Genomic DNA, 113,694 nt, shown 5'->3' with positions numbered 1-113,694 from the left:
CGGAAAATTCGACCGGGCTCGACCGTTGAGCATCCCGAGGGCACCCAGACTGAGAAAGGGCTCGGGTATCCTTGCAAGTCACCGATTTGGCATGAATCGGGCGGTTCCATTCCATCCGCAGCAATTGGGCTATCCCGCGTGCATCCTTCCGGTCGTTCTTCAACGGCCGAGAGCGCCGCCTTCACGCGCCGCGTCTTGAGCAAAACCGCGTCGGCCAGCGGCCACAAGCCCGGCATGCTGCCATTGCGACAATGGCCGGCCTCGAGCCCAATGCGGCCGACAGACAATTCCAGTTCGTCGAAATAACGGACCAGTGCCTCGGGTTCGTTGGCGATCTTGGCCTCGCACACGATCGTTCCCCAATGCATACGCTGCTGTTTTCCAGAGAGATATCGATTCCCGGATAGTGTTCCATGGCTGTTCCTCTCATGATGCTTGGAGCCGATCGCTCGTACTCTGTTTCAACCCGATCATTCTGAGGGACAGCCGCCCAACCTAGCTATGCTCGCAAAGGCCGGCCCATTACGGCACGGCATGTCGGCGATTCCACTCGGAGAAACGTCCTCCGCTAGACCGCGCCGACTATCAGGCTGAGGCCGGCCGCGGCGATCGCCACGCCCGCCAGTCGCACGACGCCTCGAAAACGCCGGCCCGGCAACAAACCCGAGCCGATACCTACGCCGTGCAGTAGTGCCGTGGCAAGGAGGAAGCCAGACAGATATTGAATTCCACCCGTGGTCTCTGGAATCTCGGTGCCATGCGCATGGCCGTGGAAAAAGGCAAAGCAACCGATCACCATTGCCCCAGCGGCCACAGGCAAGTCCACCGCGGCGGCGATTAGCAAGCCGAGCGTTAACATCGAAGCGAGTATGATGGGCTCGACAAAGGGAACCGGCACGCCAGCGATCCCCAGCCCGCCACCAGCAAGCATCAGCCCAACAAACGCTGCCGGCCATGTCCACAAAGCGGATCCGCCCTTCCGCGCCGCCCACAGTCCGACCCCGACCATTACCATGATATGGTCAAGGCCCGAGAGGGGGTGGGCGAAACCGGCGGCGAACGAGTCAGCCGAGCCGACCACGGTGTGGGACGAGGCCGGCCCGCATGCAGCTGCAAGCATAATTGGCACGAAAGCTAGCCTAGTGGATTTGCTTTTGGTCATCGGATTTTCCATGGAGCGTCATTCCCTTAATAATTTACGCGCGCTTTTCGTGTGCTTCTGCTAATCATGATCAGAATGGTGGGCGCCAACAGTATGTGTGTGGTCAAAACCCATTCTATGCATTCGGTTATGTAGGCGTGAATGCGCCGACTGAAGCAGAAGCCGCATTTCTTTATACCGTTTGGCGTCGGCGCGGATTCCTGTTGTATCAATATAAGCCATTGCGCCTTCGATCTGGTCTAGGATTGTCAGTGCGTCAGCTGCTGCGAAAAATTGAGAGCCTTCGACGTCAATCATCACTGGCGACGAGTGGGCGGCAATCATTTCAGGTTTGTCGTCGTATTTCGCTCGAAGAAGCAATGCGATCCACGCACTTTTCTGGATACGCACTGACCAACTTCCGGCATCTTGCCCTGGCCTGAGGGTGCGGCTTTCCTTGACCTCACCATTCACGACCAGGTCGATTCTGGTCATCGGCACGATTACACTTGCCGCGTTCCAGCTAACGGTGACGGTGCCCCCCGCTGAAGGCAGCCCAAAGCGGCTGCCCATGGGTTTTCCGTCGACATCAAGATCTATGAGAGGGCCTGTGGTCACAAATGTATGGCCTGAGCGGACGGCGTTCATCCATGTCTCATACGAGAACGCCTTGTGCTCGGGGATTTTAGCGTACGTCCGCATGGCTCCCACAGCGAATTCAGCGGACATCTTATCCGTCCCGGCCACCGCCGGAATCAGGTATCCATTGTTCAGGTAGCGGTACCAATCGGAGAGAGAATAAGCGTTGATGCCACTGTACAAGTCCCTGAAGGACGTCATTTCCACGGCGTCCGCTTCCCCAAGGACTATCGTCGCAGCGTTCTCCAACCGAGGATCCGGAAAGTGGGGCAATACGACAAGGCCGCCCTGCTTGCGACATTGCTCTGCCCATTCGGTGAGGAGGACGTCGACCGAGTCTCCGAGTGCAGACTCGTCGGGGCCACCAGAGCACAACGGCAAGATCATGTTGCCCGAATAGCCGAGTAAGGAAATGTGACCGAGCACATGCTGGCGGTTTTCGGTGCCGACGCGGACCAGAAATTCGCCCGTGCCGCCGGCCGCCTTTGTACCAAAGGTTGTGTGACCATCGAAATCCCCGACGTTGGTCATCAACTCTCCCCATTGGCTGGCTAAGAGATTGATGACGTTCACGCCCTCAGCTGCACCTTCCAGCATGGCTGTTGCCGGGGAAAGAAAATGGACGTGCGTATCCGCAGTGACCCAGCCCTGCTCGCGCCAATGAAGAGCCTTTTCTATTTCTACGGTAATTTGCTCTGTATCTCGGGTGATGGTGAACGTTTTTCGGACCGGCCTGATTTCAAAACCCTTGGTGATCTCCAGGTAAACCTCACCCAGTGGCAGGTCGATCGTTGCCTGCCCAGAAATGTAGGTTGATAGGTGATTGCCATGGCAAAAATCCGGGCTGTAATTTTCGAACCACAGTGGATTGGGGTTTCGACTTCGATCTACTGGAGCGAGGTATTCCCCCTTCCTACCGTGGACGTGAAGTTTAACGGGAACTATCTTATTCGTTACTGCCTCAACGACGCGAAGGCTCACACGCTGATCCGCACACTCTATTAGCTCCAGTACAAGCTCGTTGTCAGAAATGCGGGTTTCAAGGTCGCGAATAGCAATGCGGGTACCGCCCTTCAAATGGAATTCAGCGTCTTCATGAGCGGCGTATTCGACCAGCACCTCATGGGAAGCCACCGCGGGCTGAAGGTTTTGACGTGTCTGTTGCCATTCCTCCGTAGGATAGACGAGCCGCGGGCGGGCGGCGATAACCAGGCCCAAATCGAGTTGGATCTGGTCCAAGAGACTATGCTCGCCGCGAGCCGGATCGAAGCTCAGTTCGGACGGCGTCCTGAGCAACAGTTTCTTGCGCTTCTCCCAACGGACAGGCGTGGAGCGAGTGTCTCCTGCCGATACCGCAGATACTACCAAAGGACCGCAGAGCGGTTCGAACCTGAGTGCCTCTACTGCCTTCTCCGGGTGTGGATTTTCGAACGCCCAAACGAAGTTCATCCACGGTACCGCATCTTCGAAAATGAGCTGCTGCTGCCGCACTCCCCACCCTATGGGGTGGTGGTGATCAGCCGCGTCACTTCTAGGCCTCGGCTGATCGGTAACACTGAACGAAAGAGGGCGAGGCTTTATGGCTGGGACAGCCTGGGTGCAATGCTCCCCCCATCGAAAGAGAAAAGATCCTACCTGATGTCGCCGCCGGATTTCTGCTCTCTGCTCGGAACCATCATCGTAAATCAGGACATAGTCCGCCGCGTGTTCGCCGAGCTGGCCGATGCCTCGCATCGGAGAAATAAGCCCATTTTGATCCAGGGAGAGCGGACGAATATCAGATGCGTGTAAGAATGCGAACCATCGAGCTGTGGTCGGCGAGATTTTGAGTGTAAGCGGCTGATCGTGGAGCAGAACCGGGCGCCAAATTTCAAACGGGATGCCCATGGCCACACGGGAGCCTGAAAGCGCGAAGGGGGCCGCTTGCGCCAGCTCGGCTGACACGTTTGGATGTCGTGCAAGCTCCTCGAACGAGAGCGTGCCGTGAAAACTGACAGGCCGGAACAGCGGTGAAGCCGGGCCGTCTACGTGCATGCTCATACGTTGATCCTCCAAATGCCGGGGCTTCTACACCGGAGAAGCCATCAACAAGTCCTTTTGAATTCTCTAGAGGAGTGTCGGATCAACTACGCGATTCAGATATGTGCCTGCACATCGATTCAATCCCTCTAAGAAGGCGCTCTCGGGCCGGCCTCGGCGCGACCATCAAAACCTCGGTATGCTGCAGCACGAGCTGTTCCTTTGCAGAATTGATCGCTGAGTAGTCTGGTAATTAGGCTGCAAGAAAAGGGGAACGCACCCTTCAAAGGCTGCTCGATTGATACTCGATAGGTGTGCTAAATGGTGCTCCGGCGGCTCCGGCGAACGCGCCTTCCGTGTACTTGTTCGAGCCGATTCAACCAAGAGTCCACTACCATGCATCCAGTGTCGGATCCGTCTAAATGGCAAACACGCTGTTAAGGTAGGGTGGAGAGCTCTAGCCACCTATATATGATCCGCCATTCACGTGCCCATGATGTAGGTCGACTCGTTGCTGCATAGGAACGCCACCTTGGTGAAAGCCAAGACCCCACCTTTCGACGCTCCGTAGTGGACGTGCTCAGGTGAGCAGCCTTCGTGCGCCGCGGACGACGCGATGTTTACGATTGTTCCGCCGGACCGGATGCAAGGAATAGATCGCCTACAAATGTAGAACATGCCGTCAAGGTTTATTGATTTCGTTCGGCGCCACTGCGCATCTGTCATAGTCGCGAATGGTTGATCCTCGAAGATTGCTGCTGCCGGAATCACATGGTCGATATGCGAGAACCGAGCAATGCATGTCGATACAACGGCGTCTGCATCGGATGGTTTACTTGCATCATAGGCGACTGGTATCACCCGTTGGCAAGTTGGATCCAAGGAAAATGGCAATCTCGAGACGCTCTCCTCATCACAGTCAGCTAGCACCATGGGCGCGCCTAACCGGTGAAAAGTTCGAGCGATAGCGCTGCCGATCCCACCAGCAACGCCCGTCACAATGGCAACTTGGTTTACGAGGCTGCTATCAATCAATTGAATTCTCCTCCGGCATCGAACCCCGGCGTAGAGAAACTAGTTAATTCGCAGCTTTCGCCTCAGCGATCCATTCCGCCCACTTCAACTTGTTGGTTGAAATCCATTCCAAAGCTCGCTGTTTGACCTGATCATTTGAGTTTTCGCCCTTGTAGATACGCAGGTCCTCTGCACTCAGGTCTTCGGTCGGAATTTGGACAAGCTCGAACAACTTTTTAGCGGAGGAATTCTCTTTGACAAATGACGTTGTGGCGACAATCCGCTGCTGCATCACTGGAAAGCCGAGATTTCCCAAACCGTCGACCGTGGTGTTGCCCGTCATGCCGTTTGGCAGCTCGGCTTTCTTAACGTTGAGGAATACAACCTCCTTTCCGGGCCGGAGTATGCTCGACACCCAAAGTGGGGTCCAGGTGTAATAGAGTGTTGGCTTCCCCTCTTTGATCCGTTCGATTGCGTCCGGTATGATCGCAAAATACCCGCCCTGCTTTTCCTCCACAGCATCGCGCAGCCCATACGAGTCGAGGTGATGCTCAATAATTACCTCACAACCCCAACCCGGCTCGCACCCATAAAGATCAGCTTTCCCATTGCCATCAATATCGAATAGCTTCGCCTTCTCGGGATCTTTAAAATCCTCTATATACTTAACGCCCGTTGCATCTGCGGTCTTCTTATCAATTAAATAGCCTTGTATACTATCGGCGGCAATGTGCCCGAGACGAGTTAGGACGGCGTCCCCGCCGTTTTCTTTTAGGTACTGGTCGTGTATCGGCTCCGCATAGGCGGCAAAGAATGTAGCGTCTCCTTTCGCCATCGCAACGTAAGCCAGTTGAATCTGAAGTTGCACGGGGTCTGCTACATCATACCCGAGCTGCCGTAAGCCCTCATCGACAATGTAGGTCTGCATCAGGTTTTCTGTGATACCATCCCATGCTGGTATTACTTTTTCGCTAGCAAATACGGTCGGCGCGGAAAGAACAGAACCCACAAGGATGGAGTAGAAAATTGATCTCATGACCTATGCTTCCATTTTCTCATCTTGTTTTTTGTAGCCCCTAAAAGCTGGTAGCTTCTGCATCATCTATACGATAATCGTCTCAATCGATTCGTCTATTATTGTATTCTGCGCGGAAGTGTCCGTCTGGACTCCTGGTTTAATCCTGAATTGATTGACATGCGGGAAGCGAGTTTCGGCCGGAGTCGCCTGATTGGATCTGAAAAGCATCTCTCCCTGAATGTCGTTTTAGCACCCGCACCGAAAATCGGATCGGAAAAAAACAAATGGGGCGGTTGAGTTTTCGGCGGGGGCAAAGGAAGCAGTTCGTGCGGCATACCGACGTTTTGGAAGGTCGCGCCCACGGAGAGGAGATCGCGTCCTGTGACGTCATCATTGTCGGCGCTGGGTTTGCGGGCATGTACATGCTGTATCTTGCCCGCCGTCTGGGCCTATCCGCTGTCGTGCTTGAGACGGCGTCGGGGGGTTGGCGGAACGTAGTATTGCAACCGCTATCCGGGGACGCGCTGCGACGTTGAAAGCATGCAGTACTCGTACTCGTTCTCGGACGGAGCTTCAGCAAAAGTGGCACTGGTCAGAGCGGTATGCGTCCCAGCCGGAGATCATGGCGTATGCGAACTAGTGGCAAAGAAGTTCGATCTTCTTCGGGACATAGAAGTCAACACTCGAGAGTGACAAGCGCGGCGTTCCAGGAAGAAGATTTCCGGTGGATAGTGTCGACTGTTCGAGGAGCGCGGTATCGCGCCAGGTGGCGTGTAATGGCGACAGGGTGTTTGTCCACCTCCCAAACCCGCAATATCCAGGGGGTGGATACCTTCAAGGGTCAAATCTATCACACCAGAAACTGGCCTCATGAGTCGGCCAGTTTGGCTGGTCGGAATGTCGGCGTCATTGGCACCGGATCTTCGGTATATAAGTGATACCAGAGATCGCGGCGCAGGCCATATCTCCAGAGGGAATAGCGGCTGGCTCTGACTTTTACGAGCCAGACATTTTAGTGCTAGCGACAGGTTTTGATGCGATGACAGGTGCGCTCAGCAAAATCGATATTGTTGGACGGTGGAACCTCACCCTCAAAGAGAAATGGCAAGATGGGCCGAATACATTTCTTGGATTGATGAGTTCCGGCTTTCAAAACTTGTTTATTGTTACTGGACCGGGAAGCCCTACAGTCCTAACCGACATGATAGTTGCCATCGAATACGATGTTAAATGGGTAGCTGAGTGGATTGCGCATCTGATAGGGGTAAGCGCCGCGTATATAGAAGCAGCTGCGTCAGCTGAGGAAAAATGGAGGGACCAAGTTAGTAAAGCGGCCGAAGAAACGTTGTACACTCAAGCGAAATCTTGGTATCTGGCCGTAAATATTCCCGGAAACCGGGCTGTGTTCATTCCGTACGTCGGTGGCGTGCCCACGTATCAAAAAATTTGCGACGAAGTAGCTACCGCTGGTTACAGAGGGTTCAACATTCGCGAGCCATCGAATTGACCTGTTTGTAAGAGGCCGTTTGGAAAATCGGAAAATTGGGATTGAACGAAGCCGCTGACGCGGCATTTGGCGGGTCGGTCTGCGGGCGAAGCTTCTGTTTTAGAGGATTGCGGCTGTTGAAGCGCAATCTTGAGAACAGGAGCAATAAAATGGCCGAGTTGAGCCCGCTTCGCCGGCGCAACTCGTCACCGACGCCCTAATCATGGCGATCTGGCGCAGAGGCAGGCCGGACAGTCTGCTGCACCACAGCGATCAAGGGAGCCCAGGTGGATTCAAGCGGTCGTCGCAACACTGATTGTGTTCACTCACGACAGCAACTCGTCAAGCGCCTCTGCCGGCGTTTTCCAGCCAAGGGTTTTTCTCGGTCGGGCATTAAGGGCCGCGGCCACGGCGGCGATCTCGTCGGCGCTGTGGACACTCAGGTCGGTGCCATTCGGGAAGTACTGACGCAGCAGCCCATTGGTGTTCTCGTTGGTGCCGCGCTGCCAGGGGCTTTGCGGATCGCAGAAGTAGACTTGGACACCCGCGTCGATCTTGAGACGATCGTGCTGAGCCATTTCGGCTCCCTGATCCCAGGTCAGCGAAGGGCGCAGTTCTTCGGGCAAGGTGATGATGGTGCGCGTAATCGCGTCGCGCACGGCTTCGGCCCCGTGTCCCGCGAGAGCAGGGCCATTCTTCATGCGCGGAGCTTCGCCATGCCCCACAAGCCGGGGAAGATGCAGCAACATCGTGAAGCGTGTCGTACGCTCAACCAGCGTGCCGATCGCCGAGCTGCCAAGACCAAGGATGAGGTCTCCTTCCCAGTGACCCGGCACCGCGCCACCGGCCGCTTCGGCGGGGCGTTGACTGATCATGATCTCCGGCAAGACAAAGCTCTTACCTCGACTGCGTACGCGGGCCCTGGGGACACCCGCAGCACGCGCCCCGTTCGCAAGCAGGCCGACAGTTCGCGGCGTAGCGCTCCCCGACCCTGAACGAAGAGGGCTTGATAGATGGCTTCGTGGCTGATGCGCATCGTCTTGTCGTCCGGGAAGTCGATCGGCAAGCGTCGGCGATCTGCTCCGGGCTCCAAGCCCTGGCCCATCGCCGATCCTTTCGCGGACCGTGCCGGCGGCCCTTCCACCGAACGGCCGGACCAGGAACGGCGGCGCCACTTGGGGACATGACGACGCACCGGCCAGTCGCTGCTCCACATAAGTGCGCAAGGTTGTGTTGAGCGCAAGCTTGGTCGGTTTGGGCCGACGGGCCGATCGGTCGGCGTGCCATTGGGCTGTCGATGCACGATATTCCAGCCCGCCGCTGCGCGTTGCGGCATTGCGTCGTAGCTCACGGGAGATGGTCGAGGCGGATCGGCCAAGTCGGCGTCCGATCTCGCGTCTCGAAAGGCCCTGAACGCGAAGAAGTGCGATCTCCTCACGTTCCGCAAACGCAAGGTATCGCTCTGACGGCGGCTTGGTGGAAGATCTGAACATTGCTGGTGGCATACCGCCCGCCTGTCGGAACAATCTGGTTCCAACAGGCTGCGACATACCAGCCGCCAGCGCAGCATCTTCGCTGGTCAGCCCCTGCGCTAATCCCCAACCAGAATCGCTGGAGTTCAGATCGCCCCGCCACTGGCGGACGTCCCGGTGACGGCAACGGCGCCCGTCCAGAACGGTGTGATCGTCGCTTTCCAATGCCCATCGCAACCTCCTTCGTTCAGGTGTTGCGACGACCGCTTGAATCCGCCCAATATTACGAGCGAGCAGTTCCAGCGCCTGATGGCCGACCATGGCATCACCTGTTCGATGAGCCGGTCGGGCAACGTCTGGGACAATGCTGCGATGGAGAGCTTGTTCTCGTCGCTGAAAACCGAGCGGACAGCACGTAAGGTCTACAGGACGAGGGATGACGCTAGGGCGGACGTGTTCGATTACATCGAGCGCTTCTAGAATCCTGTTTCATAACACCCATCTGTCCATGTCGTTGAAGGGAAATAGGTTTTGCTGATCGGGGTGCGATCCCGCGGGGTATTTCGGGTTCTGTCGCGCGCGATGAACAATCTGCTGGGCCCGCGGCTTTCCAAGTTCTGATCGGCTGAAGATCCACGGGCCATCCGGCAAAGGATGAAGACTCTCGATCTCGCTGGCTTCGGCGGCAAGTCTGAGGGTCTTGGGTGCAACGCCAAGTAGGCGCGCCGCCTTGTTCAGGTTGAGCCATGGCTCGTTCCCAACCAACCGGTGCCGGCCGGAAGACCGGGATCTTGTGATGCGATCTGTGTGCGGTGACCCGCTCCCGTGTCCAGCGATTGCCATGCCCGGTCACCAAGCCGTTGCGGATGAGAATGCCGGCGATCAGATCATCGCTGGCGATCAGCACCAGTTGCCGGATGGCTGCGATGATATCGGTGGAGGTGCTGTTGCGCTGTCCGCGCCGGCGCTTCGGCAGGCGCAGCTCGGTATGGGCGCCGCCAATCCAATGGATAACTGGTTCCTCGAAGCCTATCACTACGAGAAACGCCGCTATCACGTCGCTTATGCGATGATGCCTTGACAAGGACGAGGCGTGAGAATCCTGGTGTCTCCTCGAAAGCCTGCCTCACGGCACGGAAGAACTCGCTCATCAGCAGCAAGCCGCGCTCCAGGATGAGGCGCTCGTGCGATGAGTATGTCGTGTGCGGCGGCAGGGCGCCGAGAAAATCCGCTATGTCCTGATCGGCTTCATCGATGGTCTTGCCGACGATGAATTCCGTAATGTCGAGCAAAGCGGTTAATGCCGAGCCGCGGCCGAAGGTTTGGAACGCTGCCGCGGTGATCATTTGCGTCTTACGGTCGAAACCCATCGTCAATTTAAGCCCACTGCCGCAGGCGACGGCGGCGACCTCGCCTGCCGCATTGGGGTGTCCAAAGCGCCGACATTGTTCGGGTTGATAAAATAGACCTTTTCGCTGAAGAGGTAATCGTTGTCGGTGTCATCCCGCATGGCGCCGATCCTTGTCGTTATGGCGGCTAGCCGAAGCACTTGCCGCAGGCGCATTTGTCCCGCGCATTGGGATTGTCGAAGACAAAGCCCGAGGACTCCAGGTCCGTGATGAAGTCAACGGTCATGCCGGCGAGATGCGGCTGGGAGTTTGCGTCGACGAACACCTTGACCCCGTCCGTCTCCATGATGGCATCGCCCTCGCGCGAGACGCTTTCCAGACCCATCAGGTATTTGAGGCCGGCGCAGCCGCCCGCCTCGACCATCATGCGAAAGCCTTCAGCCGGTTCGTCGGCGCGGGAAAGCGCGGCCTTGACAGCGGCGACGGCGTTTTCAGTGAGTGTGATCATGGGACTATTTTCTTGCTGATGAGTTCGCAAGACACGCTGCACAGAACGTGCCACAGAGGAAAATTCATTTGAAACCGTTGGTTAGCGGATTTGGCGCCCTGTCTCACATCCAACAATTGTCGGATGTCGAACAGAGCGAAACCTTGCGTAGAAGCGGCATCAGACTGACGCCCGTGAGTACGAATGCCTGCAATGGACGGCGAAGGGCAAGTCCGCCTGGGAAGTCGGGTCGATCTTGGGGATCAAGGAGCGCACGGCCGCTTTCCATCTGGACAATGCCAAGAAGAAGCTTGGCGTGCGCACCAAAAGTCAGGCGGTGACGCTGCTGGCCTTCTCACGATCATCAATTCTCTGAGGAACAGAATCCCTCTTTGATCCACCTGTGCAGATGCACAGGCAGTCGCGGCATGAAGGTTCGCCTCCAATGGCAGGGTCATACCTGCGAGGAGACCATCATGATTGAGCTTATTGCGCCCGGCTGGTACGGCGCCTTTGCCGACGAACTTCACGAAATCCACCGCCTGCGCTACCGCGTCTTCAAGGAACGGCTCGACTGGAAGGTACGCACGACCGGCGGCTTCGAGATCGATTCATTCGATCCCCTGAAACCGCACTATCTTGTGTTGCGCGATTCCGTCGGGGGCGGCGTACGCCTTCTGCCCCCGACGGGGCCGACGATGTTGCGAGATGCCTTTTCGAGGCTGTTGGAGGGGAGAACGGCACCCGAGGAACCGAGTGTCTGGGAAAGCAGCCGTTTCGCCCCTAATCTTCCACTGTATGCGCCGACGGGCAGTGGGAGTATTGCTGCTGCCGCCTATGAACTCCTCGCTGGCATGATCGAGTTCGGTTTGTCGCGGCAGGTCACCCATATCGTCATGGCTACGGATTTGCGCATGGAGCGAATCCTGCGTCGCGCCGGGTGGCCGCTGGCCCGGATCGGTCCGCCCCAGACAATCGGCACGTCGCGCGCCGATGCCGGCTGTTTGGATGTCTCAGAGGAGAGACTTGCTGCGGTCCGCCACAATGGCAGTCTTGGCGGTCCCATATTGTGGGGCCCGGTGCTCTGCACGGGCGCCTGACATGGTTATGATAGGTAATGACGCCGACTGGCCGGACTGGCAGGATGAGAAATCCTATCGCTATACGCGGCACCTGACGCGACGCGGCTGGGCCTGGGAGTTTCTGCGGCGCAATCCGGCCTTCCAGCGTGGTTTGAGGCAAGCGCTTGAGCAGGCAGAGTTTGAAGAGAGGCGCTTCGACGTAGAAGTGGTGAGATCGTCGCTCGATCTGACGCGGTGGGGGCTCCTGTTTCGCAAGCTCGTTGAGGCCTGATGCGGCTGTGTTCTGGTGCTCCCGCCAATGCCCGCATGTCCTGCCGGTCATTGCAGAAAAGGCATTGTCGCCCGAAACGCTTTCGTTTGATCTCGCAGCATTGCCATGTCGGGCGGCAATCGTGATCACTGCGGACGGTCGCCAGCACGTCGTGTTGCGAAATGCTCACCGGGATCTGCAGCTTGTCGTGGAGGGCGCTGAGGTCTTGCGCCCCGTTCGGCTTTCCGTCGACGCGATCTGGCCCGCCGATCGGACGAGGCAGCACCTGAATGCGCTCGAATGCCTCAATGCTCTTCACGCGACTGGACAACTTCCCGAAAGGCTGTTTCGGCCCGAAGCGCGGGCCAGCCGTCTGCGCTTTGTCCTCCAGGCACTCGACGGCTCGCTAGCCGGGGCATCGCACCGCCAAATCGCAACGGCCCTGTTGGGCCGACAACGCGTCCAGGCCGACTGGACGGATCCGCGCAACCACCTTCGCGATCGCATCCGCCGTGCCGTCCGGCGCGGTCACATGCTGATGGATCGTGGCTATCGGGATTTTCTCGCCTAAAGTGATTGGAATAGCTCACCTGGAGCTGGTCAGCGCGCGAACAGTTCTTTGTATCCAGTCGTAACCATCCAGTTTGCCCGATCGAGATGGCTGCGAACCGCCATTCGGGCGCGCTCCGGTTCTCGCATCGGATCGATGCCGAGGACGAGCTGCGCCATCTCGTCATCGCTGGCATCGTCGGCGGACGCATCCAGGAGCCTCATATAGACCGTGAAATGCTCATTGTCGTAGGCGGTCAGGCGGTCCGACCACGGGACTTCGTCTTGGACTTTGGGTTTCATCGCGACCTTCTGCAGTTCGGGTTTGTCGTCATCGGATGGGGCAAGAATCTCCTCGTTGGGCTAATCATATCGAATAGGAACGATCGTTCCTAGAACGATAGTTCCAGTTCTGGTCCCTTTCTTGCCATGGACCTCAAGGAGGTCATGGCGATCAACATGCGTCGTTTGCGCCATGATCAGGACCTGACGCAGGAAGAATTGGCTGCCCGCGCAGAGCTGAGCATGCGCTATGTGGGCTCGATCGAGCGTGCTCGGGTTTCCGCAAGCGTTAGTGTGCTTGGCCAACTCGCAAAAGCGCTTGACGTTGATCCTTGTGAGTTGATCAGGCCTCAGTGACAAAGGCGACCCGGCCCATCCTGGATTGCCGCAATCGATTTTGATGGCGCGCAATCGACCGCCAATGAACTGAGCCCGCTTTTTTCGACATAGGTCTAGACCAATCGGCTTCGCTCCCTGGCGCAGCTTGCGTGACCTACAGCGCTGAAAAGCGATAATCATCGTCAGATGGCATCCGGAAGTCGCGATTCCTCACAGCAGGTAGTTCGGGAAAAGTCGATGTCCTGCCAGTTAGTCCTTAAGTTTGTAGAGTATACCCCGTGGTGAAATCCTCAACAAGAGGGTGGCCTCTCGCGTATGGGAATCCGAGAGGTCTTTGCCCGCAATCTGCGTAGGCTTCGCGAGAAAAAGAAGCTGTCGCAGGAGGCGCTGGCGCATGAAGCTGGTGTTGATCGCACCTACATCAGCGCTCTTGAGCGCAGTGTATATGCTGCTACCATCGACATGGTCGAGAAGCTCGCTATAGTGCTGGAGGTTGAGCCGGCAACGCTGCTCGATCCGCGATCTGAATAGACTTAGGCAAACGTCTGATGCCGAAATCCTTCGATCGCCCCGTCAACGCCGGCTGCTGGAACAGTTGATAGCGGCGCGCAAGAACAAGGGCTTAACCCGGGCCAAGATTGCCGAAGCGCCGAGAGTTCGCACTGTGCGTCGCTTGGCTTGAGCGACTCACGCTATCCGAGTGTGCGCAGCATCATCTACATGACGGATGCGGCCGAAATGTCCACGGCGTCGGCCATTCCAAATAGCGTCTAATCCTGGTCAGTCAGGTCGCACCAGATCGATGTGGCACGGAGGGCTTGTGCCAATTTATAAAGGGTGACGATGGTGGGGCTCCTTTTGCCCTTCTCCGGCCCGCTGATGTACTGCTGGCTGAAGCTGGAGATCTCGGCAAGGCTGCTCCTGCGTCTAATCCTGCGTGCATTTTGTCCGACCAGCTTGCGCATTTCGATAAGCGGAGGTCAGCGGATCACGTCGAGGGCAGCAAATCCAAGGTATCAGGGCGGTAAACGTCGGCCACGGAAGACTGCGGGCGGCCGTCGAGGAACTCAAATGACGGCAAAGAGGCACGATGTGCTGCCAGTCGCACCGCCAGCTCTGAGTGATCGCCGGGTATCGCCGGCCCCGAAGTCCTCCAGAGCCTTCATGCCAGCTTGGCGTCCGCGCCCTGGCAGAGAGCGCTGAGCGTCGGCACGACGGCTTTGCGATCCCTCCGCGACGACGAAATCAAGTAAAAAGCCGATCAGGTCCACAATCCAGGTTAGCACTGCCGCCTGGGGAAAGGAGGCGCCGATCGCCTCCCTCTTGGCCAAGCAGTTCGCCAGCTTGCCGTCTTACCAGCACTACCTCGTTGCGTTCTTGTGTAGGCGTTGCAACAGATCCTTCAAGGAAATTCACGGAAACTTTGCGACCGCAAATCGCTGTCAATGGTACGCTCACCACAACTTTCGAGTTCATTGGCGGCAGAAATCTGCTGTCGTTTATATTCCGCCGCCCAACAGCATTTGCGAAGAGCGCGAAATGACAAAGCCAGCAAGACGAGGGTTCGGTTCTTCTATTTGGCGTCGTGCCGACCAATGATGACACTGGTCAGTCGCCTAAGGAAGGCAGCGCATCTTGATCGCCTTCGAATCCTGGGCCTTTGCGCGCATGCCGACCTGACTGTCTGCGAACTAGCGGCGATTCTCGATCTTCGTCGGGAACGCGTCGTCCGACACGTCCGGATGCTGGCCAGAGCCGACTTTCTTTGCTGCAACGGACAACGTCCGTGGCGCTCATACCACCTCAAAGCAGGAGGCAACGACGGAGGGTTGGTTCAATTCCTGGTCGATCTCCTGCCCCACGAGGATGGGTATCATAAGCGGGACCTGGAGCGGCTCGAGACGATACAAGACGCGTGGTCGAAGGGGACTGCTGCTGATCGTGAAATAGATCAAGCCAAATGGAGCGCGACTACCATGGACAACTCCACCGACGGCGCCTTCGCGCGGCCCGACAGCAACAGACAGGCTAGCCTGGCCGCAGTCGATTGCCGCGTTCACGAACTGCTTCTAAGACAGGAGCGGCAGGAGCGGACGACGCTCAAATTAATCGCTTCCGAAAACTTTGCCTCCTCGGCCGTGCTAGAAGCGACCGGCTCGATCTTCACGAACAAGTATGCCGAGGGGTACCCGGGCGCGCGCTACTATGCGGGAAACGAGATCGTCGATGAGCTTGAGACCCTCGCGATCGAGCGCCTGAAAGCGCTATTTGGCAGTGAGCACGCCAACGTCCAACCTTATTCGGGCTCACCAGCCAACCAGGCTGTCTATCGTGCGCTTTTGAGCCCCCGTGACAAAGTCATGGGCTTGCCTTTACCCGAAGGCGGCCATCTGACTCATGGCTGGTCCGTCAACTTTTCCGGCACTGATTATCAACGCGTCCCCTATGGCCTGCACGAAAAGACGCAGCAAATTGACTATGACCGCTTGCGCGAGACAGCCAGGCGGGAACGGCCAAAACTTATTTGGGTCGGCGGAACTGCCTATCCGCGTGTCTTTGACTACGCGGCAATGGCAGAAATCGCTCTGGAGGCAAACGCCTATCTCGTGGCTGACATTGCGCACATCAGCGGCCTGATTGTCGCTGGAGCGCATCCGAATCCAGTAACCCATTGCGACGTCGTCACCAGCACATCTCATAAGTCGATCCGCGGCCCCCGTGGAGGTTTTATTTTGTCGAAGAATGAAGATCGCTATCAGGCGCTCCATCATCCCGCGAGCAAATACAATCTCGCCAGACGGATTGATCGCGCGGTGTTCCCTCAACTGCAAGGTGGGCCGCACATGAATATCATCGCCGCACTAGCTGTTGCTTTGCAGGAAGCCGCGACTCCCTCTTTCCGCACCTACGGTCACCAGATCGTCAGGAATGCCAAGGCGCTGGCCGAGGCGCTTGTGGATCGTGGTTACGACCTGGTCACCGGCGGGACTGACAATCACATGCTGATCCTTGACCTTCGGAACCGGCCGCTATCAGGCAAAGCCTATGCCGAGCGCCTGGCAAGGGCAGGCATCATTACGAACTTCAACATGGTGCCGGGCGACCCGCGCGACCCGGCGGTCACAAGCGGGATCCGCTTGGGGGCGCCGGCAGTGACGTCCACGGGCATGCGTGAGGGGGAAATGGTGCAGATCGCCGCTTTCATCGACTCGGTCTGCCGACAGCCAGACGACCAGGAAGTTCACGCGAGGGTACGAAGAGACGTTGCCGACTTCTGCGCTGCGTTCGACGTCCCCGGCATCACGCCGCCCTAATCCAGAAACTCCCACCTAACTCCAACACTTGAAGCGAGGGCATTCCATGACCAGACAGTTCGTGTTCTCTTCCGAATCCGTTGGTGCGGGACACCCGGATAAGTTGGCAGACAACATATCGGATGCCATCCTCGATGCGGTCCTTCGCGAGGATCCTAAGGCGCGCGTCGCTTGTGAAGCATTGGTGAAGACGTGTGAAACGTTAGTAAAGACAGGGATGGTCGTTCTGGCTGGCGAGATCACCAGCAATGCGCAGATCGATTACAGCCAAGTTGCCCGCGATACGATCCTCGATATTGGCTACGACGACGATGCCATCGGCTTTGATGGTCGACGTTGCGCCGTCGTTCTGGCCCTTACCGAGCAGTCGCCCGACATAAGCCAGGGCGTTGACGAAGGACGAGGGCAGGATCTCGAGCAGGGGGCGGGGGATCAGGGCCTCATGTTTGGATTCGCATGCAACGAGACGGACACATTGATGCCCTTGCCGATCCAACTCGCTCACCAGTTGACGAAAAGACAGGCAGAGATCCGGAAAACGGGACAGCTTGGCTGGCTGCGTCCGGACGTGAAATCTCAAGTGTCCGTACGCTACGAGGGTTTGCGCCCGGTGGCGCTGGATACCATAGTCCTGTCGACGCAGCATGACGAGGCGGTCTCCCAAGAAACAGTCCGCGAAGGCGTCATTGAGGAGATCATAAAACCGGTCCTGCCCACCCACCTGGATACTTCGGGGATCAGATTTCTGGTCAACCCGACAGGGCGGTTCGTGGTCGGTGGGCCTGCTGGCGACTGCGGCCTCACTGGACGTAAGATCATCGTCGATACCTACGGTGGAACGGGGCGTCACGGCGGCGGCGCCTTTTCGGGCAAGGACCCATCTAAGGTTGACCGCTCGGCCGCCTATGCGGCGCGGTATGTCGCAAAGAATATCGTTGCCAGCGGACTTGCGGAGGTCTGCGAGGTTCAGCTTGCCTACGCGATCGGCGTGGCCAGTCCGGTTTCTGTGATGGTCAACACCTTCGGAACCGCAAGAATCGAGGAAAAAAGGATCGAGTGCCTTGTTCTTGAGCTTTTCGATCTCCGACCGAAAGGCATCATCAAGATGCTTGATCTCTTGCGCCCGATATACCGCAAGACCGCGACGTACGGACACTTCGGCCGTGAAGAGCCTGAGTTCACTTGGGAGAAGACGGACAGAGCCGACGACTTGCTGCGTGAAGCAGGACCGGCAGCTGCGTGAGGGCCGCTGGATCAAGCGCATGCGGCAACCCATTTCAACTCGCTAGACCCGCGCCTGGTCGGCATAGCAGAAAGCCGGTGGGTAGTTGGCGGAGACATTGATGCCGGATTATGACGTGCTTTGCATCGGCAATGCCATTGTCGACATCATCGCCCAGTGCGACGAGGAATTCCTCGAGACCAACGGCATCATCAAGGGCGCGATGAACCTCATCGACACCCATCGCGCCGAACTGCTCTACAGCCGTATGGGCCCGGCGATCGAAGCGTCCGGCGGCAGCGCCGGCAACACGGCGGCCGGCGTTGCCAGCTTCGGTGGACGTGCCGCCTTCTTCGGCAAGGTTTCGAACGATGCGCTCGGCGAAATCTATGCGCATGACATCCATGCCCAGGGCGTCGCCTTCGACACCCGGCCGCTCAAGGGCGAGCCGCCGACGGCACGCTCGATGATCTTCGTCACTCCCGACGGCGAGCGCTCGATGAACACCTATCTCGGCGCCTGTGTCGAGCTCGGACCGGAGGATGTCGAGGCCGACAAGGCTTCCGGCGCCAAGGTCACCTATTTCGAGGGCTATCTGTGGGATCCGCCGCGCGCCAAGGAAGCGATCCGGCAGACGGCCAGGCTGGCGCACGCTGCGGGCCGCGAAGTGTCGATGACGCTGTCGGATTCGTTCTGCGTCGACCGCTACCGTGACGAGTTCCTCGACCTGATGCGCTCGGGCACGGTCGACATCGTCTTCGCCAACAGCCACGAGATCAAGTCGCTCTACCAGACGTCGTCGTTCGACGAGGCGCTGGCGCAGATCCGCAAGGATTGCCGGATCGCAGCCGTGACGCGATCGGAAAAAGGCTCGGTCATCGTGCGCGGCGACGAGACCGTGGTCGTCCAGGCAACCGCGATCAAGGAACTGGTCGACACGACAGGCGCCGGCGACCTCTATGCCGCCGGTTTCCTGCATGGCTACACGCAAGGCCGCGACCTCAAGGCCTGCGGCGATCTCGGCTCGCTGGCGGCCGGCTTGGTGATCCAGCAGATCGGCCCAAGGCCGAGGCAGAATCTGCGCCGCGAAGCCGAGCAGGCGGGGTTGATCTAGCGGGACGACTCAACGACAAGCTGCTCGTCTCCCTCCTGCAGGCTGTGCGGGTAAATTGCGCGTAAATCGAAATGTCGGATGCGCATCCGCGTGAGGCGGCAGCCCGGGGCGTGTCACGATCGAAACGGTTGATCGCGGTGCCGCCCTTCAGCGCGACCCTTTTGCCGTGCGATATGGGGAACGCGTTCGGATCAGCAGGTCGACCTGTCGCATATTGCTCATCCGCCATCGTTGACTTCGTGTGGCAACAGGTCGGCCGGGATCGTGATGCGGTAGAGCGGGTAAGCGGTCAACTGGTGAATTGACATCAATGCATTGCCCGATTGAGATTATCCTGCCGGGAGGCGCAATGAGGTGTTCAGCCGAGTCGAGACGATCATGGGCAAATATAAAGACCATCGTGAGCCACGCCGGCATCGTCATGACGATGACCCGGTTTCTTTTGCGGAACGGCCTTCCGAGCTAAGCTACTTTCAGCGTTCGTCCACTGTAACCGCGGATCCTGTCGACGCCGAAGTGGTGTGGTTCAACACCAGCAAGGGTTTTGGCTTTGTCAAATTGCCGGAGGGCATCGAGGCCTATCTGCACATCCGGGTGCTAGAGGCGGCCGGGAGCCGCGGTGTTTCCGAGGGAACGCGTCTGAAGGTCACAACGGAAGAAAGTCCAAGAGGTCATCAGGTCGCGCAAGTGCTGGAGGTCAGCGATCAGACCGCGAGAACTCAGCTACATACGCGTCGCACTGGAGAGTCCACCGCCGGGACGAGTGCCCAGGTGGAGAGCGAGGGCACGGTCAAGTGGTACAATCCCCAAAAGGGCTTCGGCTTCATTGCTCCTGAAAACGGTGAGAAGGACATCTTCGTTCATGCCACCGCGCTGACCCGCTCAGGACTGAGCATGCTGATGGAGGGTCAGAAGGTGTTTGTCCAATGCGGGCAGGGCAAGAAAGGCCTGGAAGTCCGGAGCATTCGCCTCGCTTAGAGCCAAATGCGTTGGCCTACCAAGATTGCGCCTCAGACAAAGAAAAAGCCCGCTACCGGGAGGAGGTGGCAGCGGGCTCGATTTAGAATGAAACGCGGGAGGAGGTGCGCCCCATTCAGCGTCGGCACCACATCTGGGAGGAGTAGATGGCCGACACCATGATCATACCGATCGCCGCGGATATTGCAACGCACAAATTTTATCTCGCGACTGCGAAATGATGCCGGATCCGCTTAGGCGATCCTGAAAAAACTGCGGTCAGGCTGCGGCTTTCTTGCCGGCACGCTTGGCAGGTGCCGGCGTTTCCGGTTCCTTCGGCTTGCGGCCCAGACCCATGGTCTTGGCCAATGCCGAGCGCGCCGCAGCGTAGTTCGGCGCCACCATGGGATAGTCCGCCGGCAGCCCCCATTTCGCGCGATATTCGTCGGGCGTAAGGCCATAGTGGGTAGCCAGGTGACGCTTGAGCGACTTGAACTTCTTGCCGTCCTCTAGGCTGACAATGTAATGTAACCGATTTTCTGATCGGTACGGCAGGCTTGAGAGCTTCCGGCTTTTCTGGTGCGGCATTACCAGCAGTGCCTTTCAATGCGATGTGGATCTGGCTGATAAGCCCAGGCAGTTCACCGACGGGAACCGGATTGTTCGAAACATAGGCTGAGACGACATGGGCGGTGAGTTCGATGAGGTTGTCAGCTTTGCTCTCGGTTTCGTCGGTCATGAAAACGCTCCTGCGGGCTTAGACTAGGCGGTGAAGGGTCACTTCATAGCTTAATAGTGACGACCGCCTTTGATAGCAACCAAGCCATTGCATGATGTGTTGGCGGATCGCTCCACGCCCTGTCGCCGTCACGGATCTTCCTCTTGAACCGTCATCGCCCTGACAACACATTGTGTCAGGGTCGCCTCGCGTCGATGCGGCGCCTCTTCAAACAAATTGGCTATTTGGAAGGTTGGAGGAACTAATGAACGCTAAGGCTTTCAGCAGCCCGCTTTTCGTGAGGCGCGCAACGCACATCATCCAGGAGATTGCCGGCCTTGCGGATGCAATCGATTTTCTCAATGAATGGCCGGAAGATCGCAGGGACCTGATCCACGAAGCCGCCCTGAGGGCATGCTACGATGCATACGACGGGCGCAAGCCGGTAAGCACGGCGCGCAATGCCTTTTTCGGCTTTGCGAAGCGGGTCGCCATATTGGAAGATCCAACCTCCGCGATGCAGTGGATCGCCGCCTGCAGATCGGGCAGTGGAAAAGTGCAGGTTTAGACTTCGACGTCGTGTTTGAGACTGGCGAGGCGCATCAAACAGTGCACTATGTCCAGGTTTCACAGCTAGACCACGCGAATGAGAAGCAGTTGCTCACCACCGACTGCAAAACCGCCGATCGCACGCAAGCTGACCATGGCCAGACCCGCCTCACAGCGATCGCTTGCCCGCCAATGGCCAGGATCAGTGGCGCAGGTGCAACGGTCGCGTTCGGCTGAGTAAAGAAATGCGACCCGGGCTGTTGCCGCATAGTGGCTGTGGAGGAGGGGGGATGACCGGGTTGATCAGATTTGAGAGGCCAGTCGTTGTTCAGGTGAGCCGCCGCAGCTCGGAGCGTATCGTGTTCGACGTCAACGACGCGGCCGCTATCTTGCTGCGGGATCTGCATCATGAGACCGATAAACGCAGAATAGCGATGGACACCTGTCTGCAGGTGTTACGCGGCAAAACCCATCCACCTGCCGCTCGACGAGCTTTCGTTGCAGCCGCGCTCGAAGCACGCATTCTGCGCAGCGATTGAGATTTAGGACGCCGCTCGTGAATTTCGGCCATCTGCGCATCGGTATTGAGCGCGGTCCGAATACCTTTGCCGGCATCCGCCAGGAGCAAGCCAACCCCGCTCTTTCCGCGACGGCTTTCCTGGTCCGGCGCCTAATCTTCCACCATCAAAACACAAGGGGGCCGCCAGCCAGCTGGGGGCCGCTCGGCTTCGCCTTCGCGGCGATCGTGATTGGAGACAGAGGCAGACGGAGCCATCGAGCGGGAGTTGGCCCGCTGCAGATGGCGGAGCGTCGATGCCGCCTCAATCGTCTCCAGAAGTGCCGTTCGAATCCTTCCCCAGCTTGGCCGTGCATTCGGTCTCCCGGAACGCGCTCTGCGGACCGGCGGCGCGTGATCGCCGATGCTTCGTCCGACGGTCGGGAGCGGGGTTTCGGCGATCAAGATCGGGGAGATGATAATGATACTGGATTTATCGATTACGGAATAATCCGAAGCTGGCTGGCCGTGAGCCGTCTCGTTTCTGGCCGGCTCATTTGCGGCCGGCCTCCTTCGATCGCCTGCCAACGCGGGGCTTCTGGAACAGCTGACTTCAACCCGCCATAACAAGGGCTCAGCCAGGACAAGGTTGCCGAGGCGCTTCGTCACCGGCAGCTCGATTGCCTTGGGCGCGCCGGATAGACTCCCCCAAGATCGCCCGGTGTGTGGCGTTGCCGCTCACCGCCGGCGAGTGGCACCTAGCCCTACGCCGTCTGCGCTTTTTCCCGAATTGCGCGTGCTGCAGCCACCATGTTCACCAGGGCAGGGCGGACCTCCTCCCATCTGCGCGTCTTGAGACCGCAGTCGGGATTCACCCACAGTTGGCCATCCAGCAATCGCTCGCGCGCAAGCATGATGAGGTTGGAAATCTCGCCCACTTCCGGGACCCGCGGCGAGTGAATGTCATAGACACCAGGACCGATGTCGTTCGGATACTTAAAGGTTCGAAGCGTATCAAGCAGTTCCATCTGCGAGCGCGAGGTTTCAATGGAGATCACATCGGCATCCATTGCGGCAATCGCGTCCACGATATCGCCGAACTCGGAGTAGCACATATGGGTGTGGATCTGGGTCGCATCGCCGACCGCCGTTGAAGCCAGCCGGAAGCATTCGACGGCCCAGTCGAGATAGGCCTGCCAGTCGGCCTCGCGCAGCGGCAAGCCCTCGCGCAGTGCGGCTTCGTCGATCTGGATCATCCTGGCGCCGGCCTTTTCGAGGTCGCTCACTTCGTCGCGAATGGCGAGCGCGACCTGTCGGCAGACGGCTGAGCGGGGAAGGTCGTCTCGGACGAAGGACCAGTTGAGGATCGTCACCGGGCCGGTAAGCATGCCCTTCACCGGCTTCGGCGTCATCGACTGGGCATATCGCCACCAGTTTAGTGTCATCGGATTTTGTCGCGACACATCTCCAATGATGATCGGGGGTCGCACAAAGCGCGAGCCATAGCTCTGCACCCACCCGTGTTGCGTGAAGGCGAAGCCGCGGAGCTGCTCGGCGAAATACTGCACCATATCGTTGCGCTCGAATTCGCCGTGGACCAGCACGTCGAGTCCGATCTCTTCTTGCCAGCGAACGGCGGCTTCTATCTCTTTCTTCAGGAACGCCTCATAGTCGACGTAACTCAGCTTGCCCTTGGCATGAGCTGCCCGCGCCTTGCGAACCTCGGCTGTTTGCGGGAAGGAGCCGATCGTCGTGGTGGGGAAGGAGGGCAAGCCAAACGTGTCGGCCTGAAGCTTGGAGCGCACGGTGAATGCACTCTTGCGGCGCGTCATGCCGACGTTGATGCCGGCGACCCGGCCTTCGACGAGCGGATCATGCACCTTCGCGGATGTCGCGCGAACGGCGGCAGCCTCAGCCGACGCCTCCAGTTCGGCGGCGACCGCGTCCCGGCCTTCGGCCAGGGCACGGGCGAGCACGACCAGCTCGTCGGTCTTTTGCGCCGCGAAGGCGAGCCACGACTTCACATCCGCATCGAGTGCCGTCTCCATGTCCAGGTCGATCGGCACATGCAGCATCGAGCAGGACGGGGCGATCTCCACGCGGTCCAGCGGCCAGCCGGCGACGATCGGCTTGACGCGGTCAAGTATGGCAGGCAGATTCGCGCGCCAGACGTTGCGCCCGTCGATCAGCCCGAGCGAGAGCACAAGTTCCTTCTGCGCGAGCCGGCCGACGGTCTCCAACTGCTCTGGAGCGCGCACGAGGTCCACGTGCAGTCCCGCCACGGGCAGAGAAATTGCGGTCTCGAGATTGTCTCCCAGCGATCCGAAATAGGTAGCGACCATGATCTTCAACTCCGGTGCTGCTTTTGACAGCCGGCAGTAGGCGAATTGGAGCGCATCCCGTTCGTTGGGAACCAGATCGACCACGAGCGCCGGCTCATCGATCTGCACCCAATCGGCTCCCGCGAGCTTCAGCCTCCGCAGGAGCTCCTCGTAGACGGGCAGCAGCCGTGGCAGGAGGGCGATAGGGTTGAAACCTTCCTCAGGTGACTTCGCCAACTTGAGAAAGCTAACCGGTCCAAGCAGGACCGGGCGCGTGTGGATGCCGAGGGCCTTGGCCTCAAGGAAATGATCGACCGGTTTCGCCGACGAGAGGGCAAAGCTCTGGTCGTCCCTGAGTTCCGGCACAATGTAGTGATAGTTGGTGTCGAACCATTTGGTCATTTCCATCGCCGCAAGGCCATGCCCATTGGCCGCATGCTCGTCACCGGCATGTCCACAATCAGCGGCCTGACCTTGGTTGCCGCGCGCCATGGCGAAATAGGTATCGAGTGGGACCTCGCCGTCAGTCCAGGTGTATCGTGCCGGCACGGCGCCGACCATGGCGACGGTGTCGAGCACATGGTCATAAAGCGAGAAATCGTTGGACGGGATTTTCGACACGCCGCGATCGTGCTGCTCCCTCCAGCTGGCGGCGCGTAGCGCCTTCGACGTCGCGAGCAGGTCGGCAGCGGGAGATTTTCCGGACCAGTAGTTTTCAAGCGCGAATTTCAGTCCCCGCCGTCGACCGATACGCGGCACGCCGAGCGTTGCCACAGGAATTTGTTGAGAGACAGTCATGCCATACCCCGATGGTTGGGGCGGGGGACAAGGAACGCGCGAGCAGGCGGCACGAAGCCGAGCTGCCGCGACCACCAGACACCCCGCCCGTGGACGTTGTTGGTCGTGGCAGGTCTCCTGGCTCGCGGGTCAAAGCCTGCGCCCGTCTTCCCGAGGCCGTTCGCCTCAGTGACATCAATGGGCTTGGCTCGCCGCTAACAGTTGCGGGGGCAGCGCCGGTGTCGCACCGGCTTCCCTCTTAGCTCCGCTACGGCAGTGCCGCGCGGAGAACCATGACATGCGCACAATCACAGCCGCTTCGCTCCTTGTCAATACCATATAACGAGATGTCTATGTGATTATGCGAAACGCTCACCAGTTGCCCCGTAGCCTGGTGCTCAGCACGCCCGCTGAATTGCCGGATCTTGCGAGCGTGCAGGCAGAAGCTTCAAATCCCACCCATGCAGAGGTATTTCATTTCGAGGTAGTCCTCGAGGCCATGGCGAGAACCCTCCCGCCCGATGCCCGACTGCTTCATGCCGCCAAAGGGCGCTGCTTCCGAAGACATACGACCCGTGTTGATGCCAACCATGCCATATTCCAATGCCTCGGCCACGCGCCAGACACGCTTGAGGTTCGAGGCATAGAAATAGGCGGCGAGGCCGTAGATCGTGTCGTTGGCCTCACGCACAACCTGATCGGCATCGTGGAAGCGAATGATTGGCGCCAGCGGCCCGAAAGTCTCCTCTTGCGCAACCGCCATGATGCTGGAAATTTCGGTAAGCACTGTGGGCTTGAAGAAGGTGCCATCCTTGCCGATACGTTCGGCCCCGCATCGAATAGCCCCACCCTTGGCAACGGCATCTGCGATGTGCGACTCGATCTTGGCCAGAGCATGCCTGTCGATGAGCGGTCCGATGTCCACTCCGGCAGCGAAGCCGTCGCCGACCGACAAGTGCCGGACTTTCTCCACGAACTTCTCGACGAACTCATCGTGAACGCTCGATTGGACGTAAAGACGGTTTGCCGAAACGCAAGTTTGGCCGCCGTTGCGGAACTTCGCCTGGATTGCGCCGTCAACCGCGGCGTCAATGTCAGCGTCGTCGAACACAATGAAAGGGGCATTGCCGCCGAGCTCGAGGCTGACCTTCTTGATCTGTTCGGAGCACTGGCGCATGAGCAGCCGGCCAACCTCGGTCGAGCCCGTAACGCTGATCTTTCGAACCTTGGGATTGGAGCAGAGTTCGCGTCCAACGGCATCACCTTCGCACGCATAGACCAGGTTGATGACGCCGTCGGGAAAGCCGGCCTGCTGCGCGAGGGCAAACATTGCACCTGCCACGAGCGGCGTCTGTTCAGCAGGTTTGAGCACGATCGCGCAGCCGGCCGCCAGGGCCGGCGAGATCTTGCGCGCCACCATCGACGCCGGGAAATTCCATGGGGTAATCGTGCCGACCACACCGATCGGCTGCTTGATGACCAGCATGCGACGGTCTGTCGAGGGTGCGGGGATCGTCTCGCCATAGATGCGATTGGCTTCTTCGGCGTACCATTGCAGGTAGGCCGCCGCATGCGACAATTCCGACTTGGCCTCGGCAAGGGGTTTGCCCATTTCCGCGGTCACTATCGCGGCAAGGTCATCGGCGTGGTCGATGATGAGCTGATGCCAGCGCCACAGAACGTCACTGCGTTCTCGGGCGGTCAGCCCCGCCCATCCAGGCTGCGCTACGTAGGCCTTGTCGACCGCAGCGCGTGTCTCCTCCACACCCATGTCCGGAAGTATTGCCAGCATTTCGCTGCTCGATGGGTTGAGGACCTCGAATGTCCGCTGGCTAACCGGCATGCCGAGCGCCGGCAGGCGATCGATGGCGCGAAACAGGTCAGGGGATTTCAGGTGGCGGATCATCGGCAGGCACAGGGGCAATACTAAATTCCTCTCAAACACAGCGGACACGTAAGTCGGCAGGCCTCGGTTTGTACTCCGCACCTGCGGGTTCTTTAAAGGGCCTCGACCATACGGCTGGTAGAGAATTCGGGCTCGCCGCGTCCGATACCGGCAAAAGCCAGCTGAAGCGAGGTCTGGGGCAGGGCGTATGCGACCGACGCTCATTGCCCGAGCTTCGGGATGACATCAGGTACCGCGGCGAGCGCCTGCTTCTCAGGCAAATCAACTGGTCGAGTCTTCCGCTCGCAATCAGTGAATCCGGGGTGAATGCCGCACTCTCTAAGCGCTGGAAGGCCGGAAGGTGACCGGCAGGCGCTGCGGGCAGCGAATGATGTAAGACGGCATGTAGACGACGTCCTCCGGGGCGATGGTCAGCGCCAGATCCTCCAGCCGCCCGAACAGTGCGGGGAAGGCGCAGCGCAATTCCAGGCGCGCCAGCGCAGCGCCCAGGCAGGCATGCGGCCCCTCGCCGAACGACAGATGCGGGTTGTGCCGCCGGGTGACATCGAACCTGTCGGCGCCGGGACCGAAGGCCTTTTCGTCCCGGTTCGCCGCATGGAACGCCATCAGGACGGCATCGCCGCGGCGGACCATGCATCCGTCGATCTCCACGTCCTGGGTGGCATAGCGGAACGGCAGATTGGCCGCTGAGCTGCCCCAGCGCAGGATCTCCTCGATCGCCTGTGACCACGGAACTTGGCCGCTGCGCACCAGGTGCAGTTGCTGCGGATGCGTCAGCAATGCCAGCACGCCATTGCCGATGACGCCGGCGGTGGTCACGAAGCCCGCGGAGAGCACCATGAACAGCATGTCGATGAGCTCGGTGTCGGAAACGAGCTCGCCTTTGTCACGCGCGACGATCAGGGCCGAAGCCAGATCATCGCCGAGCCGGCCCCGCTTGAGCGCGATCAGGCGACGGAAGAACGTCGGGATGCGCTGCCGCGTCTGTCGCACCTCTTCGGCTGTGGCGGAGGTGTTGGCCAGGCTGTAGGTGAGCGCGACGATCTCTTCGCGCTGTTCGTCCGGCAAACCGAAGAGTTCGGCGATCACGTTGGTGGGCAGCGGAGCGGCGAACTCGCTCATCAGATCGGCACTGCCGCCGCGCTGCGCCATCTCGGCCAGGAGTCGATCGACGCATTGTTCGACCCGTGGCGCCAGCAAGGCGATACGACTGGGCGCGAAGCTGCTGGACAGCAGGCCGCGCAAGCGCCGGTGATCGGCGCCGTGCGCCGTGGTCATGTTGTCCACTTTGCATATCCCGATCAGCGGATGATTCTCGGGAATCTCGCCGGCCTGCAGCGCCCGCCACTGTCGCCAGTCCTTGTTGAAACGCTGGTCGGAAAGCATCTGCCTGAGCGTCTGGTGACGGGCTGCCGCCCAGGTCACCACATCGCCTGGCAGCGAGACTCGCGCCATCCCCCCCTGCCGCAGAATCGCAGAAGAAAGACGATCAAGTTGCGTGGGAGCGGCCGGCACACCGATCACGTCGCAATGATCGTTTTCTACGCGCATGCCAACAACTCCTTCAAGACCATCGCGGGTCCACTTCTCGGCACGGAAGATCCGCGCGCGGACTTCGAAGAGTGCCCCTTCAGGGTGCTTTCGAAATTAGAAGCGGTAAGTGACACCTGCGCCTATCAACCAGGGATCGAGATTGGCCTTGCCTGTGAGCTTGGCGCCGGCGACAGTGACGTCGAAGTCGGGCTTGAGGAAAAGCTTCTTCACGTCGAAGTTGACGCCCCAGTGCTCGTCCACCATGTAGTCGAATCCGACCTGCAGCGCGGCGCCGAATGTGTTCTTGACCTTGAGATCATCGGCGCTGCCGGCTTGCTGATGATAGAAGATCGTATAGTTCACGCCGGCGCCGACATAGGGTTTGAAGGCGCCGAGATCGGTAAAATGATACTGCAATGTCACCGTTGGCGGCAGCAGCCAAACCTTGCCGACCTTGCCAAGCCCGCCGATCGCACCTTGGCCATCGATGTTGGCATAGGTGGTGCCGAGTATGAGTTCGGCGGCGATGTTGTCCGTGACGAAATATGAGATATCGAGTTCCGGCGTCACGGTGTTCGAATAAGAAAGACCGGAGCCGGGTACCGCATTGACATAGCCCGAATCCTCGGTGATCACCCCCAACGCACGCAGGCGGATCTGCCAGGGGCTTGGCGCTTCCGCGACCCAGGCTTCTGCCTGCGGGACGCTCGCGGCTTGCCCAACATCTGCCGCGCCGGCCTGTCCCGCCACGATGAGGACGACAGCCGCTGTCATTGCCCGGGCCACGCCAATTCGCGCTCTCGCCATACTTTTCTCTCCTTGATCTTCAGAAGCGACGCACTGCGCCTTGATTGAATCCTGCTCGCATCAATCGAGATTGACGGAGCGCTCATGCGGGAGAGCCCTCGCATGTGTCGTGCCAAATGAGAAAATCGTTGCAGAACAATGCGGTCACTCCGATAGCGCGGTGTCTCATGTCCGACTTCGTCGAAGAGCCGACAATGAGTGCAGCCGTAGCCGCCCCTGGCAGCCGTTCGTCAACATCGGCCGGCAGTTCGTTGGCACGCTGGCACTCGGCTTCGAGTTTTGGCGTATTCTGCGTTCAGCGCCTTGATCGTCGCCTGCTGCTTCGCCGTCAGGCCGGGGAACGTTCCAGCCAGTTGGCGCAGTCCGTGGGCATGTCCGTAAGGCGTCTCGACCGCGACCGATATGGGCGGGAAATCCTTTGACAGAATGCGCCAGCCGCCATCCGATCGGGCCATGTAGCGGATCGCGTTCAAGACCTCGCGCAAGTCCGTCACCACGCGCCGTCCGGTCTTGGCCGCGCCCGGCAGGAACGGTTGTATCCGCGACCATTCCTCATCCGTCAGATCGGAGGGGGATAGCGCTTGGTCTTCTTCTTGATATCGGCCATCCGGCCACGCGTCGCTCGGGTCCACATCCCAAGCTTGAAACACGATTAATCCCGCCAATCCGCTGCCCGCCCTGCAGCAGGCTCTTCGGGCGGCAATTAATCCTGCTTCGGTTTGAAATTCGCTACGAGAGCACGATATCGTTGCGACGACCGACCTGGATTGATCATCAAGTGGCCGATACCGCCATCAAATGCGACGAAAAGGCGCGTGGCCGTTCTGAACCTCCGGGCCGGCCGCCGCGCAATCGTGCGGTGATGAAGCACTCCGATGTCCTTGGTGGGCTCGATTACCTGGCGGCGGACTATCACCGGCAGGATTTCTCCAAGCATATCCACAACGAGTATCTAATCGGGCTGATCGAGCGAGGCGTCCATGATGTCTGGTGCCGAGGTGAGGTTTGGCACGCCGGTAGCGGCACCGTCGCGACCTTCGCGCCCGGCGAACCGCATTTCGGGGGTGCTGGTGACGATCTTGGCTGGAGCCAGAAGATCTTCTACATGCCCGAAGGCCTTGTCCGGCAAGTCCTTGAGCACAGCGGCCAAAACGAACCCGGAACGATCGACTTCAAAAGCCCGTTCCAGGAGAATGCGCCAGTTGCACACGGCCTCAGCGCGTTTTGGCGCCTGCTTGAACATGGGCATAGCTCGGCACTGGAGATCGAGGAGCATCTGATCCGTTTCCTGCCCCACGTCTTCGCACAAGTCGGCAGGTCGCGCGTTGCTGAGCCAAAATTCGTGCCACCGAGGTTCCGTGACGTATGTGACTTCATCCATGCCCACTTTGACGAAGTTCTGCAGCTCGCCGCCTTGGCCGCCCTCGCCGGATGCTCCAAGGCGACGTTGATCGATGGCTTCAAGGCGCATTTCGGGTTGCCCCCCACCCGCTACCTGATCCAGGTCCGCATCGACGAGGCGCGACGGCTGCTGAGGCGAGGCCAGCAGGTCGCCGATGTCGCCGTCGCGGTAGGGTTCGCGGACCAGAGCCACCTGACCCGGCACTTCAAGGCGGTGCTGGGGGTGACGCCGGCACGTTACCTCTCGGTTTGAATATCGTTCAATAAAGCGCGCGGCGAACGGTCTAGCTTGGACGCTCAATGAATGAACGAGCGTCAAGACCCATGAGCGACAGCAAACAGACCCGCCCCCGCGACTTCACCAGCGACAACATCGCCGGCGTCCCCCCCGAGGTGATCGCAGCCATCACCGCGTGCGCGTCGGGTCAGGCGCTTCCCTACGGCAACGATGAGCTGACGCATACCGTCGAGCACCAGCTCGCCGGGTTGTTCGAGCATGAGGTCGACGTGTTCCTCGTTTCGACGGGGTCGGCGGCAAACGCGCTGGCGCTCGCGGCGATTACGCCGCCATGGGGCAGCATCCTCTCGCACGTCGACGCACACATCAACCGCGACGAGTGCGGCGCGCCGGAGTTCTACACCACCGGTGCGAAGTTGGTGCAGCTTCCAGGCGAGGCTGGCAAAATCGACATCGACGCCTTGGCGGCCAATGCAACGCGCATGGTGGGCGATATCCACTCGGTCCAGCCCTCCAGCGTCAGCATCACGCAGGCGACCGAGATGGGATCGGTCTACGCGCTCGATGAGATCAAGGCGATCGGCGATATCTGCCGATCGGCGAACCTGCCGCTCCATATGGACGGCGCCCGCTTCGCCAATGCCCTCGTCACTCTCGGCTGCTCGCCGGCCGAGATGACGTGGAAGGCCGGCGTCGACCTATTGTCATTTGGCGCCACGAAGAATGGAACGTTTGGGGTCGATGCGGTCGTCTCGTTCCGCAGAGATCTCGCGAGCACAATCGCCTTTCGCCGCAAGCGGGCCGGCCAGTTGAGTTCCAAGATGCGCTTCATGGCGGCGCAAATGGACGGTTATCTGAGCGACGGTGTCTGGCTGCGTAACGCGGTCCATGCCAATGCGATGGCGTCGGCGCTTGCGCAAGGGTTGGCCGTCGTGCCGGGCGTGAAAATCCAGCAGCGTCCCGAGGCCAACATCCTATTCTGCCGACTTCCCACGTCGCTAATCCGGGGGCTGCTCGACATGGGATTCCGCTTCTACCATGACCGCTGGGAGCCCGGGATCGTGAGGTTCGTCACCTCTTTCGCGACGACCGGGGCCGACGTGTCCGACTTGATCGGCGCGGCGACCAGCCTCTGCGCACCGGTCGGCTCGGCTCGTGTTCCGGCTGGCGCCAAATGAGTGTGGCGCCGTCGAGCGCTCTCGCCGCCCGTCACGGACCGTTCAAGGCATTGTCAAAGGCCTCTAAGCTATGTCCTCTTTGCTCGACTGCATTGATGATCCGAGCGTTCTGGCCGCACGAGCGCACGAGCATCTCAGGCGGTATCTTTTGTCCCAGCTCAGACCTACAAATTCATCTTACCTCGGCAGGGGGCTTCACCGTGCGGTAACAATGTGACCAGGTTGATTTTCTGTAAGAAGGTCTCCCCTAGGCGCAATTCACCTAAATTCATCCGTGATCCTCAATACTTGTGATATTTATTTTGCATTCTTTTATCATATTTTTTACGAAAAATGCTGTCCATTTAGTCAGACATTACTTAAGAGAGTGAGTCGGACCTGCGCGGGTGGCAGCATCAATCGGAATTTTGACCACTAGCAGGAGAAAATATGCCTTCCATATCTACTCGCCGCGCCAACGCAACGGACGCAGGGACGGTCGTCCGTTTTATTCACGCGCTACTCGATGAACTCACTGGCGGGAAAGCTCCCGCGCCCGACGACGTGAGACAAAGCGCGGAGATAATGCTTGCCGACGCTGGCGTGCTCGTTGTGATCGCAACTGCAGATGGCGAGCCGGTCGGCATCATGGTGCTGAATGAATGCACGGCGATCTATGCAGGAGGTAAGTTCGGCTATATTTCGGAGCTGTATGTTCGACCCGAAAAGCGCTCCAAAGGTATCGCCCCTCATCTGCTAGAGGTCGCCTCGCAGGAAAGCCATGCGCGTGGTTGGAAGCGACTTGAGCTTGCAGCGCCCAGGCAGCCAAAATGGAAGCGCACGCTCGATTTCTATCTGCGGAACGGGTTTGAGGAGCTCGGCCCTCGGCTCTGTCGGATGATCTAGACTCAGAGTTTGCTATGGGCTGCTCACAGCAACCTGTCGCACAATGTGAGGGAATGCGAGCGGACCATCCTAATGCTACAGCCGAATGGTCGATAGTTGATTATTTTCGCAGGTCAGGGCACCTCCGTGCCTTTGGCATCAGCGTTTTGGCTTGGACTTCCTCACGTTCTGCGACGAAGCGGCCTTGTGACGCCTCCTGGCGATCGACCTCCGTTTCGGCTTCGAGCCTACGCTTTAGCACAGCGGCGCTCTCGGTGACCAAGCGCCGCTCTTCGATCTGCAGAACCTGGATCAATCATCCAGCTGGGCGAGCTGCCGGGCCCGTTCGGCTGCGGCCTGTCCCAGACAGCGATCCGGCGATTCGAGCGTTTGCTGAACGGCTTCAGGGCGTGCCATAAGGGTCTCGGCAATAAGCGCCACCGCGTCCTTGGTCTCGCTCTTCACCATGTACAGACGGTTGCAGCCCTGCTCGGTGGAACGAGAGACCAGCGGAGCCGTCATCGCCAGCAGAGTCTTGAACCTGCCGAACTAAGTTCGCTCGGTCGGATGACATGCGCACAATCACCGGCACTTCGCTTCTTGTTAATTGCCATATAACGAGATGTTTATGTGGTGATGCGAATAATGCCCTTGCGCTGATCAGTCTCTTTCGACCAAACCCGCTTACGGAGCGGTCCCTCGCATCAGTGCAGGCTCGGAGAAGTCCTTGTCCCCATCGGCCACGCCGGATCAGATCGAGGTCGCCGGGCTCAAAGGGTAAAGTGGGGCCAGTCGTCACGGTCCGCCGGCATCACGGTATTTACCCCGCTCGCTTCGCTCTGCGTGAGACCGCCGAGCCCAGGGAAGGCACGATTGCCGACGAGAGCTGGCAGTACCCATGTCCGGAGTCGAAAGACTCCCTGAGAGGAAAGACAGACCCACATATTTCGCATCGGCCGCGCTCGTTTCGTAATGCCGGATTGTTCCTCTGCCATCGGATTTGTGTGGCCGCCCTGACAGCAGTTTTTTCGTCGGACCGCATGGCTGCGAGGCGAAGCGGGGAAAACCAGGTTTCCAACGAAGGCAGCGATCCTTACGGGCATCTGTCGGATCCGCCGTTTTCAAAGGCACGGCAGGTACGTCCTCGAGGGCTCGCTGATCGACTCGACCGTTTGGCCGCTGATGGGCCGCTATCTGCAGCGCGTTCAGGCCTCCCGACAAGGCAAAATACCGCTACCGCATCCCACAGCTCTCGACAGTTCGTCCGCTTCAAAGAGCGCAACGATCGACTGAGCGGCTGGAATGCGGGGCATTGCTTTCCGGCAGCCTCGGGCCGCAAGCGGCCGCCTTTGTGCTGTCATCGGGCACTTGAAATACCCGTCTGTTGGTAATCAGGCTGCCCTGAAGCCGACGGGAGAAATGCGTTGGTGTTTCTTCTTATAGATGCAGTAAGTGAGCAAATCATAAGTATTTGAGAAGCTGTGCAACCAGAATATATGCGGTTCGCCGTTCGCGTCATAAAAGATGCTTTCGCCTTCGCCCACCGGACCCCGCTTGCGGTTCGTTGCGTGATCGCAGATGGCGGAATAGGCAACTTCGGTGGTGATGCCGGGAAAGTGCTCAGCAAGCGCTTTCGATCTCGGGAAATAGGCCACATTGTCATTGCCCGCCTTCTCGCAGATATCCCTGTGATAGGGATGCCGGCTGACAACGCCGAAGGCAGGAAATTCCGGATCGCGTTCGCAAACCATTTGCCAAAGCGTTGTCGTAAGGGTGTTCCCGTAGCGCTTGCGAAGCTGCTCGATGCTCTTCCATTCAAATGAGCAGTCGAGCGCTTCGGGACGAAATCTTCCCCCGAGAAACAACAGACGGCGCCCGCCATAATTGGCTTCCGCCTCCATTGCCTGATGGAATGTCGGATTCAGCGTCGACTCATTGTCGCCCAGAAGCAGGGAGCGATGCCAAGGCAGAAGGTCATGCGTAATCTCATGTGCGATGAGGAAGCGTCGCTTCAGCTCGGCCACATCATCATCGATGAAGATCCGCTTGTCGCCTTCCTTCAGCATAAGGATACCACGAAGGCCATATTGCTGGACGACATCGACCATGCGCTTGGCCGTACTGGTGATCTCGTTGCCAGCGATTCGCGCCCGGTGGGCGATCTCATCCAGTAGGCTCAGGTTCGCTTTGCTGTAATAGGTAAGGTCAAGCTTTTGCAGCGCGCGTACCTGCTCGAGCCGTAACGGGGGCTCTGGATTGCCGAGATCACGGAGCAAACGTGATATGTGCTCATGGATATCTTGGCGCTCAAAGTCCCCAATTATCGGCTCAATCGCGGACATGGTCATCCATTCTTCTTATCGATTGACGCCAGTACCTTGACGAAATCGTTGAGGTCGCGCCTTTCAGCCTGGCTTAGCTTCGATAGGTCGTCCGAACTCGCGGCAAAACGATGCGCCGCTTCGGTGAGATTGTCGTTCTGCGCAGACGACGCCGCGGTCAGCTGTTCTACAGCACGTGCTGAAACCCCAATGAACTCGGCCAGCTGATGAACGGTACGCGGGCCTGGAACATAGCAGGGATCCTTTTCCACCTTCTCCAATTCCGCCGCATCAACACGAATTTTGGCAGCCAACTGCGCAATGCTCAATCCGTCCTTGCGTCGAAGCTGATGCACCAATTTAAACAGCACAACAGATTTCTGTTCGGGGGCAGCCGAAGGCTGCCCCGCGGTTGCTTGATGACGAGACTTCTCCTGCATAAGACGCTCAAGCGGAGCTGCATCGCGCAGCGGGAGTCCCGCGTCGCAATCGACATCTGGATCATGTTCGATATGGCTGCGTAGCCAATCGGCAGTGAAATGTAATTTCATGGTCGACTCCTCTTGTTAGTGTTGCACGGAAAGGAAAGTCGCAGCATCCCTGCTGGAAAGCTCGAAGTATCTCAGCCCTTTATGCACCCCTTCGCTATCCGCTCCAAGATCCGTCATTCCGATCGCATCCCGGTAGAAAACTTCTGCGCCAGGAAGGGAATGCAGACCGATCCGGCCACCAAACTCTTCTTCCAGGCTCAAGCTGACGGCTGTGCCAACGAGCGCACGCCCCGCACCCTTGTAAGTCGGCTCAGCAACCAGCTTTGGTCGATTCCATGGCGCCGTCGCCAGAAACTCCACGTAGATCAGCGGCACTCGCTGATGCTCGGGATGGCGACTGAAGCAGTCTTGGCCACCTTTGCGCGTCATCATGATGGCCTGTGTGCTGCCACCACATTCGAGCACGAAGAAATCGAACAGGAACGGGTCGTTCAGCGCAGCCAGCGCCTTCTTGCCCCATTCCCAATGGGCGTCTTCGCCATTGACCTCCGCTAAAGTCTGAAGAGAGGCCTTGGCTTCCCTGCGACGCAACTCAAAAAGCGGTCGCCAGCGTCCTTCGATATGCGCGAGATTGGTGCTGTCCAGGCCGTGATACAGATCTGCATCTTCGAACCGGCCTGTTGCGCGATTTAAGAGAAAGACGCGATCGATCAGCTCTTTCATAGAACCATCAGCTCTACTTTTTCTGATTTATCGGCGCTTTCGACAAACACCTTTTCGCCACGCGCCAGTCGATCGTCGACTGATTTGTAGAGCCGCAGCGCCTGGCGAACGAGCGCGGTTTTGGACAACCCTTTTTCTTCACACATGGCTTCAAGGACGCTCATTTCCGCGTCCGACAGGTTAAGCGTCATTGTACGCTTCATAGGCGCCTCCCTAACCGGCATCGTTTACGTAGCTATAAACTCCATAATTGTCAATCAAAAAATAATTACAAAATAGCCATTAATTAGCTAGACATTGGCTAAAAATTGCATATATGTTTTGGGCAGAATGAGAAACAAGGAGGCTTCGATGCCTGACGCAGCGAACTTTACATATAAGCTGAACGGCCGCGTGGTGGCTACCGATGACGCCATCGTTTCAGGTCGCGCGGTCCGCAACAGCGGTGGGCTTGATCCAGCCAGCGACTATATTCTCATCCAGATAGCCGACAGGACATCGCGTTCGATCGGCCTTGAGGAAGCGATCGACCTGCGACAGATGCCCCAGCCTGAGTTCCTTTCATTCAAAGGCGACAGCACCTTCTCTTTCACCGTCAACGAGCGTGGCTGGGAGTGGGGGGCGGCGACAATCTCCGCGTCCGACATCTACCGCTACGCCAGCATCGCCGAGGAACTCGAGCTGATCCTGGACAGCGCCGGCGATACGGTCATTCCCGCCGATGGCGCGGTGGTTCTTGGCGGACATGGCGTCGAGCGCATCCGCAGCCGCGAGGCGAAAACGGTGGTCATCAAGATCAACGGTCGATCGCGCACGATACCCCGGAGAAAGCACAGCTATCGCGAGATTGCACTGCTCGCATACCCCGACGCCGATTTTGAGAAGTTCAAGTACACGATCACCTACCTGAAAGGTGTCCACGGCGCGGAAGGTGATCTGGTCGAGGGCGAGAAGATCGAAGTCAAGAACGGGATGGTCTTCAATGTCCGCCGATCTGATAAGTCGTGATCCGCATCTGAAGCGGCTGCTGGACGAGGGGTTTGAGCTCGAGATGCGCGAGCTCGTCCTTCTCGTTCACAGCGTGCCCTACGTGAAGCGCGACATGTCGCTTGGCCGCGGCACGCTTGTCTGCATTCTGTCGCTGGATAGCGAAGGCCTGACCTCGACTCCACAAACCGGCCACACCATGTGGTTCACCGGAGAGACGCCTTGCCATCGCGATGGTACGCCGATGACCAATATCATCCACAACAGCAACGAGGCGACCGTCGGATCCGACATCAAGGTCCACCATTACTTCTCGTCGAAGCCAGAAGGGACTGGCCGGTATGCCAACATTTACGACAAGGTCGTCACCTACGAATCTCACCTCGGCGCCGCTGCGCGGTCGCACGACAAGACCGCGAACGCGCGCACAGGCGTCACGTTAGCCAGCGCGGAGGACGATAGCCCCTTCGCGATCCCCGATTCTGCGTCAGCCCGCTATGGAATCGTCATCGCCAACCGCAAGCTCAAGGGCCGCATTGCTATCATCGGCCTTGGCGGCACAGGTGCCTATCTGCTCGATCTCGCCGCCAAGACCCGCGTTGCCGAGATCCACATCTACGACGACGATCAACTTCTCAACCACAATCTTTTCCGTTCGCCCGGTGCTCCCGAACTGGCGCTGGCGAAGAATTTTCCCCGCAAGGTAGATTATTACGCAGCGCTTTACGCGCGTATGCACAAGGGCGTGAAGCCGCACGCCACCAGGGTCAAGGCTGACAACATTGATGAATTTGCAGGTTATGACTTCGTCTTTGTCTGTGTTGACAAGGGATCGTCGCGGCGCGTCATTGCCGAAGGGTTGGTTCGCCTGGGCATTCCGTTCGTCGACACTGGCATTGGTCTTGGGCTCGACGACAACACGCTCGACGGCTGCGCACGGGCGACTTTCATTGCCCCCGGCACGCCCTGGGCGGAAGTGGCGACCCATCTGTCGTTCGGTGACGACGATGAAGAGGCCGATGTGTACGGCACCGAAATCCAGATCGCCGAGCTCAATTCGTTGAACGCGATCATGGCGATTATGCGCTGGAAGCGCTGGCTGACCTTCTATCGTGATGAACGCAACGAAAAGAACGCGACGTACATGATCGAGGGCAACAATATCACGAACCGGGGGGCATGATGGCTCGGGTGGATTGTCTTGCAACGGTCTTTGTCGAAGACATTCCCGAACAGCTGGAAGACGGGGTCCTTTACGTGTCGCGCCAATGCCACGTTGCCCTCCATAATTGCGCCTGTGGGTGTGGCGAGGAGGTTTCAACACCGCTCGTTGCAACCGAATATGACTTTGTCATGGAGGACGAGGGCGCCTCGATCTGGCCGTCGATCGGCAACCACGACTTCCCTTGTGGCTCACACTACATCATCAAACGTGGCCGAATCCATTGGGCGGGCAAGATGTCTCGCGAGCAGATCGAAGCCGGCCGCGCCTATGACCGCCTTCTCAAGCGCGGTGCCCAGCCGAAGGGGCTCGGGGCCATCCTCGCATGGTTCAAGCGCCTGTGGATCAAGTTCATCAGCTAATCAGTGTGCAGCCGGCGGCATCGCGTTTGCAGGCACAGATCAGGTGACGACGCCTTCGGGAAAGCCTGCCTCTCCCGCGAGCGCAACCATTGCGCCTGCAAAAAGCGGCGTCTGTTCGGCGGGTTTCAATATCTCGGTGCAGCCCGCCGCCAGTGCCGGCGAGATCTTGCGCGCGACCATTGAAGCCGGGAAAATTCTGCAGCGTGATCGTGCCAATAAAGCCGATCGGCTGCTTCTCTGCCGTGTCGGCGGCGCCAACCGCGGAGTTTCGCTTGTGGGGAGAGAGAGATAGACAGGCTTACCTCTTGGAATCGTGGGGTCGTGGCCCCATTTTGGGGCAACCGATGCAGGGGTGCCCATACCTTCCATCTGCGAAATCCGGGTTTTCCTCGACATTTTGACCTGAAAGGCCATATTGTGATTGTCGCAAAGACGGACTTCTAGCGACAGCTCGCCGGGCAACCGGTTCACACCCAAGTGTGGAATATCCAAGAAGCGTCCGATTTAAAAGGCGCACCGCCATCCTGGCGGCCGCCGGTTACGACGTCTCGCTGCTGCTTAACTGGTTCAGGCAGCTTCTGGCTGCTCATCGCAGCGCTCAAGCGGCTGACAAAACCCGTCGCGGCCTGACCCGCTTTCATTGTTCACGGACGACCAGTTCATCGTTGAAATGATCGCGCAGCCGGGCGACGGCCGCGCTCATGGCCGGCTGACTTAGGTTGATGCTGCTGCCGCCGCCGTCAGGTTGCGCTCGCTCAGCAGTGCGTCGAGCACGACGAGGAGGTTCAGATCAAGCCATTGGAAACGCACGGTTTTAGCTTATCCATAGCGTGGATGCTCCGATCTAAACAATCAATTTTGCCAAACGTCCATGGCGCTGCATAGACGACCGCACGTGACGTGCACCCGGTACGCCGCGTATGGCCGAATGGCGGATGATTCCTGTGAGGGTAGTTTTATGAAATTGTATGTGAAAGTCTTTGGTGGAGCGGCAGCATTGTTCGCTGCCTGGCCGGCGATGGCCAGCGAGCCGGTGGTGAGCGAACCGGCGCCCTACAATCCCAATTTCTCTTTCGTCGGCGGCGTCGGCGTCATCGACATCGAGGCCAACGAGCTAGTCAATCAGAGTCGCTACAGCGGCTCGAAGCTAAGCCAATTTATCTGGGAAAGCACCTCTCCGGTCATTTCAGCCGAGATGACGGCGCGCAGCGAGGCCGGCTGGACCGCCAAGCTTTCCGGCCAGTTCGCCTTCAGCGGCGACAGCTACATGGAATACTATGCCTGGTTCCCGCCATTCTCGACCAATGATGGCTGGAATGACTGGAGCAGCCGTTCGCGTCATTCCGACACCGGTCTGGATCACTTCTATTCGGCAACCGTCGCGCTCGGCCACGACTTCCAGGTCAGCGATCAGCTGCTGATCAACGTCAACGGTGGCTTCAAGTACACCTCGGTCAAGTGGACTGCCTATGGCGGCTCCTACGTCATCAGCGGTGCCGGCTTCCGGGATTCGGTGGGCGACTACCCAGGAGACACAAAGGTCGCCAGCTACCAGCAGAACTTGCCGGTCGCCTTTGCCGGCATCGATGCGACCTATGTCAAGGATCGCTGGAACTTCGGCTTTGCGCTGAAGGGCGGCATGACCTTCTCGGCCGGCGGTACCGATCATCACTGGATCCCTGACCAGCGCTACGAGGAAGATTTCGAATCGGCGCCGGTTCTGATGATCGGCGGCAGCGTCGGCTACCAGTACAACGAGCGGACCAGCTTCTTCGTCTCCGGTTCCTACGAAAAGATGTTCACCGCTCGCGCCGACTCCAAACTCTATGACATGCCGACCGGCGCAGAGATTGGCGGCAACGACTCGATGAGCGGCGATTTTGCCGCGGCGACGGTGATGGTCGGCATCAAGACCGCGTTCTGATTGAACGAACCGGACCGGAACGCCAAACCGATGTCCGCACGGCGCAGAAATCGGTGGGCGCGATAGGGACGACGTTCTTTCGCCGAGCTATCGTTCCGCGGTAGACCGTCTCTGATCTCGCAGCAGTCGTCCTTCGTCGAGGCGCAACCAGCGCAGCGAGTTCCATGCTGAAATGCTTCAGTTGGGAGCCGGTCTATCACCGCGACAGATCGCGCCCCAGATTGGCACGTTGAGAACTGTCGAACGCTGGCTTGCGGGCGGTGAGCCCGAGCACCGGCGGCCAAGTGCCTGACAAAACCTGTCGCCGCCTGATCCGCTTTCATTGTTCACGGACGACCAGTTCATCGTTGAAATAATCGCGCAGCCGGGCGACGGCCGCGCTCATGGCCGGCTGACTTAGGTTGATGCTGCTGCCGCCGCCGTCAGGTTGCGCTCGCTCAGCAGTGCATCGAGCACGACGAGCAGGTTCAGATCAAGCCATTGGAAATGCACGGTTTTAGCTATCCATAGCGTGGATGCTCCGATCTAAACAATCAATTTTGCCAAACGTCCAGGGCGCTGCATAGACGACCGCACGTGACGTGCACCCGGTACGCCGCGTATGGCCGAATGGCGGATGATTCCTGTGAGGGTAGTTTTATGAAATTGTATGTGAAAGTCTTTGGTGGAGCGGCAGCATTGTTCGCTGCCTGGCCGGCGATGGCCAGCGAGCCGGTGGTGAGCGAACCGGCGCCCTACAATCCCAATTTCTCTTTCGTCGGCGGCGTCGGCGTCATCGACATCGAGGCCAACGAGCTCGTCTATCAGGCTTCCGGCAGCGGCTCGAAGCTGAGCCAACTGATCTGGGAAAGCACCTCTCCGGTCATCTCAGCCGAGATGACGGCGCGCAGCGAGGCCGGCTGGACCGCCAAGCTTTCCGGCCAGTTCGCCTTCAGCGGCGACAGCTACATGGAAAACTATGACTGGAGCCCGGCCTTCTCGACCAATGATGGCTGGAACGACTGGAGCGACCGTTCGCGCTTTTCCGAGACCGATCTGGATCACTTCTATTCGGCAACCGTCGCGCTCGGCCACGACTTCCAGCTCAGCGATCAGCTGCTGATCAACGTCAACGGTGGCTTCAAGTACACCTCGGTCAAGTGGACTGCCTATGGCGGCTCCTATGTCGAGAGCGTTGGCGGCTTCCGGGATTCGGTTGGCGACTACCGAGGAGGCGAAAAGTCCAACAGCTACCAGCAGAACTTGCCGGTCGCCTTCGCCGGCATCGATGCGACCTATGTCAAGGATCGCTGGAACTTCGGCTTTGCGCTGAAGGGCGGCATGACCTTCTCGGCCGGTGATACCGATCATCACTGGCTGCGTGACCTGCGCTTCGAAGATCATTTCGAATCGGCGCCGGTTCTGATGGTCGGCGGCAGCGTCGGCTACCAGTACAACGAGCGGACCAGCTTCTTCGTCTCCGGTTCCTACGAAAAGATGTTCACCGCTCGCGCCGACTACAACACCTATGACATTCCGACCGGCGCAGAGACTCGCGGCTACGACGATCGGAGCGGCGGCGATTTTGCCGCGGCGACGGTGATGGTCGGCATCAGGACCTCGTTCTGACCGGAACGCCAAACCGATGTCCGCAACGGTGCAGAAATTGCTGGGCGCGATAGGAACGACGTTCTTTCGCCGAGCTGTCGTTCCGCGGTAGACCGTCTCTGATCTCGCAGCATCGTCCTTGTCCCCGACAAATGGCGTTTGGAGAGATGCAAGCCGGTTGGGCCATCGAATAGGCCCATCGCGATAGCTGTGAGCTGATCGCCTTCAATCGTAGGCTTCCAGAACAACGTCGAGCCGCACTCAGAACCCGCGTTCAACCGACTGAGAGCGCGTCGCACCGAACATTCACGGCAGCGAGCAAATGGCCCGATTCTTTCGATGTTATCGAACGTGAAGCACGCGACGTCGGGTGAGCAGACCCAGCGGTTCCCCACCATCGGCATGAACATGCTCCGGAACTTTCAATCGCGGCTGACCTGGCCCGCCGCTTTGCCGCGGCCATACATGGCGACGACGATGCAGGCCTCGGTCAATGGGGCTTCCCTTGCAGCAGCCTCCAGCCGTGACATTGAGGCTGTCCGGGCGGCAATCACCAAGCCCTGGAGTGCGAGCCCGGTCGAAGGCCAGATCAACCGCCTCACGATCAAGCGCCAGATGTACGGGCGCGCTGCCTATCCCCGACTTCTGGCAGCCGCTTGACCCGACCGGACAAAGGGACAAGCCGCAGGGCCGAGGAAGGTCAGCGTGCGCCAGTGGCCGTGTGAGGCAAAGCCGCGCAGGGGTTTGCCGCACGGTCCCCAGCCCCGCAGCGGAGCCATGTTGGTCTTGATCCAGGTTTCGCCGATAAACACCAACCGTTCCGGATCGAGACCCGCCTGCCAGGAGCGCCAGCGTTGCCGTCGCCGCGCGATGTCGGCGCGAACCTGTTCAACGGCGAACAGCGTTTTTTTTGAACCGCAAACCCTCGCGCCGCAGGAAGTGCCATACCGTGTCGTGCGAGACCTTCACACCGCGTGCGGCAAGTTCGTCCTTCAGGCCGTGTAGCGACAGATGCGGCGTCTGGTTGATCCGCTCCTTCAAGTGGCAGCGGCAGTCCGATCGATGAGCGCGCCGTCTCAATATCCGTCAGAATCTGTGTCTTGCTGACCTTGCGACCGACGACATCCCACGCTCCTGTCACAAACTCCTCCTTCGTCAGTGCCGTGATGCTTGCCGGGGTAGGAAAGGCATGGAGGAAAGCGAAGAACCAGTCGCTGCGGCTGTTCCCCCGGAGGCGGTCGATCTCGGGAAAATACAGCGGCAGGTAGTGCGTCAGGCCAGTGCAGCGCATTAGGGGTAGATGGGGTATTCGGCTTGCGCCCCTTCTTCAATGGTGAAGCAGGAAGGTGCTGCGCTTCGAGCTGATGATAGAACGTGGTCTGTCCAAACAGCCACAAGCATCAGGAAGGAAGCGCAGCATGAAGTACTTTATCGGTCTCGATGTCGCGGTGAGACTGCCGTTTGCATCGTTGATGAAACCGGCAGGATCTGGCGTGAGGTGAAGGTGGTCAGCCATCCCGACGATCTCCTCGCCGTGCTGAAGCATGCTGCCTTGAATATTGAACGGGTCGGCCTCGAGGCTGGGCCGTTGTCGCAATGGCTTTTCGAGGGGCTGGCCAGGGCCGGGTTGCCGGTCATCTGCATCGAGACGCGCCATGTGAAAGCGTTCTTGAAGGCGCAGCCGAACAAGACGGATCGCAATGATGCGCGCGGCATCGCGCAGATGATGCGGGTCAACCTGTACCGCCCGGTGCATGTGAAAACGCTCACGAGCCAGATGCGGCGGGCACTCCTAACAGCCCGCAAGCTACTGCAAGGCAAGGCAATCGCCATCGAGAATGACATCCGCGGCCTTCTGCGCGACTTTGGCCTCAAGGTCGGTGTTGTGGGAACGGTGAAGTTCGAGGAGCGCACTCGCGAGCTCGTCGAAGGCATGCCCGATCTCGAAGAAATCATGGAACCGCTGCTGGCCGCCAGGCGGAAGCTGCGTGCCGAATTTGCTCGCCTGCACAAAAAAGTGCTCATGATCGCCAGGAATGATGCGACCTGCCAGCGCTTGATTACGGTTCCCGGTGTCGGCCCTGTTGTGGCGCTCGCCTATGCCGCGACAATCGACATTCCGCAGCGGTTCAGCAACTCCAAGGCGGTGGGGCCCATCCTGGGACTGACGCCGAAGCTCAACGAGTCCGGGGAAAGCAAGCGCGTTGGATGCATATCCCTGTGCGGGGACGGCATGATGCGGACGTTGCTCTATGAGGCTGCCCAAACGCTGATGACTCGCGTGACGAAATGGTCGTGGCTCAAGACCTGGGCGATGAACGTCGCCAAGCGGCGCGGGATGCGCAAAGCAATTGTCGCGCTGGCACGTCGCCTGGCGGTCATCATGCATCGCATGTGGCTGGACGGCGCCGAGTTCCGCTGGACGCGGGAAACCATGGCGTCAGCCATCTGATCCAGGAGGCCGGGAAGGAGAGAGACAGTGCGATCAGGACGCTTGGCAGATTGGGCCGCCTCGTTCTTCTGACCCCATACTGGGAGGGCGAAACGCCGATCCCGCAGAGAAGCAAGGCCCTGCGAAAGACGTCAAAATGCCGGAGACTGAAAAGCCCGATAGCGCTTGACCTCAACACGCCGAATAGAGAAGTGTCTCAGTTTGAAATCTTGTCAGCAGTGTAGCCACGGCGACCATTCCGGGCTGTGCTTGCCGCTAAGCATGTGGCAGCATACGCGCGAATCATGTCCAAAGACCTCAACCCAGAGAAAGCGCTCATTTTTCGGATTGTCCACAGGGACAATATCGGACCAGTGCTGGCTGATGGTTGCCACTGCCGCGCAACCATGGAAGGCAAGAAATATATCGAGATCGGGAATCCGGAGCTGATCCAGAAGCGCGCTGACAAGGCGGTTCCGATCGATCCGGGCGGCACTTTGAGCGACTACGTTCCGTTCTATTTCACACCCTATAGCCCGATGCTCTACAACATCAAGACGGGTTACAACGGCATCAAGCAGCGCTCGATGCGAGACATCGTGATCCTCGTATCTTCGCTGCATCACCTGGCCAAGTTAGAGGTTCCGTTTGTGTTTACCGACCGGCACGCCTATCTGAAGTTGGCGCAGTTCTCGGACGATTTGGCCGATCTGAACTGGATTATCTGGCTGACCCTGCAAGCGCGCGATTTCAAGAAAGATGACATCGACAAGTTCGAGAAATATCAGGCTGAAGCGCTTGTATATAAGCACGTTCCGCTCACTGCCCTGCTTGGCATCGTTTGCTATGACGAAAACGCAAAAGCCGAGATCGAGGCTGCCGCCGCGAAAGCAGGCGCTAAGGTGAAGGTCCTGGCAGAAAGGAGATGGTTCCTCTGATGGTCAAGTTTGTCCGTGGCAACCTACTTGAAGCTGACACTGAAGCTCTGGTGAACACCGTCAACACCGTCGGCGTGATGGGGAAGGGCGTCGCCTTGATGTTCAAAGAGGCATTCCCCGAAAACTTCAAGCTTTACGAAGCCGCTTGTGAGGATAAGCGCGTGCGGCTTGGCGAGATGTTCGTTACGGAGCGGAACGACCTCTATGGCCCGAAATGGATAATCAACTTTCCCACTAAGGCGCACTGGCGATATCCATCTAAGATCGAATGGATAGCAAAGGGCTTGGACGATCTTAAAGCTGTCGTGGAACATAACAACATCAAATCCATAGCTATTCCACCTTTGGGTGCTGGCAACGGCGGCTTAGATTGGCCTGAAGTTCGCGAGATAATCCTGTCTAAGCTTGATTCGCTAAATGATGTCGAAGTTCTTGTTTACGAGCCGACCCGACAATACCAGAACGTGGCCAAGCGTGCCGGCGTAGATAAGTTGACTCCAGCGCGAGCGCTGATAGCTGAACTTGTTAGGAGATATTGTATTCTTGGAATCCAGTGCTCGTTGCTGGAAGTTCAGAAACTTGGCTATTTCGTGGAGAGATTCGCGAACCGAGAGGGCTTGGATGAGATGAAATTCGAATTCGGAGCCAATAAATATGGACCGTATTCGGACAAGATGAAGCATATGCTGAATGCTCTGGATGGAAGCTATTTACATTGCGATAAGCGACTTGGTGATGCCGGCCCCTTTGAGCCAATTCATTTTGATGATGAGCGAAAGGAACGCGTCTCTGCCTACTTTTCTACCGCTGAAGCAAAGCCATATCGATCAGCTTTGGAGGCCACCAGCAAGCTTATCGACGGCTTCGAGTCTCCCCTGGGGATGGAGTTGCTTGCGACCGTCGATTGGTTGATGCGCCACGAAAAGGTTGCCCCCCAAGTGAATGAGATCAGGGCTGCCCTGCCCAAATGGCCCGGTGGCGAGGATGCGGCTGAGCGGAAGTTGCGGCTGTTTGATGATCGCATCATCAAGATAGCCCTGGATGCTTTGAAGGAAAACTCTTTGGTGCAGGCCAGCTAATGCCCACGGGACCTAAAGGACAGAAGCGCCCCACCGACGTGATCGGCAACGCCGTCCGCGTCATGCGCATTGCCACTGGCGATGAAGCCGAGGACGTTGACGACGGCAAAGACCCTGCCGCCAAGGCGCTTGGCTCAAAGGGCGGCAAGAAGCGCGCCGAGAACATGACGCCAGAGCGCCGGGCAGAGATTGCGAAGAAAGCTGCTGAAAAGCGGTGGGGTAAGCTGTAATTCAGTTGACCTGAGATCGTCGACCGTGAACAATGAGATTGGTCAGGCTTCGATCTCGTTTGGCTGACTTTGGCGGGCTGCGATGAGAAGCCACAAAAGCAGCCTGAACCAGTTGAGCAGGAGGGAGAAGTTGTAGCCGGCGGCGGCCAGGATGGCGTTGAGGGCGTCGCCCTGCTGGCCGGCGAGGTAGTTGCGGTCCATGCGGTGTTCGTTCTTGATGTGGCCGATGACGGGCTCGACCGCCGAGCGCCGCCGCATTTGGCGCTTGATGGCTGGGGTGACGCGGCGTTTCTGGCCGCTGGTGAAGAACCTGAGCTTGTGGCTCTGCGGTGCGTTGTGGCCGCGATAGCCGGCGTCGGCGAGGATGCGGCCGATCTCGTTGCCGATGGTCTTTTCCATGTCGGGGATGACGCTTGCAAGCGTGTGGCCGTCATAGGGATTGCCGGGCAGCGCCTTTGCATGCAGGGCGAACTGGCCGCCCCTGGAACGCTTCAGCGTGGTGGCCACCGACACCTTCACCCCGAACTCATAAGACGCATGCGCCTTGCCCTTGCCGATGCATTCCACCTCGTGCGCGTGCAGGCTGTAGATCTTGCGGCCGCGCTGGCGCTGACGTTGCTCGAGAACGGTGGCGGCCTGGTAGAGCGGCCATTTGAAGAGCGCGTCCAGCCCCGCATGTTCTTGAGGAAGTGGCTAAACGTGGCGTAGAGGTTCCGGTGGGATCGACGGTGCCCGACGCTGGGGCAAAGCTTCGCCTGAAGGACCATATTGCCCAAGCGCTCGAAGAGAGCGCCAAGAAGGAAGGCGCATAAAGCGCAGCAGCAATGGATGATCTATTTTCTTCAGACAGGCGGAATCTGCCTCGGGTTATCCCCGAGCGAATCCGCGAGGCGCGGGAAGCTCGCGGGCTACAGATTGAGCCATTCGCCGAACTCTTGAACGTGACAAAGCAGGCTGTATCCCGGATAGAAAGCGGTCTCTCCGCCCCGAGTGGGGAAACATTCGGCCGCATCATAGCCGTGACTGAGCAGCCGCCGGCGTTTTTCACTACCCCAAGACAACGATCCGGCGCGGGCATCGCGCCGTTTTGGCAGTTTAAAGCGAGTCGAATTGTACCATCGCAAGCGCATCGCTCGTCGGCTTGAGTGGGCTAGCGATGTCGTCGCATATTTGGAGCGCTTCATTGATATGCCATCGCTCGATCTCCCAGCCCTTGATTTTGATCCGTCTTCTCAATCAACGGATCAAATTGAAGCGGCGGCAGATGCACTGCGATCCGCCTGGTCGCTTGGGCGCGGTCCCCTCCGGGACCTCTCAGCGATCATGGAGCTGCATGGCTTCATCCTTGTTAGCGAGGCGGTCGATTGTCCTGATATGGATGCCGTTTCATGCTGGCAGGCAGGCCGTATGTCTTGTTTTCAGCAGATGTAACCAGCGGGCCGCGTACCGCCTATAGAGCAGGCTCACGCCTGCGGCCTCAATCGCGTCGCACGCCGGCGGCCGTATGGGCGGGCAGTTTGTCCCAGCGAATTGCACCGCCGAAAGTAGCCAACTTTTGTCCCACACACGACAATTCTGCCGCCCCGAGGGTGGAGCGGCGCGACAAACCTTTTATCCAAGCAATTGAGAACGCTCATGGAATTTCGGAGGTTCTTCGACGACGCTACACGCGCGGCACGAAAGTTGCTGTTCATCCTTGCAGGGTGCTGACCGCAGCAAGCCGGCGTACGGCAACATCACTGAGTAGCATCCGCCAACCACGAGAAAGGAATGCACCATGAAGAAGAAGATCGCAGAAACCACCACGGTCATCCGTACGACCACGCCGTACACGGGCACGGTCTGATGACTTGGGAGGGTGGCAATGCGCCACCCTCCCTCAACCAAGAAGGCGAGCAATATGGCCGATTTTGTACAGTCGCACGCTTTGGCGTTGATTTCGGAGGCGGTTGGCGCCTCAACAATAACCGTGCTCAAGGCTGACAAAGGCATGGCTCCTCGAGCCACGGTCGCGACAGCTCTTGCAGACTGTGGATCTAATGTCGAGTTTGCTGATGGTGATTGGCAACGTGGCGGCTATCTCGCGGGATTCCAAAACCTGGTTGATGCGGCTTTGGAATGGACGACCAAAGAATGCCCGCACCTGATCGAGAAGCACCAGCAATCGCTTAAGCGCCTGTTTCCGCTTCTCTCCAGCGCCGCCTTTACCGTTCCAAAAGACCTCACCAACACATCGAGCAAGGAAGAGCGAACACGGTTCTACCATCACGAATATCAGAACAAGCTGCTCGTGGGGCTCGCCGAATATCTGCTCGAATATGCTAGCCGAAGCGGTCTCCGCTGTGTGCTGGTCATCGATCGAGCTTCAGAGATGTCACCTACGGCCGTCAACCTGGTGAAAGTGTTGCGGCGGCTCGACAGCGAACGCCATTTCCGCTTTGTTCTCGTGGACCATTCCAATTCCGTGTTCATTGAAGGGGCCTGTGAAGTCAACTTCGGCTGTTATTCGATCGATGAACTCGCCGGTCTCTTTAAACCTGACATGGCACCACAGAAGCGGCGGTTGATTTTTGAGGCGGCTCGCGGGAATCCGCTACTCCTTCGCGCTCTGATCACCTGCAATCAGGCCGGCATGCCAGTTGTTGGATACTTGACCTCCAATGCTGCTATCGACTTGCACCTGGCGAGCCTGAGCCCTGAGGAACGCAGCGAGATGCTTCGATCCTATGTGGAAGCAGACTGCAACCCGACCGATCTAATCGCCCAACGCAACTATGAGACATTTGATCGGGAGTATGCTGACAGTCTGCATGCAGAAATGCATCGGGCCGCAATTGAAAAACATCTTGCCGGAAAGTCACCCTTGGTGACATTCCACGCCTTGTCTGTTCGGAACAAATTCAAGCGGCTCGAGCTTATTGCGGAGCCAAGCGAAATTCTTAAGAGCATTGGGCTTTATGACACTTGGTTCAGCTATTTCGGCGAAATGTTTGCGGATCCCGAGCTGCGCGTTTACGGAACAGGAAACGATGCGGTCAACGCGGTTTTCATCAATGCAGCGTTTGTTCTCTACAGCTTGGGCTGCGGCTGCGTCTCGGTTCCCTATCTCGATCTTTTCTACTCGAAATTCCCATCAAGCCGCTACACGCCTACGGTGCTTTACGCCCAATCAATGACCTATGCCAGATATCAACAGCCAGTGAACCTTCCATTGGCGGAACAATACGCGCTGCGAAATATCGATACAATTGAGCGGGATTTCAAATATCACGAGAAATACCACTACATAAAGGTTTTCGCGGAAAACGCCTATGCCTATATCAAGGCAAGGCAGGGTCAATTTGACGAAGCCCTCCAGCTTTGCACGGAAGGCAAGGCGACAATGTCAGAGATATATGGCGACAATCGCTTCAAACTCCATCAGTCAATTTTGATGTATAACATCAGTCAGGTATACGAGCTTGTAAACGAACTTTCTCTCGCGGAGAAGAAGCTTGGCGATGTCATCGCCGTTGATCCTTATTACGGCGAATACCAGAACGATCTTGGCAATCTCCTCGGCAAAGTCCCGGGCCGTGAAGTTCACGCGTCAAATGCATATGCGCGCGCGATCGAGCTCTGCCCGCCTTACTACGAGGCGCATTTGAACCGGGCAGGTCTCCGTAAACGTCTCGGTGATACACAAGGCGCGCTTTCCGATCTTGATCGCGCTCTGTCGATCAAGCCGGAAGAATGGCGAGCTCTGCTGGAGAAAGGCAATATCCTTCTCTCAGCCGGAAACCCTTCTGCTGCAATTGAAGCTTACCTTGCTGCCGCTGAGTTCGTTCCCTCACATGCGGACCTGCAGAGCAACTTGGGTCTTGCCTATTCCGAGTTGGAGAAGCCTGAGCAGAGCATCGCCCATTATCAGAAGGCCCTCGATATCGATCCCCGTCATGCGCCGGCCCACAACAATCTTGCAATTGAGCTGTTCAACGCCAAGCAGCCTGATTTGGCATTGGAGCATGCCAATCAAGCCGTCGATTTTGCCGGCGAGCCCGATTACGAGGCCACGCGCAACCATATCCGCATGGCATTGGCGAGTTAGACAAATAGGTAGGCGTAAAAATTTGCGGTAAGGGGCTCCGTCGCCATTTCCACAGCCCTGCGGATTGGCATGACAAGCCTCGCTTATGCCCAAGCTCGATTGCGCCTAACCGTTCACGCTGGGATCGGGAGGCAAGGGTTAAGCAGCAAGCAGCTGACCGCCAATGACGACGGAATCGGGATCCTGAACCGCCCCAATCGGGCTGCGGAACCCCGACCAGCTCCTCGTCGCAGCCGGTACGCAAAACACCAGCCATCAGTCTGGTATGAAGCCGGCCACCGTTCCAACCAAAGACCGGCCAGTTTTCGGCACTAAAGATTGTCTCCTGGGTCAGCAACTTTGGCGTCAAACACTCGCTGCGGACGACGAGATTTTGATGCAAAGAGAAGGCTGACCATGAGATAGTTGAGACAAATGCTTCGGCCTGCCGCAAGCGCGACCAGCTCCCGCGAAATCGCGGTGGTGCTGGTAATAGCACGCGGTGTCGATCAAGGGAGCTTGTCCAAGCTGTGGCGATGGTTGGCGACGTACAATTTTGCCGAGACCTCTGGGCGAGTAACCCCGGTGAACGTCGCGGCAATCTCCGCCACGGGTGTCGACCTAATTGCACGCCCGACGCCGGACTGCGGTCGAACCGTTTTGGCGGCCATTCGCATGATTCCGGTCCCAAGATGTAGAACGGAACGGCCGAACGGGTGAGGGGAGCCGCGACGCTTTCGGCACCCTACTCGCCGGCGGGCTCGGCGGTGGCCGTCGCGTCTTTTTCGCTACTGGCGTTTCAGATACGCTGCCAAGGTTAAGGTCTGGCGGTGAGATGGGGCAAGAGCGCTTTCCACCTACTGTCTTGGCTATGAACTCGACCGGGACGGCTCCGCGTGATTGGTGCCGGTCCTGCTCGCGCAGCAGCTGCTTCGTCTGCCCAACCGTGAGCACCCACTGCTTTGCCATGCGGGACGAACGCATTTTTCCATAAACATTGCATATGTCAGTGCTAGGAAAGGTCCGAATCGGAAACGAAAACAATCGGGGCGAAGCTTACCATGTTGAGCGCCAGCCGAGGCAAATCGCCTGCACAGCTTTTCCGCTATCTATCGGCCAAGTGGCCCGCGGCGTTCAATCCGAAAGCGCCCAGGCCGCTCAAGATCGGCATCCATCATGACATTCGCGTGCTTGACGGCGAACTGTCTGATGATGAATTAAGGAGAGCCCTGCTGGCGTATACCAGGATGGCCAAATACTTGGCGAGACTGGATGCCGGCGCCGCACGGGTCGATCTCGATGGCAAGCCGGCCGGCGTGGTCTCGGATGCCGACGCGGCGACCGCCAAGGCTTTGCTGAGGGCCCGCAAGCACAAACAAGAGGCCAAGCAAACGCCTGAGCCAAGGGTAGAGCCTCGAGCGCCACCCAAACCAAAACCGAAGCGAACCGCCGGGTACAGGGCGAAGAATACGGCCGACAGCCCGACCGGCATAGTCGTTGAGACGAAGCGTCGCCGCGCTTTTCGAAAGCCGATGGCTTGAGCGCCGCTGAGCGATAGGCCTTGCACCGACGGACACAGCCCCTGAGGGGCGGAGCGCCGCCCCGTGCCGATCCGAATTACCGCGATTGTAAGGAGCTGCCGCATTCGTGCTGGCGAAAAACGGAGTGGTCAGTCATCCCTTCTTCGAGACGAACCAAGACCGGACGTTGGTGTCTCCGAAGCCACGGCCAGCGGCTCTCCGCCGCATCCTTGCCCGCGCTCTCCTTGTCCTCTTTCACGACCATCTCTACTACGCCCTGAACATTTCCGGCCGGATCCGACTTCAAGGAAAAGGGCGGCATCGCCGCCCTTTCGCGTATGTGAAGCCAGATCGGCTGGATTAAAAGTCCATACCGCCCATGCCACCCATGCCCCCACCCATGCCGCCGCCCATGCCGCCAGGCATGCCGCCGCCGCCGGCCGACTCCTTCTTCGGAGCCTCGGCGATCATGGCTTCGGTGGTGACCAGCAGACCGGCGACCGAGGCCGCATCCTGCAGAGCCGTGCGAACGACCTTGACCGGATCGACGATACCCATGGCGATCATGTCGCCATATTCGCCGGTCTGGGCGTTGTAACCGTAGGTCGCGCCCTTGTTCTCAAGGATCTTGCCGGCAACGATCGAGGCTTCCGCACCGGCGTTGGCCGCGATCTGGCGGGCCGGAGCCTGCAGCGCACGACGAACGATGGCGATGCCGGCGGCCTGGTCGGAGTTTGCGCCGGTGGCCTTGATGTTCAGCGAAGCGCGCAGCAGGGCGACGCCGCCGCCGGGAACGATGCCTTCTTCCACGGCCGCGCGGGTCGCGTTCAGAGCGTCGTCAACGCGGTCCTTCTTTTCCTTGACTTCGACTTCCGTCGCACCGCCGACGCGGATCACCGCAACGCCGCCCGCGAGCTTTGCCAGACGTTCCTGCAGCTTCTCCTTGTCGTAGTCCGACGTGGTTTCCTCGATCTGCTGCTTGATCTGGGCAACGCGGCCCTGGATCTCTTCCTTCTTGCCGGCGCCGTCGACGATGGTGGTGTTCTCCTTGGAGATCGACACCTTCTTGGCGCGGCCGAGCATGTTGAGGCCGACATTCTCGAGCTTGATGCCGAGGTCTTCCGAGATGACCTGGCCACCGGTGAGGATGGCGATGTCCTCCAGCATGGCCTTGCGGCGATCACCGAAGCCCGGCGCCTTGACGGCGGCGATCTTCAGGCCACCACGCAGCTTGTTGACGACCAGCGTGGCGAGCGCCTCGCCTTCGACGTCTTCGGAGATGATCAGCAGCGGCTTCGAGGTCTGAACGACGGCTTCCAGGACCGGCAGCATGGCCTGCAGATTGGAGAGCTTCTTCTCGTGGAGCAGGATGTAGACGTCCTCGAGCTCGGCAACCATCTTGTCGGCGTTGGTGACGAAGTAGGGCGAGAGATAGCCGCGGTCGAACTGCATGCCTTCGACGACTTCGAGTTCGGTCTCGGCGGTCTTGGCTTCCTCAACCGTGATGACGCCTTCATTGCCGACCTTCTGCATCGCTTCCGCGATCATCTTGCCGACCGACTCGTCGCCATTGCCGGCGATTGTGCCGACCTGGGCAACCTCTTCCGAGGTCTTGATCTTCGTGGCGTTCTTGATCAGCGTCGCGACGACGTCGCTAACCGCGAGGTCGATGCCGCGCTTCAGATCCATCGGGTTCATGCCGGCGGCAACCGCCTTGTTGCCTTCCTGGACGATCGACTGCGCCAGGACGGTCGCGGTCGTGGTGCCGTCGCCGGCGATGTCGTTGGTCTTCGAAGCGACTTCGCGGATCATTTGCGCGCCCATGTTCTCGAACTTGTCGGAAAGTTCGATTTCCTTGGCGACGGTGACGCCGTCCTTGGTGATGCGCGGGGCGCCGAACGACTTGTCGATGACGACGTTGCGGCCCTTGGGGCCCAGCGTGACCTTCACCGCGTCGGCGAGGATGTTGATGCCGTGAAGCATGCGCTCACGGGCATCACGGGAGAATTTTACGTCTTTGGCAGCCATGTTTAACTCCTGGGCATTTCGCCCGAATTCAGATTGGATGGTGCGGATGAAAGGCGGCGGCGTGTCAGCCGATGATGCCCATGATGTCGGATTCCTTCATGATCAGAAGGTCTTCGCCATTGAGCTTGACTTCGGTGCCCGACCACTTGCCGAACAGGATGCGGTCGCCAGCCTTGACGTCCAGGGGCACGAGCTTGCCAGCTTCGTCGCGGGCGCCGGAGCCGACGGCGATGATCTCGCCTTCCTGCGGCTTTTCCTTTGCCGTATCGGGGATGATGATCCCGCCGGCGGTCTTGGATTCGGATTCGACCCGGCGAACGACCACACGGTCATGAAGCGGCCGGAAATTCGACTTTGCCATTTTGGATATCCCTGGTGCAGAGGTTGAACGGTTCTTCGTTGCCGGAGCCTGGGTTAGCACTCGCCAGTTGGGAGTGCTAACGTGGCGGTGAGATAGGCTGTAGGTTCGTCCTGGTCAAGACGGATGAGCGGACGGCCGAAGAGCCAGAAGATTTGGAATCGGCCCGGAAGCCTGGCCCGCATTGCGGCGCATCCCAATGCCTAGACGCGTTTCGGCCGTAAGCTATGGGCCGACTTTTGTGTCTTATTTGGAATGTGAAATTATGTGAAATTAACGGTCGAGCAGTCGGCCGGAATCGACGGCCAGCCGAACAGTCTCGAGCTTTTTGCAAGCCCGGCCTTTTTCTTGCGCGCCTGAGGCGATGAGGCGGCTGCTGTGAACATGGCTTGACCCGCCCAACTTGCGAGCTGCAAGGATCGCTCGCACGTGCTGCACTGGGAGGCCCTTCGTGATCCAGGTCGCACACATCATTTGCTGGGAAGATCGCTCAAGCGAGCACCTGAAAATACTCGCCGGCCTGCGAATCATGCTGCAATAGCGTCCGCGAAGGGTGCCTGCTTCATATGATAGGCCCACGTCTTGCCGACCAGGCAAAGTCGGCATCTCACGATCGGCCGTCCGCCAGATCCAGGAATCAAACTCCGGTCGCGATGCGATCAGTTCGCCCAGCGTTTCCTGGTACGCACCATGGAGGAGGGCGGTACGACATACAGGCCAACCGGCCGCGGCTGTATCTGCAATATCGCCGTCGCGGTTGGCTTGTCCATAGGCAGGTTGAAGCGCGGTCCTTTCACGCTTCGCTCTCTTGTCCTGGCAAGGGCGTCGACCAGCTTCTTTTCATAGGCGGACTCGTAAGGCACCCAATTCTGCGCCACCACCATGACGGGCCATTTCCTCGATCACCGCCAGCCCCGCCGAAGTCAACCCGAAGGTGGCAACCGCGATCAAATGCGATGCCTCATCCGCGCCCCAGAGTGCCATCTCGGTTTCAAAACGGGTTGAAGCCGACGATGAAGGCGATCGTCCAACAGGAACACGAAGCCCGGCATGTGCTTGACGATCAGCTTGTGGCCGCTGCGAGCCGGGTTCAACTCCTTCACCTCGCCGACCAGGATCATCAGCTTTCTGGGGCCGCTCTTCGGGGACAGCGCAGGTGCAAGCGCCTGCCCGCGCCATTTCTCGATCGCAATCTTGTCGGCGGACCGGAACGGCTCGGGCACGAACAGTATGTCGCGCTCCGCCCTTGACCCTCATCTGGCCCGCGGCCTCGACGAGGTGCCAACGCATGTCCCACCAATGCCTCTTGCCAGCCCATCGCGACGTCCGGACCGTCAGCTCCGCCTCGTGCCAGAGATAATGGAGCAGGCCTCGCAGGGAGAGTCTCTTGGTGTCCCCGACCACGCTGTTCGAATCTGGAATGCCAGCTGCCGACGCAGCGAGCGCGCCTACCTTCGACAGGCGAAAATCCAGCTTCAGCGCGGCCATGCCGCTCTCGGAATCGACCTGGTTTGCGCTGCCCATCAGCACGCCGAGGCCGGACAGTTCGTCGGGCGGGTCGTAAGAGGAACAGGACGTATCGTGGGCACCTGCCGTATTTTGCTCGCGAATCACGCAATATACATCGCCGGGCACGGCTCTTTGCACACGCAAAACGGTCGCAGCTTTCCGCGATATCATCCCCTAGCGCAGCTTGTAGACCAGGCGCCGCCTCCTCGATTACCTGGTCAGCAACTCTGAAACCTCGCATTGCCTCCGTTGCTCCGGACGCCGCCGCATCCCCACGCCCATTGAGTCATGGTTTTGCCGTCGAAGCAACGGGCTTGTTCGTCAGGACATGCTGACCCGCCTCTCTTACCGGAACGGGGCTGCGCTTGACTGAACATCCGGTGTGCGGCTTGGTCTTCACCTTGGGCCGTGCGTTTGGGCACTGCCACGTCGCCGGGGCCTCGATAGGCGACGGTGCGGCCAGCAGAGGAAGAGGGCAGGCGGGGCTTTCGGTGGGCGGGCGAAGGTCCGGGAGAGAGACTCGGCGTCCGCCTCGGAGCAAACCATGACACAGATGGGGCACCGATGCTCGCGTCGCTCCCAAGGAGCTATCACGATGTCTTCGAGGGTGCATTCCGAAGCGCGTGCCGTCATTTGCACGCGCATCCCCCCGAGATCAAAGCTACGGTCGTCGCGGACCTGAGTGGCGCCCGCGCGCCTGAAGGCGCGCGCCGGGTGCTCGTGAACCGAGCCCGCTTTTCTTCGGCAAGCCTCAGGCGGTCTCGGCCATTCGGCTTCGCCCCCTGGCGCATGCAGCCTTTCGCCTGCTGATGGCCGCCGGCCGTTGGCCGGCGTGGTCTGTCTGTTGGCCATCCCCCGGTGACGCGCGGTGGGCGGCTCTCCCTTCTAGGTCCGCCGCGGCATCCCGCAACCCTTCGCTGCCGCTCAGGGTCCTCCTCTTCGTTCCGGTCCTTCGAATGCGGTCTGCCTCCGACGGCGGACCTTTCCGGTCGTTCTCGCCGCCCACCCCGCTTTCCGGGGGAGGGAGCGCGATTGAAGAGCGGAGGACCAGACGATGCGTGCAAACAACAAGCGTTCCGCCTGCCGGCAGGCGGGCGCAGGCAAGGACAGGCGCCCCGGCGCCAGCCTTTATCAGGAGATCACCGATCGCATCATCGCCGAACTGGAGCGCGGCACCGTGCCGTGGGTCAAGCCATGGGGCAGCGCAAAGGCCGGCCTCGGCCTGCCGAGCAATGCCGCCACCGGGCGCCGCTATTCCGGCATCAACATCCTCATCCTGTGGGGCGCCGTCTTCGAGCGCAGCTATGCCAGCCAGAACTGGCTGACCTTCCGGCAGGCGCTTGCGCTTGGCGGCAATGTCAGGAAGGGCGAGCACGGCACAACCATCGTGCATGCCGACCGCTTCGTCCCGAAGGGCGAGAAGGAGCGCGCCAAGACCGATGGCGACGAACCGCACGCCGTTCCCTTTCTGAAGCGCTTCACCGTCTTCAATGTCGCGCAGTGCGACGGGCTGCCCGACCATCTCCATGCCGCCGCCGAGCCGCTGCCCGAGCGCGAGATCATCCCGCAGGCCGAGGCGCTTATTCGAGGAAGCGGCGCGGATTTCCGCATCGGCGGCGATCGCGCTTTCTACATGCCGGGCAGCGACTTCATTCAGGTGCCGCCGCAGCCGTCATTCTTTCAGCAGATCGACTATTACCGCACCTGCTTCCATGAATTAGGTTTCATCGCAAGTGTCCTTCTTGCTTCAGCACCTGCAGCAGGGAGGGCATGACGATGGCTTCTTTGAGCCGAGCAGATGTTTATGCCCGCATCACTGAAGAGATTATCGCCGCCATCGAAGCCGGTGCTGGCGAGTATGTGATGCCCTGGCATCATGATGGAACGGCGACTGCGCGGCCGACCAACGTCGCGTCCGGCAAGGCCTACCGTGGCGTAAACACGCTTGCCTTGTGGGCAGCGGCACATAGCGCTGGATATCCCACAGGCCTGTGGGGAACGTATCGCCAATGGCAGGCTCTCGGCGCCAAGGTGCGCAAGGGGGAGAGGTCCACAACCGTCGTCTTCTGGGGGCAGATCGGCGGCAAGACTGACGAGGATAGCGACGATGATTCCAGCGATGGTGAGCGTCGGCGTCTATTCGCCCGCGGCTATTCGGTGTTCAACTGCGCACAGGTCGAAGGTTATGAGCCAGAACCGGCGGTTGCTCGCTCGGAAGAAGAACGCGTCGCGCACGCCGATGCCTTCTATGCGAACCTTGGCATCAGCACCGTATACGGGGGCAATGAAGCCTACTATTTGCCTTCGGCTGATCGGGTGCATATGCCGGTTTTCAGCTCATTTCGTGACGTCGCATCTCACTACAGCGTGCTTTTCCATGAAGGTCTTCACGCCTCAGGCGCGAAGCACAGGCTCGACCGTGACTTGTCCGGAAGGTTCGGCTCCGAAGCCTACGCCATGGAGGAGATAATTGCTGACGCTGGAGCAGCCATGGTTCTCGCCGATCTATCGATATCGGCACGGCCAAGACCGGACCACGCCGCCTATATCTCCAGTTGGTTGAAGATTCTTCGCGCCGATACCTCCGCCATCTTCACGGCCTCGAGCAAGGCTCAGGCGGCTGTGGACTGGATGCATGCGCAACAGCCCTGCGAGCAGATCAGCGCGGTAGCGGCCTGACAGGCAACACAGCGGCAGGCGCCAACGGCGCCCGCCGCTGCAAGGAGGCCAGTTTGTCTTCCGCCGTCCTCGCGCGAAGAAGGAGGGCGAGATTCTCGCTCGCCAGCTTTCGCTTTTCCTCACGGTGCCGGCGCACTTCGGAGCGGAGCAGCGTAATCTCGGCCACCATTTCCTGAACTTTTGCCGCGAGGTCTTTGGATGGTCCCGGCGCTTGCACGGCAGCCTCGATCTCATCGAGGATGTCACGATGTGTCGTATAGAGTGGATTTCGGCTTTTCCCTGCCTCACGCGCGACCGAAGCGGGGCTGATCCTCACGATACGCCGCTGATGATCCGGATGACGGCCCTCGCCACGAACCAGTCGGGCCAGCGCCGCACGATAGGCGCGCGCCGCAGACAAGGCGGAAGGGGAGCGTGGCTCATCCATCATGTTCTCCGATCCTGGTCAGGACGTTGTCGCACTGTTCGATCGCCTCGGTGAGAACCGCGGCCGTCATCCCGTTGGCCGCAGGGAGCAAGACCTGGTTCCGCACCCGACGGTCCTGCCAGTAAGGCGCATGCTGCGGCTCGATCACCATATTCGCGCAACTCAGGCAGACAGATGGACTTCGGCCTGCCTCGCTAGGCCCGACCTCGCCACCGCAGCGACTGGTCTCCGGCTGGAACACACACCAGCCGTAATCGCAGGCGTGGATGCGCAGGTCCGTTTCGGCGAGGACAAACTCGATGTAATCCTGACGCACCTGCTCGCCCGCGCGCCCCCGGAATCGGGCGTTGCCCGCGACGATGCGCTCGCCCATGCGACCGGCAAGTCGATCGCTGACCAGCATTCTTTCCAACGCCGTGGCTGTTTCGGCGCGGTTTTCATGATCGACGAGCTGCCGGAGATCGAAGTCGCTGCCGACATAGCCGCGCGCGGTCATGGCGACCGATGCGTGCTTGTAGTGGCCAGCAAGGCCAAGAAGCTGCGACCGGTCCTTTCGGGCGATAAAGCGCGCAAACGTCTTGCGGAACTGGTGGCTGCTGAATGCCCAAGGCTTTCCATCGTGCAATGGCACGCCAACGTGGCGGGCAAAATCGTTGATCCGCCAGCCGATGTGCATCTGGGTGACCGGGACGATCTCGCCGTACTGGGTATTTTTGACGAGGAAGAGTTCATGCCTTCCGGAAGCTTCGCGTAGCGGTGCGCTCAGTTGTTCAAGCAAGCTGACCGCCTTCACCACGGGATCCGGAGCTATCCAGCGCTCCAGTCGCCCGCCATGCTGGTCGACTGTCTTGAACAGTCGCGCGACAATGTAGGCTTGTTCGACGCCGGTCTCACCGATGGGATGGGACTCGATGGCGTCGATCTCCATCGAGAGGATTTCGCTCACGCGCATGCCGACGAAGCCGGCAATGAGGATATAGCAGGCCTCCACGAGGTGGTTGGCAGCGTGGCGGACCGCATACGCGCCGGACAGTGCTTCACCCTCAGGGCTTTTCAGTTCAGCACGACGCAATGCTTTGCGAACATGGTCGGAGGCTTGCCTCTTTGACCCTCGGGTTAGCCCGAACGTCCGCGCTTCACGTCGAATTGTCTCCGCCTGGACGATCGTTGAACCATGATCCTCCACCCATTGCAGAGCTGTATTCAGCAACGAGATTGCGATGGCATCAGGAATGAACGGGATCGAGCCGCGCGTCGCTGGCGTCAGCCCTGCCGCTTCATATGTGGTCTCCTGCGGCAGAGGATCCACCAACGGGGCATCATTGAGCTTGGCTCGCTGTCGATAGAGATCTTTCAGCACCACCATGTAGTTGACGATGGTGTTGGGGGTGATCGACTTCGCCTTGTTTCCTGGTCGCGCCAGAAGCCAAGCCCGCAGCCGCTCCACGGCACCGGCATCGATGCTGGCGAACATCTCCAGTCCGTCGAGCGCCATCCACCTGATCATGGTTTTCAGCGTGAGGGCTTTGCTTTGCACCGACGCTGGCGACAGACGCTTGCGACCGGTCGGTGGGTTCACCGTCATCGACCACAAGAACTGCTTCGCCGTTCCGTGGAGAGCACGCCACGCGTTTTCACTGATGACGGCTCCCTCCGGCAGGGCTACCGCCCAGCTCACTCTGTTTTGGTCGGCGCGTCGACCGGCGGTCCGGATGTCGAGCATCCATTCATCATCGCCGAACCGGCTCCATTGCGAGAGCAGAGCTTCGGACCATTCGGCGAGAACAGGTTTTCGAGCAGGTCGCGTCTTCACTCGATCACCGGCAAAGCTGGTGCCGCATTCATAGAGGCGACCATATGAAGCTCCGGCGAGAAGCGCGGCAGGATATCGTGTTCAAGGATCTCCAGTTTTGGCGCGTAGAGAAGCCGCCAGCGGTCCGGAGCCAGCGATTGACGTGCCGCGACAAGAGCATCTCGCGTCGACAACAACCGTGTCAGAACATCCGGATCGAGAGGGATTACTGCATTCGGGCAGGTGAAGCAGCCCAGCCAGGCCGTGCATAACCGACCAGTTTTCTGGCCTTCTCCGACGCCCGCGAGCGGATCCTTGCAGATGAAGCCGGCAGCCGTGGCATATTCGGTAACGGCTGTCGGGGCATCTCCGTCACTTTCATCCTCGTCGTCGGGACTGCGAACAGCTTCGACGAAGCGCAATTGCAGATCACCGATAATGCGCTCCTGGGCCTTCCGTACAATCGGCCGATCGATATAGCGCTGCGTTGTATCCGGGCTGGCGTGGTTGGCGAGGATCTGGGTCTTCAGGATATCGTGCCCGAGCGCCTCATGCGCGAGCGTGAGCCCCGTAGTTCGCAGCGCTGCCAAGGTCAGTGCGAGCGGCGCGCCTTTGTCGTCGACGAGGCTGTGGCGTTGTGCGAAGAATCTGACGTGTTTGCTCATCAAGTAGTCTGGGATCAGCTTGATGGAGCGCGTGCCGTTTATGCTCGCGACCAGGAATAGCCGATCGAGATCCGACGCCGGGACATGTCGCAGCAACGGCGCCGTCATCTCCAGAACCTGATCGATCAAGTTCGGCACCGATAAGCTCTTGTCACGCAGGAAGCTTCGTCGCTGTGCTCGATTTGAACGGCCTTTCGACCACGTCATCACTTCCCGCCCATCGAGAAGCAGATGATCGCTCATGCAGTGCCTTCGAAGTTCGCGAAGGGCCTCGGGATTCGCGTAGCTCTGCGCCCCGATGGCGATCATGTACGGGATCAGTGTTTCGGGCAGGGCATGAAGGTAGCTGGCGAGTTTCTGGTTCCCGCCGTGCTTGAGCGAGGCAAAGTGCAGTCGCCAGCGACCGGTGCCTCGCTCCAAAGTGACGTTCTGCGGGGGAACCAACCCGCCGTAATGTTCGACGATGACAGCGAGCATCACCCCGAGATCATCGAGATCGAGGCGGCTGAGGTCCTTTTCCTTTGCGATGGCTTGACGATCGACCTGTGCGAGCAGAGCTTTCCCGGTCTGGAAGGTCGACCAGATCGCTTCGATGTCTTTGCGAGCCGCCGACAGAACGGCTTCCATTTCCGACCGGCTCAGCGCTTCGCGGGGGCGTGTGTCTGCATTCTTGCGGGGAAAGGCGTTAAACGGGATTTCCAGATCGGAGGCGACGAGTTCGGGCCGATTGCGCTTCAGCCAGCGAACCATCTGCTTGAGCACGGACCAGGTCCCGTGACGCGAAGTCTTCGTCCAAGGTTTCGTGTCCAGCCAGGCAATGTATGCCCTCAGCACCGCCGTATCGACATCCCGCATCGACGTGACGGTGGGATTTTTATCGCTGAGGAACACAAACCATCGACGAAGCGCATGGAAGGCGCTTTCGCGCGTCGCCGGACTATGACCGGCATGATGGTGGCGGAAGGCAAGCGCGATTTCGGCGCCTACCCTTGGCGTCGTGCCAAAAGTCGAGAAGTCGAACTTGCTTTCCGGCCGACCTTCGGGATCGAGGAAGTTGACTACCAAAGAGCCAGGCACGCCCGTAAGCGGTATAGGTGATGGATTGAGCCGATAGTCTTTGCGTTGCCGCTTCATTGTAGAAGAGCCCCGTAAAGTTCGTCGACGGAGGATTCCACCAGTGTCAGATCCGTCGCCAGGACGCGCAGATAGATCGCCGTCGTAGAGAGATCGGCGTGTCCCAGGACCACCTGGAGAGTGAGAAGTGGATTGAGGTTCGGCTCGTCTTGCGCCCGACGTTGCAAGAACCGGAGCATCGCTGTCGCAAAGGTATGTCGCAGCGCGTGGAAGCTTGCCGTTACACCTGCTGTCCCGGCCGCGGCGGCGAACATTGCACCAACGCGGCGAGCACTGATCCCGCGACCAGCTTCCGTCAGAAAGACAGCATCTGGTTCCGCGTAGTCGGCATTCCGCAATTTGGCTCGTCGAACGATGACGGCGCGCTCTTCGCGTACATAAGCGAGCGTGCGATCGATCAGGGGCAATGGCGGATAAACCGTCCGCGTTTTGCCGCCCTTCGTGGCTTCAATCTTGATGGCGACCAGAGCATCCAGGCTGGACCGTGGAAGTGCCCGCAGTCTCAATCCTGCTACCTCCATCCGGCGCATGCCGGTTGTGACAGCCCATTCGATGATCAGACGGTCGCGCGACCCCAGGCCAGCCATCACGCGCCGCAATGCGACCGGCGATAGCGGTTTGGGCAGCGCCGATGTTTGTCGGATCGTCAGCTCATTGGCGAGCTGTCGTCCGCCGGTGGCATCAACATGAGCGAGGAACCCCTGCGGCTGACGTCTCGACAGCGCGAGTTCGCTTGTGCTGAACGGCAGATCGTCGGCGAGACCTGCAGCGACGCACCATCGATAGAATAGGGCCAATGTTCTGAGGCGACCGTTGACGGTGCTGCGGGCATACGCCCGTCCGGTGTGATCGCTTGGGCGAAAGAGCATCCGATCTCGGTACGCAGCGATCTCCGCGACCCCGACCTCATCCCAGATCCACTCATTGGCTTCGAGGGTCTGCCACCAGTCATAAAGGGCTTCACCATAGGTGCGCCACGTCTGCCGGCTGCGTGTTCGTCCTCTCACGAGAGCAACGTGCAGCAACCAGGCACAGGCCGGTTCGACTAGCCGCATCTCTTGGTCGAGAAGCATCGGCACGCCAGGGAATGACGTGCCGTTCGGCGCAAACCCATCCGTCGTGAACAATAGCTCGGCCAAGGGGGTCTCCAATTTGGGCGACCCGCCTTTTGCGGGGGCAGGCCCTCGGGCCCGCCCCCGCAAAAGACGGAGCAGCGTCTCATGCGTAAGAACTGTCCTGATTCCCCATCAGGGAGATGACAGAAAGGACGCGTTGGAGGTGTGACCTAACATGAATTAGGCCACTGGACCGGCAACCCGGCGCGGCTGGCGCGCGACCTCTCCGGCGCCTTCGGTTCCAAGACCTATGCGCGCGAGGAATTGGTTGCCGAAATCACTGCTGCCTTTGTCTGCTCGACCCTCGGCATCGAGCCGACCGTGCGCCATGCTGACTATGTCGGCGCATGGCTGAAGGTGCTGCGCGAGGACAATCGCGCCATCTTCCGCGCCGCCAGCCTTGCCTCCAAGGCCGCCGATTTTCTTCTCGGCTTTAACGCCGAGGCCGAAGGCGCGCAACAAGACGAGATCGCGGCATGAGCGCGCAATCCCGACACCCTGCAGACCGAGCCGACGCCGCAAGGCGTGCCCTTCTGGCGGACGCGCCGATGCGCCCGCGCGCGGCGCAGAAGCCGCTCGATAGCGGATCAGAGAAAGATCCAGTGAATCTTTCTCCCGCCGAACGCCCGAATTCAACTCGACCTGTTTTGAGAGGAGTTTTCCCATGATCCTGATCACCGACGACCTTCGCGTCCGGCTGCTCGCCAATGGCGCAACCGACACCGAAACCGACCATGTCCCGGTGGTCAAACTGTTCGATCCGACCGGGCCAGCAACCTGGCTTCTCACCGAACTCGACGACGACGGCGACACGCTGTTCGGCCTGTGCGACCTCGGCCTCGGCTTCCCTGAACTGGGCAGCGTCAGCCTTGCCGAGCTTGCAAGCGTCAAGGGACGGCTTGGGCTCGGCATCGAACGCGACCGCTATTTCAACGCCGAGTTTCCGCTCTCCGTCTATGCCGAAGCCGCTCGGCTGTCCTGCCACATCACCGAGGACGAGCGGCTGCTGCGACAGGCAGAAGAAGCCCTTGGCAACGCACATTCCAAGCTTCCGCCCAACACGGCGGACCAGACGCGCCGCTAGGCGCGGAAAACCGTCCCCCGCTCGGCCTGCGGCCTCGCGGCGGGCAACTCAACCCCAGACTGAAGGAGACCAACCATGCAGCTTGCCCACATTCCCCTCGACCGGCTCAGCATTTCCGCGCTCAACATGCGCCATTCCAAACGCGCGCCCGACGTGTCGGACATCCTGCCGTCGGTTCGCGCGCGCGGCGTCCTGGTGCCGCTTCTGGTGCGGCCCAACGGCACGCCGGAAGGCTTCGAGATCGTCGCCGGGCGGCGGCGCTATTTCGCCGCGAAGTCGCTCGCCGACGAGCGCGGCCAGCGCAATGCCTTGCCCTGCGCCGTCATGGAAGACGGCGACGACGCCGGCGCGCTCGAGGCCTCGCTGATCGAGAACTTCGCCCGGCTCGATCCCGACGAAGTGTCGCAGTGGGAGACGTTTTCGCGGCTGATCAAGGAGGGCCGCGGCGTTGCCGACATCGCCGCCACTTTCGGCATCACCGAGCTCCTGGTCAAACGCATTCTGGCGCTCGGCGACTTGCTTCCCAAGATCCGCGAGGCCTATCGGCGCGAGGACATCGACGCCGAGACGGCGCGCCATCTGACCATGGCTTCCAAGGCGCAGCAGAAGGACTGGCTGGCGCTTTATGCCGATCCGCAGCAATACGCGCCGCGCGGTCACCAGTTGAAGCAATGGCTGTTCGGCGGCCAGTCGATTTCCACCAAGGTCGCGCTGTTCCCCATCGAGGAGTATCCCGGCCTGATCGTCTGTGACCTGTTCGGCGAGGAGAGCTATTTCGCCGATGCCGACCTGTTCTGGCAAAAGCAGAACGAGACCATCGCCGCCAGACGCGACGCCTATCTGGAAGCCGGCTGGCCCGAGGTGACCGTGCTCGAGCCGGGGCAGCATTTCCAGTCCTGGGACCACGAAAAGACGCCGAGGAAGAGGGGCGGCAAGGTCTTCATCTCAGTCTCGCATCGCGGCGCGGTCGAGTGCCACGAGGGCTGGCTGTCGCGCAAGGAGGCCCGCCGCGCCCGCGCGCAAGGCGAGGGCGGCGAGCCCGATGAAACCCCCGCCAAACCGTCGCGGCCGGAACTCACCTTGCCGATGCAGAACTATGTCGATCTGCACCGCCACGGCGCCGTGCGTAGCGCCATGCTCGACCATCCTTGTGTCGCGCTGCGCCTGATGGTGGCGCATGCCATCACCGGGTCGGGCCTGTGGCAGGTTCGCCGCGAGCCGCAGCGCACCGCCAACGAGGCTACCGCCGCTAGTATAGCCGGCTGCAAGGCCGAAGCCGCATTCGCCGATAGACGGCGCGAGGTTCTTGCGCTGCTTGGACAGGCCGACGAGGACGGCGCGATAGCCGGCGGCAATGGCGACGCCTTTGCCCTCGCCGCCGTCTTCGCCCGTTTGCTGGCACTTTGCGACGACGACGTCATGCGCGTTCTCAGCCTTGTCATGGCCGAGACGCTCGAAGCCGGCAGCGCCGTCGTCGAGGCGCTCGGCAACCATCTGGGCATCGACATGGGTGCGTGGTGGCAACCGGACGACGCCTTCTTCGACCTGCTGCGCGACAGGGAGATCGCCAATTCGATGCTGGCCGATCTCGGCGGCAAGCATGTGGCCGACGGCAATGTCGCCGAGAAGGTCAAGACGCAAAAGAAAATCATCCGCGATTGCCTCGCGGGCGAGAACGGCCGCGAGAAAATCGACAACTGGCTGCCGCGCTGGATGAAATTCCCCGCCGAAAGCTACACGAAACGCGGCGGCTTCCGCACCGCCGATCAATGGGCCAGGGTCCAGTCGCTGTTCGTCCGCGAATAGGTGCCAAGCCGGGCGGCGGCTCCTTCGAGTGCCGCCGCCCCGATTGCCTGCCGCTGGAATATTGGCTGACGCGCACGGCGATCCGAACAGCATTTGGCATGCGAGAAGCCTAATCGTGCACAAAATCCGACGGGTCTTCCGCCTCGGAATCGGGCTTGGATACCAGCGACGAAGCAGTGAGACCCGGTGCTTCTTCGATATCGCATCCATAGCTGTGGACCTTCATGACCCCTTCGAACTCTGACAAATCTGGCGCCGCCAGCCTCGAGCCCATCGCGCGCACCGCCAGTATGTCGCGCCGCTACCGACGTTTGTACTCGCCCCCACCATGCCGGCCGAAAGGTGCACTGGCGTGGGGCAAAGCCGGCTCGAATGTCGCAAAAGCCCACGACACGATGTTTGCCGCCGTCAATTGCCAGGACGTCGTGGAGGCGCTGCGCTCGGACGGGCTGCTTTGCGGGCTCGTCCGGCCGAGTTTCATACATCAGGAAATGCCGTCTCCTCGGGGGAGCGGGCGCGATTGCGAACCTGCCCGGGACCCCTGAGGCGAGGTCATGGTCGGGATGGTCGAAAGACATTCGTGCCTGCCGCCCACAATCGGCGCCAAGATCGAGATCGCCGAGCGCGGCCTCTCCGGTCTCAGATCCGAGCAAGCAGGCGCGAGCGAAGGTCGGTATCGAGCCCAACTATGGGCATGTCCAAAATATGCGACAAGTTTCGGGCAAAGGTATTGAGGCCCAAATAAGCTACAATTTTCGGACGCTCCGTGGCGCCCAAAACATGAACTCGCATCTTCACTTTGAAAGATATGGCCGACCGCGGCACACCCACAAGGTTGAAACCAGGCGACGGCGATATACATACATTCGCCGCTGCTGTTCTATGTCTCACTGTCCCAAAATTCTGCCGTGCCCCCTGCCTGAAGCTGTTTAGCCGGATCCGGTTTGCGCCCGCCACAAGCGAGCGTAAGCGCCTTCAGCTGTCAGCAGATCAGCATGCCTCCCCTCCGCAACAACCCGCCCCTTGTCCAAGACCACTATTTTGTCGGCGCAACGGATGGTGCTGAGTCGATGAGAGATGATGACGATGGTCTTGCCGCCCCGACGCAGATCCTCAACCACTCGCAGGACAAACGCCTCGGCGACCGAGTCGAGAGAGGAGGTGGCTTCGTCGAGGATCAGGATCTCCGGATCCCGGTACAGAGCCCGAGCCAACGAAAGGCGCTGCTTCTCGCCCCCGGAGAGGCGTACACCGTTTTCGCCTAGATAGGCCTGGAAGCCACCGGGCCAGCGCTCGATCACCTCCCGCAGCCCTATTTGATCGCAGATTCGGAGGATCTTTTCGATGTCCGGCTCGAACTCGCCAAGGGCGATGTTGTCGATCACCGAGCCCGAGAACACATCGATCGATTGCGGCACCGCAGCGACAACCTTGCGCAGGGATACGGTCGACAGGTCCTGGAGGGCATAACGGCCGATCCGGATGTATCCACCCTCAAGCGGGTAGACATTCTGCAGCAGCGCCGCAAGGGTGCTCTTGCCCGAGCCGCTTTCCCCCACCACTGCTGTCATTTCCCCCCGGCGGAAGGTGCCGCTAAGATCCTGGAAAAGCTCGAACTGGCTACCATATCGGAACGTGACCTTCTCCAGGTGGATGTCGCCAATGTCGGATTTGTCTGCATCGATGCCGCCACCGCTTTCCGGCTCCAGGTCGAAGATCTCGAACAGGCGATCGGCTGCGACAAAAGCATCCTGAACGATCCGGTTGGTCTGGATCAGACTGGCAATCGGCCGGGTGATATAGCCTAGCAAGGTATAGCAGGAGAGTAATTCGCCAGGCGTGACGGTTTGATCGAGGGCAAGTGTCGTTCCGAACCACATCAGCACGATGGTGAATAAAGTCGCGAGGAATGTCGAGGTGCTGTCCCCGAAGATCGAGATCAGGCCGGAGCTGTAGACGGAGTGCAGCATCTTGATGAAGCGGGTCTCCACCTTGAAGTTGGCGAAGCTCTCCATGCCGGAGATCTTGATTGTGGAGACAGCTCCGAGTGATTCCACCAGTTGTGTCTCCAGTTCGGCAGCGTTCTCCATTACGGCGCGCTGGCGAATCCTGTTCAGCCGGTTGATGATCCAATAGACCGAGAGGTACAAAGGGATGGAAACCGCCACGACCAAGGCGATCTTCCACGAGTAGATGAACATCAGCCCCAACGAGAACAGTACCGTTAGCACGTCAACGAACATGTTGATCGAGACGTCGTTCAGGAAGCTCCTGATCTTCACCGCGTCATTCATACGGGAAATGATTTCGCCCATGCGCATGCTGTCGAAGAACTTCTGAGGCAGGCTTAGGATATGATTGTAGTAGCCGAGGATCAGGTGGACGTCGATCTTCTGCCCCGTTTGCAGGACGAGCCGGTTTCTGAGGAGATTGATCAGGATCTGCACAACCAGGATCAAGAGCATGGCGACGCTCATCAGGTTGAGCAGATTGCGGTTGCCCGCTGTAATCACATGGTCGACGATCTTCTGCACGTAAATGGCAGTCGAGAGGCCAAGGATCGTCGTCACCAGCGCCCCCGCGAGAGCCTGCGCCATCGCCGCCTTGTGTGGCGCAAGCAGACGCGCGAAACGACCCAGGGGTGAGGTGGTCTCGTCGCGGCGCTTGAAGGTGTCTGCGGGAACCAGGAGCACCAGGGCGCCAGTCCATTGCTTTTTGAATTCCGCGTGCGCCAGCTTGCGGATTTCACCATAGGCTGGGTCCATGACGATGACCCACCTGGCGTTGATCTCCTGGACTACGACGAAGTGATGCAGAACCTCGCTGACGACGACATGCGCGATGGCGGGCTTGGGGATCTTGTATAGGCTGTCGAAGCCACCCTTTACCCCCTTGGCAACGAAGCCCAGCTTCCGGGCCGCTTCCATGAGGCCCAGCACAGTGGTGCCGGAGCGGCCGGTCGAGGCATACTGTCGGATACGCGACAATGGCAGCTTGTAGCCATAGAAGGCCGCGACAGAAGCAAGGCTGGCGGCACCGCAATCGGTGATGTCGCGCTGCTTGAACTTGATGATCTTGCTCGACATAGCGGCTCGCTGACTGTTTGGAATGGAGAATCAGTGGCTCGCCAGGAGCGGATTGAGCCAATCGTCGACCTCGTTGTACAGGAGTTCCAGGACAGTGCGGTCGCCCAGGAGGAAGCGGGCCCGCACGGTCATGCCTTTCTTCAGGTTACCGATGACCCCGTGCTTGAGGGCGAGATGGCGGCGAGAGAGCGCGCAGCGGACCTTGAAGGCCGGCCTGCCGTCGTGCAGCGTGAAGTCGTGCGCCACGTCGAGCACCGTCGCGTCAATGACACCCCATTGATTGTAGTTGAAGGCATCCACTTGCAGACGCACCGACTGGCCGGGGCGCACAAAGCCGATGTCGTTGGGAGAAACGAAGATTTCCGCCACCAGTTCACCATCCGGCGAAACCCAAGCGACGGTTTGCCCGGCCTGGACGTAGCTGCTGGAAGTGAGGCCCGAGAATTGCTCGAGAGCGCCTGATACGGGGGCTCGAATGAGAGTCAGGTCCCGTTCGCTCTCAAGCTGATGCAAGGCGGCCGTGAGTTCCTCAAGGCGCAGGTTAACGTCGGACAGCTGCTGGTTCCATTCGGCGAATTTGCGCCGGGCGAGGATCTCGCCCTGGATCTCAACGTTCTGAAGTGCGAAGGCCTTTTCCTCAACGGCCTTTGCCGGTGCTACAGCAGCGGAGAGCAGTCGCTTGGCACGCTGAAGTTCCGCAGCCGCATGACCGCGGTCATACTGGTTCTCCCGCACAAGGTTCAGGAAATGGGCGCGCTCGGCCGTGGCGGTCTCGGTCAAGAGGCGGATCGGGTCCTTGGCTTGCGTGCCGGAGGAGATCAGGGTTTCGAGGTCACGGGCAAAATCGCTCTTTGCGCGAATATCGCCTGTAAGCGCCCTGAGCTTTTCCTCAACCACCCCATCATCGAGGGCGAGGATCTCTTGCCCCTGGGCAACCAGATCGTTTTCAGCGGCAAGGATGCGGGAGATGCGTCCGGAGACGGGCGCGACCAAGGGCGTCTTCTCGACGGTGGGGCGAATGATACCGGCACTTTGGACAGACACCGATATGGTAATAAACGGCAACGACAACAATGCCGCAACCACAGAGAGCACAACCACCTTGTAGATGGCCAAAGATCGCCCTGATCGGCGAGAGAGGATGCTCTCTGCGGTGTAGCAGGCTATTTCAGAAGAAAGGGGAACTGCTGATCTATCTTCAGTATGAAGCATTTGTCTGGCTGGTACTTACGTTCAATGTTTCTGGCGTACTATCGCTTCCCCTACGCTTGCAGCTACAAAGGCTATCAGCGTAACAGCTGCCCAAATTAGTTGCCAAAACCCTCCTGAAATTGCTGAAGCCTCTTCAGGAGTCAATTCGGTCACATCATAAGACGACAGGTCTGATTTCATTGCTTTACTTTCCTATCTCAAATGTGAGGGTGAATCAGTGGATTTTTTCGTCGAGGATTTTTGCACCTATACAAACAAGCGCAAGGCCTAACGTCCCCAAAATCGCGAAAGCTATTGCCCAAAACATCCCTCCCGCAATTTTAGATGCTTCTTCGGGAGCCAATTCGGTCACACCATAAGCTGACATTTCCGACTTCATTGGTTTCTCCTTTCCTAGAACTCAAGATAAGAGGATGAATCAGTAGTGCACGGTCAGCGGCGTGTGCCGCCGCATAACGAGAACATCAAGAGACGTGCCAACTGCACAGGAAACCTGTGAACGGCGCTTATTGCCTTTGATTCAATCGCTTAATTGAGAGCGCGGCCGCACGCCGGGCCGAACATCGCCGTGTCGCGAACTCGACAAACCCGCCAACAGAGATGACCAAGTCCTGCTCGTCGGGAGAGGATGCGCTCTGCGATGGCAGGACATGGCGTTGTCACGTCGTTTGAAATGTGCCCGCGGGAGGCCGACACCGCGCTTTTCAGGCAGGCCGTGCACCCACGGCTTCCCACGCGGCCATTGCCTGGCGTCGATGGATCCGAATTTGTGTGCGAGCGGTGTTCCACGTTCGGCATGATCTGGCGTTGGGCCGCCCTGTAGGAGCGCAATTTTATCGGTGATCATACGCTTTGGCGGCAGACCCCCTTCTTCAGAGATCGCGTCAGCAGGCGCCTGGCGGCCTTGGTGTTGCGACACGTCTGGACAATCTCGTCGCGCACATATCCGTCCAGATCAACCGCTCTCCACACTTCGCCCGGTGCACGCCTTCGATCGCCGTCTCGAATTCCTGGCCGGTGAGCATGCGCAGGCAGAGGCCCGCTTCGGCACCCCTTGCTCAGCGACCATTATCTCGAACGCAGCCTTATGCCAGGCAGCGCTCGCCATACAGCGCGACCCGCTGCTGCTCGACATCGCCCAGCATAATCTGGGGGCACAGGCGAAACTGATCACCACACGCGTCTGGTGGAGCTTTCCGACCGGCCAGGCTTGCGACGCCGACAAGAACCGTGCCTCGCTCGGCTTCCATATGGGCACCGAGCCTTTGCGCACGCCACGGCTGATGATGGAGTCGGCTTCGGTGTCCCGCCGCCCTCGCGCCGGCGTTTCCATGGCGAGCCGGTCATTGCTGATCTCGCAAAAGTCCTGAAACAGCCTTCCCTAGACGCGCCTGGTTCTCCCTGGGGCTGGCTGGCGCCATGGCGTCGTCATGGGTCAGCTGGCGCATGACTGTTGCGCCTCGACTGACCCAGATCAAGGCCATGCCTTTGTCGGCGTGGTTTGATCGATCAGTCCTACAAGGGAAAACGCATGGGCTGACCGACAGCCTGCTCGTCGCTCCCAACGTCTTGACAATCCAGACCATATGGCGGGCAAATGACGCTTCACCGGCCAGGAACCGATGTGAGAAACGCGCTTGAGGCGATGCGGCGGGCGCTGGATCGCAGCGCAATCGATGCACGACCTGCGGCTCGATTCCAGCAGCATCTCACCAAGATAGCCGACGAGCTGGCGGCATGCTGATGGCCGGCTTTGACGACAGCTTCGACATCATCGTCGTTGGCGCCGGGCCGGTCGGACTTTCCTTCGCCGCATCGCTTGCCCACAGCGAGCTCAAACTGGCGGTTGTCGAGGGGCAGTCCCTGGAAAGACTGGCAAGTCCGGCTTTCGACGGTCGCGAGATCGCGCTCACCCACGCCTCGATTGGGATCCTTCGCGAGCTCGGCGCCTGGGATGTTATCCCGGCTTCGGACAAGTCACCGCTTCAAGGCGCACGCGTCCTCAACGGATCGAGTCCTTTTGCGCTGTGTTTCGATTCTCCCGGCGGATCCGCGGAACCACTGGGCGTTCTGGTCCCGAATTGCCGGATCCGCGATGCCCTGTTCAAGATCATCCGCTTGCAGGGCCATGCCCGGCTGCTGTGCGGCCACTCGGTCGTGCGTGCAACAAACAGCCGCGAGGGAGCAGTCATAACGCTCTCCAATGGCAGGCGGCTGACCGCTCGGCTTCTCGTTGCCGCGGATTCGCGTTTTTCCGCCACCCGCGATCTGCTCGGCATCGGCGCCGATATCAATCGGCTTGGCAACTCGATGCTGATTTGCCGGGTGAGGCACGAGCGCCCCCACCACCAGATCGCGATCGAATGGTTCGATCACCATCAGACGGTAGCGATGTTGCCCCTCGCGAAAGGCGTGTCGTCGCTGCTTTTGACTTTGCCCTCTAACGAGGCCGACGGACTGCTTGCCCTTGACGACGAGTTGTTCCTGATGGGGTTGACGAAGCGCTGTCGAGGCCGCCTCGGCAATATGAGCCTGGCAAGCCAACGCCATATCTATCCGTTGGTCACGACCTGGGCGCACAGGTTCCGGGCGCCGGGCGCCGCATTGATCGGCGACGCTGCCGTCGGCATGCACCCGGTCACCGCGCATGGCTTCAACATCGGCCTCGGCGGCCAGAGGCAGCTCGCCCGTGGTATCCTGACAGCGTGGCGCGACCGTCGCGACATTGCCGATCCCGACATGCTGCACAGATATGAAAGGCGACTGCGCCTGTCGGCGGCGCCGCTCTATCATGCTACGAATATTCTCGTCGGACTCTACTCAAGCGAGAATCCGGCGGCACGGCTTGCAAGGCATGTGGGGCTGCGCCTCGGCCAACATCTTCCCTTTGTCCGTCATGGCATTGCGGCCATGCTGAGGCGGTGAACCCCAGTCACCATAGTGTCAGCATCAGCGTGCCGCGCTTTCGCCCATCCAGGGGAGGAAGGCGTCATGCTCTTCACTGGGATCGTCGATTCCGCGCAGCCGCGACCGCTCACATCGAACCACACTCGCCCGCCTGCTACGTGATCTGCTCTTTCAAGCGTTCGTGCCGCATACGGCGCAGGCTGGTGATATTCTGCCTTCATCGGTCGTGCCTGCCCAACAAGGCGACCGAGCAGCCGGCATACACGGCACAAAACGAGGTGGGCGGCCGAACGAACCCACACCTGTCCACCGCCCGAATCGGAAGCAGCGATCCACAGTATAGCGCGGCGATCTGGGAGAGACCTCGTATTGCCTCACGTAACGATGTTCCTCGAGATTCGAGCGTTGCCTCATTCATTTTGCTCCCGGCTTGGGGCTAAGGAGGCCGGGCGCGGAGATGGCCGGGTTTCGCAGCGCCCGGCCTCCTTCGCGAGCGCCACGGCGCCTCAGTGTGGCCCTGCGATCTCCAGGATCGGCGGCTCCTTGATCAAGGGGCCAAACAGCAACGCGTCCGCCTGTTCGCTGCGCCAGACCTTCAGACGACGCTGAAGCGTTCGAAGCAGTTTGTCCGGGTAATCGCCGGGATACTCGGCCTGCAGTCGTGACAGAAGTTCGCTGCCGGTTCGCCATGGTTCGGCTTCGAACCAATTTCGTAAGTCCGCAGTCGCCTTGACGAGAGGGTCAGGACGCCGCCGCCCCCTTTTGGCTTTCACAATCGGGCGATCCGTCGGCCGGATAGCTCCGTCCTTCCAAGCAGTCCGCAAACTCGCCAGGAAAAGGTCGATTGGCTGAGCTGTTCCGTCAGGGCGCATGGCCGGCGGAGTATCGGCAAGCGCAGCGAGTCGCTCCTGCACGGCGCGGATATCGCGCAACAGCAGGACAGGATCGAGCCCGGCGTAGATTTCCTGCAGACGGGAGCGGACTGCATCTGAGGTGCGAGGGTCGGCAACCAGACGCTGATGCGGCGTAGCTGGCGGACTATACGTCTTGCGCACACGCGCGCCGTCGCGCTGCTTCGCGATCAACTTGAACGATGGCTGAAAGAAGTTCACGAACAGCCGCGCTGACCGGTAGAGCTTCGCTAGCAGCGTGGCGGCCTCCAGCCCCTCGAACCGACGATATCCGACCATCCTACGCACCACGGCGCCATTCTTCTGCTCGACAAAGGCCTGGTCATTCTTGCGGTAGGGGCGGCAGCGCGTGAAGACGATGTTGGCGGCGACGCAATAGGCCTTCAGCGTCTCGTTCATGAAAACGGTGTCGTTGTCCGTATCCAGGCCGAGAAGCGCGAAGGGCAGTTGCTTGCGCAATTCTGTGAGCACCGTGCTCAACAGCGTCTGTTCGCGAACCAGCAGCGGCGCACATTCCGTCCAGCCGGTCGCGATGTCGGTGAGCACGAGGGTTTGGATGAAGCTGCCGCGAGCCGAAGGGCCGCTATGGGCCACGAGGTCCGCCTCAACGAAGCCTGGCGCTGGATCGTCCCAATCCGCCGACGTTCTAATGGGAATGCTCCGTCGCAGGGCATGCGCTGCAGGCCGTCGTCGGGGACGTCCCAAGCCTTCTCGGATCGGTCCCAACGTCCTGTCGATCGTGGCCGCGCTCATCGCCAGCAATTTGCCCCGGATTTCGGGCGCCAGGTCAAAATGACCGTGCCGTTCCATCGCCTCGAGAAGGATGGGCAGCAACGCCTTCAGCCGCTTGCCGCAGACGCGGTCGGACGCCTCCCAGAGCAATATGAGCGCATTGCGTTCCGCTTCATCATAAATCCGCGGCCGCGCTCGCCGGCCTGCAAACGGCCCCTCACCGCGTCGTAGCAGCCGCATCGCGTGCTTGCGGTGAAAGCCCGTGACGACGACGAACTCATCCAAAATTCTCGCCTTCTCCGCTCGCGTCGAAGCACGATAGCGCTCTGAAACCGCCGTCGTCAGTTCTTTCCTTGTCGCCATGCTCAGCCGTCCCATAGTCGCCCCTGCTCTTACCCCTCGGTAGGGAGCAACTTATGTGAGGCAACGGTTGAACATTCAGGAACATTTTCGACGAGGCAATGCGAGGTCTCTCCCAGATCGCCGCACCACAGCATGGATCAGACTGCGGCGGTCCTCCGGCCACTCCTCCACAAACTCGATCGCGTCTGCGAGATTGACAATCTCCTGCACAAGGTAGGATCCATGCTTGATGAAGATGGCGTTGCTGAATGCCGCGAGCCTCTTCCGTCGCGGGTCATCAGCGTGTCAATCGCCGCGTGTGTGCGCAATTCCCGCGCGCCGCAATGCGTTTGTCGGCCAGTGCCACACAGGCGCGGACCCAGCCACGCCCAATTCCGCCTTCGATGTGCTTGGGGCGTGGATGGCTGTCATCCAAACAATCAATTTTGCCAATCCTGCCGGCCCTAATAGGAGGGTGACCGAAATCAACTGCCTCGGCCCGCAAGTACGTCCGACGAAAAAGCCTGAGCACCAACCACCTAGCCCCAAAGGAGCAACAGAATGCAACGATCCGAAGGCAGTGGAAATTGCTGCCGGGAGGTTCTTCCTCATCGGTGTCTATGTCGCGCGTCCAACCGACTCGCGTTTTGACATCGGGTCTCACGAACGACCCCGCTTCTCAGAATTAGCGTGCCCGGGCCCCGACCCTACCGACATTTGACGGCATTTGCAGCGCCGGTGATTGCTGCATTGGCTAGGTGTGAATTTGACCCATAAAATCGATCATGAACTGTTGAATCGAGAAATGGCCGCAGACGATCCATGGCGGCTCGATGGCAACCCGTTCGAGCGGGAGCGCCACACCCAAATTCTCCGGTTGTCACTTGCGCAAGGTCCAGTCGCAAATGCGCTCGAAGTCGGGTGCGCTGCCGGCGCCTTTACGGAGCGGCTAGCCCCCCTTTGCCAGCGGCTCACTGTGATCGATGTCGTGGAGCCTGCGATTACGCGAGCACGTTTACGCATGAAGGAGGCGCCGCACATCAGCTGGGTAATCTCCGATGTTCAACAGTTTTCGAGTGATGAGCTGTTCGACCTGATCATCGTTGCGGAGGTTCTTTACTACGTCGGAGACCTCGTTCAGATCCGCGCGGCAGTCCGCAACTTGGTAGGCCTGCTTGCGCCAGGCGGGCATCTGGTTTTCGGGTCGGCACGTGACGCCAATTGCCAACGCTGGGGGCACGCTGCTGGTGCAGAGACCACCATCGCCATGCTGAACGAATCGTTGACCGAGATCGAGTGCATCGAGTGCCGGGGCGCGTCGATCAATGAAGACTGCCTGCTGGCCCTCTTCCGAAAGCCGATTTCCGCTTCCTGATGAAACACTTGGAGACCCTGTGCGCTTCTGTGGTGTCAAGCACCCAATATGAGGACGTATAAGAGCGCCTGATTGCAACAAGTTAGCTGGATCCAATCGAGAATCAGAACGCTGATGCCTTCTTTGGCACCGTCGTCGGCACGCACATCATCTTCAAGCTGGCCCGGGACCGTACGGGTCGCGCCCAGAACCCAAACGAGATCGGCGTGGTCGTTGTGTCGAACGAAGTCGGGGATTTTCGAAAGAACGTCCTTTCACGGCAGGTCGTCAGTATAGAGCTCGAAGCGACCGCGCCTTCAAAGGCGGACTTGCCGTCGACCCGCGCTGATCACCGCTGCTGGCAAGCCAGAACGGAATGCCGGTAATTGCATTGAGGGTGGCGGCGATCAGCCCCTCGAAACCTTTTTCGCTCGTGGGCTTAAGTTCGGAAAGCTGCGCGAATCGTGCGTCAACGGTCCCCGCATTTGCCGACGTCTAACAGTCGGGCCCATCCTCCACTTGATCGCTGCTTCGGCACGAGGCGCAGCCACGCTGCTGGCGGCCGCTCTTGAGGCAGGTTTTGTCACCGACAGCTGCCATCGGTGTCGTCGCTTTATCGGGCCGATCGAGCACGACCAGAGGTCCAGATCAACGCATGGTTTTAACATCCACAGCGTGGATGCTCGCGATCTAAACAATCAATTTTACCAATCCGGGCGGGTCGTTCATTAACCGCCCACCTGACATGCACCGCCGCTGCTCTACCGCGTGAGGTGCACAAAAGAACCCGAAAAAGAGGAAGTCTTCGCATGCGCAATGACGTGCAGTGGAGGTTGTGCTGGGAAAATGAATTGCAGCTTTCCGATCACCTCGAACTCTCTGAGTTCTTACGGAAGACCTATGAGCCGACCGGAGCCTTTAATGGAAAGCAATTCGCAGGCGGTCGGAGCTGGGCCGGTGCAAGGCCGGAGGTCCGCGCAATCGGCTATGATGTGCACGGGGTAGCGGCTCACTTGGGGCTGCTGCGCCGATACATCAAAGTTGGCGACGCTGATCAGCTTGTCGCTGAACTCGGTCTATATGGGGTGCGTCCGGATCTTGAGGGGCTGGGAATCGCCCATTCGATTAGCGTGATGTATCCAGTGCTGCAGCAGCTTGGCGTTCCATTCGCTTTCGGCACGGTTCGGCAAGCGCTCCGGAACCATGTTGGGAGGTTCTGTCGGAAAGGCTTGGCGAACATTTTGACAGGCGTTCGCGTGCGTTCAACCCTCCCGGAGGTGTACCCCGATCTGCCTCCCACGCGAGTGGACGACGACGTACTCCTCATGGTGCTCCCAATTGGACGCTCGATGAGCGAGTGGCCGGCCGGCACTTTGATCGATCGGAACGGGCCAGAGCTATGACCGCGGATTTGTTATCCGCTCGCTTCCTCAAATTCACAGAAAAATCTGACATCTCATGAACCTGTTTGCCACAGCCAGTACGGTTGCCATCTGCTCTTATGCGCTGCTGTCGACCGTTTATAAAACCGCGCAGGTGTTTTATACCCTGCCTACAAAGGTAGCGCCGACGTCGGGCGACCCGGCCGGCGGTGAGCCTTGGCCGAGCGTCGATGTCATTATCCCGTCCTACAACGAGGCGCCTCGCACCCTGTCCGACTGCCTGGCATCCATTGCAAGTCAGGAATACGCCGGAAAACTGCAGGTCTATGTTGTTGATGACGGTTCTGCAAACCGAGATGCCCTCGTAGGTGTACAAGAGGAATACGGGCACGACCCGAGGTTCAACTTCATTGCGCTCCCAAAGAATGTCGGAAAGCGAAAGGCGCAGATTGCCGCGGTTCGCCGCTCGTGCGGCGATTTGGTGCTCAATGTAGATTCGGACACGATACTCGCGCCGGACGTCGTCACAAGGCTTGCGCTAAAGATGCAAGATCAAGCGATCGGCGCGGCCATGGGCCAGTTGGCGGCTAGCAACCGCAGTGAAACTTGGCTGACGCGGTTGATCGACATGGAGTACTGGCTCGCCTGCAACGAAGAGCGGGCTGCACAGGCTCGATTCGGTGCCGTCATGTGTTGCTGCGGACCGTGTGCCATGTACCGGCGATCCGCGCTTCTTTCGGTGCTGGATCAATACGAGACGCAACGCTTTCGAGGGAAGCCGAGCGACTTCGGTGAGGATCGCCACCTCACGATCCTTATGCTGAAAGCAGGCTTCCGAACCGAGTATGTTCCGGAGGCCGTCGCGGCAACAGTCGTTCCCGACAGGATAGGTCCCTATCTGCGTCAACAACTTCGCTGGGCCCGGAGCACTTTCCGTGACACGCTGCTATCACTCCACCTGCTGCGCGGCCTTAATATTTATCTCACATTGGACGTGATTGGCCAGAACCTTGGCCCATTATTGCTCTCTTTGTCGGTCCTGGCGGGGCTCGCGCAATTCGTAACGACAGGTACTGTGCCTTGGACGGCATGCCTGACGCTTGCAGCCATGACCATAGTTCGCTGCAGCGTGGCAGCGTTTCGTGCGCGCCAACTTCGATTTCTCGGATTCTCGCTCCACACACTCATCAACATCTCTCTCTTGCTCCCATTGAAAGCATACGCGCTGTGTACATTGAGCAATAGCGATTGGCTGTCGCGAAGCTCTGCGACCAAGGTGCCAGACATCGGCGGCGCGCTTTCAAAGCCGACCTTGGTAGGATCCGAAGCAACTTACAGCGAACAGCAATAGTCACGTGATCTCAGGCGGAAGAGTTTTGAGCCAGGACCAGAAAGATCAAGTGTTGATGCGCGAGTTGGACCCTAAGGATTTGCGGCGGCCCGAGACTGGTCAGATCGAACGGGAGTCTCACGAGCAATCAAGCGCGAAAAGCTCCGTGTCTGACTCTGCCTCGACCGTGGCGGTCGATTTTACAGGCGTAACCAAGTCGTATGGGAACAAGGTCGTCGTCGACGAACTGTCGTTCACCGTTGCGTCGGGAGAATGTTTCGGCCTCCTCGGACCAAACGGCGCGGGCAAAAGCACGATTGCGCGTATGCTTCTCGGAATGACATGCCCTGACGCGGGCACGATCACGGTGCTCGGCCTCCCGGTGCCGGCACGCGCTCGGCTGGCGCGCAGGGGCATTGGCGTGGTCCCGCAATTCGACAATCTTGACCAGGAATTCACCGTACGCGAGAACCTGCTGGTGTTCGGGCGCTACTTCGGCATGAGCACACGCGAGGCCGAAGCGGTCATCCCGTCGCTTCTCGAGTTCGCTCGCCTCGAGCGCAAGGCGGATGCGCGCGTCTCGGAATTGTCCGGCGGCATGAAGCGATGCCTGACGATGGCGCGGGCGTTGATCAACGACCCCCAGCTCATTGTGATGGATGAGCCGACCACCGGCCTTGATCCGCACGCGCGCCACTTGATCTGGGAGCGGCTGCGCGCCCTGTTGGCCCGCGGCAAGACGATTATCCTGACGACGCATTTCATGGAAGAGGCTGAGCGATTATGCGATCGGCTGTGCGTGCTCGAAAAGGGTCGCAATATCGCCGAAGGCCTCCCGCAGGCGTTGATCAACGAGCATATCGGATGCCAGGTCATGGAGATTTACGGCGGCGATCCCCACGAGTTGCAATCGCTGGTCAAGCCGCATTCTCAGCGCATCGAGGTGAGCGGCGAAACCCTTTATTGCTATGCGCCAGACCCTGAGCAGGTGCGCACGCAACTGCACGGGCGAGCAGGTCTGCGCCTTCTTCTGCGTCCAGCCAATCTCGAGGATGTTTTCTTGCGGCTGACCGGGCGCGAGATGGAGGAGTGAACCATGATTGAAGCTTATGCGGCGGCGTTGCCGGCCAATGCGTGGAACTGGGTTGCGGTGTGGCGCCGCAACTATCTGGCATGGAAGAAAGTCGCACTCGTGTCGATTCTCGGCAACCTTGCCGATCCCATGATCTACCTTTTCGGCCTCGGCACCGGCCTCGGCATAATGGTCGGCCGCGTCGACGGTGCGTCGTATATAGCCTTTTTGGCAGCCGGCATGGTCGCGGTAAGTGCGATGACCGCCGCAACCCTCGAAACATTGTACGCGGCTTTCGCTCGCATGCACTCTCAGCGCACTTGGGAAGCGATGCTGTATACGCACGTTACCCTCGGCGACATCGTTCTGGGTGAACTCGCGTGGGCAGCCACCAAGGCCTTCTTGGCCGGTGCGGCAATCACCATTGTCACCGCAACGTTGGGTTATGCAGCCTGGCCGTCCGTCCTCTATGCGCTGCCAATCATTGCTCTCACTGGGTGCGTATTTGCGAGCCTCGCGATGATCGTCACCGCGCTTTCACCCAGCTTCGATTACTTCGTGTTTTACCAGACGCTTGTCCTCACACCTATGCTGTTCCTGTCGGGCGCCGTTTTCCCATTGAATCAGCTGCCTGACGCCTTTCAGCAGATAGCGCGATGCATGCCGCTATCACATTCGATCGACCTCATTCGCCCGGTTATGCTTGATCGCCCGATCGGCGGCATCGCCCTGCATGTCGGTGTGCTCGCCCTGTACGCGCTATTGCCATTCTTCCTCTCAATGGCGCTGTTGCGCCGCCGACTAATGCGCTGACGCGAAAGAGCGGGAGATAAACATGCGCTACGGACTCCGTGCGGCAAACGACATCGCCAACAGAAATCGGCATGCCACGGAGGGTGTTCGGAGGCATCCACTCAATCTCTCAACGTCTCATGTTGATCCCGGCGAAAGAGAATTTCTTCGAGGTTGTGATGTCTGCTGGCGTTCGCCGCGGCGAACGACAACGCAGCCTGTGTTTTTGATCAAACGGCCTTGAGACAGGCCAATTCAGTCTTCTGTACGATAAATGGAGAGCAAGATGCTGTGTCTAGGATTGAGCGGCGGATTAGACAAAGTCTATGAAAACAGATTCCAGGTTCCGAACACATTCATGCACGATGGCGCTGCGGTGCTCGTCCGAGACGGACAGGTCATCGCGGCCGTAGAAGAGGAGCGCCTCAATCGGATCAAACACTCCAACAAGCTCCCAATCAGTTCGGTTCAGTACTGTCTTTCAGCCGCTGGGGTTCAGCTCAGTGAAATCGATCATGTGGCGTTCTACGCTACCGAAGCCTATTGCAACGCAATGCTCGAAAACATGCTTGCTTCCCAGCCGGACACCTCCATTCCGTTGGATGCTAAACTGTTGGTGCAGAAGCTGTTGGCGCAGGAGTTCGGTAGCGAGCTCGACGCTTCGCGTATCTCATTCGTAAGTCATCATCAGGCGCACGCCGTGAGTGCTTTTGCAATGTCGGGCTTCGAGCAAAGTCTGATTTTCGCGATTGATGGCTCTGGTGATTTCCTGTCGGGGCTCGTGGCGGTTGGATCTGGCACTGGAATTGCCCAACTCGCGACTTTCCCAGAGAACAATTCCCTTGGGCAGTTTTATCTCGAGACGATCCGGTATCTCGGCTACGGCTTGTTCGATGAATATAAGGTGATGGGGCTCGCCCCCTACGGCGATCCCGTTCCCTATCGCGAGCTTTTCGAGCAGTTCTATGAACTCTCTGCAAACGGCGAGTATCGCGTCCACCTCGACCGCATCGGTCCGACTTTGCTTCGCAGCATTCAGGTCCGGCAAAAGGGAATGCCATTCACCCAGCAGCATAAGGATGTGAGTGCGTCCTTGCAGGAAGCGCTCGAACGCATCGTGTTTCACATTCTTTGGCATCATCGTGAGGCCACCGGGATGACGCGGTTGTGCCTGGCCGGCGGCGTTGCGCACAATTGCTCCATGAACGGCAAGCTGCTCTATTCAGGACTTTTCGAAGACATCTTCGTGCAGCCCGCATCGCATGACGCTGGCTGCGCATTAGGCGCTGCACTAATCGTGTCTGAAGAGCTGGGCCGCCCCGCGCCGCGTGCGCGATTGCAGGAGGTTTATTGGGGGCCGGATCTCGCGAGCGATCACGCTGTCGAAGAGGAACTAACGGCATGGGCGGGGCACCTGGAGTTTGAACGCACGGAGGAGGTGGCGGATCGGGCAGCCGAGTGGATGGCCGGTGGCGCCGTGATCGGCTGGGTGCAAGGTCGTTCGGAGTTCGGGCCGCGCGCGCTCGGAAATCGCAGCATTCTTGCCGACCCCAGGCCCGCCACGAACAAGGACCGGATCAACGCTATGGTCAAGAAGCGGGAAGGGTATCGCCCGTTCGCCCCATCAGTGCTGGAGGAGGATGCGCGCGAATTTTTCGACCTCCCAGGTAGTGCGTGCGAATTTCCCTTCATGAATTTCGTGGTTCGCGTGCGCGACTCCAAGCGCGGTTTGCTCGGCGCCATCACGCATGTCGACGGTACGGCTCGGCTGCAGACAGTATCGCGCAAGGCCAGTCCGGCCTACTGGGACGTCATCAATGCCTTCAAGCAGCGGACAGGCATCCCAATTCTGCTCAATACGTCCTTTAACAACAATGCCGAGCCCATCGTAGATTCAGTTGCAGACTCGATTGCCACGTTCCTGACGACAGAGTTGGATGGACTTGTGGTCGGGCCGTTCCTCGTGAAAAAACGGGCCGCAACGCTGCAGGATTGGACTGCGCTCGCGGTTTCATTGCCGCCTTATGTATCCCTTCACAAGGTCCGCGCTTACACGGCGCTCGATCGCCAGGAGACCGTCTGCGAAATCCGCACGGATCACTCCAGCCGTGACGGCGTGCGTATTTCCCATGACTTGTTCAATCTGCTGACGCGGATCGAAGGCGAAGCCGTGCTCGCGGATCTCCTCGATACAATTACGCTGGATCAGGCCCAGCGCGAGGCTCTCACAGGAGAGCTGCGAAGGTTGTGGGAGCAGCGCCGCGTTCGCATGCATCCCCCACACGCCGCTCGCGTCCAACAAACCTGATGCCAAACGCTGGACAACAGATGGCAGCTGCCGAAACACCGGTCTGCATCTTCATATGACGGTCTCCAAGGCAAGCGGTGCCGAGATTCGGTTCAACATGAAATATCCGATCTTCGGCCCGCCTATCCTCGGCTTCTGATTGCGCTGGCGCTGTCACTGACTCTGCTGATGTTAGTCCGGAAAGCAGCCGCTTTTGGAAGATTCGGCGTATCGATGGCGAGGCTGCGCGAAGGGTCGCTGGTCATAATGTTCTTGCATCAATTCTTTCAGTTTTCGCTCGGCGATTTTGGTGTCTCCAACGAGGCGCTCATCATCGTCGTCGCTGTTTCCGGGCCGCTCGCGATTTATCTCGTGCTGAAAATATCCGCGTGGCTATCACCGTGGTTCCTTGGCAACGGTGGGCGCGCGCAAGGTCGTCTAATTGGCCAACTCCGCAACGGGGTTGCCTGGCGCGTCGCCAAGTATGAGCAGGAGGCAACTGGCTTTGTGAAGCCGTACATCGCCCTTGCCTTGATTGCGCTGCGCTGGCGATTGAGACGAAAGGCCCGCCCGCATGGCTTGGCTGGTGATTTGATTGTCTCCTTGACCTCTTACCCCGCGCGTTTCCCGACACTGCATCTGACGCTGCGTTGTCTTCTGTCGCAGACGGTTGCACCGGACCGAGTCATTCTGTGGATCGCTGTCGAGGACGCCGCGCAGTTGCCCGCCGAGGTGACAGACCTCAAACGACAAGGTCTCGAGATACGCCTTTGCCGGGACCTTCGCTCGTATAAGAAAATTATTCCGGCGCTGCTGGCATTTCCAAAAACCTACATCGTCACTGCAGATGACGATGTCTATTATTCGCGCACATGGCTGGAGGAACTTGTCGAAGGAGCCGGCGAAAAGACAGTCGTTTGCCAGCGAGCCCACTCGGTTGCGCTCGATGATGCGGAACGCATTCAGCCTTACAGCAAATGGTCATACGACGTCGCTGAACCGGCGGGAATGATTTTCCCCACCGGCGTCGGTGGAGTGCTTTACGGCCCCAAAGCGCTGTCGCCGGAGGTTGTGGATGAGGACATGTTCGCCAAACTCTGTCCTCAAGGCGATGACATCTGGCTGTTCTGGATGGGCCGGCGCGTCGGGAGCACGTACATCAAGACCAATCGCAAATGGGTCGAATTTCAGTGGAAGGGATCCCAGAGCTCTGCCTTGCATTTGAGCAATGTCGGGGCTGGCGGAAATGATGAGCAAATCGGCAGAATGATGAGCCACTATGGCTTGCCTGCCGCCAAGGGGCTTTCGCCGGATGAGTTGAAGCGGCTACCGTTCAGCGCCGAAGAAATGGTCGCCAGGATCCAGAAAGAGATTGACGAGAAGGGCATCCTCACAGCCGATGAAAGCCGGCTTTTGTGGACCCAAAGCAGCGAGCGTCCTTCCAAATAGAACAGTGCGCGCACTGCAATTTACGTCATTAAGGACGGCCAGATCGGCAGTCAGTATCAATGGTATAACGATCGTCAATGCGCCTCTCACCTGATTAGGGAAGTAACTCGCCCGGCGGTCCCAGCTGGAGCGCGTCATTCCTGGCGAACCAGTGCCCAGCGCTGCAGGTCTGTGGAACTAGAAGACCACCAGATCTTCGGCATACCCTTTATGCAGACCAACAGCCGGTACCGCCATGCATCAGCCGGCATCCCGGTGAACACGTCGAACACGGTCCGTAACCGCTGTTCTCAGGCCACGGCCTTGAGCGGCATAGGCCTGTAGGCCAAGGCAGCAGATCGTTGATCTGGCTTTGTGGATGGCCGGCGACGATCCGGGCGATCACGTCAGCGAGGTAGGTGTGTGGCTCGCCGCCGTTGAGCTTGGCGGTTTATGCCGACCGCCGAACTATGCCGATTCGTTTGGTCGAGATCGTTCGGCCTTTGAGCGTTCGTATGGCTTCAGCTTGGCAAGTTCGGATTCCTTCAGCTCAAGATGTGCGTGGAGATAGTCAGCGTCGTTTCCATTGCCTCACAGGCGAACAACTGCCCCGCTTTGGTCCGTCTCCGCCCGAATCAAGCACAGGCACAGTGGTCTCGTCCGCGATAGCTTGTCTGAAGCCTTCAGCCGCCCGAACAGCCGCTCATGCACAGCGTGAAGCAGGAAATACGACGGTCTCTTTTTTCTGGCCGCAAATCGAGCGGGTGCCCTCGAATCGGTCACCTTCCGTGCTTATTGCTGCCAATGAGCATCCCGACCATAACGCCATTGCGGATTTCGCCGGCGCTTTCTTTCTTCAGGAAATCGAGGACCTGTTGGTCAAGCTCACCCGGGCGGTTAGCGTTCGCGATCCGGACATCTGTTTCGGGCAATCGCTTGATCGGGATGCGAGTCGAGGAAGGGGAGCTCACCCAAGCCACGGCCGAATGCCCCACGGGCACCTGCGCGATCGCAAGCGCCGTGGTGCTGTGCCATTCGATGCGAAGCGTGAGAGTCTTCTTCAGCCCGCGCAGAACCAGGAAGGCCGACATGGGCGAGAGCGCCGCGCCGGTGATGTTGCGCATGCCCGTTTCGTACAGGGTGTGGAGGGTTTCCGCGTCGCCGAGGATTGCACCGCCAAGGCGGCGGCCTCATTCGCCGCAACGCTTTCGAGCGTAGGTCGAGCTCAGGAAGACGAGTGGTTGAACCGCATCGGGAAAGCCAGCCGGATCGTAGCCGTGATGGATCGCACGGGTAGCGAAGCCGAATTTGGCCTCGTTCGCAGACTGTGCCAGTTCAGTCTTGGGTTGGTGGGCAGTCGGGCATCGACTTCAGACGTGCTCTTGGCTTTCGGAGGGAGTGGCTGCAAACTGGCTCATATGAAATGTCCAAACGGCAGAAGAAAATGGTCCAGTCTCCAGGTCCCGGTGCTTCAACCCGCTCGCATGGCATGGGGGCGCGTCAAATCTACGAAGCGCTTCGCGAGCAGATACTCCGAGGCATCTACGACACCGGCAGCCAACTGCCGTCCTCCCGGGGTCTCGCCGAGGAACTTGGAGTCTCACGAACGACCGTCACCGTCGCTTACGAGCAGCTGGCCGCGGAAGGTTTCATCGACATCCGTCAAGGCGCGCGCCCTCGTGTCGCATCCTCACTGGTCGCACATGAGCTAACCGCCAATCCCCCAAAACGGGTCGGCCCGGACCACTTGTCAAGCTATGGCGAACGGCTGCGTGGCACTCCGCGCTGGCCCAATTACCTGCCGAACCCGCTGAAGGTCGATTTCCGATATGGCGTCCTGGCGCCCTCCGATTTCCCCGCATCGGCTTGGAAGCGCGCGATGAACGCGGCGATGGCGCAGCGGCCGGCACGGCTCGCCTATGACGATCCATGCGGTTCGCGCCGGCTCCGTCAGGCGCTTCAGGGCTATCTCTGGCGCGCCCGTACCGTGCGCTGCAACCCCGAGCAGATCGTCATCGTCAATGGTTCGCAGCAGGGCCTCGATCTCTGCGCGCGCCTGCTGCTCGATCCAGGCGACAGCTTCGTCATCGAGGACCCCTGCTACAGGATGGCGCGCCAGGTCTTTGCCAGTACAGGTGCCACGCCCGTTCCCGTCGAGGTTGACGATCACGGCATGCAGACGGAGCAACTGGCGGGGGTCACGGCCCAGCTGGCCTATGTGACGCCCTCGCATCAGTTTCCGCTCGGCGGCGTCATGCCGATCGCGCGGCGGCATCAGCTTCTGGAATGGGCCCGGGAGCAGGGCGCCTATGTCATCGAGGACGACTACGACAGCGAATATCGCTACGACATCAGCCCCGTTCCCCCGCTGCATAGCCTCGAGGATCATGGGGCGGTCATCTATCTCGGCACCATCTCCAAGACGCTCTCGCCGATGCTGCGCATCGGTTATCTCGTCGTCCCGGAGGAATTCCAGCAGGTTTTCGAAACAGCCAAGCAGTTTGCCGATCGGCATTCTCCGGTGGCGGGGCAGGACTCATTGGCCTCTCTGATCGAGAGCGGCGGCTATGAAAGCCATGTGCGCCGCGTGCGCCGCGTTAACGGCGAACGCCGGGAGGTATTGCTGACCACGCTGAAGCGGAGTTTTTCAGATCGGATAACCGTCCAGGGAGCAGAGGCTGGACTGCACGTCGTCATATGGTTCAACGACCTGCCGCAATCGCGTGAGACGGCGTTGGTCGAAGCCGCCCAATACGCCGGTCTGGGTCTGCACCCGATTTCGCCGCTTTATCATTGGCAGTCGGGAGCAGGCGAAGCCGACCGCGTCGGGCTTGTCATGGGCTATTCCGCCTTGAGCATCCGGCAGATCGAAAAAGGCGTCGAGATGCTGCGGGACGTCGTCGCTCAACTCTGAGATGTTGACGGTTCCGCACGCGGGTTAGAACACATTCGCGGCCGCTCATCGTAAACAGTTCATCGTTGAAACTTATTGCGCAGCCGGGCGACGGCCGCGCTCATGGCCGCCTGACTTAGGTTGCTGGTGCTTGCCGCCGCCGTGAAGTTGCGCGCGGTCAGCAGTGCATCGAGCCGACAGGAGGTTCAGATCAAAGCCTTTGTCTCATCTATCCGCAAGGTGGATGCTTGTCATCGAAACAATCGATTTTGCCGATTGGACACAGCGTCGTATTGAGAATTCAAGGATGCAGCCCTAAGGGGATTGTCGATGTATGCGTTGGCTCCGAGGAGCATTTTCTGGTGTGTGCCTCCTGGTCTGCGCCGAACATTAAGCGAGCCGATCCCCTTTTCGACCAGGTACGTCGGTGATCGGCGCAAGCTGCATCGCGTCGGCTCGTCGCCACAAGCTCCCCCAAGTAGCGTAGGCGCCTACCTTAAGGATCAACTCGCTGCGGAATCAACTTAAGAGGTTCTGCAGAGACGGCCTGGCGACCATTGTGTCGGCGTTCGCATAGGGTCCCACTCAGAAGTTCAGTATCTCGACCTGCCGCCTCGCGCGGGGAGGACGTGCTCGTCGTGCCGATTGCGCGGCCGATGAGCGAATGGCCGATCGGTACAACAATTGACCGGAAAGGTCCGGAGCTATGAAACATCTTGATGACAGCTGGGAGGTGCAGAGTGAGTGCGCTGACGGCACCGGCCGTCGCAGCGTTTATCTGACGTTTGACGATGGTCCCGATCCATTTTTCACACCACAGATACTCGATGTGCTGGCGCAAAATCGAGTGCCAGCGACTTTCTTCGTCATTGGTGCCTACGCCGCCGAGCACCCGGATCTCATCCAGCGAATGATCGCGGAAGGGCATGAGGTAGGCAACCACACCATGTCTCATCCGGATCTGTCCAAATGCGGCTTGGGCGAAGTGCAACGTGAGGTATTCGAGGCGAACCAGGTCATCATGCTAGCCTGCCCACAGGCCTCGATCCGCTACATTCGCGCGCCATACGGCGCCTGGAGCGAAGAAGTGTTCACTGCGTCAGAGATCGCGGGGCTGGCGGCCCTCCATTGGTCGATAGACCCAAGAGACTGGTCGCGCCCCGGCACCGACGCGATCGTCGATGCAGTGCTCGCCTCGGTACGGCCAGGCGCAGTCGTGCTCTTGCACGACGGATGCCCTCCCGATGAGGCGAGACGGAGCACTCATGCCAGTCTGCGCAACCAGACCGTTATGGCGCTGTCCAATCTGATTCCTGCATTAGAGGCCTGCGGATATGAAATTCGCTCGCTTCCAGAACATCACTGAAATGCGAGATCCTGTGGACCTGCTTTCCCAGCCAGTACCTGTGTCGTCTCGCTTATGAAGGCTTACAGGCCGGTTTACGCCCTGCGGACAAGCACTGCATCGACACCGGACGAACTGGTCGGCTCCGACCGTTGGCTAGACGTTTGTTGCCACCTGCTACAACCGAGATCAAGGCGGTCGCCAGGAAAGCCTTCGAGATTTTTACCGAGTTGGATGCGGCAAAGGAAGAACTCGCGGCTTTGGAGAATTCACAATGACGGGCGCTTTTGTCACCCGCGACGGCTCACCATGGACGCCACACTATCTCACGGCGATCGATGGCGCGTCCTGCATCGGCTGCGGCCGCTGCTTCAAGGTCTGCTCGCGCGAGGTCATGCATCTTTACGGCGTCGATGACGCAGGCGAAATCCTCGGCGCCTGCGACGGCGGTGACGACGATTTCGATGGTGAGCTCAATCGCATGATCATGGTTGTCGACCGTGCCGGCCGCGGCATTGGCTGCGGAGCCTGCGGCCGCGTCTGCCCAAAGAACTGTCAGACCCATGTCGCGGCCGACCAGATCGCAGCATGAATTGCATGATTTGACGAGACAAACTCAGGAGAACGGCATTGCGCCTCATCAACTTTTGTCGGCTCCTCGGGCTGGTCCTGTGCGGCAACGCTGTGACGGTTTACTTCGTCTCGCATTCGTTCCGTCTAGCAGTCGTCACGACGCTGAGCTGTTCGCTACTTCTTCAGCTGGGCTATTTCGCAAGTGTGCTCTTTCTGATTTGGCGATCCAGCTGCGCTGGCAAAGCCGGGCAAGGGGCTGGGCTTTTCGACAGGTCACAGGAAGTTCGGTACCAGTCGCGCGACGATGACGAGGGTGAAGTCCTAAACTTGCTGGAAACTCAGGGAGGGGTGCATCCTTTGCCGAGGAATCAAAAACCCATGCCGGTTGGCGCCGGCATCAGCAAGGAGGCACCCCATGACGACGAGAGTACCCGCATCGATGCGCACCCGCCAATCCCTTTCCGACCTGATTGAAGGGCGTCTTTCCACACCGACGGGGCGTTCGGAGCTGATGAAGCTTGCGACCCTCCTGATTGTGGCAGGAAGCACTGGAGGGGGAGAGCCGGGATGCGGTCGGGCGAGACTATTACGAGCACGGAGCTGAGGCCGGCCAGGGTTACCATAACGGCGTGCGCAGCGGGCGCCTGAAGACGGCGGAAGGCTTTGGAATACTCTGCCCCGCAGGTGGCGGGCCGGGACGCGCCGTTTCGCTCCGAGATCCGCGATCATCTGAAAGGCCGCACCGAGGCGCTCGAGGCGGTGGAACTGCTGGCGCGCGGCCTTTCGGTGCGCGACATCGAGGACGCCTTCAAGGACGAGAGCGGCCGGCTGCTGTTGTCGAAGACGGCGGTCAGCGAGATCGGCGAGCTGTGGGCGGCGCGAGCCGGTGCTGGCGGCCTGGGGCTTCAGGGCCTCCGGCCAAGCTACTGCTGCATCTGATGGCCGGCTCCAAGGAGGATGCCGAGACAGTGAGCGCCTTCCTTTGCGCGGCCGCGGGCTCGGCGATCCGCTGCTTGTCGTGTCTGACGGGCGGCATCATCAAGGCGATCGAGACCTGCTTCCCGCGCTCGGAGCGTCAGCGCTGTCTTGCGCATCGAATGCGCAATCTCGTCGCCAAGGTGCCGGAAGACAGCTGGCCGGAGTTCAAGGCCCGCGCCACCGCCGCATACCAGGCGCCCTCGCGGGCCATTGCGCGCGACCCGGCCGCCGGAGTGGTGAAAGATTACGAGGCGGAATTGCCGAGCGCGATCGCCTGCTTCATGGACGATTTCGAGGCCTGTATCGCCCACCTGAGAATGCCGATCACCCACCGCCGCGCGATCCGCACGACCAATCTACTCGAGCGCTTATTCGTCGAGGAGCGGCGCCGCCCGCTACTATCCTCCTATCACCATACCGTGCCGGGCAATGCGCTTGTGGGCCTACACGAGAGCCTTTCCCGTCTGTTTGGGAAAAGAATTCGAGATCGCTCGGACGCGGCACCGCGCCGTCCGTGAACGGCTGGACGGTATTGCAAGGGCGCGGCGTAGTCTTCGTTGTAGCCAAGGAGCACCGACCCGCCGCAGCTGAACAGGGTTGGATCCCGTAGCCTTCGGCGAGAGCTGGGTCCTAGCCGGGTTTATGCACGGCGCTGAAGGTTTGGCGGCCTGAGGTGGTGATCTGGTCGCCGTTTCGGTTGTTTTTGACAAGCTGCTTGGGCGCCGGCGGTGATCCGTCGTGATGGAAGGCGGGGGTTTGCAGGTGCGGTCGGCGGTTCGTTCGGGGCGTTGGCGCCCCGTCGGCTACGTCACGAGCCGCGGAATGCGATCAAGGACGAAGCGGGGTGGGGGCGGACTTCTGCCCACTCGGCCGCTTGGCCGGCCGCAGAGCCGCACCGACGAAGCGGCCATCGCCATCGAACACCACTATCGGCTGGAAGCCGTACTCGTCGTGATGGGCATTGAACAGGCGAAGCTGCTGGCCGCCATGCACGGCATCAAACGTGTTGTCGATATCCAGCACGATCCGCTTCGGCACCTGCCGGAAGCGCAGTAAAGATGGACCATCGCCCGGCCCATAGCGACCAGCTCCCGCATGCCGGGCAGGTTCTCCAGCCGGTCAGCGTCGACTGTGAGGCCAGATCCCGACCCGAAGGCAGCGCATCCTGGGCCATCTTGAAGGCCGGATCGCAGCCAACCGGTTGGCGTCCTTGCCATCCTCATAGCCGGCGGCAATCATCTTCATGCGGAAGCCGATCATATCGGCCAGGCTGTGGACGACCTGGTCCGGGCAGCGCGGATCGTCGATGCAACGCGCCAGACGGTCAGCCACACGCAGCCGTTTCTCCTCCTCGGCCAGAGCGACAACCCCACCGTTGGACGACAGCATGCCGCCGTCGAAGCGGGCAACGACGGCCTTGCCGCCCACAGATGACAAACCGCTCAGCGGCAGCGTAAGATCATTCATGGCGGGTGTGGTCTCCGGAAATGATTCGGATCGGCCTAAACAACAAAAATCATACGTCATTTCAACGGCTTGCACCACATCCGCCAACCTGCCCTGAATTTTCCAGGCTAGGCAGCCGTCACCGTTATGTGGCTACGCCCCACCACTCGGCTGCGACGGACCGCAGGTCGTCCCCGGCTCGCACGCCCCCTGTGTGGATCTGATCCTTGATCGTCACGAACGATCCGTCCCGCAATGCCATCTTTCACCAACTGGACCACATCAATAGCTTCTGACTGGCTGTTTCCAACAGGCCAGCTCGCCAGTATCTGACCTGGTAACGCAAGGAGTTTCGCGATGTACATCCCTCCCGCTTTCCGCGACGACGACAAGGAGTGCCTGCGCGCGACCATCCGTGCGGCGCAGCTGGCGAACTTCGTTACCGTCACGGCGGTAGGGCCGCTCTCAACGCCACTGCCCCTCTTCCTTGACGAGAGCGAGGGCGAGCACGGCGTGATCTACGGGCATCTAGCGAAGGCCAATCCCCAGTGCCATGTTCCGCCGCTGGGCGAGGGCTTGGCCATCTTCATGGGGCCGGACGCTTACGTGACGCCGGCATGGTATGCGACCAAGCGGGAAACCGGGAAGGTCGTTCCGACCTGGAACTACATCGCCGTCCACGCCTATGGACCGGTCGAGTTCTTCGAGCATGCGGGAAGACTGCTGGACGTGGTGAATCGTCTGACCGACCACCACGAGAGCGAGCGCGCCTCGCCTTGGGCGGTGTCGGACGCGCCGCCGGATTTTGTACAGGCGCAACTCCGCGGAATCGTCGGCCTGCGCATGCCGATCACGAGGCTGGAAGGCAAGCGCAAAGTGAGCCAGAACCGCAACGCGGCCGATCGCGCCGGCGTGGCCGCGGGCCTTGCGGCGAGCGAGCGGGCATCTGACCGCGAGATCGCCGCTCTCATCCCAGAATAATCATGACTTCGTCGGAATCGACATCATGTCAGAACTGACCCCACTCGCCCTGTACCTCGCCGCGGCCTCCGTGCTCGCCATCACGCCCGGTCCGGGCATCTTCTACGTTGCCGCGCGTACGCTTGCCGGCGGTCGTGCGGAAGGTATCGCTTCCAGCTTAGGCACGGGGTTGGGGGGCATGATCCACGTCCTCGCCGCAAGCTTAGGTGTTTCCGCGATCGTGCTCGAGAGCTCGGAACTGTTCTCCGCACTAAAGCTGTTCGGCGCCGTCTACCTCGTCTGGCTCGGCTTTCGCACCTTTCAAGCAGCCCGCCGCAAGGGACCGACTGGCAGCAATGACGGCCCCGCGGTGGGGCCAGTCGGACCCCGGCGGGCGTTTCGTGAAGGGGTGATGGTCGAGGCGCTCAACCCGAAGACGGTAGTCTTTTTCCTCGCCTTCATTCCGCAGTTCGTGAATCCGAGCGCAGGGCTTGTAGCTCTGCAATTCGCGGCGCTTGGCTCCGTGTCGATTGCGCTCAACACGCTCGCCGACATCGTGGTTGCCTTGGTGGCTAGCGGCATTCAAGACGGCGCGGCCGCGCGTCCCGGCTTGATCCGCCGCCTGAGGGAGGCGTCGGGCGGCGCGATGATCGCGCTGGGCGTCGGCCTCGCTCTGGCGAAGCAGCCTGCTGCCTGACTTTGAAATCCGATCGGTTGGGCATCTTTCCGGGTTGGCGGGTTCTTGCGGAGTAGCTGGATGGCTGCGAGCCAGCTTCGGTCTTGCACCCATTCAGGTCATCTCTCCGGAGGCGCGGCACCACCCGTTGCGTGAAAGTCCGCTCGTAGATGAGAGAAAATACAGTGTGAGAGAAACGTGAGTTCGACTGACTCGCCTGCCTCATACCCATCATTTCAGCCCCTGCGAATCCACGCACGGTAGAAGCCAGTCAGCCGAGAATGACGGCCGTTTCATGGAAGGAAAGCCAAGCCATGCGCCAAGCATCGCCCCGCTTTGCACTCGATCACATGGCGACGCCCGGACTTGACGTCAGGGCACTTTTCGCTTTTGCCCGTGACCAGGGACTGACCGATGTCCAGATCCCCCGACTGTGCAGCAATGCTATTGCACGCGGCATGCCGACGGCTGACGTCCGGTCTGCCGCCGCCGAAGCAGGCGTTGGGATTATTTCCGTCAATGCCTTACAGCGCTTCAACGAGTGGACTCCCGGCCGCAAGGCTGAGGCGAGCAAGCTCGCCGATTATGCCGCGGCCTGCGGAGCCAAGACGCTCATGCTGGTGCCGGTCAACGACGGCACGTGGCCCGCCAATGGCGAGCGCCAAGGCAATCTCCGGGTCGCCTTGAAAGCGCTCAAGCCGATCCTTCAGTCGCGCGGTCTGATCGGTCTCATCGAGCCGTTGGGCTTCCAGACCAGCTCGCTTCGATCGAAGAACGAAGCGGCTAAGGCCATCGCCGCCATTGATGGCCAGTCCGTCTTCCGCCTCGTGCACGACACGTTCCATCACACGCTCGCCGGGGAGACGTTCTTCTCCTGCGACCTGACTGGTCTCGTGCACGTTTCAAGCGTGAACGATCCGATCCACTGGATTTACCCGGATCGCGTGCTAGTCGGTTCCGACAATGGCAGTCAGATCCGGGCGCTGCTTGATGGCGGCTATGCGGGCCCCTTCTCATTCGCTCCGTTTGTCGACGCAGTCCACCCGCTGGACGACCTCGCAGGCGCACTTGCCGCGAGCATCGACCTCGTCCGACACGGGCTATTCGCGCAAGTGCCGGTGTGAAACACTGGAGTAATTAGGAGTGCCTGCGACCCCTTTTGGGGTCCTGCGGAGAAGTCATTCGAGACGCCTCCTGTAACAATATCTCTCGCATCCAGATGCTTGCCGGATCACTGTTGTGAAGGGCGGGCCACAGGACGGCCTCGGTGAATGCGGGAAGCGGCAGCGGAAGTTCGATGATCCGCAGGGGAAAGGTTGTTTTGAAATGCTGAACCAGCCGTAAGGGCATCGTCGCAATACGAGCTGTGCCTGAGACCATCGGCGGGATCATGCTAAAGGCCTGGACGATAACCTCGACACGTCTCTTGAGACCGTGCTCAAGCAAAAACCGTTCCTCGATGGAGGGCTTCAGCGTCCGTCCGAACTTGACCGCAACGTGCCTCATCGACATGTATCTCTCGAATGTAAGCTGCCCTGGCAGTTGCTTGTTCGTGGAGCAGCCGACGCACACGAGCGTGTCGTCGAACAGCGCCGCTCTTGGATGCGCGCTCGACATGAACAATTCTGGAAAAATTAGAAAGTCGACGTCACCGCGCCGGAGGAGCTCATCGGGGTCGTCGTCGACGGGCAGCAATTCGAAGCTGACGGCGGGTGCTTCGCGTGCAACACGCTCCACGACCTTTTCAAAAAACACGAGTGTGGCAAAATCGGAAAGAATGATCCTGAAGCGGCGATCGGATTGAGCCGGATTAAACGGATCCAAAGAAATAATCGAGCACTGGATCTGCAGGAGTGCGCCGCGAACTGCGGGGGCGAGTGTTTCCGCGCGCGGGGTCAGAACACGTTCACGGCCGCTCGTCGTAAACAGTTCATCATTGAAATAGTTGCGCAGCCGGGCGACGGCCGCGCTCATGGCCGGCTGACTTAGGTTGATGCTGCTTGCCGCCGCCGTGAGGGTACGCTCGGTCAGCAGTGCGTCGAGCACGACGAGAAGGTTTAGATCAAGGCCTTTGAAGCGCATTGCCTTTCACTTATCCATAGCGTGAATGTTCGCGATCTAAACAATCGATTTTACCAAACTTTCAACGCCCTGCATAGATGACCGCACCTGACATGCACCCGATCACGCCACTGCTTGTGTAGCGTGTGGTGGGAAATGACTTGCAAGTAGGCGGTCATGTCGAACTCTCCGCCTTCTTCCGAAAGGCCTATGGGCGACAGGGGCTTTCAGGCGGTTGTAGCTGGGCCGGTGCAGGGCCCAAGGTTCGCGCAATCGGCTCTGATGTGCACGGCGTAGCGGCTTATTTGGACCTGCTGCGCCGTTTCAGCACGGTTGGCGAGGTTAATTTCTTGGTAAGCGAACGCGGATTGTCCAGGGTGCATCCGGATCTTGAGAGACTCGGAATGAGCCATTCTATCCGCGTCATGCGTCCGACGCCGCAGCAGCTTGGCATTGCATTCGCTTTCGGCACGGCTCGGTACCCGCTGCGGAACCATATTGAGAGGCTCTGCAGAGACGTCTGGCGACCAGGGTGCCGGGCGTTCGCGTGGCCACACCTCATCGCAACCGCCCCTGCGCTCGACGTTTGCGAGCAGGCACTGGGTTTTCGTCCGCTCGGTTGCAGCCGGTCGGCCCTCGATACCACGCCGTGATCCGCGTGAATTTCGATCCTTGCACCGAAACTGGCGCTCGCCGTACCCAGAAACGGCAAGCAGCAACCGCAACAAATAGGCTGGAGTCTGATGCTTGATCACATAACAGTCGGAGCGAAGGGACGCGGCTTGCATCCAGCAGAGACAAACAACCGAAATCTAAGCTTTGATTTCGCCAAAGGTATACTCATTACTTTGGTGGTGGTCGGGCACTTGTTACAATACTGTATCTATCGAGGCACTGAAGCCTTCTGGCTGTCGCCGTATTTCAAGTCTATCTACATATTTCATATGCCCCTCTTTATGGCGATAAGCGGATATCTTTCTTCTGGGGCAATTTTTCGAAAATCATTCAACCAAGGCATCGGTGATCGGGCAACGCAGTTATTACTGCCAATGCTTTTTTGGTGTGTGTTAATTTGGGCGTTAAAGTCCGCAGTGAGTTTTCCTACGGAGAGTTTTACTAAAGGATTGCTAGATTTGTCGACAGAGGTAGTTGGAACATACTGGTTCATATGGGCAGCTTTTATTTCGTTCTTTCTAATTAGACTCCTTACAACTTTCAGTCGTCTATCGATATGGATCATAGGCCTATCTGCAATTGTTGTCGCACTTGCCCCCGTCACATTCTCAATAACACCGTTGTTAAGATACACTTACCCGTTTTATTGCCTGGGGTTCCTGTGTGCCCAGTCGGCCGGATGGCAGAACAGTATCATCTGGCGCAACAAATCGATTTCGCTGGGTTTGCTTTCGATATCGGCTTTTATATGCTTCCTTTGGTGGGGAAAGGATACTTACGCTTACAACAATCTTGTTTTAATTGAGGATGGAAAATCATTCAAACAAGTATTCCTGATGTTCGCTGGCTCTGCGGCGGCTTCTGCTGTGGCAATGCAGTTTATGTTCCAATGCTGGAGGCTAGTTTATTCAACTAGAATGGCTCACTTTGTCGCGGTGGAGCTTGGTCAGAGCACGCTGCTGCTTTATCTGGTCCAGGGTGCCGTGTTTCGCCTCATGGATTTGATAAACTTTGGAGACGTCTGGGATCTCACCACCAGAATCGCGTTCGCTAGTGCGGTTGGAGTGGCGATTGTCGTTATAGCCATGGCAATTCGCAGGGTTACGCGCGACCTTGGATATGTGTCGCGGATCGTTGTCGGAGCCCCGCCGCGTCCAAGTCTGCCCAAATCTCAATCTGTAACCAATTTAGCCACGTGAAAATTCGCATCTGCAATCAACATGTTTCATAGCTCCGGACCTATCCGATCGACTGTTGTACCGGTCGGCCATTCGCTCATCGGCCGCGCAATCCCCTCAACTACGACGAGTACGTCCTCCACGCTCGTGCGCGGCAGGTCGAGATACAACGCCTCTGCGGGGGACCGTAAGCGAGTGCCCACAATGGTCGCGATGACAAGCAACCCCGTTACGGACAGATGAGGCATGCGTTTCAAAGGCCTTGATCTGAACCTTCTCGTCGTGCTCGACGCACTGCTGACCGAGCGCAACCTCACGGCGGCGGCAAGCAGCATCAACCTAAGTCAGCCAGCCATGAGTGCGGCCGTCGCCCGGCTGCGCAACTATTTCAACGATGAACTGTTTACGATGAGCGGCCGTGAACGTGTTCTGACACCGCGCGCGGAAACACTTGCTCCCGCAGTTCGCGGCGCACTCCTGCATATCCAGTGCTCGATTATTTCTTGGGATCCGTTTAATCCGGCTCAATCCGATCGCCGCTTCAGAATCATTCTTTCCGATTTCGCCACACTCGTGTTTTTTGAAAAGGTCGTGGAGCGTGTTGCACGCGAAGCACCCGCCGTCAGCTTCGAATTGCGGCCGCTCGACGACGACCCCGATGACCTCCTCCGGCGCGGTGACGTCGATTTTCTGATCCTTCCGGAATTGTTCATGTCGAGCGCGCATCCAAGAGCGGCGCTGTTCGACGAGACATTCGTGTGCGTCGGCTGCCCCACGAACAAGCAACTGCCACGGCAGCTTACATTCGAGAGATACGTGTCGATGAAGCACATTGCGTTCAGGGTCGGCCGCGCGCAGATGCCATCCATCGAGGAACGGTTTTTGCTTGAGCATGGTCTCAAGAGACGTGTCGAGATCATCGTCCAGGCCTTTAGCATGATCCCGCCGATGGTCTCAGGCACAGCTCGTATTGCGACGATGCCCTTACGGCTGGTTCAGCATTTCAAAAAAACCTTCCCCCTGCGGATCATCGAACTTCCGCAGCCACTACCCACGTTCACCGAGGCCGTCCAATGGCCCGCCCTTCACAACAGTGATCCGGCAAGCATCTGGATGCGGCAGATAATGTTGCAGGAGGCATCCCGCATGTGAAGTCGCGGGCTACCATGACGAGGCGCAGCGCGTCCCGCTCACCCTCCCCAAGCATGGCCGCGCGTCGGTTGTCGTCGTTTCGGCCGAGATCTTCGAGCGGCTGATAGCCCGGGATGACCCACGCCGCGCCTACGCCGCCGCGAGACGCCGACGTTGCTGGCCAATGTCCTTGTGACTGAGCTTGACCGCCAGTCGGCCGAATACGAGGCCGGAAAGAATGACTGACCGCTTTTCCGAGCGTTCGATCGTCTCGCTGGCCTGGCGCTGGCCGCGTGACGAGGGGCGAGAGAATGCCGAAAAGGATCGGCCCGTCTGCCTCCCGATCACAGTTCGAGATCTGAGCGTGAGAGCATAGACCGCACGCTCTGACGGTTAGCAAGCGGCCGTTGTGGCCCACGTAGCGTGTTCTCGCCTGTTGGAGGATCTTTCAAATGCAGGTGGTTACCCACACTACAGCGACATTGTCGCCGTGCCAAAGCGGTCGACGGCGAGGCGGTGCGCTTCGGTCCGGCACTATTAGCTTCTCTCGTCGGCACCATCGGTCGAAACGCCGCCGCCGAGCGAATCCACCTGGACAACAACATCCGATCGCACAGAGACGAAGCCTGCAACCGACCAAAATCGTCCGCAGGATCGCAGCGCGCTGCTGATGCGATTGCATCTTTTTCAGCGTGCACTGAGGGCCGCTCTGTCAGCCGGTCTAGGGTTCGCGCTTCGGGCCGAGCAAGAACGCCGTCAGGGCGGCGAGGAACGAGGCGACGGCGCTATAGGCAAAGGCACTGGCAACGCCGGCATTGTCCACCAGCAGTCCGCCGATAATCGCGCCGGCTGCGATGGCCACTTGGAACGTTGCGGCCATCAGCCCACCGGCGCTTTCGGCCTGCCCGGGAGCGGCGTGCAGCACCATCCATGTCTGCAGTCCCACCGGCACCGCGCCGAAGGCAAAGCCCCATACGGCAACCGCAATCGCCGTGGACCAGGCCGATGCCCCCAGCATCAGCAGCGAGACAGCGGCCATCGCTATGAGCAGGGGCGGCAGGGCCGCCACTGCCTTGAGGCTGTGCTCGGCTAGGAATCCGCCTGCCAAATTGCCGAAGAAGCCGCAGATGCCAAAGGCGAGCAACAGGAGCGAGATCGTCTCGATATTGAGCGCGGGAAACTTCTCGAGGAAGGCGCGGATATAGGTGAAGCCGGCGAAGTGCCCGGAGGCGACCAGCAGGACGACCAAAATCGCGACTTTGATCATCGGATTCTTGGCCACATCCAGCAGACTGCGGAAGCTGGCCACTCCGATCGGAGGCAGCCTCGGAATGGTCATGAGTTGCACTAGCAGTGTAACGGCGCCGACGACTGCAGCGATCATGAAGGCGGTTCGCCATCCCCAAATGTCGCCGACATAGGCGCCGATTGGAGCCGCGCAAACGGTAGCGACGGTGACGCCGGTGAGGATGATCGACATGGCCCGCCGCAGGAGGTGACTTGGAACGAGCCGCATCGCCAGCGCTGCCGAAATCGACCAGAAGCCTCCGAGCGCTATGCCGAGCACGACGCGGGCCGCCAGGAGAAACGACAGCGACCCCGCAACGGCCGACAGAACATTCGACAGGATGAGCAGCAGCGTCATCGCCCACATGACAATCCTGCGGTCCAGGCGCTTTGTGATGATGGCCATCGTCGGCGCCGAGATCGCCCCGACAATGGCGGTCATTGTCAGCGCCTGTCCAGCTGCACCCTCGGTGATGCCGAGATCATGCGCGAGCGGCGTCAGCACGCTGGCAGGTAGAAACTCTGCCGTCACAAGCCCGAAGGTGCCTAACGCAAGCGCAATAACCGCACCCCATGCGGGACCAGACCGTTGATCTGGCTGTTCTGGGTCATGCAGAACTCCGTCCATGAAGGCTGTCGCAGATTCGGTCATGAACAGGGTCTCCAGTCTGGATGCGCTGCAACATCGGGCTAGCTGCGTTGACCCGCATTATCGCCAGAAGCGCCTTTCCCCGCGGCGCTGCAAGGAGGAGGGGATGTTCATCGCTTCGCGATATTTGACGGTGCGGTGCGCAATATTGTGGCCGTTTCCTTGAGCCGGACGACGATGTCATCGTCGGAAAGCACGTCATCTGCGATTCTCGGCGATCATCGCCCAAGCTTCGACCGGGTGCGAGTCGCCACCTTGGGAGGAGGCGCTCGCGACGTTGAAAAAATAATTCGGTTCGAACACGCCGCGCGGGGTCAGCATGTATGTGTTCGACTTTACCCGGCTTACCGTTGACTGAGGCACTTTGATCGCGTCGGCGACAGTTTTGAGACCGAGAGGCCGCACTTCGACGCTGTGTTCCAAAAAGGCATGCTCCTGGCGCAGGCGGATAAGCGACAATTGGGCGAGCACCACGCCTTGGTCCGTCAGTCTCGAACCACCCATCGCAAACCCGGAGCAGGGACGTCTGGAGGGGACGTTCGGCGCAAACGTGCTCCCTGGGCGCTTGCATGGAACTTCGCGGTTTTGCCATGGGTCAGTTTATAGCTTTCTACGTGCCTTGATGGGCTCTAACGGATAACAGCAAGCGTTATGCCATTTCACTTGAAGGCACCGATCCGGACTATCTTTTGCCGAATCCCTGTCGGCTTGAGCAGGGGCGCCGTGCCTGGACCGAGTCCGAGTGCGCCGCAAATCGCTTAGGCACCCGGATCGAGCAAAGGTGCTGTACTGTCGGAGTGATCAGAAGACGAAACCGTTCCGGACGGGCCGAGCCGATGCATTGCCGCATGCCGGCCGGCACCGCATCGAGCACGTAAGGCTTTGTCTATAGCGTGTAATTGCGTGCGCAGGATTGCTGCGTCGAGGAAGGTCTTCGACACCTTCTAGCTCTTCAGCACGGATCGCGCCGGTCTCCACGCGGCAAGGATTGAGTTCGGCTGGGCGTCACGGGGTTTGCATGATTGAGATTCCTTGATTTGCTCCCTCGTGCGCCTATCCGAAAACATTGTTGTGTCCGTAGGCGGACAAGAATGTCGCACGCGCGACCAAAAGATCGCCACGGCCGGCCTGCCGGTACGGTGGCCATCTTCGGGAACCGGTGGAGCAATACCCTTCCTCGTCGACTTCGGATGCGGGCTCAGCTGTGCCCGCCGCGCCGCTACGAACGACGCTGACCTTGGCGGATGGCAGACGCTTGAGGCCGGCAGCGCCGTGGTCGAAGCGGTCGGCAATCATCCGAATGTCGATATGGGCGCATGGTGGAAGCCAGACGATATCCTCTTCGATCTCTTGCGCGACAAGGAATTGCTAATTCCATACTCGCCGATGTCGCCGGCAAACATATCGCGGACGCCCATCGCCGAGAAGGTCAAGACCAGCAGAAGATCATCTGCGACTTCCTGTCGGGCGAGAACGGTCGCGAGAAAAGCGACAACTGGCTGCCGCGCCGGAGAATTCCCGGCCGAAAACCACACGAAACGCTGCGGCTTCCGCACCGCCGATAATGGGCCGACGCCCGGCCGCTGTTTACCTCCGAATGAGTCCGACATGCCGAGACGGTTCGTCGATAGCCGCGGGTTTGCGCCTATCCGGGGCGCGTTGGCTGCACGTTCCGCCCCCTTGGACCCCGCATCCGGCTCTAAATCCGGCCGCCAAAGCTCGCCCTTGCCAGCGCGCGATTGCCACGCCGAGATGCCTGCTGGGGCTCCCGGTGCACGGGCACATTAATCGATCCCGGCACGGTGTTGAGTGTTCGGAACCCGCTGCACGTTGTTCCGATCGCTTGTTGTGCTCACTCGATCACGCGCCCTGTCTCCACGCGTCTTGAGGACCATTCCCCTGCGGCTGGCTCATTGACCTATGGGCGGTTCCAGCCCGCCCGAAACCTTCGCCACCAGCTTTTTTCCCCGCCGCGTGACGCGGCTTCCTCGCGCCGCTTCGCTTCAAAAAAGCTGCCCGCTCGGGTCCTTCGCTGCCGCTGCGGCCCTGCCGGGTTCGGGCGGTCCGGACGCGCCCATCACGGTCCGCCATCGCAGGGGAATGGTCCCCGGCGACAGCAAAAGGAGACAGGAAAATGACCGCGATCGGTTACGTCAACAAGCAGGAAAACGGCAGCTACAAAGGCCAGCTCAGGACGCTCAGCGTCCGCGCCGACATCGACATCGTGCCCAATCGGAGCAAGTCCGCCGACAACCATCCCGACTTCCGGGTGCTGACGCAGGGGGTCGAGGTCGGCGCGGGCTGGATCCGAACCGGGGAGACTTCCGGCAACGACTATGTGAGCTTGTCCATCGCCGCACCGGAGTTCGGTCCGCGCAAGCTCTACGCCAATCTCGGCCGCGCCGCCGGCCAAGATGATCACGACACCTACGCCGTCATTTGGAACCCGGCCGACTGACCGGCCGGCTCAAGCCCTCGCGCCGCAATTCGGCGCGGGGGTTTCCCGCCGACGCTCGCCCGAAGGGGTGGCGAAAACTCCCACCCGACTCTTCGCCCGTCCCCACGACGACTTCGTTCGCCGATCCTCGCGGTCGCTTGTCCGAAGCGAAACGAGGACCATCATGGACGACGAAAACGACCGCGCGGCCCGCGCCAAGAAGGGCAGTCCGTTTCTGAATACCGCGCAGGCTGCCTTCTATATCGGCCTGTCACAGCGCACCCTGGAAAAGATGCGGCTGACCGGCGGCGGCCCGAAATACCGCAAGCACGGCCGCTATGTCCGCTACCACATCGACGAACTCGACGACTGGTCGAAAGGCCGCCCGCCAGAACCCGGCTCCGACGATGACAAGGGCGGGTCCGGCTCAGCCGACGAGGGAGCCCGCTCATGAGCCAGCGGCCTTCCATCCATCTGATCGGCAGCCGTTTGCGGCACGTTCAGGCGCGCAAGGCAATCGTCATCGCTGCCATTGGCCTGAGCCTGACAGGCTTCACGGCGCTCCCAAAGCCGTCTCCCTTGCTGGTCTGGAACGCCTCGGCTAGCGCGCCGGTCGGTCTCTATCGCGTTGGGTCTGCCACGCCTGCGCGCGGCGATCTTGTGCTCGCCCGCCCGCCTGGCTTCGTTGCCTATCTCGCCGACCAACGCGGTTATCTGCCTCGCAATATACCGCTGGTGAAGCGTCTCGCCGCGCTGCCGGACGAGCATGTCTGCGCCTTCACGAATGCCATCATCATCGGCGACGAGATCGTCGCCCGTCGGCTAAAAATCGACACGCAAGGCCGTCCGCTGCCCTGGTGGAACGGCTGCCGAGCGCTCGCCCATGACGAGGTTTTCCTGCTCGGCAACGCAAAAAATCACTCCTTCGACAGTCGCTATTTCGGGCCGGTGCCGGCCGAAAACATCATCGGGAGGCTGGTGCCGCTATGGACCGAGTGACCCTCCTGATGCTCGGCATGATCGCCCTCGCGCCATGCGCCTGTTCCTCCTCGACCGGCGCTGAGCCAGCCGTCATCTCCCGAAGTCCGCAGCTGCAACGATGGCGGCCCTTCGTATCGGAAGCAAGCGCGCGCTTCCACATTCCCCAGGCCTGGATTTGCGCCGTCATCGAGGCCGAAAGCCGCGGCAAGACCGTCCTCGATGGCCGCCCCATCACCTCCCGCGCCGGCGCCATGGGTCTTATGCAGGTGATGCCCGGCACCTATCAGGAGATGCGCGTCGAGCACGGTCTGGGAGCCGACCCGCACGATCCGCGCGACAACATCTTGGCCGGAACCGCCTATCTCAGCGCCATGTATGAGCGTTTCGGATTCCCGGGCCTGTTTGCCGCCTACAACGCTGGACCCGAGCGCTATGAAGGCCATTTGAAGCTTCGAAGGCCGCTGCCGAAAGAGACCGTTGCCTATCTGAAACAGCTTGAGGCGACGGGGATTTCGGCGGCCGACATGAATGAATTCAAAGGCCAATCCGCGACTTCAAAGGGGCGGAACGCTCTCTGCGGGCGCTCTTTGTTCTTCCGTCGCGAGGGCGTTCGCGCCGGGGAAAGGAATGGCGATCTGTTCGTGCCGCTCGGCAGGGATCTCGCGCGGCCAAAGAAGCCAAATGGCTAGCGATGTTGAGGGCATCCGAGAGGGGCCAAGGGCACAAAAGGCCGGATGCCTAAGGCAAGATAAAGGCACCGCCTCCATGAGGCGGCGAAGCGTTTGTCTGCACATCGTTTTTGCCGGAGGCTGCCGGCGGCGCCAGGAGGGTGGGCCAGCGAGACGCAGGTTTCGCTTGAATTTGCCCGGAGGCTGGTATGCAGGACGATGAGTTCAGGCCGAAGCTCGGCAAGATCGGCTCGCGCGGATCGAAAGCAGGCAAGCGCTATGCCGGCCAGGTCAAGGCAGCGATCAACCGAGCCGGCGGCCGCCTCCAGCGCGGCGGTCGCTTCACGGGGAGCCGGACAGGCCGCGGCGCGGCGGCGGCCGCGCTGCTCAAGTCACGCGACCGGTATGCCGCCTTCCGGCAGCGGCGGGTGATGGTCAAGGCGCGGATTGTGAAGCTGGCCGGCAAGGGTGCGGACGGAGCGCGTGCGCATCTGCGCTACATCCAGCGCGATGGCGTCACCAGGGAAGGCGAACCCGGCAATCTCTATGGCCCCGGCAGTGATCGCATCGACAGTAAGGCCTTCGTCGATCGCGCGGATAGCGACCGGCATCAATTCCGCTTTATCGTCGCACCGGAAGACGGCATTGAGTATGACGACCTCAAGCCGCTGACGCGGCGGCTCATGGCGCAGATGGAGGAGGATCTCGGCACCAGGCTCGACTGGGTTGCCGTCGACCATTTCAACACCGGCCATCCGCACACCCATATCATTGTCCGCGGCAAGGATGATCGCGGCGAAAACCTCGTCATCGCGCGGGAGTATATTTCGAGCGGCATCCGCGAGCGGGCGGCCGAGCTGGTGAGCCTCGACCTCGGTCCCCGCACCGACCGCGAGATTGAACAGCGCTTGCGCCAGGAAATGGAGCAGGAACGCTTCACCAGCATCGACCGGCAGCTGCTGCGCATGCGCGATGAGGACCGACTTGTTTCTACGCACGGCCGCGACGCCTTTCGCCAGACGCTGCATCAAGGCCGTCTGCGCAAGCTCGAGCGGATGGGCTTAGCCGAGGAAGTCGACCCGGTCCGCTGGCGCCTGGATGATGAGCTGGAAGCCACGCTGCGCCGCACCGGCGAACGCGGCGACATCATCAAGACCATGCACCGCGAGCTGACTGGCAAGGGGCTCGCTCGCAGTGCCGCCGATTACCTTGTCCACGATCGACGTGAAGAGCCCTCCCCACCGGTCGTCGGCCGCCTCGTCGCGCGCGGGCTCTTCGACGAAATCAACGATCGGCATTACCTCATCGTCGACGGCGTTGACGGCAAAAGCCATTGGATAGACATCGGCAGAGGCGAGTTGACAGAACCGACGCCCGACGGCTGCATCGTGCGTGTCACATCGAGGGATACCAAGCCCAGGCAAGTCGACCGTACAATCGCCGACATCGCTGCCGCACACGGCGGCCGTTACACCGTCGATATGCACCTCAAGCATGATGCGTTCGCCACCGAAAGCTTTGCCGAGACGCATATCCGCCGGCTGGAGGCGATCCGGCGCTCCACCGGCGGCGTGGAGCGCGAGCCGAACGGCACCTGGATCATCGCGCCGGATCATCTCGATCGTGTCGCGGAATACGAGCGCCTGCGGGCCAGGGTCGAGCCTGTGATCGTCGAGAAGCTCTCTTCAATGCCGCTGGAACGCCAAGTCAGCTTCGAAGGCGCCACCTGGCTCGACCGGAACCTGGTTGCCGAGAGACCGGAGCCGTTGCGCAACTCAGGCTTCGGGCATGAGGTGCGGGAGGCGCATGCCCGTCGGCGGCAGTGGCTGATCGCGCAAGGCCTCGCGCACGAAGAACAGGACCGGGTCGTCTATCGTGCCAACATGATTTCGATCCTGCGCCAGCGCGAGCTGAACCGTGTCGCCGGCCAGCTGTCGGATCAGCTCGGTCTCTCGTATGCCGAAGCGCAGCCTGGAGAACGAATAGAAGGCACACTGCGCCGATCGGTCGAGCTTGCCAGCGGCAAACATGCCGTGATCGAGAAGTCGCGCGAGTTCACGCTCGTGCCATGGAGGCCGGTGCTTGATCGGTACATCGGAAAGGAGGTTTCCGGTGTGGCGCGCGGGGAGGCTATCTCATGGACCCTCGGACGGCAGAGGAGCGGACATAGCGTTTCGTAGTGGCGCGCACATCGCCGCCCGGCGGCAACGAAGAGATCCGCGGGTCTGCTTAGGCGGCGGAAACATCGCTTAGGCGCCCCGGATCACTGAGCCGGTGGCCGTCGCCATGTATTGGGATGCTATGAACCGCTCAAGGTCGCAGCCGTATGTGCAGAGGTTCGTGATTCCGGGCTACATGAAGCAGCGCTACTGAGTGTTCTGGGACAAAAGGGGAATTACGGTTCAAAACAGAGGTGTTCCTTCGCTGCCGAGATCGAACGCCGTGATCGCCGCGCAGTGCTCCGCGACTAGCGTCTGAAAAGCTTCAAAAGCGCGATAGCAGTGGTCCCGCTCGATGGCGAGCAAATTGGCAACCTCATCGAGATTGAGCGGCTCGCTGCCGCCAATACCGTAGCAGATGCGCCCGTCTTCGCCGACGATACGCGTGACCATCGCGCTCATACCGATGAGAAACCGGCTCGAGAAACGATGATTGTAGGCGTTACGGAAGTCCCCGGTGGCCTGCTTGAACGCGCCGCCGGCGATAGGCTCGACGCGGCGCTTGAACGACCGGAATCGTCGCCACCTCCTGCAAATCGGGTCTATATCGTCCAGATAGAGCGCTCGCTCATTCGGGAACTCGTCACGCCACCCTTGCAGATCTTTTGTCCTATTGGCTTGGTGGCACAGATGTCCCGCCGCGAAGGCGAAGCGCGACTTGGTCGCATAAGGCCTCCCGAGAGCGACCGTCCCCAGCGTGTTTATGAACTCATGTGAGACTGCGAGCTTCTCTTTATCGGAGAGTGCGGCCGCGACGCGCGCCCATGCGCGCAGCCGATGCACGTCATGCGTCAGGTCGTTGATGATGTTCGCGAGCTCCGCGGCGTAGTCAGACAGCATGCTGGAATAGGGCATCCAAAACCCGCCGAGCGGATCGGGCAGCGTCCACCAGCGATAGGGCATGAAACGACCGCAGATCTCGCTGAGGTCTAGTTCGTGCCGATAGGCGGTGTAGAGCTGAATTGCCTCTGCAGATTGCTTCTGCGTGAATTCGTCCGGTTCAGGCATTGCGGCCCGCCCAATTGACGACCGACGAGACCAGCTCATCGACTGTGCTGCTTCCGACGCTGATATCGCGGTGCGGTTCGACGCGATGATACTCGCCGAGCGGTGCGGTCCCCGCGGTGAACCCCGTGCGGCGTGCGATGATGTTCTTGGTGCGCCGGTTTTCCTGCCAATAGGTTACGATTGCCCTGTGCTTCGGCTCGTTCGGGCTGCCGGGATGCAGTGCCCGCGCGTCGGGAAAGTGCATGTGGCGATGATGCGCGTGGAGCAGCGTGACATCATAGAGCCGCGCGATGAAGGCCCGCATCTCGTCGACGCTGCCGGAGGTGCCGACATCCTTGCATTCAATGGCTACGCGCGGACGACCTACCGGAATGCCGCCGGCCTTACGGATCTCGGTCCCGACACTGCCGGGCACAATCGAGATGTCGATCTCGTGTGTCGCGGCGCTCCGACCTGCGAATTGAATGCCGTTCCAGATTTCCCACTTCCTTCGGCGGCCCCAGCGAAAGCCGATCACAGTGGCATTGCTTGGCCCCGCCGATGCCGCGGAGACGCCGGTGGGCGCACCGCCGCGTTGAATGAAACGCCGATCGGCATCACCGGGGTGGATGATCGTCCCGTCGGATCGCTGGAGCCAGACGCTGAAGCCCGCGTCTCGTAAGCCGCGCGCGAGGCTGGTCATTACGAATAGCTCGAAGATCCGCCCGGCGCCGGAGGCGTGGTCGAGCGTAGTGACGCGGCCTACGATCGTGTTGAGCGCGGTCTGGACGGCTGGGATCATGTCGTCGCCTGGCCGCGGGCGCGCGTGGTCCACTCCGCCAGCGCAGCATGCAGGGTGGAAAAGTTGTCGCGGGCGCCTGCAACATCGTCACGGCTGCTTTTCCGCTCGCCCTCGAGGTCCAGCAGTACCAATGTCACGTCCTGATCGGTCTTGCCGGATGCCTGTGTCGGTACGTCTTGAGGGTCCTGCCGCTCGATGGTCGCCTCGACGATGAAGTCGAGCGTTTCCAACGACGCCTGCAGCTGTTCGAGCGCCGCGTCGAGCCGCTCTTCGACATAGGCCGCCGCCCATTCTACCTGCTCGTCCGCTGGGATCGGCTTCGGCTCCTCAAGCAGAACGTGCGGCTCGCCGCGGGCTTTGGGTTGGGCATTGCTGCGGACGGACTGGCGCGCCGCCGCGAGCGCTTCTTCGGGTTCATCGGGCAAACGGCCGAGCCGAATTCCTTCGATCAACTCGAAGGCCAACCAGTCCAGCCGGGCTGCCACCAAAGTCTCAATCAATTCGAGCACGCGCGGATCAAGGATCGCCACAACTTTATGCCCCCCAAGCAGATTGATCCCGCAGGTACGAATTTATTCCGGCGGGCACACCGACTGTCGTCGGCGCACCAACTTTCTATGCGGTCCCCATGAATTGTTCTAGCCAAGGGACGACGTTCGACGTCATGCAGAAATTCTCCCCGGTAGGTTCTAGCGTCGGGTCGCTCCTCAACTCAATTTCTTGCCACTCGTTTCGCTGATGTGCCGGTCGAGGGCCCGCAGCGAGTCATCGAAATGCACCGCCCTGAACCAGCCAGGCCCGCGATTGGCAAGCAACTCAAGCTTCACCTGGCCGAGATGCCTACGCTGCCGCTGCCCATCGTATAGCTCGACATAGTCGAGCCAATGCCAGGTCAAGAGTAGTGTCGGGCTCAACGGCAGATGCACGAGGATACCCTGCGCCTGTATCCCATGATCCCCATAGGGAAAGGGATTGGTGAACACGACCGGGTGGTCAGAGATCAAGAAGCGCGCCGAGCCCGCTGGTTCAACCAGGCCCGGCATCAACCGGAGAAACGAATTTCGATGGTTGGTGCGCTTGACGAATGCCTCGATCGAGCCGCGCTTGGCATCGGCGTCAGTCGGCGGTGCCAGGTGCGGGTCGTTCAAATCGGCTCCGAGTTTGTCCAGCAAGTCCCGCATTTCTTCGATGAGGACGCCGGGCGTTTCACGGGCCAATTTTGTTCGTAGCATCTGGACCGTTCGAAGGTCCGCCAGCGCCAATACCTGCTGCTCGCCCATCCATGACAAAGAACGGTGCTCCGCGATCTGGGCGACAATAGCTGCTCCGGCATCATCAACCGCGTCGTACATCGCTTCGAAATTGAGCCGTCCGCCATCCCCGGTGATTGTGTTGAAGTCGTTTTCCGAACCCGCGTCCATGATCGATGACGTGAAGCTCTTGCCGGTCGTCTTGTCGAAGACGTGGATCTGGGTCCGGCCCTCGTCGCGCGCAAAGTGACGGAGTTGCGCCTGAGTTACGTAATGGTGCTTTCTGGAAGGCTTGGATGGTTTCGACATAAATTGACGATAAGCTGCACTTGCATGGCGACCAAGGCGGTCGATGTTGGCCTGGAACGACGGTCGGCAAGATAGCCACCTTTTCACAAATCATGTTTGAAAAACCGCTCGTGACACGGAAACACGAGAACGATTTGTGCGAATCTGTCTAATCATATTGAAATATCCGCGCTAAGAGCGGATAATCAGGCATGGTTCACGATCAACGCTCTGCCCTGTCAGCTCATATCGCAAGCCTGCTTTCCGCAGGACAAGTGGTCTTTACGAGCGAACAGGCGGAACGGGCGCTTGGCGTCGGACGTGGTGCGCTTCTCGATGCGGCCGAGCGCCTTCAGCGACGCAAGGCGCTGATCAGGCCTCGGCAGGGGTTCTATGTCGCGGTGCCCCCGCAGTTCGCCTCCTGGGGTGCGCCGCCGCCCCCATGGTACATCGATGCCCTGATGCGCCACGAACAGCAGCTCTATTATGTCGGCTTGCTGAAGGCGGCGGAACTTCATGGAGCCACGCACCAAGCCGTGATGGAATTCCAGATCGTCACCCCAAAACGCATGCCGAAGATCAAGGCCGGCCGCAATCTGATCGTCTTCTATTACCGCAAAGACATCGCAGCAGTGGTGTCGGGCATCGAAGATCGCAAGACGGATACAGGCAGAATGAAAATATCCTCACCCGCCCTCACGGCGCTCGACCTCCTGCGCTACCCACAGGCTGCGGGCGGGATCGACAACGTCGCGACAGTGCTCACGGACCTTGCCGAAAAGATCGATCCGTCCCAACTCGCCGCGCTGTCCGACGCTGCCGAGCGGCCCGTCGTCCAGCGTCTCGGCCACTTGCTGGAACGACTGGGCCATGCGGATCGCGCCAATCCGATGTACGCTGCGCTGACGGCGCGCGGCGCCACGCCGTGGACGGAGCTCGATCGCGATGAAACGCGCGATCCGGATTTCACGCCAGCGCCGCAGGAGCACGACGATCGTTGGCGTGTGGTCGTGCGCCGCACGCCGGAGGTCGATGAATGATTCCCGCTCAGAACATTGTCGCCTGGGGTAACGTCGTTCCGTGGGCCGATCAGCGTCAGGTCGAGCAGGACCTCATCATCAGCCGCGCGCTCATCGACATCTTCAATGACGATCTCCTGTCCGCTGAACTGCGTTTTCGCGGCGGCACGGCGCTGAACAAGCTGCACTTCCCCGAACCGTTGCGCTATTCGGAGGACATAGATCTCGTCCGAACGACCTCTGGTCCGATAGGGCCGATTCTGGATCAACTGCGTGTGGTTCTCGAGCCGTGGCTCGGCCGCGCACAATTCGATCAAAGCCCAGTTGCGCCCAAATTTCGTTTCCGAGTGGAAGGCGAAGACGGAAGCGGCGTGCCAATTCGCCTCAAGGTCGAAATCAACACGCGCGAAATCGAAGCCTACGATCCGCCCCAAGCGATACCGTTTCAGATGGACAACCCTTGGTTTGCCGGCGGGGCCGCGATTCCTACCTTCTCTCGTGAGGAAATGCTGGCCACGAAGCTGCGGGCTCTCCTGCAACGCGACAAGGGACGTGACCTCTATGATCTCTCCCATGCCCTGGATGTGTTCGCCGGACTTAACGTTGATCGGATCACCGAAATGTTCGGCCTCTATCTTCAGTTTGCCGGCCAAGCGATATCCCGGGCTCAGGCCGAGGAACGGATGTTCGCCAAACTGGCAAATCCGCGGCTGCTGACGGATATGCGGCCATTGCTGTCGGCGGCGCAGGCGGAGGCTTTGTCGGACGATGCCGCCAAGGAGGCGTTCGAGCGCGCATTCGAAGAACTGATTGCAAAAATCGCCGGCGACACCTGGGTTCGAACCGAAGAGATGAAGGAGCGGTACGGGCTAATCGGGCAGTCAATTCCGAACGTCCCATAGCGTCCTCCGTAGAGCGTGATCCGTACGATTGCTGCCGCTATCCGGATTGCCCATCGGCTCGAATCGCCTATGCTGGGCCGTGGCTGATCCGGCCATGCCGTCCACGTTGGCGAAGCCCACGGGCAGGAATGATTTGATGACCCCGTCTGAACCTCTCTCCAAGGTGCGCGGGCCAAGTGGACACGCCGCTGCAAGCACCGCCGGAGCGGTTCCATGCGTATCTACTTTTCCGATCTCGTTCGGCCGAAACAGGCCGCAAAATATCTGGCACGCGCCGCGGCCGAACTCAATTTGGCGACCGTACATGAGGCACTCGCCAGGGCGCTCGGCTACCGGGACTGGCATGAGCTCTCGATCTATATCCAGCCCAACAGTCCCGCGGCAACGGAACGCATCAGTCTCGAAGATGTCTTGCGCATCATTCTCGAGCTGGCTGACACCCTCGCCCTCCCGG

General features: G+C 59.8%; 99 protein-coding genes, 23 pseudogenes and 1 riboswitch (1 of these 123 only partly in view). Of the genes and pseudogenes, 66 read left to right on the top strand and 56 right to left on the bottom strand.

Annotation, left to right across the window (positions count from 1 at the left end; genetic code table 11):
• Positions 1-55: 55 nt before the first annotated feature.
• From EB815_RS33790 to proX, 5 genes and pseudogenes are all read right to left on the bottom strand, one after another.
• Positions 56-415, bottom strand: a pseudogene (locus EB815_RS33790) (IS110 family transposase); the annotation flags it as partial.
• Between the two features lie 153 nt (positions 416-568).
• A complete protein-coding gene (locus tag EB815_RS31500) occupies positions 569-1,162 on the bottom strand; it encodes a HupE/UreJ family protein (RefSeq protein WP_065005154.1) in 594 nt (197 codons plus the stop codon).
• 60 nt (positions 1,163-1,222) lie between these two features.
• On the bottom strand, positions 1,223-3,820 hold the full coding sequence (locus EB815_RS31495; RefSeq protein ID WP_155767362.1) for a CehA/McbA family metallohydrolase: 2,598 nt from the start codon (positions 3,818-3,820) through the stop codon (positions 1,223-1,225).
• A gap of 462 nt (positions 3,821-4,282) precedes the next feature.
• The gene (locus EB815_RS34310) at positions 4,283-4,798 is read right to left on the bottom strand and encodes an SDR family NAD(P)-dependent oxidoreductase (protein WP_432430890.1); all 516 of its coding nucleotides are present in this window, start codon (positions 4,796-4,798) and stop codon (positions 4,283-4,285) included.
• A gap of 79 nt (positions 4,799-4,877) precedes the next feature.
• Entirely contained in the window at positions 4,878-5,849 is a 972-nt protein-coding gene (gene proX, locus EB815_RS31485; protein WP_065005156.1) for a glycine betaine/L-proline ABC transporter substrate-binding protein ProX, read from the bottom strand.
• A gap of 916 nt (positions 5,850-6,765) precedes the next feature.
• Between proX and EB815_RS34160 the strand changes: the two genes are divergently transcribed.
• Positions 6,766-7,338, top strand: coding sequence for a hypothetical protein (locus EB815_RS34160; protein ID WP_348625440.1), 573 nt, complete (start codon positions 6,766-6,768; stop codon positions 7,336-7,338).
• 305 nt (positions 7,339-7,643) lie between these two features.
• Here EB815_RS34160 and EB815_RS31475 read toward each other — a convergent pair.
• Positions 7,644-9,021, bottom strand: a pseudogene (locus EB815_RS31475) (IS30 family transposase).
• Between the two features lie 53 nt (positions 9,022-9,074).
• Here EB815_RS31475 and EB815_RS31470 point away from each other — a divergent pair.
• Positions 9,075-9,269, top strand: a pseudogene (locus EB815_RS31470) (integrase core domain-containing protein); the annotation flags it as partial.
• 407 nt (positions 9,270-9,676) lie between these two features.
• Here the strand turns inward: EB815_RS31470 and EB815_RS33785 are convergent.
• The 3 genes and pseudogenes from EB815_RS33785 to EB815_RS31460 form a co-directional block, all read right to left on the bottom strand.
• A pseudogene (locus EB815_RS33785) lies at positions 9,677-10,186 on the bottom strand (iron-sulfur cluster assembly scaffold protein); the annotation flags it as partial.
• A complete protein-coding gene (locus EB815_RS33780; protein ID WP_245303333.1) occupies positions 10,162-10,299 on the bottom strand; it encodes a hypothetical protein in 138 nt (45 codons plus the stop codon). The pseudogene EB815_RS33785 and the gene EB815_RS33780, both read right to left, overlap by 25 nt.
• 26 nt (positions 10,300-10,325) lie before the next feature.
• Positions 10,326-10,646 carry an iron-sulfur cluster assembly accessory protein gene (locus tag EB815_RS31460; protein WP_065005159.1) on the bottom strand — a complete coding sequence of 107 codons (321 nt, stop codon included), beginning with the start codon at positions 10,644-10,646 and terminating at the stop codon, positions 10,326-10,328.
• Positions 10,647-10,818: 172 nt separating this feature from the next.
• Between EB815_RS31460 and EB815_RS31455 the strand changes: the two are divergent.
• The 4 genes and pseudogenes from EB815_RS31455 to EB815_RS31440 form a co-directional block, all read left to right on the top strand.
• Positions 10,819-11,001 (top strand): annotated as a pseudogene (locus tag EB815_RS31455) (helix-turn-helix domain-containing protein); the annotation flags it as partial.
• Between the two features lie 100 nt (positions 11,002-11,101).
• On the top strand, positions 11,102-11,725 hold the full coding sequence (locus EB815_RS31450; protein ID WP_065005182.1) for an acyl-homoserine-lactone synthase: 624 nt from the start codon (positions 11,102-11,104) through the stop codon (positions 11,723-11,725).
• Position 11,726: 1 nt separating this feature from the next.
• Complete coding sequence (locus tag EB815_RS31445; protein ID WP_065005160.1) at positions 11,727-11,978, top strand: transcriptional regulator domain-containing protein; 252 nt, start codon at positions 11,727-11,729, stop codon at positions 11,976-11,978.
• Positions 11,979-12,042: 64 nt separating this feature from the next.
• Positions 12,043-12,528 carry a DUF2285 domain-containing protein gene (locus EB815_RS31440; protein ID WP_245303334.1) on the top strand — a complete coding sequence of 162 codons (486 nt, stop codon included), beginning with the start codon at positions 12,043-12,045 and terminating at the stop codon, positions 12,526-12,528.
• A 29-nt stretch (positions 12,529-12,557) separates the two neighbouring features.
• On the opposite strand, the gene EB815_RS31435 is transcribed toward EB815_RS31440, so the two are convergent.
• Positions 12,558-12,809, bottom strand: coding sequence for a DNA -binding domain-containing protein (locus EB815_RS31435; RefSeq protein WP_065005162.1), 252 nt, complete (start codon positions 12,807-12,809; stop codon positions 12,558-12,560).
• A gap of 126 nt (positions 12,810-12,935) precedes the next feature.
• On the opposite strand from EB815_RS31435, the gene EB815_RS31430 reads away from it, so the two are divergent.
• Both EB815_RS31430 and EB815_RS31425 read left to right on the top strand, forming a co-directional pair.
• Positions 12,936-13,145 carry a helix-turn-helix domain-containing protein gene (locus EB815_RS31430; protein ID WP_010913773.1) on the top strand — a complete coding sequence of 70 codons (210 nt, stop codon included), beginning with the start codon at positions 12,936-12,938 and terminating at the stop codon, positions 13,143-13,145.
• Between the two features lie 297 nt (positions 13,146-13,442).
• Complete coding sequence (locus EB815_RS31425) at positions 13,443-13,658, top strand: helix-turn-helix domain-containing protein (protein ID WP_065005163.1); 216 nt, start codon at positions 13,443-13,445, stop codon at positions 13,656-13,658.
• A 239-nt stretch (positions 13,659-13,897) separates the two neighbouring features.
• Here the strand turns inward: EB815_RS31425 and EB815_RS31420 are convergent, their stop codons facing one another.
• Entirely contained in the window at positions 13,898-14,092 is a 195-nt protein-coding gene (locus tag EB815_RS31420) for a helix-turn-helix transcriptional regulator (protein WP_432430889.1), read from the bottom strand.
• Between the two features lie 1,011 nt (positions 14,093-15,103).
• On the opposite strand from EB815_RS31420, the gene glyA reads away from it, so the two are divergent.
• The 4 genes from glyA (at position 15,104) to EB815_RS34060 (ending at position 19,755) form a co-directional block, all read left to right on the top strand.
• Positions 15,104-16,441, top strand: coding sequence for a serine hydroxymethyltransferase (gene glyA, locus EB815_RS31415; RefSeq protein WP_065005183.1), 1,338 nt, complete (start codon positions 15,104-15,106; stop codon positions 16,439-16,441).
• 46 nt (positions 16,442-16,487) lie between these two features.
• Positions 16,488-17,684, top strand: a complete 1,197-nt coding sequence (gene metK, locus EB815_RS31410) for a methionine adenosyltransferase (RefSeq protein WP_065005166.1) — start codon at positions 16,488-16,490, stop codon at positions 17,682-17,684.
• A gap of 100 nt (positions 17,685-17,784) precedes the next feature.
• Positions 17,785-18,777 (top strand): adenosine kinase, encoded by a 993-nt coding sequence (locus tag EB815_RS31405; protein ID WP_065005167.1) that lies wholly within the window; start codon positions 17,785-17,787, stop codon positions 18,775-18,777.
• Between the two features lie 378 nt (positions 18,778-19,155).
• Positions 19,156-19,755, top strand: coding sequence for a cold-shock protein (locus tag EB815_RS34060; protein ID WP_080512099.1), 600 nt, complete (start codon positions 19,156-19,158; stop codon positions 19,753-19,755).
• A 384-nt stretch (positions 19,756-20,139) separates the two neighbouring features.
• Here the strand turns inward: EB815_RS34060 and EB815_RS31395 are convergent.
• Positions 20,140-20,473, bottom strand: a pseudogene (locus tag EB815_RS31395) (MucR family transcriptional regulator); the annotation flags it as partial.
• 244 nt (positions 20,474-20,717) lie between these two features.
• Between EB815_RS31395 and EB815_RS31390 the strand changes: the two are divergent.
• Complete coding sequence (locus tag EB815_RS31390) at positions 20,718-21,020, top strand: DUF982 domain-containing protein (RefSeq protein WP_064987298.1); 303 nt, start codon at positions 20,718-20,720, stop codon at positions 21,018-21,020.
• 271 nt (positions 21,021-21,291) lie between these two features.
• Positions 21,292-21,540, top strand: a complete 249-nt coding sequence (locus tag EB815_RS31385; RefSeq protein ID WP_020629161.1) for a DUF982 domain-containing protein — start codon at positions 21,292-21,294, stop codon at positions 21,538-21,540.
• A 721-nt stretch (positions 21,541-22,261) separates the two neighbouring features.
• Here EB815_RS31385 and metE read toward each other — a convergent pair.
• The 5 genes from metE to EB815_RS34305 all read right to left on the bottom strand — a co-directional run bounded on the left by metE (position 22,262) and on the right by EB815_RS34305 (position 29,491).
• Complete coding sequence (metE, locus tag EB815_RS31380; RefSeq protein WP_064987299.1) at positions 22,262-24,592, bottom strand: 5-methyltetrahydropteroyltriglutamate--homocysteine S-methyltransferase; 2,331 nt, start codon at positions 24,590-24,592, stop codon at positions 22,262-22,264.
• 114 nt (positions 24,593-24,706) lie between these two features.
• Positions 24,707-24,906: riboswitch (cobalamin riboswitch) on the bottom strand.
• A gap of 137 nt (positions 24,907-25,043) precedes the next feature.
• Positions 25,044-26,501 carry an NAD-dependent succinate-semialdehyde dehydrogenase gene (locus tag EB815_RS31375; protein ID WP_244277787.1) on the bottom strand — a complete coding sequence of 486 codons (1,458 nt, stop codon included), beginning with the start codon at positions 26,499-26,501 and terminating at the stop codon, positions 25,044-25,046.
• Positions 26,502-26,819: 318 nt separating this feature from the next.
• Complete coding sequence (locus tag EB815_RS31370; RefSeq protein WP_064987301.1) at positions 26,820-28,052, bottom strand: cytochrome P450 family protein; 1,233 nt, start codon at positions 28,050-28,052, stop codon at positions 26,820-26,822.
• 96 nt (positions 28,053-28,148) lie between these two features.
• The gene (locus EB815_RS31365; protein ID WP_064987302.1) at positions 28,149-28,841 is read right to left on the bottom strand and encodes an OmpW/AlkL family protein; all 693 of its coding nucleotides are present in this window, start codon (positions 28,839-28,841) and stop codon (positions 28,149-28,151) included.
• A 230-nt stretch (positions 28,842-29,071) separates the two neighbouring features.
• On the bottom strand, positions 29,072-29,491 hold the full coding sequence (locus EB815_RS34305; protein ID WP_171883332.1) for a transposase: 420 nt from the start codon (positions 29,489-29,491) through the stop codon (positions 29,072-29,074).
• A gap of 128 nt (positions 29,492-29,619) precedes the next feature.
• On the opposite strand from EB815_RS34305, the gene EB815_RS31355 reads away from it, so the two are divergent.
• The 3 genes from EB815_RS31355 to EB815_RS31345 all read left to right on the top strand — a co-directional run bounded on the left by EB815_RS31355 (position 29,620) and on the right by EB815_RS31345 (position 32,543).
• Positions 29,620-30,495, top strand: a complete 876-nt coding sequence (locus tag EB815_RS31355; protein ID WP_065005168.1) for an AraC family transcriptional regulator — start codon at positions 29,620-29,622, stop codon at positions 30,493-30,495.
• Positions 30,496-30,566: 71 nt separating this feature from the next.
• Positions 30,567-31,658, top strand: a complete 1,092-nt coding sequence (locus EB815_RS31350) for a threonine aldolase family protein (RefSeq protein WP_081294825.1) — start codon at positions 30,567-30,569, stop codon at positions 31,656-31,658.
• Between the two features lie 429 nt (positions 31,659-32,087).
• Entirely contained in the window at positions 32,088-32,543 is a 456-nt protein-coding gene (locus tag EB815_RS31345) for a GNAT family N-acetyltransferase (protein WP_064987303.1), read from the top strand.
• Between the two features lie 291 nt (positions 32,544-32,834).
• Here EB815_RS31345 and EB815_RS31340 read toward each other — a convergent pair whose 3' ends face one another.
• The 5 genes from EB815_RS31340 to EB815_RS31320 form a co-directional block, all read right to left on the bottom strand.
• The gene (locus EB815_RS31340) at positions 32,835-33,044 is read right to left on the bottom strand and encodes a hypothetical protein (RefSeq protein ID WP_064987304.1); all 210 of its coding nucleotides are present in this window, start codon (positions 33,042-33,044) and stop codon (positions 32,835-32,837) included.
• Between the two features lie 869 nt (positions 33,045-33,913).
• Positions 33,914-34,870: an ImmA/IrrE family metallo-endopeptidase gene (locus EB815_RS31335; RefSeq protein ID WP_019863494.1), complete on the bottom strand. Its 957-nt coding sequence runs from the start codon at positions 34,868-34,870 to the stop codon at positions 33,914-33,916.
• Positions 34,867-35,394 (bottom strand): helix-turn-helix domain-containing protein, encoded by a 528-nt coding sequence (locus EB815_RS31330; RefSeq protein WP_032920912.1) that lies wholly within the window; start codon positions 35,392-35,394, stop codon positions 34,867-34,869. Before EB815_RS31330 ends, EB815_RS31335 begins: the two co-directional genes overlap by 4 nt.
• 15 nt (positions 35,395-35,409) lie before the next feature.
• Complete coding sequence (locus EB815_RS31325) at positions 35,410-36,057, bottom strand: hypothetical protein (protein WP_064987305.1); 648 nt, start codon at positions 36,055-36,057, stop codon at positions 35,410-35,412.
• Positions 36,054-36,260 carry a ribbon-helix-helix protein, CopG family gene (locus tag EB815_RS31320; RefSeq protein WP_032921561.1) on the bottom strand — a complete coding sequence of 69 codons (207 nt, stop codon included), beginning with the start codon at positions 36,258-36,260 and terminating at the stop codon, positions 36,054-36,056. Before EB815_RS31320 ends, EB815_RS31325 begins: the two co-directional genes overlap by 4 nt.
• Positions 36,261-36,408: 148 nt before the next feature.
• Here EB815_RS31320 and EB815_RS31315 point away from each other — a divergent pair, with 148 nt between their 5' ends.
• From EB815_RS31315 to EB815_RS31305, 3 genes are read left to right on the top strand one after another with little or no spacing between them, the layout of a single operon-like run.
• Complete coding sequence (locus EB815_RS31315; protein WP_245303335.1) at positions 36,409-37,065, top strand: multiubiquitin domain-containing protein; 657 nt, start codon at positions 36,409-36,411, stop codon at positions 37,063-37,065.
• Entirely contained in the window at positions 37,040-38,227 is a 1,188-nt protein-coding gene (locus EB815_RS31310) for a ThiF family adenylyltransferase (RefSeq protein ID WP_019863500.1), read from the top strand. The genes EB815_RS31315 and EB815_RS31310 overlap by 26 nt, the downstream gene beginning before the upstream one ends.
• Entirely contained in the window at positions 38,224-38,628 is a 405-nt protein-coding gene (locus EB815_RS31305) for a DUF6527 family protein (RefSeq protein ID WP_081288666.1), read from the top strand. Before EB815_RS31310 ends, EB815_RS31305 begins: the two co-directional genes overlap by 4 nt.
• Before the next feature lie 45 nt (positions 38,629-38,673).
• Here EB815_RS31305 and EB815_RS34055 read toward each other — a convergent pair.
• Together EB815_RS34055 and EB815_RS31295 are read right to left on the bottom strand one after the other, a co-directional pair.
• A pseudogene (locus EB815_RS34055) lies at positions 38,674-38,863 on the bottom strand (aldehyde dehydrogenase family protein); the annotation flags it as partial.
• A 420-nt stretch (positions 38,864-39,283) separates the two neighbouring features.
• Positions 39,284-39,438: pseudogene (locus EB815_RS31295) on the bottom strand (LysR family transcriptional regulator); the annotation flags it as partial.
• Positions 39,439-39,586: 148 nt separating this feature from the next.
• On the opposite strand from EB815_RS31295, the gene EB815_RS31290 reads away from it, so the two are divergent.
• A complete protein-coding gene (locus EB815_RS31290; RefSeq protein WP_064987307.1) occupies positions 39,587-40,552 on the top strand; it encodes an omptin family outer membrane protease in 966 nt (321 codons plus the stop codon).
• 337 nt (positions 40,553-40,889) lie between these two features.
• On the opposite strand, the pseudogene EB815_RS31285 reads toward EB815_RS31290, so the two are convergent.
• Positions 40,890-41,044 (bottom strand): annotated as a pseudogene (locus EB815_RS31285) (LysR family transcriptional regulator); the annotation flags it as partial.
• A gap of 147 nt (positions 41,045-41,191) precedes the next feature.
• Between EB815_RS31285 and EB815_RS31280 the strand changes: the two are divergent.
• Together EB815_RS31280 and EB815_RS33755 are read left to right on the top strand one after the other, a co-directional pair.
• Positions 41,192-42,160, top strand: a complete 969-nt coding sequence (locus EB815_RS31280) for an omptin family outer membrane protease (protein WP_064987308.1) — start codon at positions 41,192-41,194, stop codon at positions 42,158-42,160.
• A 318-nt stretch (positions 42,161-42,478) separates the two neighbouring features.
• Positions 42,479-42,799 (top strand): hypothetical protein, encoded by a 321-nt coding sequence (locus EB815_RS33755; RefSeq protein ID WP_081294826.1) that lies wholly within the window; start codon positions 42,479-42,481, stop codon positions 42,797-42,799.
• Between the two features lie 17 nt (positions 42,800-42,816).
• On the opposite strand, the pseudogene EB815_RS31270 reads toward EB815_RS33755, so the two are convergent.
• Positions 42,817-43,174 (bottom strand): annotated as a pseudogene (locus tag EB815_RS31270) (IS630 family transposase); the annotation flags it as partial.
• Positions 43,143-43,415 (bottom strand): annotated as a pseudogene (locus EB815_RS31265) (IS110 family transposase); the annotation flags it as partial. The pseudogenes EB815_RS31270 and EB815_RS31265, both read right to left, overlap by 32 nt.
• 142 nt (positions 43,416-43,557) lie before the next feature.
• Between EB815_RS31265 and EB815_RS31260 the strand changes: the two are divergent.
• The 4 genes and pseudogenes from EB815_RS31260 (at position 43,558) to EB815_RS31245 (ending at position 46,817) form a co-directional block, all read left to right on the top strand.
• A pseudogene (locus tag EB815_RS31260) lies at positions 43,558-44,591 on the top strand (IS110 family transposase).
• A gap of 284 nt (positions 44,592-44,875) precedes the next feature.
• Positions 44,876-45,508 carry a type II toxin-antitoxin system toxin DNA ADP-ribosyl transferase DarT gene (gene darT / locus EB815_RS31255; protein WP_064987309.1) on the top strand — a complete coding sequence of 211 codons (633 nt, stop codon included), beginning with the start codon at positions 44,876-44,878 and terminating at the stop codon, positions 45,506-45,508.
• Positions 45,508-46,587, top strand: coding sequence for a type II toxin-antitoxin system antitoxin DNA ADP-ribosyl glycohydrolase DarG (darG, locus tag EB815_RS31250; RefSeq protein ID WP_064987310.1), 1,080 nt, complete (start codon positions 45,508-45,510; stop codon positions 46,585-46,587). Before darT ends, darG begins: the two co-directional genes overlap by 1 nt.
• A gap of 38 nt (positions 46,588-46,625) precedes the next feature.
• A complete protein-coding gene (locus tag EB815_RS31245; RefSeq protein WP_244277773.1) occupies positions 46,626-46,817 on the top strand; it encodes an RNA-binding protein in 192 nt (63 codons plus the stop codon).
• A 42-nt stretch (positions 46,818-46,859) separates the two neighbouring features.
• Here EB815_RS31245 and EB815_RS31240 read toward each other — a convergent pair.
• Positions 46,860-47,486, bottom strand: a pseudogene (locus tag EB815_RS31240) (transposase); the annotation flags it as partial.
• A 155-nt stretch (positions 47,487-47,641) separates the two neighbouring features.
• On the opposite strand from EB815_RS31240, the gene EB815_RS34300 reads away from it, so the two are divergent.
• From EB815_RS34300 to EB815_RS31220, 4 genes are all read left to right on the top strand, one after another.
• Complete coding sequence (locus EB815_RS34300) at positions 47,642-47,962, top strand: helix-turn-helix domain-containing protein (RefSeq protein WP_081288669.1); 321 nt, start codon at positions 47,642-47,644, stop codon at positions 47,960-47,962.
• Positions 47,928-48,248, top strand: coding sequence for a hypothetical protein (locus EB815_RS31230; RefSeq protein ID WP_064987312.1), 321 nt, complete (start codon positions 47,928-47,930; stop codon positions 48,246-48,248). The genes EB815_RS34300 and EB815_RS31230 overlap by 35 nt, the downstream gene beginning before the upstream one ends.
• 469 nt (positions 48,249-48,717) lie before the next feature.
• The gene (locus EB815_RS31225) at positions 48,718-50,904 is read left to right on the top strand and encodes a tetratricopeptide repeat protein (protein WP_065005171.1); all 2,187 of its coding nucleotides are present in this window, start codon (positions 48,718-48,720) and stop codon (positions 50,902-50,904) included.
• Between the two features lie 1,040 nt (positions 50,905-51,944).
• Positions 51,945-52,424, top strand: a complete 480-nt coding sequence (locus tag EB815_RS31220) for a ProQ/FINO family protein (protein ID WP_064987315.1) — start codon at positions 51,945-51,947, stop codon at positions 52,422-52,424.
• 339 nt (positions 52,425-52,763) lie between these two features.
• Here EB815_RS31220 and groL read toward each other — a convergent pair whose 3' ends face one another.
• The 4 genes and pseudogenes from groL to EB815_RS34155 form a co-directional block, all read right to left on the bottom strand.
• Positions 52,764-54,431, bottom strand: a complete 1,668-nt coding sequence (gene groL, locus EB815_RS31215; protein ID WP_065005173.1) for a chaperonin GroEL — start codon at positions 54,429-54,431, stop codon at positions 52,764-52,766.
• A 64-nt stretch (positions 54,432-54,495) separates the two neighbouring features.
• A complete protein-coding gene (gene groES, locus EB815_RS31210) occupies positions 54,496-54,792 on the bottom strand; it encodes a co-chaperone GroES (protein ID WP_019863563.1) in 297 nt (98 codons plus the stop codon).
• A 656-nt stretch (positions 54,793-55,448) separates the two neighbouring features.
• Positions 55,449-55,673 (bottom strand): DUF1173 family protein, encoded by a 225-nt coding sequence (locus tag EB815_RS34050; protein WP_065005175.1) that lies wholly within the window; start codon positions 55,671-55,673, stop codon positions 55,449-55,451.
• Positions 55,630-56,469, bottom strand: a pseudogene (locus EB815_RS34155) (DUF1173 family protein). Before EB815_RS34155 ends, EB815_RS34050 begins: the two are co-directional and overlap by 44 nt.
• Before the next feature lie 883 nt (positions 56,470-57,352).
• On the opposite strand from EB815_RS34155, the pseudogene EB815_RS31200 reads away from it, so the two are divergent.
• Positions 57,353-58,021 (top strand): annotated as a pseudogene (locus EB815_RS31200) (ArdC family protein); the annotation flags it as partial.
• 47 nt (positions 58,022-58,068) lie between these two features.
• Positions 58,069-58,977: an ArdC family protein gene (locus tag EB815_RS31195; RefSeq protein WP_019863567.1), complete on the top strand. Its 909-nt coding sequence runs from the start codon at positions 58,069-58,071 to the stop codon at positions 58,975-58,977.
• On the opposite strand, the gene EB815_RS31190 is transcribed toward EB815_RS31195, so the two are convergent.
• From EB815_RS31190 to EB815_RS31170, 4 genes are read right to left on the bottom strand one after another with little or no spacing between them, the layout of a single operon-like run.
• Positions 58,958-59,404, bottom strand: a complete 447-nt coding sequence (locus tag EB815_RS31190; RefSeq protein WP_236952135.1) for a cell division protein ZapB — start codon at positions 59,402-59,404, stop codon at positions 58,958-58,960. The two genes, EB815_RS31195 and EB815_RS31190, sit on opposite strands and share 20 nt — an antisense overlap.
• Positions 59,397-61,217: a hypothetical protein gene (locus EB815_RS33750; protein WP_019863569.1), complete on the bottom strand. Its 1,821-nt coding sequence runs from the start codon at positions 61,215-61,217 to the stop codon at positions 59,397-59,399. Before EB815_RS33750 ends, EB815_RS31190 begins: the two co-directional genes overlap by 8 nt.
• Complete coding sequence (locus EB815_RS31175) at positions 61,214-62,995, bottom strand: hypothetical protein (protein WP_063827335.1); 1,782 nt, start codon at positions 62,993-62,995, stop codon at positions 61,214-61,216. The genes EB815_RS33750 and EB815_RS31175 overlap by 4 nt, the downstream gene beginning before the upstream one ends.
• Complete coding sequence (locus EB815_RS31170; RefSeq protein ID WP_020628761.1) at positions 62,992-64,134, bottom strand: tyrosine-type recombinase/integrase; 1,143 nt, start codon at positions 64,132-64,134, stop codon at positions 62,992-62,994. Before EB815_RS31170 ends, EB815_RS31175 begins: the two co-directional genes overlap by 4 nt.
• A 150-nt stretch (positions 64,135-64,284) precedes the next feature.
• Here EB815_RS31170 and EB815_RS31165 point away from each other — a divergent pair.
• The 3 genes and pseudogenes from EB815_RS31165 to EB815_RS31155 all read left to right on the top strand — a co-directional run.
• A pseudogene (locus tag EB815_RS31165) lies at positions 64,285-64,590 on the top strand (zincin-like metallopeptidase domain-containing protein); the annotation flags it as partial.
• Positions 64,591-64,774: 184 nt separating this feature from the next.
• Positions 64,775-65,194: a DUF2958 domain-containing protein gene (locus tag EB815_RS31160; protein ID WP_065005179.1), complete on the top strand. Its 420-nt coding sequence runs from the start codon at positions 64,775-64,777 to the stop codon at positions 65,192-65,194.
• A 75-nt stretch (positions 65,195-65,269) separates the two neighbouring features.
• Positions 65,270-67,000, top strand: a complete 1,731-nt coding sequence (locus EB815_RS31155) for a ParB/RepB/Spo0J family partition protein (protein ID WP_065005180.1) — start codon at positions 65,270-65,272, stop codon at positions 66,998-67,000.
• 929 nt (positions 67,001-67,929) lie between these two features.
• On the opposite strand, the gene EB815_RS31150 is transcribed toward EB815_RS31155, so the two are convergent.
• From EB815_RS31150 to EB815_RS33745, 5 genes and pseudogenes are all read right to left on the bottom strand, one after another.
• Entirely contained in the window at positions 67,930-70,086 is a 2,157-nt protein-coding gene (locus tag EB815_RS31150; RefSeq protein ID WP_064987321.1) for a peptidase domain-containing ABC transporter, read from the bottom strand.
• 30 nt (positions 70,087-70,116) lie between these two features.
• Positions 70,117-71,202, bottom strand: coding sequence for an HlyD family secretion protein (locus tag EB815_RS31145; protein WP_019856452.1), 1,086 nt, complete (start codon positions 71,200-71,202; stop codon positions 70,117-70,119).
• A 117-nt stretch (positions 71,203-71,319) separates the two neighbouring features.
• Positions 71,320-71,478 (bottom strand): hypothetical protein, encoded by a 159-nt coding sequence (locus EB815_RS31140; protein WP_155249074.1) that lies wholly within the window; start codon positions 71,476-71,478, stop codon positions 71,320-71,322.
• A gap of 34 nt (positions 71,479-71,512) precedes the next feature.
• On the bottom strand, positions 71,513-71,677 hold the full coding sequence (locus EB815_RS31135; RefSeq protein WP_155249075.1) for a hypothetical protein: 165 nt from the start codon (positions 71,675-71,677) through the stop codon (positions 71,513-71,515).
• A 392-nt stretch (positions 71,678-72,069) separates the two neighbouring features.
• Positions 72,070-72,270: pseudogene (locus EB815_RS33745) on the bottom strand (DDE-type integrase/transposase/recombinase); the annotation flags it as partial.
• Between the two features lie 17 nt (positions 72,271-72,287).
• Between EB815_RS33745 and EB815_RS31130 the strand changes: the two are divergent.
• A pseudogene (locus tag EB815_RS31130) lies at positions 72,288-72,649 on the top strand (hypothetical protein); the annotation flags it as partial.
• Between the two features lie 392 nt (positions 72,650-73,041).
• The gene (gene ubiM, locus EB815_RS31125; RefSeq protein WP_171883331.1) at positions 73,042-74,223 is read left to right on the top strand and encodes a 5-demethoxyubiquinol-8 5-hydroxylase UbiM; all 1,182 of its coding nucleotides are present in this window, start codon (positions 73,042-73,044) and stop codon (positions 74,221-74,223) included.
• Positions 74,224-74,711: 488 nt separating this feature from the next.
• Here ubiM and EB815_RS31120 read toward each other — a convergent pair whose 3' ends face one another.
• Positions 74,712-76,226: an integrase gene (locus tag EB815_RS31120; RefSeq protein ID WP_065005558.1), complete on the bottom strand. Its 1,515-nt coding sequence runs from the start codon at positions 76,224-76,226 to the stop codon at positions 74,712-74,714.
• Between the two features lie 769 nt (positions 76,227-76,995).
• Between EB815_RS31120 and nodS the strand changes: the two genes are divergently transcribed.
• The 7 genes from nodS to EB815_RS31085 all read left to right on the top strand — a co-directional run bounded on the left by nodS (position 76,996) and on the right by EB815_RS31085 (position 85,856).
• Entirely contained in the window at positions 76,996-77,565 is a 570-nt protein-coding gene (gene nodS, locus EB815_RS31115; protein ID WP_244277788.1) for a nodulation methyltransferase NodS, read from the top strand.
• A 788-nt stretch (positions 77,566-78,353) separates the two neighbouring features.
• Positions 78,354-78,947 (top strand): NodA family N-acyltransferase, encoded by a 594-nt coding sequence (locus tag EB815_RS31110; protein ID WP_027046516.1) that lies wholly within the window; start codon positions 78,354-78,356, stop codon positions 78,945-78,947.
• A 55-nt stretch (positions 78,948-79,002) separates the two neighbouring features.
• Positions 79,003-80,277 (top strand): chitooligosaccharide synthase NodC, encoded by a 1,275-nt coding sequence (gene nodC / locus EB815_RS31105; protein WP_064987326.1) that lies wholly within the window; start codon positions 79,003-79,005, stop codon positions 80,275-80,277.
• A 49-nt stretch (positions 80,278-80,326) separates the two neighbouring features.
• A complete protein-coding gene (nodI, locus tag EB815_RS31100) occupies positions 80,327-81,349 on the top strand; it encodes a nodulation factor ABC transporter ATP-binding protein NodI (protein ID WP_019856456.1) in 1,023 nt (340 codons plus the stop codon).
• A 3-nt stretch (positions 81,350-81,352) separates the two neighbouring features.
• A complete protein-coding gene (locus EB815_RS31095) occupies positions 81,353-82,141 on the top strand; it encodes an ABC transporter permease (protein ID WP_064987328.1) in 789 nt (262 codons plus the stop codon).
• A 265-nt stretch (positions 82,142-82,406) separates the two neighbouring features.
• The gene (locus EB815_RS31090; protein WP_065005196.1) at positions 82,407-84,428 is read left to right on the top strand and encodes a carbamoyltransferase family protein; all 2,022 of its coding nucleotides are present in this window, start codon (positions 82,407-82,409) and stop codon (positions 84,426-84,428) included.
• 213 nt (positions 84,429-84,641) lie between these two features.
• Positions 84,642-85,856 (top strand): hypothetical protein, encoded by a 1,215-nt coding sequence (locus EB815_RS31085; protein WP_065005192.1) that lies wholly within the window; start codon positions 84,642-84,644, stop codon positions 85,854-85,856.
• A 325-nt stretch (positions 85,857-86,181) separates the two neighbouring features.
• On the opposite strand, the pseudogene EB815_RS31080 reads toward EB815_RS31085, so the two are convergent.
• From EB815_RS31080 to EB815_RS31075, 3 genes and pseudogenes are all read right to left on the bottom strand, one after another.
• Positions 86,182-86,286, bottom strand: a pseudogene (locus tag EB815_RS31080) (transposase domain-containing protein); the annotation flags it as partial.
• 145 nt (positions 86,287-86,431) lie between these two features.
• A pseudogene (locus tag EB815_RS34295) lies at positions 86,432-86,561 on the bottom strand (IS66 family transposase); the annotation flags it as partial.
• Positions 86,562-86,614: 53 nt separating this feature from the next.
• Positions 86,615-86,959, bottom strand: a complete 345-nt coding sequence (locus EB815_RS31075) for a PLP-dependent transferase (RefSeq protein WP_027046518.1) — start codon at positions 86,957-86,959, stop codon at positions 86,615-86,617.
• 320 nt (positions 86,960-87,279) lie between these two features.
• Here EB815_RS31075 and EB815_RS31070 point away from each other — a divergent pair, with 320 nt between their 5' ends.
• Entirely contained in the window at positions 87,280-88,749 is a 1,470-nt protein-coding gene (locus EB815_RS31070) for a PLP-dependent aminotransferase family protein (RefSeq protein WP_027046519.1), read from the top strand.
• Between the two features lie 22 nt (positions 88,750-88,771).
• Here EB815_RS31070 and EB815_RS31065 read toward each other — a convergent pair.
• Positions 88,772-88,938, bottom strand: a pseudogene (locus EB815_RS31065) (LysR family transcriptional regulator); the annotation flags it as partial.
• 446 nt (positions 88,939-89,384) lie between these two features.
• Here EB815_RS31065 and EB815_RS34035 point away from each other — a divergent pair.
• The 6 genes from EB815_RS34035 (at position 89,385) to EB815_RS31030 (ending at position 92,142) form a co-directional block, all read left to right on the top strand.
• Positions 89,385-89,438, top strand: a complete 54-nt coding sequence (locus tag EB815_RS34035) for a hypothetical protein (RefSeq protein ID WP_269465811.1) — start codon at positions 89,385-89,387, stop codon at positions 89,436-89,438.
• The gene (nodB, locus tag EB815_RS31055; protein WP_019856461.1) at positions 89,435-90,094 is read left to right on the top strand and encodes a chitooligosaccharide deacetylase NodB; all 660 of its coding nucleotides are present in this window, start codon (positions 89,435-89,437) and stop codon (positions 90,092-90,094) included. The genes EB815_RS34035 and nodB overlap by 4 nt, the downstream gene beginning before the upstream one ends.
• A gap of 253 nt (positions 90,095-90,347) precedes the next feature.
• Positions 90,348-90,665 (top strand): ferredoxin III, nif-specific, encoded by a 318-nt coding sequence (gene fdxB / locus EB815_RS31045; RefSeq protein WP_019856462.1) that lies wholly within the window; start codon positions 90,348-90,350, stop codon positions 90,663-90,665.
• A 38-nt stretch (positions 90,666-90,703) separates the two neighbouring features.
• Entirely contained in the window at positions 90,704-91,120 is a 417-nt protein-coding gene (locus tag EB815_RS33740) for an exopolysaccharide production repressor protein (RefSeq protein WP_019856463.1), read from the top strand.
• 189 nt (positions 91,121-91,309) lie between these two features.
• The gene (locus EB815_RS31035) at positions 91,310-91,585 is read left to right on the top strand and encodes a hypothetical protein (protein ID WP_155249076.1); all 276 of its coding nucleotides are present in this window, start codon (positions 91,310-91,312) and stop codon (positions 91,583-91,585) included.
• Positions 91,585-92,142 (top strand): transposase, encoded by a 558-nt coding sequence (locus EB815_RS31030; RefSeq protein ID WP_019856465.1) that lies wholly within the window; start codon positions 91,585-91,587, stop codon positions 92,140-92,142. Before EB815_RS31035 ends, EB815_RS31030 begins: the two co-directional genes overlap by 1 nt.
• Positions 92,143-92,452: 310 nt before the next feature.
• On the opposite strand, the pseudogene EB815_RS31025 reads toward EB815_RS31030, so the two are convergent.
• Positions 92,453-93,013, bottom strand: a pseudogene (locus EB815_RS31025) (transposase).
• Positions 93,014-93,427: 414 nt separating this feature from the next.
• On the opposite strand from EB815_RS31025, the gene EB815_RS31020 reads away from it, so the two are divergent.
• The 3 genes from EB815_RS31020 to EB815_RS31010 all read left to right on the top strand — a co-directional run bounded on the left by EB815_RS31020 (position 93,428) and on the right by EB815_RS31010 (position 95,830).
• Positions 93,428-94,051, top strand: a complete 624-nt coding sequence (locus EB815_RS31020) for an FMN-binding negative transcriptional regulator (RefSeq protein WP_019856468.1) — start codon at positions 93,428-93,430, stop codon at positions 94,049-94,051.
• A gap of 25 nt (positions 94,052-94,076) precedes the next feature.
• Positions 94,077-94,727 carry a LysE family translocator gene (locus tag EB815_RS31015; RefSeq protein ID WP_019856469.1) on the top strand — a complete coding sequence of 217 codons (651 nt, stop codon included), beginning with the start codon at positions 94,077-94,079 and terminating at the stop codon, positions 94,725-94,727.
• 260 nt (positions 94,728-94,987) lie between these two features.
• Complete coding sequence (locus EB815_RS31010) at positions 94,988-95,830, top strand: TIM barrel protein (protein WP_019856470.1); 843 nt, start codon at positions 94,988-94,990, stop codon at positions 95,828-95,830.
• Between the two features lie 13 nt (positions 95,831-95,843).
• Here the strand turns inward: EB815_RS31010 and EB815_RS31005 are convergent, their stop codons facing one another.
• Complete coding sequence (locus EB815_RS31005) at positions 95,844-96,788, bottom strand: LysR family transcriptional regulator (RefSeq protein ID WP_019856471.1); 945 nt, start codon at positions 96,786-96,788, stop codon at positions 95,844-95,846.
• Between the two features lie 125 nt (positions 96,789-96,913).
• On the opposite strand from EB815_RS31005, the gene EB815_RS31000 reads away from it, so the two are divergent.
• Together EB815_RS31000 and nolL are read left to right on the top strand one after the other, a co-directional pair.
• Positions 96,914-97,420, top strand: a complete 507-nt coding sequence (locus tag EB815_RS31000) for a hypothetical protein (RefSeq protein ID WP_080643699.1) — start codon at positions 96,914-96,916, stop codon at positions 97,418-97,420.
• 90 nt (positions 97,421-97,510) lie between these two features.
• A complete protein-coding gene (nolL, locus tag EB815_RS30995) occupies positions 97,511-98,641 on the top strand; it encodes a nodulation factor fucose acetyltransferase NolL (protein ID WP_051112815.1) in 1,131 nt (376 codons plus the stop codon).
• 26 nt (positions 98,642-98,667) lie between these two features.
• On the opposite strand, the gene EB815_RS30990 is transcribed toward nolL, so the two are convergent.
• Positions 98,668-98,868 carry a hypothetical protein gene (locus EB815_RS30990; RefSeq protein WP_019856473.1) on the bottom strand — a complete coding sequence of 67 codons (201 nt, stop codon included), beginning with the start codon at positions 98,866-98,868 and terminating at the stop codon, positions 98,668-98,670.
• Between EB815_RS30990 and EB815_RS30985 the strand changes: the two genes are divergently transcribed.
• Positions 98,867-99,772 carry a LysR family transcriptional regulator gene (locus EB815_RS30985; protein WP_065005191.1) on the top strand — a complete coding sequence of 302 codons (906 nt, stop codon included), beginning with the start codon at positions 98,867-98,869 and terminating at the stop codon, positions 99,770-99,772. The two genes, EB815_RS30990 and EB815_RS30985, sit on opposite strands and share 2 nt — an antisense overlap.
• 700 nt (positions 99,773-100,472) lie before the next feature.
• Here the strand turns inward: EB815_RS30985 and EB815_RS30980 are convergent.
• The 3 genes and pseudogenes from EB815_RS30980 to EB815_RS30970 form a co-directional block, all read right to left on the bottom strand.
• Complete coding sequence (locus EB815_RS30980) at positions 100,473-101,690, bottom strand: MFS transporter (protein ID WP_019856475.1); 1,218 nt, start codon at positions 101,688-101,690, stop codon at positions 100,473-100,475.
• Positions 101,691-101,747: 57 nt separating this feature from the next.
• A pseudogene (locus EB815_RS30975) lies at positions 101,748-102,092 on the bottom strand (hypothetical protein).
• Positions 102,093-102,979: 887 nt separating this feature from the next.
• The gene (locus EB815_RS30970) at positions 102,980-103,297 is read right to left on the bottom strand and encodes a hypothetical protein (RefSeq protein ID WP_019856478.1); all 318 of its coding nucleotides are present in this window, start codon (positions 103,295-103,297) and stop codon (positions 102,980-102,982) included.
• 524 nt (positions 103,298-103,821) lie between these two features.
• On the opposite strand from EB815_RS30970, the gene EB815_RS30965 reads away from it, so the two are divergent.
• The 5 genes from EB815_RS30965 (at position 103,822) to rlxS (ending at position 107,953) form a co-directional block, all read left to right on the top strand.
• Positions 103,822-104,145: a DUF736 domain-containing protein gene (locus EB815_RS30965; RefSeq protein ID WP_019856479.1), complete on the top strand. Its 324-nt coding sequence runs from the start codon at positions 103,822-103,824 to the stop codon at positions 104,143-104,145.
• Positions 104,146-104,308: 163 nt separating this feature from the next.
• A complete protein-coding gene (locus EB815_RS30960) occupies positions 104,309-104,578 on the top strand; it encodes a helix-turn-helix transcriptional regulator (RefSeq protein ID WP_006328932.1) in 270 nt (89 codons plus the stop codon).
• On the top strand, positions 104,575-105,123 hold the full coding sequence (locus EB815_RS30955; protein ID WP_065005190.1) for a S26 family signal peptidase: 549 nt from the start codon (positions 104,575-104,577) through the stop codon (positions 105,121-105,123). Before EB815_RS30960 ends, EB815_RS30955 begins: the two co-directional genes overlap by 4 nt.
• A complete protein-coding gene (locus EB815_RS30950; RefSeq protein WP_019856481.1) occupies positions 105,111-105,794 on the top strand; it encodes a lytic transglycosylase domain-containing protein in 684 nt (227 codons plus the stop codon). Before EB815_RS30955 ends, EB815_RS30950 begins: the two co-directional genes overlap by 13 nt.
• 188 nt (positions 105,795-105,982) lie before the next feature.
• Positions 105,983-107,953 (top strand): relaxase/mobilization nuclease RlxS, encoded by a 1,971-nt coding sequence (gene rlxS / locus EB815_RS30945; protein ID WP_065005189.1) that lies wholly within the window; start codon positions 105,983-105,985, stop codon positions 107,951-107,953.
• Between the two features lie 222 nt (positions 107,954-108,175).
• Here the strand turns inward: rlxS and EB815_RS30940 are convergent, their stop codons facing one another.
• The 4 genes from EB815_RS30940 to EB815_RS30925 form a co-directional block, all read right to left on the bottom strand.
• Positions 108,176-109,000: an integrase gene (locus EB815_RS30940; RefSeq protein WP_245303336.1), complete on the bottom strand. Its 825-nt coding sequence runs from the start codon at positions 108,998-109,000 to the stop codon at positions 108,176-108,178.
• Positions 108,993-109,781, bottom strand: a complete 789-nt coding sequence (locus tag EB815_RS30935; RefSeq protein WP_065141595.1) for a hypothetical protein — start codon at positions 109,779-109,781, stop codon at positions 108,993-108,995. The genes EB815_RS30940 and EB815_RS30935 overlap by 8 nt, the downstream gene beginning before the upstream one ends.
• A complete protein-coding gene (locus tag EB815_RS30930; RefSeq protein WP_064987345.1) occupies positions 109,778-110,311 on the bottom strand; it encodes a hypothetical protein in 534 nt (177 codons plus the stop codon). Before EB815_RS30930 ends, EB815_RS30935 begins: the two co-directional genes overlap by 4 nt.
• Positions 110,312-110,488: 177 nt before the next feature.
• Entirely contained in the window at positions 110,489-111,340 is an 852-nt protein-coding gene (locus EB815_RS30925; RefSeq protein WP_065005188.1) for a DUF4238 domain-containing protein, read from the bottom strand.
• A 191-nt stretch (positions 111,341-111,531) separates the two neighbouring features.
• On the opposite strand from EB815_RS30925, the gene EB815_RS30920 reads away from it, so the two are divergent.
• The 3 genes from EB815_RS30920 to EB815_RS30910 all read left to right on the top strand — a co-directional run.
• Positions 111,532-112,359, top strand: coding sequence for a type IV toxin-antitoxin system AbiEi family antitoxin domain-containing protein (locus EB815_RS30920; protein ID WP_064987347.1), 828 nt, complete (start codon positions 111,532-111,534; stop codon positions 112,357-112,359).
• Positions 112,356-113,240, top strand: coding sequence for a nucleotidyl transferase AbiEii/AbiGii toxin family protein (locus tag EB815_RS30915; protein ID WP_065005187.1), 885 nt, complete (start codon positions 112,356-112,358; stop codon positions 113,238-113,240). The genes EB815_RS30920 and EB815_RS30915 overlap by 4 nt, the downstream gene beginning before the upstream one ends.
• A gap of 213 nt (positions 113,241-113,453) precedes the next feature.
• Positions 113,454-113,694, top strand: partial view of a hypothetical protein gene (locus tag EB815_RS30910; protein ID WP_244277775.1) — the start only. The gene runs 584 nt beyond the window's last position; 241 of the gene's 825 nt are visible here — the first part of the coding sequence; it begins with the start codon at positions 113,454-113,456; its stop codon lies beyond the right edge, outside the window.

The sequence above is a fragment of the Mesorhizobium loti genome (genome assembly GCF_013170705.1).
In the GTDB taxonomy this organism is placed as follows: domain Bacteria; phylum Pseudomonadota; class Alphaproteobacteria; order Rhizobiales; family Rhizobiaceae; genus Mesorhizobium; species Mesorhizobium loti_D.
The sequence above is the reverse complement of the archived record's forward strand: the minus strand, read 5'-3'. Positions and strand labels throughout refer to the sequence as shown.

Bases quoted from the DNA above. Each gene is read 5' to 3' on its own strand.
- EB815_RS31495 (WP_155767362.1), bottom strand. From the start codon at position 3,820: ATGAGCATGCACGTAGACGGCCCGGCTTCACCGCTGTTCCGGCCTGTC.
- EB815_RS30940 (WP_245303336.1), bottom strand. From the start codon at position 109,000: ATGCCTGAACCGGACGAATTCACGCAGAAGCAATCTGCAGAGGCAATT.
- darG (WP_064987310.1), top strand. From the start codon at position 45,508: ATGGTCAAGTTTGTCCGTGGCAACCTACTTGAAGCTGACACTGAAGCT.
- EB815_RS31375 (WP_244277787.1), bottom strand. From the start codon at position 26,501: ATGATCCGCCACCTGAAATCCCCTGACCTGTTTCGCGCCATCGATCGC.
- EB815_RS31155 (WP_065005180.1), top strand. From the start codon at position 65,270: ATGCAGCTTGCCCACATTCCCCTCGACCGGCTCAGCATTTCCGCGCTC.
- EB815_RS31010 (WP_019856470.1), top strand. From the start codon at position 94,988: ATGACGGCCGTTTCATGGAAGGAAAGCCAAGCCATGCGCCAAGCATCG.
- EB815_RS31320 (WP_032921561.1), bottom strand. From the start codon at position 36,260: ATGAAGCGTACAATGACGCTTAACCTGTCGGACGCGGAAATGAGCGTC.
- EB815_RS30985 (WP_065005191.1), top strand. From the start codon at position 98,867: ATGCGTTTCAAAGGCCTTGATCTGAACCTTCTCGTCGTGCTCGACGCA.
- EB815_RS31330 (WP_032920912.1), bottom strand. From the start codon at position 35,394: ATGAAATTACATTTCACTGCCGATTGGCTACGCAGCCATATCGAACAT.
- EB815_RS31070 (WP_027046519.1), top strand. From the start codon at position 87,280: ATGGTCCAGTCTCCAGGTCCCGGTGCTTCAACCCGCTCGCATGGCATG.
- EB815_RS34300 (WP_081288669.1), top strand. From the start codon at position 47,642: ATGGATGATCTATTTTCTTCAGACAGGCGGAATCTGCCTCGGGTTATC.
- EB815_RS31280 (WP_064987308.1), top strand. From the start codon at position 41,192: ATGAAATTGTATGTGAAAGTCTTTGGTGGAGCGGCAGCATTGTTCGCT.
- EB815_RS31085 (WP_065005192.1), top strand. From the start codon at position 84,642: ATGGCGAGGCTGCGCGAAGGGTCGCTGGTCATAATGTTCTTGCATCAA.
- proX (WP_065005156.1), bottom strand. From the start codon at position 5,849: ATGAGATCAATTTTCTACTCCATCCTTGTGGGTTCTGTTCTTTCCGCG.
- EB815_RS31420 (WP_432430889.1), bottom strand. From the start codon at position 14,092: ATGCGCAAGCTGGTCGGACAAAATGCACGCAGGATTAGACGCAGGAGC.
- nodS (WP_244277788.1), top strand. From the start codon at position 76,996: ATGGCCGCAGACGATCCATGGCGGCTCGATGGCAACCCGTTCGAGCGG.
- EB815_RS30920 (WP_064987347.1), top strand. From the start codon at position 111,532: ATGGTTCACGATCAACGCTCTGCCCTGTCAGCTCATATCGCAAGCCTG.
- groL (WP_065005173.1), bottom strand. From the start codon at position 54,431: ATGGCTGCCAAAGACGTAAAATTCTCCCGTGATGCCCGTGAGCGCATG.
- EB815_RS30990 (WP_019856473.1), bottom strand. From the start codon at position 98,868: ATGCCTCATCTGTCCGTAACGGGGTTGCTTGTCATCGCGACCATTGTG.
- EB815_RS31340 (WP_064987304.1), bottom strand. From the start codon at position 33,044: ATGACGGCTCCGCTGGTCTCTCGTTCCACCGAGCAGGGCTGCAACCGT.
- EB815_RS31220 (WP_064987315.1), top strand. From the start codon at position 51,945: ATGTTGAGCGCCAGCCGAGGCAAATCGCCTGCACAGCTTTTCCGCTAT.
- EB815_RS31385 (WP_020629161.1), top strand. From the start codon at position 21,292: ATGACCGGGTTGATCAGATTTGAGAGGCCAGTCGTTGTTCAGGTGAGC.
- groES (WP_019863563.1), bottom strand. From the start codon at position 54,792: ATGGCAAAGTCGAATTTCCGGCCGCTTCATGACCGTGTGGTCGTTCGC.
- EB815_RS31445 (WP_065005160.1), top strand. From the start codon at position 11,727: ATGGTTATGATAGGTAATGACGCCGACTGGCCGGACTGGCAGGATGAG.
- EB815_RS30970 (WP_019856478.1), bottom strand. From the start codon at position 103,297: ATGTCGGACTCATTCGGAGGTAAACAGCGGCCGGGCGTCGGCCCATTA.
- EB815_RS31005 (WP_019856471.1), bottom strand. From the start codon at position 96,788: ATGCGCTTCAAAGGCCTTGATCTAAACCTTCTCGTCGTGCTCGACGCA.
- nodC (WP_064987326.1), top strand. From the start codon at position 79,003: ATGAACCTGTTTGCCACAGCCAGTACGGTTGCCATCTGCTCTTATGCG.
- EB815_RS31120 (WP_065005558.1), bottom strand. From the start codon at position 76,226: ATGGGACGGCTGAGCATGGCGACAAGGAAAGAACTGACGACGGCGGTT.
- EB815_RS31090 (WP_065005196.1), top strand. From the start codon at position 82,407: ATGCTGTGTCTAGGATTGAGCGGCGGATTAGACAAAGTCTATGAAAAC.
- EB815_RS31350 (WP_081294825.1), top strand. From the start codon at position 30,567: ATGAGCGACAGCAAACAGACCCGCCCCCGCGACTTCACCAGCGACAAC.
- EB815_RS30955 (WP_065005190.1), top strand. From the start codon at position 104,575: ATGAGCCAGCGGCCTTCCATCCATCTGATCGGCAGCCGTTTGCGGCAC.
- EB815_RS31095 (WP_064987328.1), top strand. From the start codon at position 81,353: ATGATTGAAGCTTATGCGGCGGCGTTGCCGGCCAATGCGTGGAACTGG.
- ubiM (WP_171883331.1), top strand. From the start codon at position 73,042: ATGGCCGGCTTTGACGACAGCTTCGACATCATCGTCGTTGGCGCCGGG.
- EB815_RS30935 (WP_065141595.1), bottom strand. From the start codon at position 109,781: ATGATCCCAGCCGTCCAGACCGCGCTCAACACGATCGTAGGCCGCGTC.
- darT (WP_064987309.1), top strand. From the start codon at position 44,876: ATGTCCAAAGACCTCAACCCAGAGAAAGCGCTCATTTTTCGGATTGTC.
- EB815_RS31150 (WP_064987321.1), bottom strand. From the start codon at position 70,086: ATGTCGAGCAAGATCATCAAGTTCAAGCAGCGCGACATCACCGATTGC.
- fdxB (WP_019856462.1), top strand. From the start codon at position 90,348: ATGACGGGCGCTTTTGTCACCCGCGACGGCTCACCATGGACGCCACAC.
- EB815_RS30965 (WP_019856479.1), top strand. From the start codon at position 103,822: ATGACCGCGATCGGTTACGTCAACAAGCAGGAAAACGGCAGCTACAAA.
- EB815_RS34060 (WP_080512099.1), top strand. From the start codon at position 19,156: ATGGGCAAATATAAAGACCATCGTGAGCCACGCCGGCATCGTCATGAC.
- EB815_RS31370 (WP_064987301.1), bottom strand. From the start codon at position 28,052: ATGCGCGTAGAAAACGATCATTGCGACGTGATCGGTGTGCCGGCCGCT.
- nolL (WP_051112815.1), top strand. From the start codon at position 97,511: ATGCTTGATCACATAACAGTCGGAGCGAAGGGACGCGGCTTGCATCCA.
- EB815_RS31195 (WP_019863567.1), top strand. From the start codon at position 58,069: ATGACGATGGCTTCTTTGAGCCGAGCAGATGTTTATGCCCGCATCACT.
- EB815_RS31140 (WP_155249074.1), bottom strand. From the start codon at position 71,478: ATGAAATCAGACCTGTCGTCTTATGATGTGACCGAATTGACTCCTGAA.
- EB815_RS31450 (WP_065005182.1), top strand. From the start codon at position 11,102: ATGATTGAGCTTATTGCGCCCGGCTGGTACGGCGCCTTTGCCGACGAA.
- EB815_RS31305 (WP_081288666.1), top strand. From the start codon at position 38,224: ATGATGGCTCGGGTGGATTGTCTTGCAACGGTCTTTGTCGAAGACATT.
- EB815_RS31135 (WP_155249075.1), bottom strand. From the start codon at position 71,677: ATGAAGTCGGAAATGTCAGCTTATGGTGTGACCGAATTGGCTCCCGAA.
- EB815_RS30980 (WP_019856475.1), bottom strand. From the start codon at position 101,690: ATGACCGAATCTGCGACAGCCTTCATGGACGGAGTTCTGCATGACCCA.
- EB815_RS31325 (WP_064987305.1), bottom strand. From the start codon at position 36,057: ATGAAAGAGCTGATCGATCGCGTCTTTCTCTTAAATCGCGCAACAGGC.
- EB815_RS31225 (WP_065005171.1), top strand. From the start codon at position 48,718: ATGGCCGATTTTGTACAGTCGCACGCTTTGGCGTTGATTTCGGAGGCG.
- EB815_RS30925 (WP_065005188.1), bottom strand. From the start codon at position 111,340: ATGTCGAAACCATCCAAGCCTTCCAGAAAGCACCATTACGTAACTCAG.
- EB815_RS31335 (WP_019863494.1), bottom strand. From the start codon at position 34,870: ATGACCATGTCCGCGATTGAGCCGATAATTGGGGACTTTGAGCGCCAA.
- EB815_RS31425 (WP_065005163.1), top strand. From the start codon at position 13,443: ATGGGAATCCGAGAGGTCTTTGCCCGCAATCTGCGTAGGCTTCGCGAG.
- metK (WP_065005166.1), top strand. From the start codon at position 16,488: ATGACCAGACAGTTCGTGTTCTCTTCCGAATCCGTTGGTGCGGGACAC.
- EB815_RS31405 (WP_065005167.1), top strand. From the start codon at position 17,785: ATGCCGGATTATGACGTGCTTTGCATCGGCAATGCCATTGTCGACATC.
- EB815_RS31390 (WP_064987298.1), top strand. From the start codon at position 20,718: ATGAACGCTAAGGCTTTCAGCAGCCCGCTTTTCGTGAGGCGCGCAACG.
- EB815_RS31175 (WP_063827335.1), bottom strand. From the start codon at position 62,995: ATGAAGCGGCAACGCAAAGACTATCGGCTCAATCCATCACCTATACCG.
- EB815_RS30960 (WP_006328932.1), top strand. From the start codon at position 104,309: ATGGACGACGAAAACGACCGCGCGGCCCGCGCCAAGAAGGGCAGTCCG.
- EB815_RS34050 (WP_065005175.1), bottom strand. From the start codon at position 55,673: ATGGTGGTGGCGCAGAATTGGGTGCCTTACGAGTCCGCCTATGAAAAG.
- EB815_RS31290 (WP_064987307.1), top strand. From the start codon at position 39,587: ATGAAATTGTATGTGAAAGTCTTTGGTGGAGCGGCAGCATTGTTCGCT.
- EB815_RS31315 (WP_245303335.1), top strand. From the start codon at position 36,409: ATGCCTGACGCAGCGAACTTTACATATAAGCTGAACGGCCGCGTGGTG.
- EB815_RS31430 (WP_010913773.1), top strand. From the start codon at position 12,936: ATGGACCTCAAGGAGGTCATGGCGATCAACATGCGTCGTTTGCGCCAT.
- EB815_RS31160 (WP_065005179.1), top strand. From the start codon at position 64,775: ATGATCCTGATCACCGACGACCTTCGCGTCCGGCTGCTCGCCAATGGC.
- EB815_RS31365 (WP_064987302.1), bottom strand. From the start codon at position 28,841: ATGGCGAGAGCGCGAATTGGCGTGGCCCGGGCAATGACAGCGGCTGTC.
- EB815_RS31030 (WP_019856465.1), top strand. From the start codon at position 91,585: ATGGCCGGCTCCAAGGAGGATGCCGAGACAGTGAGCGCCTTCCTTTGC.
- EB815_RS30915 (WP_065005187.1), top strand. From the start codon at position 112,356: ATGATTCCCGCTCAGAACATTGTCGCCTGGGGTAACGTCGTTCCGTGG.
- EB815_RS31435 (WP_065005162.1), bottom strand. From the start codon at position 12,809: ATGAAACCCAAAGTCCAAGACGAAGTCCCGTGGTCGGACCGCCTGACC.
- EB815_RS31020 (WP_019856468.1), top strand. From the start codon at position 93,428: ATGTACATCCCTCCCGCTTTCCGCGACGACGACAAGGAGTGCCTGCGC.
- EB815_RS31075 (WP_027046518.1), bottom strand. From the start codon at position 86,959: ATGCGCAACATCACCGGCGCGGCGCTCTCGCCCATGTCGGCCTTCCTG.
- EB815_RS31345 (WP_064987303.1), top strand. From the start codon at position 32,088: ATGCCTTCCATATCTACTCGCCGCGCCAACGCAACGGACGCAGGGACG.
- EB815_RS33755 (WP_081294826.1), top strand. From the start codon at position 42,479: ATGTTATCGAACGTGAAGCACGCGACGTCGGGTGAGCAGACCCAGCGG.
- glyA (WP_065005183.1), top strand. From the start codon at position 15,104: ATGGACAACTCCACCGACGGCGCCTTCGCGCGGCCCGACAGCAACAGA.
- nodB (WP_019856461.1), top strand. From the start codon at position 89,435: ATGAAACATCTTGATGACAGCTGGGAGGTGCAGAGTGAGTGCGCTGAC.
- EB815_RS33780 (WP_245303333.1), bottom strand. From the start codon at position 10,299: ATGCGGGATGACACCGACAACGATTACCTCTTCAGCGAAAAGGTCTAT.
- EB815_RS31460 (WP_065005159.1), bottom strand. From the start codon at position 10,646: ATGATCACACTCACTGAAAACGCCGTCGCCGCTGTCAAGGCCGCGCTT.
- rlxS (WP_065005189.1), top strand. From the start codon at position 105,983: ATGCAGGACGATGAGTTCAGGCCGAAGCTCGGCAAGATCGGCTCGCGC.
- EB815_RS31190 (WP_236952135.1), bottom strand. From the start codon at position 59,404: ATGGATGAGCCACGCTCCCCTTCCGCCTTGTCTGCGGCGCGCGCCTAT.
- EB815_RS31110 (WP_027046516.1), top strand. From the start codon at position 78,354: ATGCGCAATGACGTGCAGTGGAGGTTGTGCTGGGAAAATGAATTGCAG.
- EB815_RS31015 (WP_019856469.1), top strand. From the start codon at position 94,077: ATGTCAGAACTGACCCCACTCGCCCTGTACCTCGCCGCGGCCTCCGTG.
- EB815_RS31310 (WP_019863500.1), top strand. From the start codon at position 37,040: ATGTCCGCCGATCTGATAAGTCGTGATCCGCATCTGAAGCGGCTGCTG.
- EB815_RS31500 (WP_065005154.1), bottom strand. From the start codon at position 1,162: ATGACCAAAAGCAAATCCACTAGGCTAGCTTTCGTGCCAATTATGCTT.
- EB815_RS30950 (WP_019856481.1), top strand. From the start codon at position 105,111: ATGGACCGAGTGACCCTCCTGATGCTCGGCATGATCGCCCTCGCGCCA.